This window comes from Curtobacterium sp. JUb34 (assembly GCF_003755065.1).
GTDB lineage: Bacteria > Actinomycetota > Actinomycetes > Actinomycetales > Microbacteriaceae > Curtobacterium.
The window spans coordinates 403,826-514,328 of the sequence record NZ_RJVH01000001.1 but is presented as its reverse complement, the minus strand read 5'-3'; the positions used below and the strand labels follow the sequence as shown (position 1 = coordinate 514,328).

At 71.6% G+C, this 110,503-nt stretch carries 116 protein-coding genes (1 of these 116 only partly in view); 67 read left to right on the top strand and 49 right to left on the bottom strand.

Annotated features, from left to right (window positions below):
* The first annotated feature begins 105 nt into the window (after window positions 1-105).
* Together EDF63_RS02410 and EDF63_RS02405 are read left to right on the top strand one after the other, a co-directional pair.
* Window positions 106-321 carry a helix-turn-helix domain-containing protein gene (locus EDF63_RS02410; protein WP_148061698.1) on the top strand — a complete coding sequence of 72 codons (216 nt, stop codon included), beginning with the start codon at window positions 106-108 and terminating at the stop codon, window positions 319-321.
* A gap of 250 nt (window positions 322-571) precedes the next feature.
* Complete coding sequence (locus EDF63_RS02405; protein ID WP_123310882.1) at window positions 572-1,303, top strand: trypsin-like serine protease; 732 nt, start codon at window positions 572-574, stop codon at window positions 1,301-1,303.
* A 97-nt stretch (window positions 1,304-1,400) separates the two neighbouring features.
* Here EDF63_RS02405 and EDF63_RS02400 read toward each other — a convergent pair whose 3' ends face one another.
* The 3 genes from EDF63_RS02400 to EDF63_RS18840 are packed head-to-tail and all read right to left on the bottom strand — an operon-like array spanning window position 1,401 to window position 4,066.
* A complete protein-coding gene (locus EDF63_RS02400) occupies window positions 1,401-2,234 on the bottom strand; it encodes a family 16 glycosylhydrolase (protein ID WP_123312173.1) in 834 nt (277 codons plus the stop codon).
* A gap of 17 nt (window positions 2,235-2,251) precedes the next feature.
* On the bottom strand, window positions 2,252-3,553 hold the full coding sequence (locus tag EDF63_RS02395; protein ID WP_221180514.1) for a hypothetical protein: 1,302 nt from the start codon (window positions 3,551-3,553) through the stop codon (window positions 2,252-2,254).
* 9 nt (window positions 3,554-3,562) lie between these two features.
* Entirely contained in the window at window positions 3,563-4,066 is a 504-nt protein-coding gene (locus tag EDF63_RS18840; RefSeq protein WP_221180513.1) for a hypothetical protein, read from the bottom strand.
* A 138-nt stretch (window positions 4,067-4,204) separates the two neighbouring features.
* On the opposite strand from EDF63_RS18840, the gene EDF63_RS02390 reads away from it, so the two are divergent.
* Both EDF63_RS02390 and EDF63_RS02385 read left to right on the top strand, forming a co-directional pair.
* Window positions 4,205-5,092, top strand: a complete 888-nt coding sequence (locus EDF63_RS02390; protein WP_123310880.1) for an SDR family oxidoreductase — start codon at window positions 4,205-4,207, stop codon at window positions 5,090-5,092.
* Window positions 5,093-5,120: 28 nt separating this feature from the next.
* The gene (locus EDF63_RS02385; RefSeq protein ID WP_123310873.1) at window positions 5,121-5,420 is read left to right on the top strand and encodes a Dabb family protein; all 300 of its coding nucleotides are present in this window, start codon (window positions 5,121-5,123) and stop codon (window positions 5,418-5,420) included.
* A 74-nt stretch (window positions 5,421-5,494) separates the two neighbouring features.
* On the opposite strand, the gene EDF63_RS02380 is transcribed toward EDF63_RS02385, so the two are convergent.
* The 3 genes from EDF63_RS02380 to EDF63_RS02370 all read right to left on the bottom strand — a co-directional run bounded on the left by EDF63_RS02380 (window position 5,495) and on the right by EDF63_RS02370 (window position 8,168).
* Complete coding sequence (locus EDF63_RS02380) at window positions 5,495-5,689, bottom strand: hypothetical protein (RefSeq protein ID WP_123310871.1); 195 nt, start codon at window positions 5,687-5,689, stop codon at window positions 5,495-5,497.
* A gap of 1 nt (window position 5,690) precedes the next feature.
* On the bottom strand, window positions 5,691-7,184 hold the full coding sequence (locus EDF63_RS02375) for a putative Ig domain-containing protein (RefSeq protein ID WP_123310869.1): 1,494 nt from the start codon (window positions 7,182-7,184) through the stop codon (window positions 5,691-5,693).
* Window positions 7,185-7,325: 141 nt separating this feature from the next.
* Window positions 7,326-8,168 carry a helix-turn-helix transcriptional regulator gene (locus tag EDF63_RS02370; RefSeq protein WP_123310867.1) on the bottom strand — a complete coding sequence of 281 codons (843 nt, stop codon included), beginning with the start codon at window positions 8,166-8,168 and terminating at the stop codon, window positions 7,326-7,328.
* A gap of 101 nt (window positions 8,169-8,269) precedes the next feature.
* Between EDF63_RS02370 and EDF63_RS02365 the strand changes: the two genes are divergently transcribed.
* Window positions 8,270-8,953, top strand: a complete 684-nt coding sequence (locus EDF63_RS02365) for an SDR family NAD(P)-dependent oxidoreductase (protein ID WP_123310865.1) — start codon at window positions 8,270-8,272, stop codon at window positions 8,951-8,953.
* 66 nt (window positions 8,954-9,019) lie between these two features.
* Here EDF63_RS02365 and poxB read toward each other — a convergent pair whose 3' ends face one another.
* Window positions 9,020-10,744 (bottom strand): ubiquinone-dependent pyruvate dehydrogenase, encoded by a 1,725-nt coding sequence (poxB, locus tag EDF63_RS02360; RefSeq protein WP_123310863.1) that lies wholly within the window; start codon window positions 10,742-10,744, stop codon window positions 9,020-9,022.
* An 88-nt stretch (window positions 10,745-10,832) separates the two neighbouring features.
* Between poxB and EDF63_RS02355 the strand changes: the two genes are divergently transcribed.
* Window positions 10,833-11,534 carry a phosphatase PAP2 family protein gene (locus tag EDF63_RS02355; protein WP_185021253.1) on the top strand — a complete coding sequence of 234 codons (702 nt, stop codon included), beginning with the start codon at window positions 10,833-10,835 and terminating at the stop codon, window positions 11,532-11,534.
* Between the two features lie 93 nt (window positions 11,535-11,627).
* Here the strand turns inward: EDF63_RS02355 and EDF63_RS02350 are convergent, their stop codons facing one another.
* Window positions 11,628-12,869: a multidrug effflux MFS transporter gene (locus EDF63_RS02350; RefSeq protein WP_123310861.1), complete on the bottom strand. Its 1,242-nt coding sequence runs from the start codon at window positions 12,867-12,869 to the stop codon at window positions 11,628-11,630.
* 46 nt (window positions 12,870-12,915) lie between these two features.
* Here EDF63_RS02350 and EDF63_RS02345 point away from each other — a divergent pair, with 46 nt between their 5' ends.
* On the top strand, window positions 12,916-13,353 hold the full coding sequence (locus tag EDF63_RS02345; RefSeq protein ID WP_260232947.1) for a MarR family winged helix-turn-helix transcriptional regulator: 438 nt from the start codon (window positions 12,916-12,918) through the stop codon (window positions 13,351-13,353).
* Here EDF63_RS02345 and soxR read toward each other — a convergent pair.
* From soxR to EDF63_RS02330, 3 genes are all read right to left on the bottom strand, one after another.
* Complete coding sequence (gene soxR / locus EDF63_RS02340) at window positions 13,350-13,832, bottom strand: redox-sensitive transcriptional activator SoxR (RefSeq protein WP_111085894.1); 483 nt, start codon at window positions 13,830-13,832, stop codon at window positions 13,350-13,352. The genes EDF63_RS02345 and soxR overlap by 4 nt on opposite strands.
* Before the next feature lie 94 nt (window positions 13,833-13,926).
* Window positions 13,927-14,973, bottom strand: a complete 1,047-nt coding sequence (locus EDF63_RS02335) for a YdcF family protein (RefSeq protein WP_123310857.1) — start codon at window positions 14,971-14,973, stop codon at window positions 13,927-13,929.
* A gap of 50 nt (window positions 14,974-15,023) precedes the next feature.
* Window positions 15,024-15,479, bottom strand: coding sequence for an iron chaperone (locus EDF63_RS02330; protein WP_185021252.1), 456 nt, complete (start codon window positions 15,477-15,479; stop codon window positions 15,024-15,026).
* An 88-nt stretch (window positions 15,480-15,567) separates the two neighbouring features.
* Here EDF63_RS02330 and mgrA point away from each other — a divergent pair, with 88 nt between their 5' ends.
* On the top strand, window positions 15,568-16,611 hold the full coding sequence (gene mgrA / locus EDF63_RS02325; protein ID WP_123312171.1) for an L-glyceraldehyde 3-phosphate reductase: 1,044 nt from the start codon (window positions 15,568-15,570) through the stop codon (window positions 16,609-16,611).
* Window positions 16,612-16,620: 9 nt separating this feature from the next.
* On the opposite strand, the gene EDF63_RS02320 is transcribed toward mgrA, so the two are convergent.
* Window positions 16,621-17,667 (bottom strand): aldo/keto reductase, encoded by a 1,047-nt coding sequence (locus EDF63_RS02320; RefSeq protein WP_123310853.1) that lies wholly within the window; start codon window positions 17,665-17,667, stop codon window positions 16,621-16,623.
* A gap of 206 nt (window positions 17,668-17,873) precedes the next feature.
* On the opposite strand from EDF63_RS02320, the gene EDF63_RS02315 reads away from it, so the two are divergent.
* A complete protein-coding gene (locus EDF63_RS02315; RefSeq protein ID WP_123310852.1) occupies window positions 17,874-19,139 on the top strand; it encodes an MFS transporter in 1,266 nt (421 codons plus the stop codon).
* 3 nt (window positions 19,140-19,142) lie between these two features.
* Here EDF63_RS02315 and EDF63_RS02310 read toward each other — a convergent pair whose 3' ends face one another.
* From EDF63_RS02310 to EDF63_RS02280, 7 genes are all read right to left on the bottom strand, one after another.
* Complete coding sequence (locus tag EDF63_RS02310; RefSeq protein ID WP_123310850.1) at window positions 19,143-19,499, bottom strand: monovalent cation/H(+) antiporter subunit G; 357 nt, start codon at window positions 19,497-19,499, stop codon at window positions 19,143-19,145.
* Window positions 19,496-19,840 carry a sodium:proton antiporter gene (locus tag EDF63_RS02305; protein ID WP_185021251.1) on the bottom strand — a complete coding sequence of 115 codons (345 nt, stop codon included), beginning with the start codon at window positions 19,838-19,840 and terminating at the stop codon, window positions 19,496-19,498. The genes EDF63_RS02310 and EDF63_RS02305 overlap by 4 nt, the downstream gene beginning before the upstream one ends.
* On the bottom strand, window positions 19,837-20,421 hold the full coding sequence (locus EDF63_RS02300; RefSeq protein ID WP_123310848.1) for a Na+/H+ antiporter subunit E: 585 nt from the start codon (window positions 20,419-20,421) through the stop codon (window positions 19,837-19,839). The genes EDF63_RS02305 and EDF63_RS02300 overlap by 4 nt, the downstream gene beginning before the upstream one ends.
* Window positions 20,418-22,109, bottom strand: coding sequence for a Na+/H+ antiporter subunit D (locus EDF63_RS02295; RefSeq protein WP_123310846.1), 1,692 nt, complete (start codon window positions 22,107-22,109; stop codon window positions 20,418-20,420). Before EDF63_RS02295 ends, EDF63_RS02300 begins: the two co-directional genes overlap by 4 nt.
* Window positions 22,106-22,516, bottom strand: coding sequence for a Na(+)/H(+) antiporter subunit C (locus tag EDF63_RS02290; protein ID WP_123310844.1), 411 nt, complete (start codon window positions 22,514-22,516; stop codon window positions 22,106-22,108). The genes EDF63_RS02295 and EDF63_RS02290 overlap by 4 nt, the downstream gene beginning before the upstream one ends.
* Entirely contained in the window at window positions 22,513-25,425 is a 2,913-nt protein-coding gene (locus EDF63_RS02285) for a Na+/H+ antiporter subunit A (protein ID WP_123310842.1), read from the bottom strand. The genes EDF63_RS02290 and EDF63_RS02285 overlap by 4 nt, the downstream gene beginning before the upstream one ends.
* A gap of 109 nt (window positions 25,426-25,534) precedes the next feature.
* The gene (locus tag EDF63_RS02280; protein ID WP_123310840.1) at window positions 25,535-26,479 is read right to left on the bottom strand and encodes a zinc-binding alcohol dehydrogenase family protein; all 945 of its coding nucleotides are present in this window, start codon (window positions 26,477-26,479) and stop codon (window positions 25,535-25,537) included.
* 81 nt (window positions 26,480-26,560) lie between these two features.
* Here EDF63_RS02280 and EDF63_RS02275 point away from each other — a divergent pair, with 81 nt between their 5' ends.
* Window positions 26,561-26,968 carry a MarR family winged helix-turn-helix transcriptional regulator gene (locus tag EDF63_RS02275; protein WP_123312170.1) on the top strand — a complete coding sequence of 136 codons (408 nt, stop codon included), beginning with the start codon at window positions 26,561-26,563 and terminating at the stop codon, window positions 26,966-26,968.
* 4 nt (window positions 26,969-26,972) lie between these two features.
* Here EDF63_RS02275 and EDF63_RS02270 read toward each other — a convergent pair whose 3' ends face one another.
* Window positions 26,973-27,722 carry an SDR family NAD(P)-dependent oxidoreductase gene (locus EDF63_RS02270; protein WP_123310837.1) on the bottom strand — a complete coding sequence of 250 codons (750 nt, stop codon included), beginning with the start codon at window positions 27,720-27,722 and terminating at the stop codon, window positions 26,973-26,975.
* 45 nt (window positions 27,723-27,767) lie between these two features.
* Between EDF63_RS02270 and EDF63_RS02265 the strand changes: the two genes are divergently transcribed.
* The 6 genes from EDF63_RS02265 (at window position 27,768) to EDF63_RS19030 (ending at window position 32,903) form a co-directional block, all read left to right on the top strand.
* Window positions 27,768-28,490 (top strand): SDR family oxidoreductase, encoded by a 723-nt coding sequence (locus EDF63_RS02265; RefSeq protein ID WP_260232946.1) that lies wholly within the window; start codon window positions 27,768-27,770, stop codon window positions 28,488-28,490.
* The gene (locus EDF63_RS02260; protein ID WP_123310833.1) at window positions 28,487-29,146 is read left to right on the top strand and encodes a FadR/GntR family transcriptional regulator; all 660 of its coding nucleotides are present in this window, start codon (window positions 28,487-28,489) and stop codon (window positions 29,144-29,146) included. The genes EDF63_RS02265 and EDF63_RS02260 overlap by 4 nt, the downstream gene beginning before the upstream one ends.
* Window positions 29,147-29,212: 66 nt before the next feature.
* On the top strand, window positions 29,213-29,833 hold the full coding sequence (locus EDF63_RS02255; protein ID WP_123310831.1) for a DedA family protein: 621 nt from the start codon (window positions 29,213-29,215) through the stop codon (window positions 29,831-29,833).
* Between the two features lie 37 nt (window positions 29,834-29,870).
* Complete coding sequence (locus EDF63_RS02250) at window positions 29,871-30,749, top strand: SMP-30/gluconolactonase/LRE family protein (protein WP_260232945.1); 879 nt, start codon at window positions 29,871-29,873, stop codon at window positions 30,747-30,749.
* Between the two features lie 7 nt (window positions 30,750-30,756).
* A complete protein-coding gene (gene rlmC / locus EDF63_RS02245; RefSeq protein WP_123310827.1) occupies window positions 30,757-31,908 on the top strand; it encodes a 23S rRNA (uracil(747)-C(5))-methyltransferase RlmC in 1,152 nt (383 codons plus the stop codon).
* A gap of 302 nt (window positions 31,909-32,210) precedes the next feature.
* Window positions 32,211-32,903: a transglycosylase family protein gene (locus tag EDF63_RS19030; RefSeq protein ID WP_111085877.1), complete on the top strand. Its 693-nt coding sequence runs from the start codon at window positions 32,211-32,213 to the stop codon at window positions 32,901-32,903.
* A gap of 84 nt (window positions 32,904-32,987) precedes the next feature.
* On the opposite strand, the gene EDF63_RS02235 is transcribed toward EDF63_RS19030, so the two are convergent.
* Together EDF63_RS02235 and EDF63_RS02230 are read right to left on the bottom strand one after the other, a co-directional pair.
* Window positions 32,988-34,022 carry an LCP family protein gene (locus EDF63_RS02235; RefSeq protein WP_123310825.1) on the bottom strand — a complete coding sequence of 345 codons (1,035 nt, stop codon included), beginning with the start codon at window positions 34,020-34,022 and terminating at the stop codon, window positions 32,988-32,990.
* Between the two features lie 78 nt (window positions 34,023-34,100).
* Window positions 34,101-34,514 carry a MarR family winged helix-turn-helix transcriptional regulator gene (locus EDF63_RS02230; RefSeq protein ID WP_123310823.1) on the bottom strand — a complete coding sequence of 138 codons (414 nt, stop codon included), beginning with the start codon at window positions 34,512-34,514 and terminating at the stop codon, window positions 34,101-34,103.
* A gap of 99 nt (window positions 34,515-34,613) precedes the next feature.
* Between EDF63_RS02230 and EDF63_RS02225 the strand changes: the two genes are divergently transcribed.
* Together EDF63_RS02225 and EDF63_RS02220 are read left to right on the top strand one after the other, a co-directional pair.
* The gene (locus EDF63_RS02225) at window positions 34,614-36,740 is read left to right on the top strand and encodes an efflux RND transporter permease subunit (RefSeq protein ID WP_123310821.1); all 2,127 of its coding nucleotides are present in this window, start codon (window positions 34,614-34,616) and stop codon (window positions 36,738-36,740) included.
* 12 nt (window positions 36,741-36,752) lie between these two features.
* Complete coding sequence (locus EDF63_RS02220; RefSeq protein WP_123310819.1) at window positions 36,753-37,403, top strand: GntR family transcriptional regulator; 651 nt, start codon at window positions 36,753-36,755, stop codon at window positions 37,401-37,403.
* A 16-nt stretch (window positions 37,404-37,419) separates the two neighbouring features.
* Here the strand turns inward: EDF63_RS02220 and EDF63_RS02215 are convergent, their stop codons facing one another.
* A complete protein-coding gene (locus tag EDF63_RS02215) occupies window positions 37,420-38,196 on the bottom strand; it encodes an IclR family transcriptional regulator (protein ID WP_123310817.1) in 777 nt (258 codons plus the stop codon).
* Window positions 38,197-38,225: 29 nt separating this feature from the next.
* Entirely contained in the window at window positions 38,226-40,472 is a 2,247-nt protein-coding gene (locus EDF63_RS02210) for an FAD-dependent oxidoreductase (protein WP_123310815.1), read from the bottom strand.
* Between the two features lie 109 nt (window positions 40,473-40,581).
* On the opposite strand from EDF63_RS02210, the gene EDF63_RS02205 reads away from it, so the two are divergent.
* The 3 genes from EDF63_RS02205 (at window position 40,582) to EDF63_RS02195 (ending at window position 44,334) form a co-directional block, all read left to right on the top strand.
* Window positions 40,582-41,934: an MFS transporter gene (locus EDF63_RS02205; RefSeq protein WP_123310813.1), complete on the top strand. Its 1,353-nt coding sequence runs from the start codon at window positions 40,582-40,584 to the stop codon at window positions 41,932-41,934.
* An 88-nt stretch (window positions 41,935-42,022) separates the two neighbouring features.
* The gene (locus tag EDF63_RS02200; RefSeq protein ID WP_123310811.1) at window positions 42,023-43,516 is read left to right on the top strand and encodes an LCP family protein; all 1,494 of its coding nucleotides are present in this window, start codon (window positions 42,023-42,025) and stop codon (window positions 43,514-43,516) included.
* 35 nt (window positions 43,517-43,551) lie between these two features.
* Window positions 43,552-44,334: an endonuclease/exonuclease/phosphatase family protein gene (locus EDF63_RS02195; RefSeq protein ID WP_123310809.1), complete on the top strand. Its 783-nt coding sequence runs from the start codon at window positions 43,552-43,554 to the stop codon at window positions 44,332-44,334.
* 1 nt (window position 44,335) lies between these two features.
* Here the strand turns inward: EDF63_RS02195 and EDF63_RS02190 are convergent, their stop codons facing one another.
* On the bottom strand, window positions 44,336-45,067 hold the full coding sequence (locus EDF63_RS02190; RefSeq protein ID WP_123310807.1) for a hypothetical protein: 732 nt from the start codon (window positions 45,065-45,067) through the stop codon (window positions 44,336-44,338).
* Window positions 45,068-45,266: 199 nt separating this feature from the next.
* Here EDF63_RS02190 and EDF63_RS02185 point away from each other — a divergent pair, with 199 nt between their 5' ends.
* Entirely contained in the window at window positions 45,267-46,208 is a 942-nt protein-coding gene (locus tag EDF63_RS02185) for an SDR family oxidoreductase (RefSeq protein ID WP_123310805.1), read from the top strand.
* A gap of 91 nt (window positions 46,209-46,299) precedes the next feature.
* Here EDF63_RS02185 and EDF63_RS02180 read toward each other — a convergent pair whose 3' ends face one another.
* Window positions 46,300-46,617, bottom strand: a complete 318-nt coding sequence (locus EDF63_RS02180; RefSeq protein ID WP_148061697.1) for a hypothetical protein — start codon at window positions 46,615-46,617, stop codon at window positions 46,300-46,302.
* A gap of 173 nt (window positions 46,618-46,790) precedes the next feature.
* Here EDF63_RS02180 and EDF63_RS02175 point away from each other — a divergent pair, with 173 nt between their 5' ends.
* Window positions 46,791-47,474, top strand: coding sequence for a TetR/AcrR family transcriptional regulator (locus EDF63_RS02175; protein WP_148061696.1), 684 nt, complete (start codon window positions 46,791-46,793; stop codon window positions 47,472-47,474).
* A 10-nt stretch (window positions 47,475-47,484) separates the two neighbouring features.
* Here the strand turns inward: EDF63_RS02175 and EDF63_RS02170 are convergent, their stop codons facing one another.
* Window positions 47,485-49,005 (bottom strand): threonine/serine exporter ThrE family protein, encoded by a 1,521-nt coding sequence (locus EDF63_RS02170; protein ID WP_123310799.1) that lies wholly within the window; start codon window positions 49,003-49,005, stop codon window positions 47,485-47,487.
* A gap of 113 nt (window positions 49,006-49,118) precedes the next feature.
* A complete protein-coding gene (locus tag EDF63_RS02165) occupies window positions 49,119-49,559 on the bottom strand; it encodes an OsmC family protein (RefSeq protein ID WP_111085865.1) in 441 nt (146 codons plus the stop codon).
* 267 nt (window positions 49,560-49,826) lie between these two features.
* On the opposite strand from EDF63_RS02165, the gene EDF63_RS02160 reads away from it, so the two are divergent.
* Window positions 49,827-50,870, top strand: a complete 1,044-nt coding sequence (locus EDF63_RS02160; RefSeq protein ID WP_123310797.1) for an NAD(P)-dependent alcohol dehydrogenase — start codon at window positions 49,827-49,829, stop codon at window positions 50,868-50,870.
* Between the two features lie 117 nt (window positions 50,871-50,987).
* On the opposite strand, the gene EDF63_RS02155 is transcribed toward EDF63_RS02160, so the two are convergent.
* On the bottom strand, window positions 50,988-52,865 hold the full coding sequence (locus tag EDF63_RS02155) for a gamma-glutamyltransferase family protein (RefSeq protein ID WP_123310795.1): 1,878 nt from the start codon (window positions 52,863-52,865) through the stop codon (window positions 50,988-50,990).
* Between the two features lie 29 nt (window positions 52,866-52,894).
* On the bottom strand, window positions 52,895-53,713 hold the full coding sequence (locus EDF63_RS02150) for a sulfite exporter TauE/SafE family protein (RefSeq protein ID WP_123310793.1): 819 nt from the start codon (window positions 53,711-53,713) through the stop codon (window positions 52,895-52,897).
* 76 nt (window positions 53,714-53,789) lie between these two features.
* Between EDF63_RS02150 and EDF63_RS02145 the strand changes: the two genes are divergently transcribed.
* The 7 genes from EDF63_RS02145 (at window position 53,790) to EDF63_RS02115 (ending at window position 59,738) form a co-directional block, all read left to right on the top strand.
* Window positions 53,790-54,545, top strand: coding sequence for a helix-turn-helix domain-containing protein (locus EDF63_RS02145; protein ID WP_123310791.1), 756 nt, complete (start codon window positions 53,790-53,792; stop codon window positions 54,543-54,545).
* Between the two features lie 78 nt (window positions 54,546-54,623).
* Window positions 54,624-55,022 carry a helix-turn-helix transcriptional regulator gene (locus EDF63_RS02140; RefSeq protein WP_123310789.1) on the top strand — a complete coding sequence of 133 codons (399 nt, stop codon included), beginning with the start codon at window positions 54,624-54,626 and terminating at the stop codon, window positions 55,020-55,022.
* Complete coding sequence (locus tag EDF63_RS02135; RefSeq protein WP_111085859.1) at window positions 55,019-55,495, top strand: SRPBCC domain-containing protein; 477 nt, start codon at window positions 55,019-55,021, stop codon at window positions 55,493-55,495. The genes EDF63_RS02140 and EDF63_RS02135 overlap by 4 nt, the downstream gene beginning before the upstream one ends.
* 123 nt (window positions 55,496-55,618) lie before the next feature.
* Entirely contained in the window at window positions 55,619-56,815 is a 1,197-nt protein-coding gene (locus EDF63_RS19025; RefSeq protein ID WP_123310787.1) for a peptidoglycan DD-metalloendopeptidase family protein, read from the top strand.
* A 116-nt stretch (window positions 56,816-56,931) separates the two neighbouring features.
* Window positions 56,932-57,582: a DNA alkylation repair protein gene (locus EDF63_RS02125; RefSeq protein WP_185021250.1), complete on the top strand. Its 651-nt coding sequence runs from the start codon at window positions 56,932-56,934 to the stop codon at window positions 57,580-57,582.
* Between the two features lie 69 nt (window positions 57,583-57,651).
* The gene (locus EDF63_RS02120) at window positions 57,652-59,172 is read left to right on the top strand and encodes an MFS transporter (RefSeq protein ID WP_123310783.1); all 1,521 of its coding nucleotides are present in this window, start codon (window positions 57,652-57,654) and stop codon (window positions 59,170-59,172) included.
* An 8-nt stretch (window positions 59,173-59,180) separates the two neighbouring features.
* Window positions 59,181-59,738, top strand: coding sequence for a TetR/AcrR family transcriptional regulator (locus EDF63_RS02115; protein WP_123310781.1), 558 nt, complete (start codon window positions 59,181-59,183; stop codon window positions 59,736-59,738).
* Window positions 59,739-59,813: 75 nt separating this feature from the next.
* Here the strand turns inward: EDF63_RS02115 and EDF63_RS02110 are convergent, their stop codons facing one another.
* Window positions 59,814-60,182 carry a nuclear transport factor 2 family protein gene (locus EDF63_RS02110; RefSeq protein ID WP_123310779.1) on the bottom strand — a complete coding sequence of 123 codons (369 nt, stop codon included), beginning with the start codon at window positions 60,180-60,182 and terminating at the stop codon, window positions 59,814-59,816.
* 22 nt (window positions 60,183-60,204) lie between these two features.
* Between EDF63_RS02110 and EDF63_RS02105 the strand changes: the two genes are divergently transcribed.
* From EDF63_RS02105 to EDF63_RS02080, 6 genes are all read left to right on the top strand, one after another.
* Window positions 60,205-61,230 carry an aminoglycoside phosphotransferase family protein gene (locus EDF63_RS02105; RefSeq protein ID WP_185021249.1) on the top strand — a complete coding sequence of 342 codons (1,026 nt, stop codon included), beginning with the start codon at window positions 60,205-60,207 and terminating at the stop codon, window positions 61,228-61,230.
* The gene (locus EDF63_RS02100; protein WP_123310777.1) at window positions 61,218-62,411 is read left to right on the top strand and encodes a zinc-dependent alcohol dehydrogenase; all 1,194 of its coding nucleotides are present in this window, start codon (window positions 61,218-61,220) and stop codon (window positions 62,409-62,411) included. The genes EDF63_RS02105 and EDF63_RS02100 overlap by 13 nt, the downstream gene beginning before the upstream one ends.
* The gene (locus EDF63_RS02095; protein WP_123310775.1) at window positions 62,411-63,499 is read left to right on the top strand and encodes an NAD-dependent epimerase/dehydratase family protein; all 1,089 of its coding nucleotides are present in this window, start codon (window positions 62,411-62,413) and stop codon (window positions 63,497-63,499) included. The genes EDF63_RS02100 and EDF63_RS02095 overlap by 1 nt, the downstream gene beginning before the upstream one ends.
* 149 nt (window positions 63,500-63,648) lie before the next feature.
* Window positions 63,649-63,903: a c-type cytochrome biogenesis protein CcmI gene (gene ccmI / locus EDF63_RS18895; protein ID WP_123310773.1), complete on the top strand. Its 255-nt coding sequence runs from the start codon at window positions 63,649-63,651 to the stop codon at window positions 63,901-63,903.
* 9 nt (window positions 63,904-63,912) lie between these two features.
* Window positions 63,913-64,323, top strand: a complete 411-nt coding sequence (locus EDF63_RS02085) for a DUF6314 family protein (protein WP_123310771.1) — start codon at window positions 63,913-63,915, stop codon at window positions 64,321-64,323.
* 34 nt (window positions 64,324-64,357) lie between these two features.
* Entirely contained in the window at window positions 64,358-65,023 is a 666-nt protein-coding gene (locus EDF63_RS02080) for a pentapeptide repeat-containing protein (protein WP_123310769.1), read from the top strand.
* Here EDF63_RS02080 and EDF63_RS02075 read toward each other — a convergent pair.
* Window positions 65,008-65,985: an NAD(P)/FAD-dependent oxidoreductase gene (locus tag EDF63_RS02075; RefSeq protein WP_123310767.1), complete on the bottom strand. Its 978-nt coding sequence runs from the start codon at window positions 65,983-65,985 to the stop codon at window positions 65,008-65,010. The genes EDF63_RS02080 and EDF63_RS02075 overlap by 16 nt on opposite strands.
* Before the next feature lie 58 nt (window positions 65,986-66,043).
* Between EDF63_RS02075 and EDF63_RS02070 the strand changes: the two genes are divergently transcribed.
* Complete coding sequence (locus EDF63_RS02070) at window positions 66,044-66,661, top strand: helix-turn-helix domain-containing protein (protein WP_123310765.1); 618 nt, start codon at window positions 66,044-66,046, stop codon at window positions 66,659-66,661.
* A 26-nt stretch (window positions 66,662-66,687) separates the two neighbouring features.
* On the opposite strand, the gene EDF63_RS02065 is transcribed toward EDF63_RS02070, so the two are convergent.
* Both EDF63_RS02065 and EDF63_RS02060 read right to left on the bottom strand, forming a co-directional pair.
* Window positions 66,688-67,365: a hypothetical protein gene (locus tag EDF63_RS02065; RefSeq protein WP_123310763.1), complete on the bottom strand. Its 678-nt coding sequence runs from the start codon at window positions 67,363-67,365 to the stop codon at window positions 66,688-66,690.
* Between the two features lie 94 nt (window positions 67,366-67,459).
* On the bottom strand, window positions 67,460-68,215 hold the full coding sequence (locus EDF63_RS02060; protein ID WP_123310761.1) for a glycosyltransferase family 2 protein: 756 nt from the start codon (window positions 68,213-68,215) through the stop codon (window positions 67,460-67,462).
* A 52-nt stretch (window positions 68,216-68,267) separates the two neighbouring features.
* On the opposite strand from EDF63_RS02060, the gene EDF63_RS02055 reads away from it, so the two are divergent.
* From EDF63_RS02055 to EDF63_RS02030, 6 genes are read left to right on the top strand one after another with little or no spacing between them, the layout of a single operon-like run.
* A complete protein-coding gene (locus EDF63_RS02055; RefSeq protein WP_123310759.1) occupies window positions 68,268-68,693 on the top strand; it encodes a MarR family winged helix-turn-helix transcriptional regulator in 426 nt (141 codons plus the stop codon).
* A 57-nt stretch (window positions 68,694-68,750) separates the two neighbouring features.
* On the top strand, window positions 68,751-69,392 hold the full coding sequence (locus tag EDF63_RS02050; protein WP_123310757.1) for an MBL fold metallo-hydrolase: 642 nt from the start codon (window positions 68,751-68,753) through the stop codon (window positions 69,390-69,392).
* Between the two features lie 55 nt (window positions 69,393-69,447).
* Entirely contained in the window at window positions 69,448-70,137 is a 690-nt protein-coding gene (locus EDF63_RS02045) for an HAD family hydrolase (RefSeq protein WP_123310755.1), read from the top strand.
* A 40-nt stretch (window positions 70,138-70,177) separates the two neighbouring features.
* Window positions 70,178-70,660 (top strand): GNAT family N-acetyltransferase, encoded by a 483-nt coding sequence (locus EDF63_RS02040; RefSeq protein ID WP_260232943.1) that lies wholly within the window; start codon window positions 70,178-70,180, stop codon window positions 70,658-70,660.
* Between the two features lie 50 nt (window positions 70,661-70,710).
* Window positions 70,711-71,331, top strand: a complete 621-nt coding sequence (locus EDF63_RS18835) for a TetR/AcrR family transcriptional regulator (protein WP_260232942.1) — start codon at window positions 70,711-70,713, stop codon at window positions 71,329-71,331.
* Window positions 71,328-73,031, top strand: a complete 1,704-nt coding sequence (locus EDF63_RS02030; protein WP_123310753.1) for an MDR family MFS transporter — start codon at window positions 71,328-71,330, stop codon at window positions 73,029-73,031. The genes EDF63_RS18835 and EDF63_RS02030 overlap by 4 nt, the downstream gene beginning before the upstream one ends.
* A gap of 290 nt (window positions 73,032-73,321) precedes the next feature.
* On the opposite strand, the gene EDF63_RS02025 is transcribed toward EDF63_RS02030, so the two are convergent.
* On the bottom strand, window positions 73,322-74,320 hold the full coding sequence (locus EDF63_RS02025) for a LacI family DNA-binding transcriptional regulator (protein WP_260232941.1): 999 nt from the start codon (window positions 74,318-74,320) through the stop codon (window positions 73,322-73,324).
* 162 nt (window positions 74,321-74,482) lie between these two features.
* On the opposite strand from EDF63_RS02025, the gene EDF63_RS02020 reads away from it, so the two are divergent.
* From EDF63_RS02020 to EDF63_RS01995, 6 genes are read left to right on the top strand one after another with little or no spacing between them, the layout of a single operon-like run.
* A complete protein-coding gene (locus tag EDF63_RS02020; RefSeq protein ID WP_123310751.1) occupies window positions 74,483-75,541 on the top strand; it encodes a nucleoside hydrolase in 1,059 nt (352 codons plus the stop codon).
* 5 nt (window positions 75,542-75,546) lie between these two features.
* Complete coding sequence (locus EDF63_RS02015) at window positions 75,547-76,977, top strand: MFS transporter (protein ID WP_123310749.1); 1,431 nt, start codon at window positions 75,547-75,549, stop codon at window positions 76,975-76,977.
* The gene (locus EDF63_RS02010; RefSeq protein ID WP_123310747.1) at window positions 76,974-77,855 is read left to right on the top strand and encodes a ribokinase; all 882 of its coding nucleotides are present in this window, start codon (window positions 76,974-76,976) and stop codon (window positions 77,853-77,855) included. Before EDF63_RS02015 ends, EDF63_RS02010 begins: the two co-directional genes overlap by 4 nt.
* Window positions 77,856-77,883: 28 nt before the next feature.
* Window positions 77,884-78,828: a Ppx/GppA phosphatase family protein gene (locus EDF63_RS02005; protein ID WP_123310745.1), complete on the top strand. Its 945-nt coding sequence runs from the start codon at window positions 77,884-77,886 to the stop codon at window positions 78,826-78,828.
* Window positions 78,829-78,847: 19 nt separating this feature from the next.
* Window positions 78,848-79,558, top strand: a complete 711-nt coding sequence (locus tag EDF63_RS02000; RefSeq protein ID WP_123310743.1) for a DUF998 domain-containing protein — start codon at window positions 78,848-78,850, stop codon at window positions 79,556-79,558.
* Entirely contained in the window at window positions 79,555-80,163 is a 609-nt protein-coding gene (locus tag EDF63_RS01995) for a TetR/AcrR family transcriptional regulator (RefSeq protein ID WP_185021248.1), read from the top strand. The genes EDF63_RS02000 and EDF63_RS01995 overlap by 4 nt, the downstream gene beginning before the upstream one ends.
* Here EDF63_RS01995 and EDF63_RS01990 read toward each other — a convergent pair.
* On the bottom strand, window positions 80,160-80,777 hold the full coding sequence (locus EDF63_RS01990; protein WP_123310739.1) for an antibiotic biosynthesis monooxygenase: 618 nt from the start codon (window positions 80,775-80,777) through the stop codon (window positions 80,160-80,162). The genes EDF63_RS01995 and EDF63_RS01990 overlap by 4 nt on opposite strands.
* Window positions 80,778-80,823: 46 nt before the next feature.
* A complete protein-coding gene (locus EDF63_RS01985) occupies window positions 80,824-81,831 on the bottom strand; it encodes a Ku protein (RefSeq protein ID WP_123310737.1) in 1,008 nt (335 codons plus the stop codon).
* Between the two features lie 106 nt (window positions 81,832-81,937).
* Between EDF63_RS01985 and EDF63_RS01980 the strand changes: the two genes are divergently transcribed.
* The 6 genes from EDF63_RS01980 to EDF63_RS01960 all read left to right on the top strand — a co-directional run bounded on the left by EDF63_RS01980 (window position 81,938) and on the right by EDF63_RS01960 (window position 87,365).
* The gene (locus EDF63_RS01980) at window positions 81,938-82,828 is read left to right on the top strand and encodes an SDR family oxidoreductase (protein WP_123310735.1); all 891 of its coding nucleotides are present in this window, start codon (window positions 81,938-81,940) and stop codon (window positions 82,826-82,828) included.
* Window positions 82,825-85,341, top strand: a complete 2,517-nt coding sequence (locus EDF63_RS01975; protein ID WP_123310732.1) for an ATP-dependent DNA ligase — start codon at window positions 82,825-82,827, stop codon at window positions 85,339-85,341. Before EDF63_RS01980 ends, EDF63_RS01975 begins: the two co-directional genes overlap by 4 nt.
* 186 nt (window positions 85,342-85,527) lie before the next feature.
* The gene (locus EDF63_RS18565) at window positions 85,528-85,683 is read left to right on the top strand and encodes a hypothetical protein (protein ID WP_185021247.1); all 156 of its coding nucleotides are present in this window, start codon (window positions 85,528-85,530) and stop codon (window positions 85,681-85,683) included.
* 259 nt (window positions 85,684-85,942) lie between these two features.
* On the top strand, window positions 85,943-86,473 hold the full coding sequence (locus EDF63_RS01970) for an RNA polymerase sigma factor (protein WP_123310730.1): 531 nt from the start codon (window positions 85,943-85,945) through the stop codon (window positions 86,471-86,473).
* Window positions 86,470-87,039 (top strand): hypothetical protein, encoded by a 570-nt coding sequence (locus EDF63_RS01965; protein ID WP_148061695.1) that lies wholly within the window; start codon window positions 86,470-86,472, stop codon window positions 87,037-87,039. The genes EDF63_RS01970 and EDF63_RS01965 overlap by 4 nt, the downstream gene beginning before the upstream one ends.
* Entirely contained in the window at window positions 87,036-87,365 is a 330-nt protein-coding gene (locus EDF63_RS01960) for a hypothetical protein (protein ID WP_123310728.1), read from the top strand. Before EDF63_RS01965 ends, EDF63_RS01960 begins: the two co-directional genes overlap by 4 nt.
* Window positions 87,366-87,368: 3 nt before the next feature.
* Here the strand turns inward: EDF63_RS01960 and EDF63_RS18560 are convergent, their stop codons facing one another.
* The 5 genes from EDF63_RS18560 to EDF63_RS01940 form a co-directional block, all read right to left on the bottom strand.
* The gene (locus EDF63_RS18560; RefSeq protein WP_185021246.1) at window positions 87,369-87,545 is read right to left on the bottom strand and encodes a hypothetical protein; all 177 of its coding nucleotides are present in this window, start codon (window positions 87,543-87,545) and stop codon (window positions 87,369-87,371) included.
* Window positions 87,546-87,556: 11 nt separating this feature from the next.
* The gene (locus tag EDF63_RS01955; protein WP_123310727.1) at window positions 87,557-88,543 is read right to left on the bottom strand and encodes a sugar phosphate isomerase/epimerase; all 987 of its coding nucleotides are present in this window, start codon (window positions 88,541-88,543) and stop codon (window positions 87,557-87,559) included.
* Window positions 88,544-88,702: 159 nt separating this feature from the next.
* Window positions 88,703-89,386 carry a fumarylacetoacetate hydrolase family protein gene (locus tag EDF63_RS01950; RefSeq protein ID WP_123310726.1) on the bottom strand — a complete coding sequence of 228 codons (684 nt, stop codon included), beginning with the start codon at window positions 89,384-89,386 and terminating at the stop codon, window positions 88,703-88,705.
* Window positions 89,387-89,419: 33 nt separating this feature from the next.
* The gene (locus EDF63_RS18350) at window positions 89,420-89,635 is read right to left on the bottom strand and encodes a hypothetical protein (protein ID WP_111085822.1); all 216 of its coding nucleotides are present in this window, start codon (window positions 89,633-89,635) and stop codon (window positions 89,420-89,422) included.
* 303 nt (window positions 89,636-89,938) lie between these two features.
* Window positions 89,939-92,335, bottom strand: a complete 2,397-nt coding sequence (locus tag EDF63_RS01940; protein WP_123310724.1) for a phosphoketolase — start codon at window positions 92,333-92,335, stop codon at window positions 89,939-89,941.
* A gap of 161 nt (window positions 92,336-92,496) precedes the next feature.
* Between EDF63_RS01940 and EDF63_RS01935 the strand changes: the two genes are divergently transcribed.
* Window positions 92,497-93,177 (top strand): hypothetical protein, encoded by a 681-nt coding sequence (locus EDF63_RS01935; RefSeq protein WP_123310723.1) that lies wholly within the window; start codon window positions 92,497-92,499, stop codon window positions 93,175-93,177.
* Between the two features lie 59 nt (window positions 93,178-93,236).
* Here EDF63_RS01935 and EDF63_RS01930 read toward each other — a convergent pair whose 3' ends face one another.
* Both EDF63_RS01930 and EDF63_RS01925 read right to left on the bottom strand, forming a co-directional pair.
* Window positions 93,237-93,839 carry a DUF1992 domain-containing protein gene (locus tag EDF63_RS01930; protein WP_123310722.1) on the bottom strand — a complete coding sequence of 201 codons (603 nt, stop codon included), beginning with the start codon at window positions 93,837-93,839 and terminating at the stop codon, window positions 93,237-93,239.
* Between the two features lie 13 nt (window positions 93,840-93,852).
* Complete coding sequence (locus EDF63_RS01925) at window positions 93,853-95,682, bottom strand: glycoside hydrolase family 15 protein (protein ID WP_123310720.1); 1,830 nt, start codon at window positions 95,680-95,682, stop codon at window positions 93,853-93,855.
* 461 nt (window positions 95,683-96,143) lie between these two features.
* Here EDF63_RS01925 and EDF63_RS01920 point away from each other — a divergent pair, with 461 nt between their 5' ends.
* The 4 genes from EDF63_RS01920 to EDF63_RS01905 all read left to right on the top strand — a co-directional run bounded on the left by EDF63_RS01920 (window position 96,144) and on the right by EDF63_RS01905 (window position 100,359).
* A complete protein-coding gene (locus tag EDF63_RS01920) occupies window positions 96,144-97,310 on the top strand; it encodes an RtcB family protein (RefSeq protein WP_123310718.1) in 1,167 nt (388 codons plus the stop codon).
* Between the two features lie 127 nt (window positions 97,311-97,437).
* On the top strand, window positions 97,438-98,271 hold the full coding sequence (locus EDF63_RS01915) for a DUF1206 domain-containing protein (RefSeq protein WP_123310716.1): 834 nt from the start codon (window positions 97,438-97,440) through the stop codon (window positions 98,269-98,271).
* Between the two features lie 61 nt (window positions 98,272-98,332).
* A complete protein-coding gene (locus EDF63_RS01910) occupies window positions 98,333-99,208 on the top strand; it encodes an SMP-30/gluconolactonase/LRE family protein (protein ID WP_123310714.1) in 876 nt (291 codons plus the stop codon).
* A 71-nt stretch (window positions 99,209-99,279) separates the two neighbouring features.
* Window positions 99,280-100,359, top strand: a complete 1,080-nt coding sequence (locus tag EDF63_RS01905; protein WP_185021245.1) for an alpha/beta fold hydrolase — start codon at window positions 99,280-99,282, stop codon at window positions 100,357-100,359.
* A gap of 99 nt (window positions 100,360-100,458) precedes the next feature.
* On the opposite strand, the gene EDF63_RS01900 is transcribed toward EDF63_RS01905, so the two are convergent.
* The 5 genes from EDF63_RS01900 to EDF63_RS01880 all read right to left on the bottom strand — a co-directional run bounded on the left by EDF63_RS01900 (window position 100,459) and on the right by EDF63_RS01880 (window position 104,241).
* Window positions 100,459-101,652, bottom strand: coding sequence for an NAD(P)/FAD-dependent oxidoreductase (locus EDF63_RS01900; protein ID WP_123310710.1), 1,194 nt, complete (start codon window positions 101,650-101,652; stop codon window positions 100,459-100,461).
* 13 nt (window positions 101,653-101,665) lie between these two features.
* On the bottom strand, window positions 101,666-102,466 hold the full coding sequence (locus tag EDF63_RS01895; RefSeq protein WP_123310708.1) for an SDR family NAD(P)-dependent oxidoreductase: 801 nt from the start codon (window positions 102,464-102,466) through the stop codon (window positions 101,666-101,668).
* Window positions 102,467-102,474: 8 nt separating this feature from the next.
* Window positions 102,475-102,981, bottom strand: coding sequence for a Dps family protein (locus EDF63_RS01890; RefSeq protein WP_111086918.1), 507 nt, complete (start codon window positions 102,979-102,981; stop codon window positions 102,475-102,477).
* 101 nt (window positions 102,982-103,082) lie between these two features.
* The gene (locus EDF63_RS01885) at window positions 103,083-103,595 is read right to left on the bottom strand and encodes a MarR family winged helix-turn-helix transcriptional regulator (protein ID WP_123310706.1); all 513 of its coding nucleotides are present in this window, start codon (window positions 103,593-103,595) and stop codon (window positions 103,083-103,085) included.
* Window positions 103,596-103,683: 88 nt separating this feature from the next.
* Window positions 103,684-104,241 (bottom strand): NADPH-dependent FMN reductase, encoded by a 558-nt coding sequence (locus EDF63_RS01880; RefSeq protein ID WP_123310704.1) that lies wholly within the window; start codon window positions 104,239-104,241, stop codon window positions 103,684-103,686.
* Between the two features lie 124 nt (window positions 104,242-104,365).
* On the opposite strand from EDF63_RS01880, the gene EDF63_RS01875 reads away from it, so the two are divergent.
* The 6 genes from EDF63_RS01875 to EDF63_RS18555 all read left to right on the top strand — a co-directional run.
* Complete coding sequence (locus EDF63_RS01875) at window positions 104,366-106,021, top strand: glycoside hydrolase family 13 protein (protein WP_260232940.1); 1,656 nt, start codon at window positions 104,366-104,368, stop codon at window positions 106,019-106,021.
* 110 nt (window positions 106,022-106,131) lie between these two features.
* Entirely contained in the window at window positions 106,132-108,087 is a 1,956-nt protein-coding gene (locus EDF63_RS01870) for a lectin-like domain-containing protein (protein ID WP_123310700.1), read from the top strand.
* A 146-nt stretch (window positions 108,088-108,233) separates the two neighbouring features.
* Complete coding sequence (locus EDF63_RS01865; RefSeq protein WP_123310698.1) at window positions 108,234-108,893, top strand: DUF308 domain-containing protein; 660 nt, start codon at window positions 108,234-108,236, stop codon at window positions 108,891-108,893.
* Window positions 108,890-109,153: a hypothetical protein gene (locus EDF63_RS01860; RefSeq protein WP_123310696.1), complete on the top strand. Its 264-nt coding sequence runs from the start codon at window positions 108,890-108,892 to the stop codon at window positions 109,151-109,153. Before EDF63_RS01865 ends, EDF63_RS01860 begins: the two co-directional genes overlap by 4 nt.
* Before the next feature lie 123 nt (window positions 109,154-109,276).
* Complete coding sequence (locus EDF63_RS01855) at window positions 109,277-109,816, top strand: RNA polymerase sigma factor (protein ID WP_123312166.1); 540 nt, start codon at window positions 109,277-109,279, stop codon at window positions 109,814-109,816.
* Window positions 109,806-110,503, top strand: partial view of a hypothetical protein gene (locus EDF63_RS18555; RefSeq protein WP_185021244.1) — the 5' portion only. The gene runs 70 nt beyond the window's last position; 698 of the gene's 768 nt are visible here — the first part of the coding sequence; the start codon lies at window positions 109,806-109,808; its stop codon lies beyond the right edge, outside the window. The genes EDF63_RS01855 and EDF63_RS18555 overlap by 11 nt, the downstream gene beginning before the upstream one ends.

Here is a 110,503-nt window from a genome sequence, read left to right as displayed (position 1 = left end):
CGATCGGTTCCGAACACGTTGTGTAAGCGATGGGTTACTGGTGGTACTTGTAAGCGATCGGTGACAGGGTTCCGCTGTAACCGGACGATTACAGCGGAGGTGCACATGCGAGTCGACACTGCCCTTGCACTGGGCGATCTCGTGCACGAGCGCCGCACGCATCTCGGTTGGTCCCAGGCTGAGCTCGCCGAGCGGATGGGTGTCAGCCGCCGATGGGTCAACGAGTTCGAAGGCGGGAAGGGCACCGCACAGCTCCGTCTTGCCTTCGACGCGCTGACCGTCCTCGGCCTGGTCCTCGAGGCGAACGAGCGCGACCGATGAGCGAGCTGCGCACGTTCCTCGACGGCGTGCCGGTCGGCACCAGATGCCGGACGCGATGGTGACGACGGTCGGGCGCGTCCTCCGAGCGGTCTTCGTGCTCATGTCGCTCCTCCGGTTTCCCGGTCGACACGATCCTCGGGCGGCCCCGTCCGCCGAAGTGCGGACTGGCGCGGCCCCCGAACGAGGGTCAGGATGCTGACCAGTTGCACAACGCAACGGGTCAGGTGCTTCCCCCGACAGAGGAGTCGTCATGAAGAAGTCCATCGCAGCCGCGTTCGCCGCCGCGGCCGTCATCACCGCGGGCGTGTTCGCCGCGTCACCCGCCTCGGCACTGCCGGCCAGCACCAAGGTCGTCGGTGGCGAGAAGGCCCCCACCACCTCGTGGGCGGTCCAGCTCGAGGCGTCGGGCGGCTCGATCCCGTCCGGCTACGTCAGCAACTGCACCGGTGAGCAGATCAACGCCTCGTGGATCCTCACCGCCCGCCACTGCATCGACGGCATCGGTGCGATGAACGTCTACCACTCGAACTCCACGACCAACCGGGGCACGGCCGTCGCCGTCGACCGCGTCAGTGCCTCGCCGGCCGGCGACATCGCCCTCGTCCACCTGCGGACCGCGTACGCGCTGTCCACGTACGCACCCCTCGACCTCACCGCGACCGCCAAGTCGAGCGGGACCGGCACCATCCAGGGCTACGGCCTGCGCGCGAACGCGACCCAGTCCGACGGGCTCTACCAGGCCACCGTCTCGCTCACCGGCGCGAGCACCGACGCCTACAGCGGTCGTGCGCAGCACCTCACGGGCGTGACCGGCGCCTCGAACCACGGCGACTCCGGCGGCCCGCTGCTCGTGAACGGCAAGGTCGTCGCCGTCTGCTCCACCGGTGACAGCGCCGACCCCGGCGCGAACACCAAGGCCGGCTCGAACTACGCCCTGCTGTCGCAGGCCTCGTCCTGGATCAAGACCACGGCCGGCGTCTGAACCAGGTGGCGGACGGGAGGCCCGTGGCGACGCCGCCACGGGCCTCCCGTCCGTCATCAGCCGTCTCCAGAGCGGCTGGTCGCCCACCCGCGCTGGGTCAGGAGTTGTCGATCACACGGACGTAGTCGATCTTCATCTGCTGCGGGAACTGCGTCGTACCGTCCGGGTAGCCCGGCCAGCTGCCGCCGACGGCGAGGTTCAGCACGATGAAGAACGGCTTGTCGAAGACCCACGGATTGCCACCCGTGTCGGCCGGCGTGACCGTCTTGTACGCGACACCGTCGACCGACCAGGTGATCGATCCCGGCTTCCAGTCGACCGCGAACGTGTGGAACGTGTCCGCGAACGACCACCCCTGGGGGTGCTGGTAGCTCGACGTGATGCCCTGACCGCCGGAGTACCCGGGCCCGTGGACCGTGCCGTGCACCGTCGCCGGCTCGTACCCGACGTTCTCCATCACGTCGACCTCGCCGGAGTTCGGCCAGCCGACCTGGGGCAGGTCGGAGCCGAGCATCCAGAACGCCGGCCAGATGCCCTGGCCGCGGGGGATCTGGATCCGGGCCTCGACGCGGCCGTACCGGGGCGTGTACTTGCCCTGCGTCGTGAGTCGGGCGCTGGTGTACGAACCGTCCGCCTCGCGCTTCGCCGTGATGATCAAGTTGCCCTGCCCGTCGAGCGCCGAGTTGTCGCGCGAGTCGGTGTAGTCCTCGAGCTCGTTGTTGCCCCAGCCGCCGCCGCCGGTCTCGTTCGTCCACGCCGATCGATCCGGCGCGCTGCCCGCGGCTCCGTCGAAGTCCTGCGACCAGACCACGTCGCCGCTCGCGGCGTTCGCGGGGTCCGCTCCCTGCAGGACCGGGCCCGCACCGAGTGCGATGGCCGCCGCTCCGGCGACCGTGAGAGCGACCAGTCGTCGCTTCCGAGTGGTGTGCATCATCGATCCTCCCGGGATCAGTTGTACGAGGCGACGCGGTTCGGGGCGGTGTTGCCCGCTGGTGTCGGCACCGCACCACCGACGCCGTTGATGACGCTCGAGATGGTGCCGGTGTCGCCGAGCGAGACCGTGACCAGGCCGTGCGCGCGGACGCCAGCGGTCTGCGGGACCTCGAACGCCCGGTCTGCGTGCACCGCGGGGTTCGTGTTGAAGAAGCAGTAGACGCCGCCGCCCCAGATCTCGTGGCTCGTCACGTTCGCCGCCACCTTGTAGGCCGCGTAGCCGGCGCCGGTCGGGCTCTGCCACGAGGCGTTGTCGGGCACGTCGTAGGGCATCTCGTTCTGGAAGAAGATCGTCTTGCCGTTGTTGCCGTTCCACTGCACTTCGTACTTCTGGTAGTGCTCGACGAACAGCCCGGTGGCGAGGACGTCGTTGCCGTTCACCTCGACGCCGGTCGCCCCGGTGTTCACGGTCCACCCGGTCGCCGCACCGCCGTGGTCCGCGCGCCAGGCCCAGATGTGGTCGACGAGCGTGTCGTCGGCGTTCACCTGCAGCGTGGTCGAGGCCTTGCCCTGCACGCTCGATCCGACGCGGAAGAAGACGTCCTGGATGCTCTGCGGGTCGCCGGCGTGGTCGACGTGCGACCCGGACGCGCCGAGGCGGACCAACTGCGCGCTGTTCTGCGTGCCCGCATCGACCACGAGGTTCGAGACGTTCACCCCCGCGACGTCGGTCGAGGTCAGGACGGCGTTGCCCTTGGTCGGCACGAGCGTCGGGAAGCCGATGCCCGTCACGACGGTGTCCGCGCGGGTGACGTTGATCGCCGCGTCGAGCTGGTAGGTGCCCGGTGTGAAGAACAGGTTCAGTCCCTGGGCCAGCGCGCCGTTGATGGTCGCCGCCGAGTCGCCCGGGTGGGCGACGTAGAAGTTCCGCATCGGGAAGTCGGTGCCGCCGGTGTTCGGCCACGTGACACCGCTCGAGTTCTGCCGCAGCGACGGGACGAACACGTGGTACTTGTTCGACGAGTCGACGTACAGGTACGGCTTCTCCCGCGTCGTCGGGGTCGTGGCGAGCGTGGTGTAGCTCTTCGAGAAGTCGTTCGCCGGGGCGCCGTTCACCCCTGAGAACGTCATGTTCCAGTTGCCGCCCTGCCACGAGCCGATCGTGGAGTTCCGGGTGTACCACTGCTGCTGCGACCCGGAGGTCACCGTGCCGTCGACCTTGGTGTCGGCGATGTAGCCGCCCGACGAGTACCCCTGGCCGCCGTCCTGGTTGGACGGCCCCATCGTCAGGTTCCCCTTGATGTGCACCCGACGCATCGGCGCGGCCTACGACACCGCCCACCGGTCGGTGCCGCCTTCGGGGGCGATCGCCACGTTCTCGACCGACCGCCAGAAGTTCTGCGTCGCGTTCTTCTCGTCCCCGGCGTTCCATCCGGAATCGACGTTCACGGCACCGTTGATCGTCACGTCGTCGGGGTTCTTCCCGAGCCCGGCGACCGATGTGTAGAAGCCCAGGTTCGCCCAGACGCGGCCGTAGCTGCCGGGCTTGAACAGGAAGGCGTACCGCTGCGTGCCGAACTGCGCGCTCGCGCTGCGGAGCTGACTGGTGAAGGCGGCGTCGACGTCGGCCTGGATGGTCGACGCGGGCACCGAGGGATCGTAGATCTTGACGTTGCTCCCGAAGTCCGGGGTGTCGCTCGTCGCGACCGCCTGGGCGGAGATCGCGGGGACGAGGGCCCCCACGACACCGGCGCTCAAGGCGATCGCGACGAGCTGCTTCATCCGTCGTTGCATGATGCTCGATTCGTCGTCGTGCGGCGTCGTTGCCACACGGAACAGACCGTAGACCTGTCGGAGCGCCCGGACAGTCGGACGAAATGGGGACCAGTGGCGACCCAGGGTCGCAGCAGACCGACCCGGCGCGCGACGCTGAACGCGCGTCCACGCGCGACGACGACAGTGGGGTGCATGAGCCAGTACGACAAGCGCGACCCGAACACCCTCTACCCGGCCCCGCCGTACCCGAAGCAGGAGCAGTCGCTGCCGGGTGCCGCCTGGAAGATGGACCCGAAGCCTGACCACGGCGAGGAGAGCTACGTCGGCCGTGAGCGGCTGACCGGCTACCGCGGCATCATCACCGGCGCCGATTCCGGCATCGGTCGAGCGGCCGCGATCGCGCTGTCGCGCGAAGGCGCCGACCTGGTGCTGTCCTACCTGCCGGACGAGCAGGAGGACGCCGAAGAGGTCCGCGACCTGCTCGAGTCCGAGGGCCGTCGCGCGGTCCTGTTCCCCGGTGACATCTCCGACGAGCAGTACTGCAAGGACCTGGTGCAGAAGGGCGTCGACGAGCTCGGCGGTCTCGACACCCTGGTCATGGTCGCCGGCCGCATGGACAGCAACGAGGACATCCTGACCCTCGACACGTCGATGTTCGACTCGACGTTCAAGACCAACATCTACTCGCTGTTCTGGCTGACCAAGGCTGCGGTGCCGCACCTCGAGCCGGGCTCCACCATCGTGACGACGGGTTCGATCCAGGCGTCGACGCCGTCGGCCGACAAGATCGACTACGCGGTGTCGAAGGGTGCGATCAAGCTCTTCACCGAGGCCGTTGCACAGCAGCTCGCCCCGAAGGGCATCCGCGTGAACTCCGTCGCGCCCGGACCCGTGTGGACGCCGCTGCAGCCGGGCTCCGACGACGCCGAGACCGTGTCGCACTTCGGCGAGACCTCGCCGTTCGGTCGACCCGGACAGCCCGCCGAGCTCGGTGCCGCGTACGTGCACCTCGTGAGCCCGGAGTCCAGCTACCAGTCCGGATCCACGATCACGATCGCCGGCGGAACGCCCGCGTTCTGATCGGCGTCGTGACAGACGAGGAGACCACGTGTCCGCAGTGACGCACACCGTGTTGGTCGAGTGGGACGGAGCGGACCGGTCGTCCGAGGCCGACGCCCTGTCCCGCGAGCACCTGCCGCGGATCGACGGTGTCGAGTCGGTGCAGTCGGGGACGAGCGTGAGCACCGAGGGGCTGGAGGGCGGGTTCCACTGGATGCTCGTCGTCCGGTTCCGCGATCGGGCAGCGCTCGCCGGGTACCTGCCGCACCCGGAGCACCGGCCGGTGGCGGAGTTCATCGGCGGAGCGAGTGCACGGGTCGTGGTGTTCGACGTCGAGGACGCGGCGTAGCCGGCAGCACCTCCGTCCGGACTGGATCGGGGGTGCTGACGCCGCGCGCGCACCCCGCAGCGCCTGACGAGGGATCAACGCCGGTCGATCGCGCTGACCACCATGCCGGTGCACACGAACAGGACGCCGCCGATGAACGCCGATGCCCCGGCGACGGCACCTTCGACACCGCCGAGGCTCAGCGCCGCGATCGCACCCACTACCGCCAGGGGCACGCCGACCAGGTAGGCGACGAGCGCGGTTTCGGGGATGAGCTTCTTCGTCGCCACGTCAGTGCTGCTTCCGGCGGCGGGAGGCCTGCAGCGCGATGACCGCTGCTCCGGTGACGGCGAGGCCGCCGGCCCAGGGGAGCAGGTGCATCGCGTCCGACCCCGTGTAGGCGAGCTCGCCCGTACTCGCGGTCGGGGTGACGACCGTGCCCGTGGGGGAGACTGCCGGCGCCGCGGTGGGCTGGACGTCGACCGTGAAGGCGGTTGCGAACCCGCTCGAGGCGACCTCGAGGGAGTGCGTCGACGCCTCGGGGAACGTGACATCGGTCGCGACCCACGGGTCGCGGCTCGGCGTGATGACGTCGGAAGCGTGATCCGAGGTCACCGTGAACGGCACCGGGTAGCCGTCGGCGTCGTCGACCTCGTTGCCGAAGCGGTCGACCAGGTGGCCGCTGACGAGCAGGGTCCCGCCCTGGTCGATGGTGGGTTGGCCGCCCTCGAACCCGACCCCGAACCCGATGTACCCACCGTCGGGCTGACGGGTGGTCTCGTTCTCGAACGTCCAGACGGTGCCGTCGCGTTCGATGACCCAGCTGGTGGAGTGCGCGGTGAGGAAGGTGTCCTTGTCCTCGGCGGTGACCTCCACGCCGAGCGGTGCGGCGGCGTCGATCGTGATGTTGACGTACTGCGACGCGGTCGTGGTGCCGCTCGTCGCCACGATGCGGAACGCGTAGGTGCCGGAGTAGCGGGGCTTCCCGGAGAGCGCGCCGGTGGCGTGGTCCAGGGACAGGCCGTACGGCAGGTACCCGGACTCATCGCCGTCGTCCTCGCTCGCGTACGGATCGTCGAGCGAGTAGTACGCAGCCGAGTACGTCGGTGCGGGGAAGCCCTCGGCGGCGAACGTGTGGGTGAAACGCTCACCGGCGACCGCGGAGAACGTGATCGGGTCGTCTTCGGTCGAGGCCTCCGGGAAGGCCGCCTCCTGCGTGATGACGGCGGTCGTGGTCGTCGCGGACTCCTCGGCGTCGCTGGTGATCGTGACGCTGATGGTCTTGCCGGCCTCCGATGCAGCGACGACGTACGAGTCAGCGGTGACCGGCAAGGACGTGTCACCGCTGGTCCACGCGTAGGCCAGGTCGCCGGTGAAGTCGTGCCCGGTCGCCGTCAGGGTGCTGCCGACGGTCGCGTCCCCGGTGATCGTCGCGGTCGGCGACGCGGCCGGTTCGGCTGCGACGGGCGCGGTCGGATCGGGAGTCGCAGTCGCGGCCGGCGTGCTGACCGGCAGGGACGGTTCCGCGGTGGGATCAGCTGTCGCCTCGGCCGTCGGCCTGGACGTCGCCCCGGGAACCGGCGGAGCCGACTCGTCAGCGCCGTCGGCCGTGCTGTCAGCGCCCTGCGCCGGGGACGCGGTCGCGGTGCTCGTCGGCGCGACGGGCTGCTCGTCGGCGAAGGCGGTCGTGGCCGTCAACGCGCCGAAGCCGGCGCTCAGGCCGATGACGGCGATGGTCGCGCCGATCGCGCAGGCGCGTCGAAGTGTTGCAGTGCTGTGCTGCACGGGTGGTCCCCTCGGGTGTGCAGTCCGGCAGGAGCCCGGACGTCTGAGATCGCCGGAAGCCGGCGCTCTCGGATCGTAGCCAACCTTGGAACGGGCTGAGGGCCACGTCGCGAGCATCCCCCACGAATTGGGGGCGAGTGCTCACTCCACCAACGACTGGGTCCCGAGCACGATCGCCAGCGCCAACCGCTCCGCGTCCACTGACCCCGGCACCGCCGTGTACGCCAGGATCCGCAGGTCCTCCGGCCCGACGACCAGGGTGTCGCAGTCGAGCGTGATGAGCCCGACGTCGGGGTGGTCGATCACCTTGCGGCGGGCCGTCTCGCCCATCGTCGTCGCACCCGAGTCCCACAGCTCGACGAACCGCGGGCTCGCGGCCCGGAGGTCCCGCACGAGCTGCTGCAACTGCCGGTCGAGCGGGTAGCGGGCCGCGGTCATCCGGAGTCCGGCGACCAGGTTCTCCTCGAACGCCGCCTGTTCCGCGGGCGTGTGCACGGCCCGGCTGCCGGATCCGACCAGGTGCCGCCAGGCGGTGTTGCGATCGTTCCCGCGCATCCCGCCGATCGGCCCCATCAGGGCCTCGTGCGGAGCGTTGGTCACGAGCAGGTTCCCGGCGGCGTCGAGCACCGCGACCGGGGTGTCCGCCAGCCGGTCGAGCAGCCGCTGCACGCTCGGCGGGATCCGCGACGGTACGACGTCCGCGCCCGGGGCCGCGTGCCCGGCGAGCCGGTACAGCAGCTCCCGTTCGGCGTCCGAGACCCGGAGGGCACGCGTCAGCGCCTCGACCACCTGGGCGGACGGCGACGTCGCGCGTCCCTGCTCCAGGCGGGTCAGGTAGTCGGCGGAGATCCCCGCGAGGCCCGCGAGTTCCTCGCGCCGCAGCCCGGCCGCTCGACGCCGCGGCCCGACGGTCATGCCGGCGGCCGCTGGTGTGACGTGGTCGCGGAGCCGTCGCAGGGTGTGCCCGAAGTCCGTGTCCGCCATGCCACCAGTCTGCGCGCACGTCGCGGCCGCGTCCTGGCCCCACCAGTCCTACGACAACCGGGCGACTCCCTGCCGACCGCGTCGAGCGTGACGCTGGACCCATGACAACGACACTCATCACCGGCGCCACCCGTGGCCTCGGCAAGGAAACCGCCCGCCAGCTCGTCGCAGCCGGCCACACCGTCTGGATCGGCGCCCGTGACGCCGACCAGGGCGCCGCGGTCGCCGCCGAGATCGGCGCCCGCTCCGTCCAGCTCGACGTCCGCGACGACGACTCGGTCACCGCAGCCTTCGCGCACATCGACGCGAACGGCGGCCTGGACGTCCTGGTCAACAACGCCGGCATCGCGATGTGGGGCCTGAACGGTCCGGACGCGCTTGCCGTCTTCGACACGAACGCCGTCGGCATCGTTCGCACCACCGAGGCCGCGCTGCCGATCCTGCGCCGATCGGCCAGCCCCCTCGTCGTCAACGTCGGGAGCGCGCTCGGCTCGTTCACGGCGGTCCACGACCCGGACAGCGCGGCGTCGACCGTGCAGGCCGCGGTCTACGGCGCGAGCAAGTCGGCCGTCTCGATGCTCACGGTGCAGTACGCCCGCATCGCACCCGAGGTGCGCTTCGTGGTCCTCGAGCCCGGCTACACGGCGACCGAGCTCGGTGGGGTGCCGAACCCGCACGGTCGGCCCGTCGCGGTGAGCGCGGCGACCGTCGCGGCCGCCGCGAGCGTGGGCCCGGAGGGCCCGACCGGCGTGTTCCTGGAGGACGGCCAGCCGCTCGGGTGGTGACGCCGCGACGGACGGGAGGCGCGGTGCCAGCTGGCACCGCGCCTCCCGTCCGCCGTGCGGTCGCGTCTACAGCAGCTGCCGCGCGTTGGTCGACGCGAGGTCCAGCAGCTCGTCGCCGCGACCGGACAGCACCGTGCGGATGGCGTAGAGCGTGAACCCCTTCGCCTGCTCGAGCGTGACCGCCGGGGGCATCGACAGCTCCTGCCGGTTCGCGCGCACCGAGACGAGCGCGGGCCCGTCGTGCGCGAGTGCGGCGGCCATGGCGTCCTCGAAGTCGTCGGAGACGTCGACCTTGAAGCCCTTGATGCCGATCGCCTCGGCGACGGCGGCGAAGTCCGGGTTCTGCAGCTCGGTACCGTAGTTCACGAACCCGGCCGCCTTCATCTCGAGCTCGACGAAGTTGAGCGACGAGTTGTCGAACACGACGATCTTCACCGGCAGCTTGTTCTGCACGATCGTGATGAGCTCCCCGAGGAGCATCGTCAGCCCGCCGTCGCCCGCGAGTGCGATCACCTGGCGGTCCGGGAAGGCCGTCTGCGCACCGATCGCCTGCGGCACCGCGTTCGCCATCGTGCCGTGCACGAACGACCCGATCAGGCGACGCTTGCCGTTCATCGTCAGGTAGCGCGACGCCCACACGACGGGGGAGCCGACGTCCGGGATGAACACGGCGTCGTCGGCGGCGATCCGGTCGAGCACACGAGCGACGTACTGCGGGTGCAGCGGCTTCTTCCGGCCGGCGGGGACGGCGAGGTCGTCGAGCTTCTCGCGGGTCTTCCGGTAGTGCTTCAGGGCGTTGTCGAGGTGCGTCGTCGGGTGCGAGCCGGTCAGCAGCGGGATGAGGGCGAGCGCGGTGTCCTTCACGGTGCCGACCAGGCCGATGTCGACCGGGTGCCGCCGGCCGAGCTGCGACCCACGGATGTCGACCTGCACGTGCTTCGCCTTGGCCGGGAAGAACTGCTGGTACGGGAAGTCGGTGCCGAGCATGAGCACGACGTCGGCGTCCTCCATCGCGCGGTACCCGGACGCGAAGCCGAGCAGCCCGGTCATCCCGACGTCGTAGGGGTTGTCCCACTCGATGTGCTCCTTGCCGCGCAGGGCGTGCACGATCGGGGCCTGCAGTCGCTCGGCGAGCGCGACGACCTCGTCGTGCGCTCCGGCGACGCCCGCACCCGCCAGGATGGTGACCTTGTCGGCACCGTTCAGCAGCTCGGCGGTGCGCTGCAGCTCGGCTTCGCTCGGCACGATCCGCGGCGTCGTGCGCTCGATGCGCGTGGTGCGGTCGTCCTTGGCCTCGGCGAGCAGGACGTCGCCCGGGATCACGAGCACGGCGACCCCGCGCTTCTCGACGGCCTCGCGCATCGCGATCTCGAGCAGGCGGGGCATCTGCGTCGGGTCGGCGACGTACTCGACGTAGACCGAGCACTCGCGGAACAGCTCCTGCGGGTGGGTCTCCTGGAAGTAGCCGGAGCCGATCTCGGCGGTGGGGATGTGCGCGGCGATCGCGAGCACCGGGACCCGCGACCGGTTCGCGTCGAACAGGCCGTTGATGAGGTGCAGGTTGCCCGGGCCGCAGCTGCCGGCGCAGACCGCGAGCTCACCGGTCAGTTCGGCCTCGGCGCTCGCCGCGAAGGCGGCGGCTTCTTCGTGGCGGACGTGCTCCCACCGGATCGTGCCGTCCTTGCGCAGGGCGTCGGTGAAGCCGTTGAGGGAGTCCCCCGGCAGGCCGTAGACGCGCGCGACGTCGTTCTTGCGGAGGGTGGCGACGATGTTCTCGGCAACGGTTGGCATGCGTCCTGTCTACTCGGGGACGGCTGCGCTGAGTGCTTTCAGAGGCTCGCCGGGCCCGTGGTCGGGCCGGGGCTGGGACGATGGTCGGATGACCGACGCGCCGCAGCTCCGCCCCCGCCGACCGGGGCCCGACGCGGACGGCATCCTCGAGCCGTCGCCCTACCCGCTCGTGTCGGTCGCGATCGCGGTCATCGCGGTGGTCGTCATCACGCTCGTCGGGTTCGCCCTGGGCACGGTCGACCTCGGGCTCTCGAAGTCCCTGAACGCCCTGCACACGGGCGCGGTCGGGGCGTTCACCACCGCGGTCTACCACGTCATCAGTCCCGCTCCGGCGATCGGGATCACCGTCGTCGTCGTGGCCGTGATCTGGTGGCGCACCCGGAGCCTCCGCCCGGCCCTGGCCTTCGGCGGCACGATCGCCGTCACCTGGGTCCCCTCCGCGGTCGTCAAGGAGATCGTGCACCGCGCTCGGCCCGACGTCGCCGTGCTGCCGCACCCGTTCCCGGTGCAGCCCGACCCCGGCTACCCGAGCGGGCACACCGTCTACATCACGGCGTTCGTGATCGCGCTGATCTGGCTGCTGCGCGAGACGCGGTGGCACCGGCTCGCGCTGACGCTCGGGGTCGTCGCGATCGTGGTGGTGTTCTTCTCGGTGTCGATCGACGCGGTGCACTACCCGACCGACGCGGCGGCCTCGATCCTGTGGGCGCTCGCCGTCGCCCCGGGCGTGCGGGTGGTGTGGGTCGACTGGCTGATGCCGCGGATCCCGTTCCTGCGCCCGGGGCGGTAGCCGACGGGGCGTTCGGGTCGGCTGCCGACCCGGAACGACGTCCTCGTCGTCGTGCGACGTCGATGACGTCGTTCCGGGTCGGGCCCGACCGGGTCAGGCGAGGCGGGTGCGCCCCCGGGCGACGAGCAGCGCCACGACGGCGACCACGGCGGACGCGAGCATCACGACCGCCAGTGGCACAGCCGTCGCCGAGCCACCGATGCTGACGAGCGGCGACACCAGCGCGGCGAGCCCGAACTGCAGCGCACCGAGCACGGCCGACGCGCTGCCGGCAGCAGCGGGGACCGCACCGAGCGCGAGCGCCGTCGCGTTGCCGAGCACAAGGCCGAGCGAGCCGACCGCGGTGAACAGCGGGACGGCGAGCCAGAACACCGGCGCCGAGAAGACGACGAGCAGTGCGAACACGACCGTCGACGCGAACACCAGGGCGATGCCGAGCGACAGCACGCCGGTGACCGAACGGGTCTCGGTGAGCTTGGCGGACACGATGCTCACACCCATCAGGGCCAGCGCGTTCAGCCCGAACGCCAGGCCGTAGCCGACGGTGCCGAGCCCGATCATGTCCTGGTACAGGAACGGCGAGGCCGAGATGTAGGCCATCATCACGGCGAACGCGAAGCCGAACACGGCGATGTAGCCGAGGAACGTGCGGGAGCGCAGCGCGCGGAGCGGCGAACCGGAGCCCTTGCGTTCCTCGCGCAGCACGTCGCGGTGGGCCTTGAGGTGGGTCTCACGGATGACGGCGAGCACTGCGACGAGCATGACCACCGACAGGCCGAGCACGATCGACAGCAGTCCGCGCCAGCCGATCGGGCCGGTGAGCAGGCCGCCGAGCAGTGGTGCGACGACGGGGGCGACCCCGCCGACGATCATCATGAGCGAGAACGCGCGGGCGGCGGGCTTGCCGGTCGCCAGGTCGGAGATGACCGCACGGCTGATCACCATGCCGGCGGCGCCACCGAGTCCCTGCAGGAGTCGCGCGGCGATGAGCACGCCGATGTTCGGGGCGAGGACGGCGGCGACGCTCGCCAGGACGCACAGTGCCGCGCCGGCGATCAGCGGCGGCACGCGGCCGAACCGGTCGGACAGTGGCCCGAAGACGAGCTGGCCGGCCGTCACGCCGACCAGGAACGCGGTCAGTGTGAGCTGCACGGTGGTGGCGCTCGCACCGAGTTCGGTGGTCATCTGCGGGAACGCCGGCAGGTACAGGTCGGTGGCGAAGGGGGCGACGGCGCTGAGCAGGCCGAGCACCAGCAGCAGCGGGGTCGTGATGCCCTGCTGCCTGGTCGTGGGTGTCGCGACGTGCGCGCGGATGGTTCCGGTGTCCGTGGTCATTGTTATGAAAGCATAACTCATTGCCGATACTCGGTACAGTACGGACATGCACTCCGCTGTGTCCGACCACGTCCTCGCCGACCTCGCCGACGTCGTGCTCCGGATCTCGCGGGAGATCGACCCGCACGGTGCCGGTGCGCTCGACATCGTGCCGCTCACCGGGACCGAGGCGCTCGTGATGCGCTGGGTCGACCGCAACCCCGGCACCTCGCCGAGCGCGACGGCGGAGGCGACCGCACTCCAGCGCAGCAACCTCAGCGTCGCGCTGCGGTCCCTCGTGTCGAAGGGGATGGTCGAACGCCGGCACGACCCGGACGATGCGCGGACCGTGCAGCTGCACTCGACCGACCTGGCGCGGGAGAGCATCGGACGCCTCCGCGCGCACTGGGCCGGCAAGCTCCGGGACGCGCTCGGCGACGACGACGGGGTGTCCGATGCGGTCGCGCTGCTCGACCGCATCGACCACGGACTCCGCGGGGTCTAGTCCTGCGGCGCGTCGTCCTCGATCGGGAGCAGCCGACGAGCGCCGTGCCCCTCGTCGCCGAGCGTGTCGCCCGGGTTCACGACCGAGCACGCACCGAGTGAGACGCAGCCGCACCCGATGCACTGCGTCATCTCCTGCTGCAGCCGCTCGAGTTCGAGTTGGCGGGCCCGCAGTCGCGCACGCCACCGTTCGTTCAGTCGGTTCCAGTCGCGCAGGGACGGCATCCGGTCGGCCGGCAGCGTGCCGAACTGCTCGGCGACCTCGCTGAGCGGGATGCCGAGCCGCTTGGCCACCTGGATGATCGCGATCCGGCGTTCGACGTGGCGCGGGTACATCCGGGTGCCACCGTCGGTGCGCTCGGGTCGGATCAGGCCCTTGCGCTCGTAGAAGTGCAGGGCCGACGCGGCGACCCCGGTGCGGCGGACGATCTCGCCGATGGGCAGCAGGTCGGTCGGACGCGGCGGCTGGATCTCGACCATGGTCGAGATCCTACGGCGGGCGGGCGGGCGGGCGGGCGGACGGGAGGCGCGGGGCGGGCCCGCCACGGGCCTCCCGTCCGTCCGTCGGCCGGGTCTACCGCTGCTGGAACGACTCCCAGAGCAGGAACGCGGTGAACAGGACGAACGGCGTGCACGCGACCACGTTGAGCCACCGGTGCTCGACGACCACCGCGACGAACTCGCGCAGGAAGGCGCTCGGCACGTAGTACGGCGCCGTGCGCGCACCGACGACCTGCGCCGGCAGGTCGAGCCGCCGCGCCAGGGTGGCGGCGCGGAGCACGTGGTAGTCGTTCGTGACCACGACGACCTGCCCGTCCCGCCCGGCCTCGGCCTGCACGGCGCGCGAGAACCGCAGGTTCTCGCGGGTGTTGCGGGACTCGGTCTCGGGCCGGACGTCGTCGGGCTCCGCGCCGTTCGCCAGCAGGTACTCCGCCATCGCCGTGCCCTCGGCGCGGGGTTCGTCGTCGCCCTGCCCTCCGGAGGGGATGAGCAGTGGTCGACGCCCGGCGGCTCGCTCGGCGCGGTACACGACGAGTGCGCGGTCGAGGCGGCTGCGGAGCAGTGGCGGGACCTCGCCGCGGATCAGGCCGGAGCCGAGGACGACGATGGCGTCCGGCACGGTCCCGTGACGCATCCGGCCGTACACGACGGAGTACACGGCGAACGCGACGAGCGACACGGCGAAGTACCCGCACACGAACACCATCAGCACGGCGACCGCGATCCGGGTGCCGTCCCAGAGCGTGAACCCTGCGCCGCTCGCCGACACGAACAGCGCGATCGCCACCGCGGGCAGCACGAAGACGAGCACCCCGGCGAGCAGGGAGAGCGTGTTGCCGAGACTGCGCCCCTCGGAGCGGAGCATCCGGAACCCGTTCGCGATGAGGGCCACGCCGAGCACGACCACCGCGAGCGGCACGAGCAGCAGCACGGTACCGACGACCAGGCTGAACCCGGGCACCACGAGCGTCAGGGCAGCCACGGCCGTGGCGAGCGCGAAGAACGCGGCGGCCGTCAGGAACACCCCGTTGCGGAGCATCCGCGGGTCCCGCCGCCTGCTCACGACGTACAGCAGCAGGAAGACCAGGGCGAAGACGGCGGGCGCGCCCACAGCGGTCATCGGGCGGCCGAACGGAGCGCGGTCATGCGCTCCACGCTACCGGTCGATGGTCAGGAGACCGCCCGGTGGATCAGGTCGGCGACGGTCGCTTCGTCCGCCGCCGAGAACTCCGGCGTGATCGCCCACGACGTCGGCCAGAACGACCCGTCGTCGAGCGCGGCCGAGTCCTGGAACCCGAGCGTCGAGTAGCGGGCCTTGAACTTCGCGGCGTCCTGGAAGAAGAACACCGCCTTGCCGTCCTTCGCGTAGGCGGGCATGCCGTACCAGAGCTTCGGCGCGAGCTCGGGCGCGACCTCGAGCGCGATGCGGTGGATGCGTTCCGCGAGCCCGCGGTCCGGCTCGGGCATCTCGGCGATCTTCGCCTCGACCGCAGCGGCGTCCGCTGCCGCCTTCTCCGCCTTGGTGCCCTTCGTGCCGCGCGTGCGTCTGACCTCGGCGGCGTGCTCCTGCATCGCCGCGCGTTCCTCGTCGGTGAAGGTGCCCTCGGTCTTCGTCGTCCGTGCCATCGTCGTGCCCTTCCGTGTCGGTGGGACGATCATGCACCCGATCACGCTCGCTGCGCGCGTCCGACGGCGCTGGTGGCAGGCTCGGACCATGACCTACATCGCCAGCGACGACCGCTACGACTCCATGACGTACCGCCGCACCGGCCGCTCCGGCCTCGACCTGCCGCTGCTCTCCCTGGGGTACTGGCACAACTTCGGCGACGACGTGCCGTTCGAGACGCAGCGCGCGATCAGCCGTCGGGCCTTCGACCTCGGCATCACGCACCACGACCTCGCGAACAACTACGGTCCGCCGTACGGTGCCGCCGAGGTGAACTTCGGGCGCCTGATGCGCGAGGACTTCCGGCCCTACCGCGATGAGATGGTCGTGTCGACCAAGGCCGGCTGGGACATGTGGCCGGGGCCGTACGGGCAGGGCGGTGGCTCGCGCAAGTACGTGCTCGCCTCGCTCGACCAGTCCCTGCAGCGCACGGGCCTGGACTACGTCGACGTCTTCTACTCGCACCGACTCGACGCCTCGACCCCGCTCGAGGAGACGATGGGGGCGCTGCACACCGCCGTCCAGCAGGGGAAGGCGCTCTACGTCGGCATCTCGTCCTACGACGCCGACCGGACCCGGCAGGCCGCTGCGATCCTGCGCGACCTCGGCACCCCGCTCCTCATCCACCAGCCGTCGTACTCGATGCTCAACCGCTGGATCGAGACCGAGGGGCTGCTCGACGCCGCGGGCGAGCTCGGCTTCGGCGTGATCGGGTTCACCGCCCTGGCGCAGGGCCTGCTCACCGGCAAGTACCTGGAGGGGGTCCCGTCGGACTCGCGCGCCGCCGCCGGCAAGTCGCTCGACGCGTCGAGCATCACGCCCGAGGTCGTCCGGCACCTCCGGGCGCTGGACGACGTGGCCTCGGCCCGCGGGCAGTCCCTGGCGCAGCTCGCCCTGGCGTGGGCGCTGCGTGACGACCGGGTGACCTCGCTCGTGATCGGGGCGTCGAAGGTGTCGCAGCTCGAGGACAACGTCGCGGCGCTGGCGAACACCTCGTTCACCGACGAGGAGCTCCGCACCATCGACGAGCACTCGGTCGGCATCACCGACGTCGACCTGTGGGCGGGAGCACGCGCCGGCGAGGTCTCCTGACCGCTGGGGCTACCGGCGGTCCGGCCCGGCGCCCACCGGCGTGCGGCCGCGCAGTCGCTCGCGGCTGAGCGCCGGCAGCGCGAACCCGGTGTCGCGCTCGAGCACGTGGGTGCCCGGCGCGACGATGGCGTCGATCGCGTCGAGCAGCCCGTCGTCGAGGACGATCTCGGACGCCTGCACGTAGGCGTCCACGTGCGAGACGGTGCGCGGTCCGATCACCACGGAGGACACGTCCGGGTGGGTCAGGGCGAAGGCGACCGCGAGTTCCGACACGGTGAAGCCGGAGTCGTCGGCCAGGCGTCCGAGCCGGTCGGCGACCTCGAGCTTCCGACGGTTCCCCGGTGCGCCGATGTCGTACGCGTCCGGGTGCTCGTCGACGTGCGGTGAGCGAGGCTGGACGGTGCCGGCGCGGTAGGTCCCCGCGAGCCAGCCGCCGGCGAGGGGTGCTCCTGCCAGCACCCCGAGGCCGAAGCGACGGGCGATCGGGAACACCGTGCGCTCCGCCGTGCGGGTGAGGGCCGAGTAGGGCACGTGCGTCGCGGTGGCGCTCTTCGAGCCGGACCGGAGCCACTGCGCCTCGACGAGTTCCTCGGCGGGGAACCCGGGGATGCCGAAGGCGCGGATCTTGCCCTGCGCCACGAGGTCGGCGAGGGCGTCGAGCGTCTCGTCGAGCGACGTCGCCGGGTCCGGCAGCGCCGGCTGGTACAGGTCGATGACGTCGGTGCCGAGCCGCTGCAGGCTCCGCTCCACGGCACGGAACATCCACCGCCGCCCGTTGCCCCGGTGCGCCGGGTCCTGGTCGACGGGGGCGCCGAACCGCACCGACAGGAACACGTCCTCGCGCCGACCCGCGATCGCCGCACCCACCGCGGTCTCGGCCAGGCCCGCGCCGTCGGCGTCCGAGACGTCGACCGACGTCACGCCGCGGGTGAGGGCCTCGAGCACGAGGGTGACGCCGGCCGACGGGTCGTGGGCCGCGACGCCGGCGACGGCACGCGTCCCGAGCGTCAGCGAGCTGACGGGCGCCCCCGTGCGCCCCATGCGTCGCTGTTCCATGCGCGCCACGATATGGGCCGGGCGTGACGCGGGACCCTCCGGTGACGAAGCATTACCCCTGGCCCGGACCGGAACGATTGGTACGATGGGCGCAGTTCTGAAACACGCAGTGTGTATCTACCGGCCGCCGGCTCCCCGGCGGACAACGGCGGCACCCGATGGGTCCGCCCTCACCGAACCGGGCCGGGCCGAGAAGGCACACCCCCATGCTCCACACCAGTCCCACCCCGTCCGCGCCCGCCGCGGACCGCACGGACACCGCGACCGCCGGAGATGCCTCGCTCGTCTCCCTCGCCGGACGCTGGTACTTCCCCGTGGCGTTCATCGCCCGTCTGCCCTTCGCGATGATGGTCGTCGGGGTCCTCACCCTCGTCGTCGCCGCGCGTGACTCCGTCGCCCTCGGCGGCGTCAACTCCGCCTCGGTCGGCATCGGTGCCGCGGTCTTCGGGCCGCTCGTCGGCGCCGCCGCCGACCGGTTCGGCCAGCGTGCCGTGCTCGTCCCCGTCGGCCTCGTCAACGCTGCGCTGCTCGGTGCGTTCCCCCTCGTCGTCAGCGGCAGCGCTCCCGACCTGGCCGTGCTCGCGATGGCGTTCTGCATCGGGGCGTCCGCGCCCCAGGTCGCGCCGATGTCCCGCACCCGGCTCGTCGCGATCATCGCGCAGCGCATGCAGCCGGCCCGCCGCGAGAAGACCCTCAGCGGCACGATGGCGTACGAGTCGGCCGCCGACGAGACCGTCTTCATCATCGGACCGTTCCTGGTGGGCATCCTCGCCAGCGCGATCGCCCCCTGGGTGGCCGTCGCCGGTGCATCGGCGCTGACCTTCGTGTTCGTGACCGCGTTCGCGTTGCACCCCACCGGCAAGCTCGTGCTCGGGCAGCACGAGGAACTCACCCAGGCGCCGGCCCGTCAGCTCCTGCGCCCGCGGCTCGTCGTCGTGGTCGTCGGGATCCTCGGGATCGGTCTGTTCTTCGGCTCGACGCTGACGTCGCTGACGGCGTTCATGGAGACCCACGGCGAGGCGTCCCAGGCGGGCCTGCTCTACGGCCTGATGGGCATCGGTTCGGCCGGGCTCGCCCTCGGGTCCGCCGCGTTCCCACGGTCGTTCGGCCTCGGCTGGCGCTGGCTCGTGTTCGGGGTCGTCCTGCTCGGCGGTGCGATCGCGTTCTCGCAGGCGGACTCCGTCGTGGCGGTCGGCATCGTCCTGGCGATCATGGGCGTCGGGATCGGCCCGACCCTGGTCGCCCAGTACAGCCTCGGTTCGGACCGTTCACCGGTCGGCCGCTCCGCGACCACGATGACGATCCTGGGGTCCGCCGTGATCGTCGGGCAGTCGATCGCCTCCGCCGTCACGGGCGACCTGGCGGAGCAGCACGGCACGTCCGTCGCGATGGTCCTCCCCGCGGCCTCGGCAGCGGTCGTCGTGCTGGCGGCCGTCGTCAACCTGCTGCTGCGTCGCCGTTCGGCCGCCTGACCGTCAGGACTCGGTGTCGTCGACCAGCAGGTCCTCGTGCCGGTAGTCGTCCGCCCGCAGCCCGGCACGGGCGATCATGTGCGTCGAGACGGGCACCAGGAACAGCTGGAACACCATGATGGGCAGGACGACCCAGAACGCCGTCCAGGTCCCCACCGCGACCACGATCGCGGCCAGCCCGAACGCGAGTCCGAGCACCTGCGGCTTCGCCATGGCGTGCAGGCGGACGAGCGGGTCCGGGAACCGGACGATGCCGACCCCCGCACCGAGGGACAGCACCGAGCCGACCAGCAGCAGGGCGAGGGCGATCCACGCCCGCACGCCGGCACCGTCGAGGAACGCCTGGATGATCTCGGTCACGACTGCTCCTCTTCTTCGACGGCGTGCTCGGGGGTGGTGGCGGTGAGCCCCTCGTCCGACGGGTCCGACGACGGGGTGACCGCTCGGGCCACCGCGATGGTGGCGAACACGCTCGTCGCGGCGATGACCACGAGCACGGGGATCCCGGTCAGGTCGCGCCGGACCACCATCGACGCGGCGATCACGACGAGCACGGTCGTCAGGACCATGTCCGATCCGATCATCCGGTCGAGGATCGTCGGGCCGCGCACGATCCGGAACACCGCGAGTGCCAGGGTGGCGCCGAGCAACACCAGGACGAGGGCGATGCCGATCCCCATGACGACGACGGCGGCGCTCATCGGGTGACCTCCGGCAGCGGTTCGGACAGTTCGGCGACGTCCTGCTTCGACCCCAGGGCGCGGATGACCATCGCCTCGATGCCGACGGCCTCGCGTCGGGCCGCCTCGACCTGTTCGACCCGCTCGGTGTCGAGCACGTGCAGCAGCAGGCGCCGGCGCCGGAGGTCGACGTCGGCGACGTACGATCCGGGCACCAGCGAGATCGCGAGCGTCGCCAGCGTGAAGGTCATCTCGGCGGTGGAGTGCAGCTGCACGAGCGTGATCGAGCTCCGGCGGACGCCCCGCGGCCGGAACGCGACCCAGGCGACCCGGAAGGACGCCACGACGACGAGGCCGGACCACACCACCAGGAACCGGACCGCGTGCACGATCGAGAACCGCGCCGACAAGGGGACGGGCGGGAGCGGCAGCGCCTGGGTGACCAGGAGTGCGACCACGATGCCGCACAGCAGCGTCAGCGGAGTCCACGAGCCCCAGAGCAGTGCCCACAGGACGGTCAGGCCGGCGACGAGCGGGACGTCGTACCGCCACGCCACCGCGATGCGGCGGGCGTTCGCGACGTGTCGGGTGTCGGTGTTCACCGGTCACCCCCGAGGACTGCCTGCACGTACCGGTCCGGCGACTCGAGCGACTCCGCTGCGCGGGTCGCGTAGCCGTAGAGCGGGCCGGCGACGACGGTCAGGGCGACGGATCCGAGCACCGCGACCGTCGTCACGCCGACGAGCATGCGCGGCAGCCGGACCTTCGTCGGCGCCTCGCCGACCGTGGCGGTCGACCCGGTGGTCGGACGGGAGGCACTGCTCGCGTGGGGTGCGTCGGTGACCGTCACCGAGCCTCCCGGGTGGAAGGCCTCACCCGTCTCCTCGGAGACCGTCAGGGGGGCGGGTTCCGGCGACCGCAGGTGGGCGTGCGGCTCGGCGGTCGTCGCGTGCGGCGCCGCGGCCTCGGCCGCGGGCTTCGGCCGCCAGAAGGCGGCGTCCCACACGCGCATCAGCGCGTAGAGCGTCAGGAGCGACGTGACCACACCGGCGGCGATCGTGACGTACGCCATCGGGGAGCCGTCCTCGGCGGCGGCGCGGAACAGCCCGAGCTTGCCGATGAAGCCCGAGAACGGTGGGATGCCGCCCAGGTTGAACGCGGGGACCAGGTACAGCGCCGCCAGCAGCGGAGCAGCCTTCAGCAGGCCGCCGAGCGAGCGGGTCGACGTGGTCCCGCCGACGCGTTCCATCAGGCCCGACACCAGGAACAACGTGGTCTGCACGACGATGTGGTGGACCGTGTAGAACACCGCGGCCGCCGTCCCCGTGACCGTGCCGAGTCCGACGCCCATCACCATGAAGCCGATGTGGCTGATGAGCGTGAAGGACAGCAGCCGTTTCACGTCGGTCTGGGACACCGCGCCGAGCACCCCGACCACCATCGTCAGCACCGCCACCACGAGCAGCACGGTGTTCAACTGCGGCCCGGGGAAGATCACCGTCTCGAGGCGGATGATCGCGTAGATGCCGACCTTCGTCAGCAGGCCGGCGAAGACGGCCGTGACCGGGGCGGGAGCGGTCGGGTACGAGTCCGGCAGCCAGAACGCCAGCGGGAAGACCGCCGCCTTGATGCCGAACCCGATGAGCAGCATCGTGTGCAGGAGCAGCTGCACGTGCTCGGGCAGCTCGGCGACGCGCTCGCTGATCTGGGCGATGTTGACGGTGCCGGTCGCGCCGTAGACCAGGCCGATCGCGGCGAGGAAGATCGCCGACGCGATCAGGCTGGTCACGATGTACGTGGTGCCGGCCCGGACGCGCTGTTCACTGCCGCCGAGGGTGATGAGCACGTAGCTCGCCACGAGGAGCATCTCGAACGCGACGTACAGGTTGAACAGGTCACCGGCGATGAACGAGTCCAGCACACCGGCGGCGAGGACCAGGTAGGTCGGGTAGAAGATCGTGACCGGTGCCTCGCCGTCGTCGGCCGCGAGCCCCTGACCGATCGAGAACAGCAGGACGATGAGCAGCACGCTCGCGCTCACCGTGAGGAGCAGGGCGCTCAGGCGGTCGACCACGAGCGAGATGCCGTACGGGGCGTCCCACCCGCCGACCTGCACGACGATGGTGCCGTGGTGGTCGACGAGCACCATGAGGGTCGCGGCGACGGCCAGGGCGACGACGAGCACCACGACGGTGATCGCCCGCTGGAGCTTCTGGTGACGCAGCAGGCCGAGTGCGACCGCTGCGCCGAGCAGCGGGACGAGGACGAGGAGCGGGACGAGCCAGGTCATCGGGTCGCCTCCTGTTCTGCGTCGGTGGTGGTCTCCGGGTCTTCGTCGGCGGGTTCGTCGCGATCGCGTCCGATGGCGGCGTCCGCTTCGTCGACCTCGACCTCGTCGGCGCGGGACAGCTGCCACGAGCGGTGGATGAGGGCGAGCAGGAACGCGCTGACGGCGAAGGTGATCACGATCGCGGTCAGGGCGAAGGCCTGGGGGAGCGGGTCGGTGATGCCCTCGGCGGACTTGCCGATCGGCGGGTTGCCGGCCGCGCCGGACATCACCAGCAGGAGCAGGTTCAGGGCGTTGCCGAGCAGCAGGAAGCCGAGCAGCATCCGGGTCAGGGAGCGTTCGAGCAGCAGGTAGACGCCGCAGGAGAACAGCACGGCCATCGCGATCACGAGGACGAGGGTGACGGTCATGTGGCGCTCCCTTCCGGGGTGGGTGCCTCGAGGGTGTCGCCGACGGACCCCTCGGTGGTGTCGCGGGTGGGCGCCCCGGCGTCCTCGAGGCGTTGCCGGTCGACCTCGGCGCCGAGGCTGCGGAGGACGTCGAGCACCAGGCCGACGACGACCAGGTACACGCCGATGTCGAAGAACGTCGCGGTGACGAACTCGACGTGGCCGAGGATCGGGACGGTCGCCTCGAAGAACTCGGAGTACAGCGCCTCGCGACCGAAGAACAGCGGCACGATCGCGGTGATCGCCGCCGTCGCGACGCCGAGCCCGAGCAGTCGACCGGCGCGGACCGGTGCTGCGGCTCCGAGCTCGGCGGGGCCGCCGGCCAGGTAGCGGGCCGCCAGGGCGATGCCGGCGACGAGGCCACCGGCGAAGCCGCCGCCGGCCGCGTTGTGCCCGGCGAACAGCAGGTACACCGACAGGACGATGAGCCCGTGGAACAGCAGCCGGACGACCACGTCGAGGAGCGCCGAGCGGCCGGTCGGGATCGCGGCGCTCGTCGGCAGCCAGGCGCGCGGTTCGCCGTCGGTGCGCTGGCCGTCGGCCGTCAGGGTCTCCGGCAGGTCACGGAGGCGCGGCAGCGTGTCCTCGCGGGAGTTCACGAAGATGAGGCTCGCGACGCCCGTCGCCGCGGCGACGACGACGGTGAGCTCCCCGAGGGTGTCCCACCCGCGCAGGTCGACGAGGGCGACGTTGACGACGTTGAGGCCGTGCCCGAACGAGCTCGTGAGCGCCGGCAGGTCCGGCCAGATCGGGTCGGCGGTGCGTGCGGACGCGGCGACGATGACGACGATCGCCAGGGTGAGGCCGGCGAGGCCCGCGAAGAGCGCACGGACGATGCGGAACCGGCTCGGGTTCGTCGTCGCGATGCGCGGGGGGAGCCGCCGCAGCACCAGGACGAACGCGATGAGGGTGACGGTCTCGACCACGAGCTGGGTGAGCGCGAGGTCGACGGCACCGTGCAGGACGAACAGGACGGACATGCCGTAGCCGGTCACGCCCACCAGGACGGCGGCGGCGAAGCGGGTCTTCGCGGTGAGGACGGCGATGGCGCCGACGGACATCACGATGACGACCGGGATCTGGCCCCACGAGTCGGAGAACCGGACGTGGAACTCCCACGGCCCGCCGAGCACGAGGTTCGCCAGCGCTCCCGCGACGAACACCGACAGGATCACCGTCAGGTAGTAGGGGAGCGAACCGCGCTGGACTCCCGCGGTCAAGCCCGTCGCGAAGCGGTCGAGACCCCGCATGAGGTGCCGGTACGTGCCGGAGGCGCTCGGGAACCCGGCGAGCCGGTGCTGCAGTGCTTCGACCGGTCGTCGTAGGGCGAACAGCGCGAGACCGCCGACCAGGGTGACGGCCGAGATGCCGAGTGCGGGTTCGAGGCCGTGCCAGAGCGCGAGGTGGGGGACTTCCTCGCCGGAGAGCGATGCCACCGTCGCCGCGGGCTCGAGGCCGTGCGCGACGACCGGCGTCAGCAGGCCGAGGGCGAGTCCGGTCAGGGCCAGGATCGACGGCACCACGCCCAGGCCGTGCAGGGCGTGCGGTTCGGTCTGGGCGACGTCGGGCTTGCGGGCGAACGCGCCCCAGAAGAAGCGGAGCGAGTACGCCACCGTCAGCACCGAGCCGAGCGTCACACCGACCAGGGCGAACCACGCCCAGCCGGCGTCGGGGCCGTGCAGGGACTCGGTGAAGCCGGTCAGCACGGCTTCCTTCGCGACGAAGCCGATCGTCGGTGGGATGCCGGCCATCGACACGAGTGCGAGCGCGGCCACGACGGCGAGCCACGGTGCCTTCCGGCCGAGGCCGCTCAGGCGTCCGAGGTCGCGCGTGCCGGTGGTGTGGTCGATCGCGCCGACGACCAGGAAGAGGGTGGACTTGAACGCGGCGTGCGCCACGAGCAGGGCGACCCCGCCGAGCGCCACCGCGGGCGCGCCCCACCCGGCTGCGAGCACGAGGAACCCCAGCTGCGCGACGGTGCCGTAGGCGAGCAGGAGCTTGAGGTCGGTCTGGCGGAGCGCGCGGTAGCCGCCGATGAGCATGCCGAGGACACCGAGCACGGTGATGGTCTCGCGCCAGCCGTCGAGCAGTGCGAAGGCCGGGGCGAGCCGGGCCACCAGGTAGATGCCCGCCTTCACCATCGCCGCGGCGTGCAGGTACGCGCTGACCGGGGTCGGCGCGGCCATCGCGGCCGGGAGCCAGAAGTGGAACGGCACGATGGCCGACTTCGTGAGCGCACCGAGCAGGACCAGGACCACGGAGACGGTGACGATCGGACCGGTCGGCGGGGCGGCGATGATGCCGGAGAGCGAGGTCGTGCCCGCTGCGACCGACAGCACCACCAGGCCGGCGAGCATCGCCAGACCGCCGGCGGTGGTGACGACGAGTGCCTGCATCGCGGCGGCACGGCTCGCGCGTTTGTCGGCGTCGTGTCCGATGAGCAGGTACGAGAAGACCGTGGTGGCTTCCCACAGGACGAAGAGCACGATGACGTCGTCGGCGAGGACGAGGCCGAACATCGATCCGGCGAACGCGGTCAGCACGCCCGCGAACCGGCCGATCCCCGGTTCGTCCCGCCCGAAGTACGCGGCGCAGTACACGAGCACGAGCGCCCCGACGATCGACACCACGAGTGCGAGCACCCACGACAGGGCGTCCATCCGCAGTGTGATCTCGAGGTCGAGCTGCGGGACCCACCGGTGCCGTTCGACGACGCTGCCGTGCAGGGCCGCGTCCGTCTGCAGCACCGTCAGCACGGCGGCGGCTGCGGGTGCGAGGGCCGCGACGTAGAACACGCGGCGGCCGAGGATGGGCGTCAGGGCGGGGACGATCAGGGCGACGATCGCGAACGCGACGAGGACGAGGACCATCGGGCACCTCCTCGGGGTCGGGCTGCAGTCCGGCTCACTGGGCCCTCACAGCCTACGAAGAGCGGCATGTGGAGAACCTGTGCGACCGGACAGGCTGCTCGCGCTCGGTTCAGACTGTGAACACCACTCTGCCCGTGCTCCCGGCGGGCTGTCCGGCCCACGTCGCCTCGACGTCCACCAACCGCACGGCCGTCGCGTCCACCCGAACGGTGCCGTCCGCGATCGCACCGACGATGCCCGGCAGCTCGGCGACGAACCCGGCGCGACCGACCGATCCCTGCCCGCTGCCGACGATCGTCAGGCCCGAGGCGCGCAGTGCCGCGGACGGGATCGTCGCCTCGTGGCCCGCGGTGGAACCGATCGCGATCCAGTCGAGTCGGCGGCCCGGGTCGGTGCGGGCGGTGACGACGGCGCGCATCACGTCCGCCGCGGGCTGGCCCCAGACGTAGTCGATGACGACGTCGACGTCCGCCGCCGCTGCGCCGAGGGCATCCACGTCGCCCAGTGGCAGCACGACGTCGGCACCGAGCGCGGTGAGGCCGGCCAACCGCTCCGTGTTGCGCCCGCTCGCGATGACGTGTGCGGCTCCGAGGTGCTTCGCCACCTGGACCGCCGCGGTGCCCGATGCCCCGGTCGCGCCGAGCACGAGGATGCGGCTGCCCCGGGTGAAGTCGATCCGCCGGCGCAGGGCCACCCACGACGACAGCACCGGGTTGACGCCCGCTGCGACGGTGACGGGGTCGGCACCATCGGGCAGGACGACGCTCGCCCGGGGGTCGACCGCGACGCGCTCGGCCATGGTGCCGCGGGTGTCGCTCGCGACGGCGACGTAGCGGAGCGTGCCGTCGGGGAACCGGGCGACGCCGTCGACGCCGGGGACCAGGGGGAGCGCGCCCTCGCTGGTGTAGTGCGAACCGTCGGCCTGCGACCGGACCCGCGGGTGGAGCCCGGCCGCGACGACGTCGACGACGACCTCGCCGGGTCCGGGAGTCGGTTCGCCGAACTCCTGCCAGGTCGGGGCGTGGCCGAACTCGGTGACGACTACTGCGTGCATGGTGTCCTCCCGTTGCTTCGTGTTACGAACAAAGTAGTTCGCATCACGAAGTTCGTCAACTAGGCTGGAGCCGTGCAGGAGATGACCGAGGACGAGCAGCTCGTCGATGCCCTGGGCGAAGCCGCCTTCCGGACGATGGGTCCACTGACCGGGCTCGCGGCCGATGCGGGGCTGTCACTGACGCAGCTGCGGGTCCTCGCGATCCTGCGTGACCGTCGTCTGCGGATCGGTGACCTGGCGCAGTACCTGGGGCTCGAGAAGTCGACGATGACCGGGTTGGTGGCGCGCGCGGAGAAGAAGGGATTGCTCGCTCGGGAGCCGAACGTGGACGACGCCCGCGCGGTGGACGTCGTGATCACCGACGCCGGTCTCGAGGTGGCGCGCTCGCTCGAGGGTGCGATCCGCGATGCACTGCTGCCGCTCACCGCTCGGTTGCCGGAGCGGGACCGGCGGCAGCTGCGCGGGCTCCTGGAGCGGATGCTGCGCTGAACCCTCAGCGGCCGTGCGCGCGCGACGGGATCTGCGTCGCGAGCTTGCCGCCGGAGACGTCGAGCAGGGTGCCGGTGATGTACGCCGAGGCGTCACTCGCCACGAACACGAGCAGGTCGGCGACGTCGTCGGCGGTCTCCCACCGGCGCAGCGACAGTGTGTCGAGCAGGCGGTCCTGCGCCTCGGCCGGCATGGTGGCGAACCCGTTCATCGCGGTCGGGACCATGCCCGGCGCGTACGCGTTGACCGTGATGCCCCACGGGCCGAGTTCCGACGCGAGCACCCGGGTGAACGAGACGACAGCGGCCTTCGACGCGGCGTAGGCCGCGCTGCCGACGCTCGGCACGATCGCGGCGAACGAGGCGGCGTTGACGATCCGACCCCGTCCCGCGGCCTGCATCACCGGCGCGACGGCCTGGCTCATCAGGAAGGTGCCGCCGAGGTTGACGTCCATGCAGCGGCGCCAGGCATCCCACTGCAGCTCGGCGACGGTGCCCTCCACGTTGATGCCGGCGTTGTTCACGAGCACGTCGATCGTGCCGTGGCGCGCGACGACCTCGTCGACGGCGGCGCGGACGGACGCCGGGTCGGCGACGTTGCACACGACCTGGTCGAGCGGGAAGTCGGGCTCGAAGGCCAGGTCGAGGGCGACGACGCGGCAGCCCTCCGCGACGAACCGGTCGGCGAGCGTCCGCCCGATCCCGCGTGCTGCTCCGGTCACGACCACCACGCGGTCGGTCAGGTCGAGGTGCATCGTTGCTCCTGTCGTCGGTGCCTTCAATAGGCATACTATTCGAGCATGACGGATCAGCGTGTGCTCTGGGTCACGGGTGGGGGCAGCGGCATGGGGGCCGCGAGTGCCGAGGCAGCGGCACGTGACGGCTGGTCCGTGGTGCTCAGCGGGCGTCGCGTCGACCGGCTCGAGCAGATCGCAGGTGCCATCCGGGACACCGGTGGAACAGCAGACGTCCTGCCCCTCGACGCGAACGACCCCGACGCGGTGGCAGCCGCGCGGGACACCGTGCTCGAACGGCACGGCCGACTCGACGGGCTCGTGCTGGCGGCGGGGCTCAACGCCCCGCGACGCCGGTGGGCCGACCAGTCGCTGAACGACTTCCGCGCGATCGTGGACACGAACCTCACCGCCGTCGTCACGCTGGTGGACGCCACGCTGCCGGCACTCCGCGCTGCCGGCGGCGTGGTCGTGGTGGTGTCGTCGTACGCCGGGTGGTCCTTCCAGCCCGGGGCAGGTGTCGCGTACTCCGCGAGCAAGTCCGCGCTCGCGTCGGTCGTCCGGACGCTCAACCAGCAGGAGGCCGAGCACGGCGTGCGCGCCACGCACCTGTGCCCGGGCGACGTCGCGACCGACTTCCTCGACCAGCGGCCGGAGGTCCCCGACGCGGCCGCCCGACAGCGCATGCTCCAACCGGAGGACGTCGGGCGGACGGTCGCCTTCGTGCTCGGGGCGCCGGCGCACGTGCGCATCGACGAGCTCGTGCTGTCGCCGGTCTCGCAGCGGTGACGAGCACCTTCGAGCGGGTCCTCGACCAGGTCGGGGCCGCCGTCGTCTCTGGTGAGGTCGCCGTGGGCAGCCGCCGGAGCGTCGACGACCTGGTGACCTGGACGGGCGCCAGTCGCAGCATCGTCCGCGAGGCGGTCCGCGTCCTCGTCGCCCTCGGCCTGCTCACCGCGCGGCGCCGGGTCGGCGTGACCGTCCTCGGCGTGCGAGAGTGGGACGTCCTGGACCCGCGCGTGGTGCGGTGGCGGCTGCAGGGTCCCGACGGTGACCGCGTGGCGGTCGAGCTCCGCGAGCTGCGTGCGGCGGTCGAACCCGTCGCCGGTGCCGCAGCGGCCCGACGGGCAGCGCTCGACGAGTGCGCGGACCGACGGGAGGCCCTCCGCACCACCGCGGACGAACTCGCCGCCGCCGCGACCCGCGACGACCGCCTCGGCTTCGTGATCGCGGACGTGCGGTTCCACGCGCTCGTGCTCGACCTGTCCGGCAACGCGCTGTACCGACGACTGCACCAGGTCGTCGGCCAGGTGCTGCGCGAACGCGGGAGCATCCGCCCGGACCGCCACGACGTCGGCCTCCACCTCGCACTCGCCGATGCCGTCCTCGACGGTCGCCCGGACGAGGCGGCCTCGACGATGCGGGCGATCGTCGACCGCACGTGAACGGGGAGCCCCGGACCTGCGAGGATGGACCCGGCGCGCCCCTCCGGTGCCCGTGGAGGGTGAGTCGTGGACGCAGCACAGGACCTGGTCGTCCAGCTCGTCGGTACCCCGTGGGCGTTCTTCGTGGTCGGCCTCGTGCTCGCCGTGGGCAGTGTCGCGGTCTTCCTGCCGAGCCAGGCACTCGTCGTCGCGATCGGCACGCTCCTGGTGGGCGGTGACGGCGGCCTCCTGTCGGTCCTCTTCCTCGTCGTTGCGGCCTCGATCGGCATGGTCCTCGGCGACCTCGGGCTGTACCACCTGGCGCGCTCGGTCGACCTCGGCTCGCGGTCGTGGTTCGCGCGTCCGAAGGTCCGTGCGGCCCGGGACGCCATCGACGGCCGCTACCGTGCCGCTCCCGGGCGCATCGCGGTGCTCGGACGCTTCATCCCGATGGGCCGGCTGACGACGAACCTGGTCGGCGCGGACAGCGGGCTCGACCTCCGGCGGTTCCTGGTCAGCTGCGTGCTCGCCGACGTCGTGTGGGCCGCGTACTGCGTCGGCATCGCCTCGGCCACCGGGCGCTGGAGCCGCGAGCAGCCCTTCCTCGTCACGACCCTCGCGGTCGTGGCGTCGATCCTGCTCGGCCTCGCGATCTCCGCGATCGAGAAGGCCGTGCGACGTCGCAACGAGGCGGCGGCCGCGGCCTGACGAAAGTAGGGTGGGCACACCGTTCGAAGGAGAACCCGTGCTGCTCGACGACCTCGTACCGGACCCTGACGCGCTCGAGCGCATCGCCACCGGCAGCACCTGGGCGGAGGGGCCCTGCTGGATCCCGGCGACCCGCACCCTGCGGTGGTCGGACATCCCCGGGGACCGGATCCTGCAGTGGCACGCCGAATCCGGCGAGACGACCTCGTACGCCGACGGAGTCGAGTTCACCAACGGCCGGACCCTCGACCGCGACGGCAGCGTCGTCCAGTGCTCGCACGGGCTCCGGCGGGTGGAGCGGGACCGCGACGGCACGGTCACGCCGATCGTCGACGCCTGGGACGGCGGCCGACTGAACTCGCCGAACGACGTCGTCGTCGCCCGCGACGGCAGTGTGTGGTTCACCGACCCGGCCTACGGCATCACGCAGCCTCGCGAGGGGCATCCCGGTGTGCGCGAGTACGGCGACCACTGGACGTTCCGCTGCGGGCCGTCCGGCGAGGACCTGCGCCCCGTGGCGACCGACGTCGACGAGCCGAACGGCCTGGCGTTCGACCCGTCCGAGCAGGTCCTCTTCATCGCGAGCTCGTCGGGGGACGAACCGGTCATCCGGGCCTACGACCGCCGCGGTGACAACGGCGAGCTGCTCAAGAACGGTCGGGTGTTCGCGCGACTCGCGCCGGGCGAGGGCGCACCGGACGGGATCCGGGTGGACGTGCACGGCAACGTGTGGTCGTCGTCGCACCGCGGTGTCGTGGTGTTCGACCCGTCCGGCTATCGGATCGGCGAGGTGGCCGTCCCGGAAGTCACGTCGAACCTGTGCTTCGGCGGTGACGACGGCACCACGCTGTTCCTGACCGCGACGACCTCGGTGTACCGGATCGCCACGACGACGCGGGACGCTGCCGTATCCTGACTCGGCCATGCAGTGCGACTACTTCGACCGCGGGGTGTGCCGGTCGTGCACGCTCATGGGGCAGCCCTACGCCGACCAGGTCCTCGACAAGGAACTCCGCACCCGCGAACTCCTGCACGACGCCGTCGAGGCGGCCGGCGGCCCCGGAGCGGTCGCGTGGTCGCCGGCGATCACGAGTCCCGAGGCCGGGTACCGGAACAAGGCGAAGATGGTCGTCGGCGGCTCGACCGAGCACCCGACCGTCGGCATCCTCGACCACCGGCAGCGCGGCGTCGACCTGCGGCACTGCGGGATCTGCACGCCCGGCATCCGGCACGCGCTGCCCCTGCTCGCCGAGTTCGTCACGACCGCGGGGCTGATCCCGTACGACGTCGCTGCCCGACGCGGCGAGTTGAAGTACGTCCTGGTCACCGAGTCGCCCGACGGTGAACTGATGGTGCGGTTCGTCCTGCGGTCCGAGGGGCAGGTGGCGCGGCTCCGCCATCACCTGGGTGTGCTGCGTGACGCCCTGCCGAACGTCGTGGTGGTCACGGCGAACCTGCTGCCCGAGCACAAGGCCGTGACCGAGGGTGACCGCGAGATCGTGCTCACCGAGCAGGAGACGCTGCCGATGCGCCTCGGCGGGATCACGATGCACCTGCGGCCGCAGAGCTTCTTCCAGACCAACACGGCCGTCGCCACCGAGCTGTACGCGCAGGCCTCGGCGTGGATCGACGAGCTCGACCCGGCGTCGATGTGGGACCTGTACTGCGGCGTCGGTGGGTTCGCCCTGCACGCCGCACGGCTGGGTCGAGTGGTGACCGGCATCGAGACGAGTGCCGAGGCGATCCGATCGGCGAAGCAGTCCGCGCGCGAGGCCGGGCTGGAGGGTCTCCGGTTCGCCGCCGACGACGCCACCGAGCACGCACTCCGTGCCCGGCCCGACGCCGTGCCGGAGCTCGTCCTGGTGAACCCGCCGCGACGCGGGATCGGCGAGACGCTGTCGACCTGGCTCGAGGGGTCGGACGTGCAGCACGTCGTCTACTCGAGCTGCAACCCGGTGACCCTGGCCAAGGACCTGGCGCGCATGCCGTCGTTCCGACTGCGTCGCGTCCGGGTGCTCGACATGTTCCCCCAGACCGGCCATCTCGAGGCCGTCACCCTGTTGTCGCGGACGTGATCCGGGCCTCCCGGTCGTCATTGCCAGGGAATTGCCAAGGTGACGTACCCGGGTACGAGTCGATCACCATGGCCATGGGCATCGCGGCGTACAGGTTCACCACCGGGGGACGTAGCACCAACGGGTAGAACCGTTTGTCTCGGTTTGATAACGACGAAGAGTTTCCTATGGTTGCCGACCGAGGTGCCGCCGGCCCGATGACCACTGCCCCCGGTGGCGCACCCCACAACTGACCGCGATCGGTCGGGGTGGGCAGTGGATTCCGCGTTCGAAGCGGCTCGTGACCCCGGTGGAGCAATCACATGAAGAAGCTTTCCCGTACCCGCACCATCGTCGGCGGCCTCGCGTTCGCCGGCATCGCCGCGACCGGTGTCGGCCTCGCGGCAACCCCCGCGAACGCTGCGTCCGGCTCGACCTGGGACGCCCTCGCGCAGTGCGAGTCCGGCGGCAACTGGGCCATCAACACCGGCAACGGCTACTACGGCGGCCTGCAGTTCAACCTCGGCACCTGGCAGGCGAACGGTGGTGTCGGCAGCCCCGCCGGCGCGAGCCGCGAGGCCCAGATCGCCGTCGCCGAGCGCGTCCTGGCCACGCAGGGCTGGGGCGCCTGGCCCGCCTGCTCCGCGCAGCTTGGGCTGAGCGGCACGAGCGGCGCCGCACCGGCTGCCGCCGCGCCGGCTCCGGCAGCCCCCGCCGCTCCGGCCCCGACGCAGCAGGCCGCACCGGCCCCGGCTGCCCCGGAGCAGGCCGCCCCGAGCACTCCGGCTCCGGCACCCGCGCAGGAGGCCGCACCGGCCGCCACGACGCCGAGCAAGCCCGCCGCCGTGAAGACGAGCGGTAAGACGTACACGGTCGCCTCGGGCGACACGCTCGACACCATCGCCACCAAGCTCAAGATCGACGGTGGCTGGAACAAGCTGTGGGCCGCGAACACGTCGACCATCGACGACGCGAACCTGATCTACTCGGGCCAGGAGCTGCAGCTCCCCGCCTGATCGTCCCAGGACGCACGACGACGCCCCGCGACCTCGGTCGCGGGGCGTCGTCGTGCGTGGCGCGTGTCGGGACGGGCGGGAGCGCTACTGCGGGTTGTCGGCCAGCCAGGACGCGACGTCGTCGGAGCGCAATGCCCGCGACAGCGAGCCGACCGCCAGGTCGTTGAGCGTGACAACGGACTGCCCGTCCGGGGAGGTCCCGGAACCCGCCGTGGGCACCGTGAAGGTCGTGAGGTCGTCCGTCCGGACGTCGCGCAGCGACCACCCGAGGCCGACCAGGGTGGGGAACGAGAGCCCGGCGTCCACGGCGAGGTGCTCGCTCGTCGCGGTGACGAAGTCCTGGATGCGCCCGGCGTCGGTGATCGTGCCGCGGGAGAGCAGACCGTTCACGACGCCGCGCATGAACGCTTGCTGGTTCCGCACGCGCGTGTGGTCGGCGTCGGCGAACGAGCTCCGCTCGCGGACGAAGGCCAGGGCGGCGTCGCCGTCGAGCCGGTTCGGCCCGGCGACGAAGTCGTGACCGCCCGCGGAGAACGCACGGCCGGAGTCGACCGTGACGCCGCCGAGGGCGTCGGTCATGCCCTTGAAACCCGTGAAGTCGATCTCGGCGACGTGGTCGACGCGGACGTCCAGCAGCTGCTCGACGGTCTGCACCGTGAGCGGGACACCGCCCCACGCGTACGCGGCGTTGATCTTGGCGTGCCCGTGACCCGGCACGTCGACCCACGAGTCGCGCATGATCGACATGAGGTAGACCGCTCGTCGATCGGCCGGGACGTGCGCGACCATCAGGGTGTCCGACCGACCGCCCGCGGTCCGGTCCGCATCGCCGCTCGATCGCCGGTCCGAGCCGATCAGCAGGATGTTCTCCGCGCCGTCGGTCGTCGTCGGGCGTTCGCCGGCCGGGAAGGCATCGGTGATCGTGTCGGTGTGGGTGTCGAAGCTGCGCGCCAGGCCGCCGACGAAGACGCTCGCCACGACGGCGACCACGGTGGCGATGCCGACGAGCGAGCCGATCGTCGCGATGAGGGCGACGAGGAGGGGGCGTCGGCGCTTCGGGCGGCGGGCGGTCCGTGCTGCGGTCTCGGCGGCCTGACGGGCCGCCCGTCGTTCGGACATGCGGGACTCCTGCGGATTCGGTCGGCCGTGCCACCGACCGGTCAATCCTATCGCATGTGGTATTTCACGTACAGGGTGTCAGTCTGCTGCTCGCCGTGACTTCCCGAGCAGATCCGTGAGTGCCGTCCGCAGTGCCGGGTCGTCCGGCAGGACCTCGCGCTCGATGTGCCGAGCGGTCTCCCATGCCCGGCGCCCGTGGTCCGTCACCGTCACGAGTCGTCGACGTCGGTCGTCGGGGTGCGGGGTGCGCTCGACGAGGCCGTCCCGCTCCATCCGCTCGAGCGTCCGTGACATGGTCTGCGGCTGCACCCGTGCCGTCCGGGCGATCGTGTCGGCACCGGTGGGCCCTGTGCGGATCAGGATGTCGACCGCGATGAGGGCTGCGTGCGGCAGCCCGATGGCGCGGAGTCGTTCGTCCCAGTCCCGTTCGACGGAGCGTGCGGCGGCCGAGAGCAGCCGACCGAGGGGCCACTGCTCGGTCGTGTCGTCCATGGCCGCAGTCTACGGTCGACACCGACAGTGGCTGTCGGGGGCTCTCCATCACATCCGTCTAGTAATCAGCATGCTGACGATCGGTGTACGCTCACCGACGTGTCCCGCTTCCTCCGCATCGTCCTCCCCGCGCTCGTCATCGTGGTCTGGCTCGCGATCGCCTCCGTCGGCGGTCCGTACTTCGGCAAGATCTCCGAGGTGTCGACGAACGACCAGACCTCGTTCCTGCCGGCGTCGGCCGACGCCACGAAGGTGCAGGAGCGGTCGTCCGAGTTCCGGCAGGAGTCGGGCGCACCCGCGATCATCGTGCTCGAGCGTGACGGCGGGATGTCGTCGTCCGACCTGTCCGCGGCGAAGGACCTCACGACGCAGCTCGGCGACCGCGACGACGTCGAGTCCGTCAGCCCGGTGATCCCGAGTGCGGACGGCGACGCGGTGGAGATCGTCGCGACCCTCACCACGGCAGCCGACACCGGCGATGCCGTCGAGGCGATCCGCACCGACGTCCAGGACGCCCTGCCCACCGGTGTGAGCGGCTACGTCACCGGACCAGCCGGGTTCACCGCCGACCTGACCGAGGCGTTCGCCGGCATCGACGGCCTGCTGCTCGGGGTCGCGCTCGCCGCGGTGTTCGTGATCCTGATCATCGTCTACCGCTCACCACTGCTGCCGATCCTCGTGCTCGGCACCGCGACGTTCGCCCTGTGCGCCTCGATCCTGGTGGTGTGGTGGCTCGCGAAGGCCGGCATCGTCACCGTGAACGGCCAGGTGCAGGGGATCCTGTCGATCCTGGTGATCGGTGCGGCGACGGACTACGCCCTGCTCTACACGGCGCGCTTCCGCGAGGCGCTGCGCGACCACCGCACCGGCTGGGGTGCGACGAAGGCGGCCGTGCGGGGGAGCCTCGAACCGATCCTGGCTTCCGGCGGCACCGTCATCGTGGGCGTGCTCTGCCTGCTGCTCTCCGACCTCAACTCGAACAAGGCGCTCGGTCCGGTCGCGGCGATCGGCATCGCGTTCAGCCTGCTCGCCGCCCTGTCGCTCCTGCCCGCACTGCTGCTCGCGTTCCGTCGAGCGGCGTTCTGGCCGCTGCGTCCCGCCTACGGCAGCGCCCACCCGGTGCTCACCGGTCCGGCGGCCCGCGGCGTCTGGGCCCGGGTCGGTCGGCTCGTCGCCAAGCGCTCCCGGGTCGTGTGGATCGTCTGCACGGTGGGCCTGGTCGCGATGGGCACGGGCCTGGTCGGGCTCAAGGCCGACGGGGTCCCGCAGAGTGACCTCGTCATCGGGGCCTCGCAGGCACGTGACGGGCAGGACGTCCTCGCCGACCACTTCCCGGGCGGCTCCGGCAGCCCGGCGCAGGTCATCGGGTCGGAGCGTGACCTCGACGCCCTCGTCGACGCCGTCACGGCGGTCGACGGCGTCGACGGGGTCGTCGCCGCCGCGAAGGACGCCCCGTCCGGCACCGTGCCCGTGACGAGCGACACGAGTTCCGCCGGCGGCGTCGCCGCCGAGCCCACCGTCTCGCGCGGGGACGTGCTGCTCGAGGCCACGTTGTCCGACCCAGCCGACTCCGACGCGGCCGAGCAGACGGTCCGTGACCTCCGCACCGCCGTCGAACGGGTCGATCCCGACGCGGTCGTCGGTGGCGTCACCGCGACCGCCGTCGACACGAACGACACCGGGATCCGTGACCGCACGCTGATCATCCCCGTGGTGCTGGTCGTGATCCTGCTCATCCTGATGCTCCTGCTCCGCAGCATCGTCGCCCCGCTCGTGCTCATCGGCAGCGTGATCGTGTCGTTCGCCGCGGCCCTCGGCGTCGGGGCGCTCGTGTTCGACCACGTGTTCCACTTCCCCGGTGCGGACCCGAGCGTGCCGCTCTACTCGTTCGTGTTCCTCGTCGCGCTCGGGGTGGACTACAACATCTTCCTCATGACGCGGGTGCGGGAAGAGGCACTGCGGCACGGCCCGCACGAGGGGGTCCTGCGAGGGCTCGGTGTCACCGGCGGGGTCATCACCTCGGCCGGCGTGGTGCTCGCGGCGACGTTCGCGGCCCTCGGCGTCATCCCGATCCTCTTCCTCGTGCAGATCGCGTTCGTGGTGGCCTTCGGCGTCCTGCTCGACACGATCGTCGTCCGTTCGCTGCTCGTGCCGGCGCTCGCGTACGACCTCGGACGGCGGGCCTGGTGGCCGTCGCGCCTCTCGCGCGCGAACCATCACATGTGACACGCTGGGTGCATGCCAGTTCCTTCGACGCAGCCCGCCGCCGAGCGCAAGCTCCTCCGTGACACCGTGCAGGACAAGATCCGCGACGCGATCATGGACGGCACGCTGGAACCCGGCGAACGGCTCAACGACGACGACCTGATCGCGTGGCTCGGGGTCTCACGCACCCCGATCCGCGAAGCGCTCGCGGAACTCGCCCGCGCCGGCCTGATCGAGATGGCGCCGAACCGCTACACCCGCGTGGCGGCCCCGACGAAGGACGAGCTCCTCGACGCCTACCGCACGCTCGGCGTCATCTACGGCGGCGTCGTGCGCCTGGCCGTGCCCAACTTCACCGAGTCGCAGCGCAAGAAGATCGTGAAGATGCTCGACGACGTCATCGCGCGGGTCGGTGCCGACGAGCAGGACCAGATCGCCCGCGACGGCGCCGACATCTACTCGCAGTGGGCGGACGCCTGTGGCAACCCGTCGCTCGTGCAGCTCTGCCGATCGACCACCGACGGACTGTCCTTCAAGCTCCGGGTCCCCGAGCTCGCCGAGCTGGTGCCGGCCGCGGTGATCCTGCCCGAGATCGAGAAGCTCAAGACAGCCGTCCTGGCGAAGGACCCGATCGCGGCAGAGCTCGCGATGGAGGCCATCCACCTGCTGCCGTCGCGCGCGTAGCGCCGTCACGCGCGCGTCAGTGCGCGACGGCGCTGATCATCCCGAGGCCGACGCTGATGCGGTCGGCGACCTCGATGAGGTCCTCGGCGAGGGAGTCCAGGTCGCGGTCGCGCAGCTGCGTGAGGCGCCCCGAGATCGACAGTGCCGCCGCGATGCGCCCCGAGGCGTTGCGGATCGGTGCCGCGATGCAGAACCGGCCGAGCGCGAGCTCCTGGTTCTCCTCGCACCAGCCGCGCCCGGCCGAGGCGACCAGGTCGGCCGTCAGTGCGTCGTGGGTCGTGATCGTGTGGTCGGTGTACCGGGCCAGGTCGTCCCCGAGCAGTGCGCGCCGCTCGTCCTCCGACAGGTCGAGCATCAGCGCCTTGCCGAGCGCCGACGCGTGCATCGGCTGTCGCATCCCGATCATCGTGTGCGACTTCGGCGCGAGCGAGCCCTCGAAGTGGCAGAGGTAGATGCACGACGCAGCGTCCTGCACGCCGACGTTGGCGGTCAGCCCGACGCGGTGCGCGAGTTCCTGCGCCGCCGAGCGGCTCTCGCGGTGCACCGGGTTGTGGTTGAGTCCCTGGCTGGCGAGCTCGAGCACGGCTCGACCGACCGAGTACGCCTGGGTCTCCGGGTCGCGTCGGACGTACTCGAGCGACTCGAGCGTCGCCAGGAGCCGTCCCGTGGTCGAGGTCCCCAGCCCGATCGCCCGCGCGATGTCGGAGGCGCGCACGGCCCCGTCGGACGCGCCGAGTGCGCCGAGGACCGCTGCGGCTCGCTCGATGCTCTGGTTCGGAGGGGTGGTCGCCATGCCCTCATTCTGGCCCGTCCCGGTGCGCGTCAGGAGACCTTCACGGCGCTCGCGGTGACGAACGGGGATCCGTTCGTCGCGGTCACGACGACCCGCAGTGCGGCAGTGCGCACCGGTTCCACGTCGTGGATGCGGTGGCGGTGCCGGTTCGCGTCGACCGCGGCGAGCGTGCGCCAGGCCCCTTCGACGCACGCCTCGATCCGGTAGTCGCGGGCGAGTGTGGGCACGGCGTCCCAGGGGGTGCGGTGGTGGTGCAGGTTGATGAGGTCGGCGTCGACGTCGTCGTTCCAGACGATGCGCACCTGTCGGACGTCGACGGGCTCCGCCCAGTCGAGCGAGAGCACGGCTGCGCCGGCACCCGCGTCGGACGACCACATGTGCGGTCCGCCGAACGGGCGCTGCTGGCCGTCGGCGACCCGGGAGGCCCGCCACGCGTCCGTCTCGCCGGCTGCGGTGAACGCGAACGCGTGTCCGCGCAGGGCGCGCGCCTCCCAGTCGGTCACCGGCTGTCCGGACTCCTCGGGGATGTGGTCGTCGAACTGCTCGTCGTCGGCGCTGCGTGCGCGCAACGCCATGACGCCGTACGGGTGGCCGTCGGTCAGGACGAGTCGGACGCCGGGCTGCCGTCGGACCACGACGACCGCGTTGCACGACTCGTCCGGGTGGAAGGCCAGGTCGACCACCGCTTCGTCCGGTCCGGCGGCGACGTGTGCGGTGTGGGTGCTGACGTGGTCGATCGGGGCGTAGTTCTGGGGTCTGCCGGTGGTCCAGAGCTCGAGGGTCAGGTCGGTGCCCTCGTCCGCCTCGGTGCGGAGCCGGAACTCGCCGAGCGCGGGGTCGGCGGGCAGGAGGACGGCGACGTCGCGGTCCAGGTCGAAGCGGTCCTCGGTCGCGAACGGCGTCGTGTCGATCGTGGTCAACTCGCTGCTCGCGGTGATGCGGGCGGTGCGGGCCAGGTCGGCGGGGTCGTCGGCGCGGACCCCGATGAGCGGTGCGTCCTCGCGCAGCAGGGTCTGCTGCAGCAGTTCGATCCGATCGGTGCCGAGGGACCGCGGTGTCGTGCCGTGCCGTGCCACGAGGTGCGCGGCGGTGCCGGCGGCCTGCCCCTGGGCGGCGCAGGTGGCCATCACCCGGGTGGACCCGAACGCGACGTGCGACGCGGAGATGTCCCGGCCGGCGAACAGCAGGTTGGACACGTTCGCCGAGTACAGCGAACGGAACGGGATGTCGTAGGTGCCGTCGGTGTACCGCTGCTGGGCGCCGGCGGTCTCGGCGTAGACACCCTCGACGGGGTGCAGGTCGATGGACCAGCCTCCGAACGCCACCGTGTCGGGGAACGCGCGCTGCTCGAGCAGGTCCTGCTGCGTCAGGGTGTGGTCGCCGACGAACCGGCGGTACTCGCGCTTGCCGGGGATCGCGCCCACCCAGTCGAGCGTCAGGGTGTCCGCGTCGAAGGCCCCCGAGTTCTTGATGTGGTCCCAGATGCCGTAGACGACGCCCCACAGCTCGTCGCGGATGCGCTCGTTCTCGGTGACGGTGTCGAGCGCTCCGCCCCACTCGATCCACCAGTAGTTGCAGCCGTTGTCGCCGGTCCGGATCGCCCGGTTCGCCAGGATCGGCGTCGTGGACAGGTCGACGGCGATCGACGGCGGGACGAACCGGTCGTGCCTGCCGGTGTCGTGCGTCGAGAAGAAGATCGAGCTGCCGAGCAGTTCGTCGTCCGCCTGTTCGGGTGCCCAGGCCTCGCCGTGCTCGTCGCGGCCCTCGCGCCCGATGCGGTACTCGGCGCCGGCGAGGGCCCCGACGAGGCCGTCTCCCGTGCAGTCGAGGAACACCGGGGCCGTGAACGTCGTCTCGATCTCGGACCCCATGGTCCAGCCCGTGACGGCGGTGATGCGCGGGGCGCCACGGTGGTCGTCCGCCGTCTGCACGGTCCGGACGTCGGTGTTGAGGTGGAGGTGCACGTTCGGCTCGGCCCGGACGAGGTCGAGCACGACCTGGTCCCAGTAGACGGCGTTGCCCTGCGGGTTCCGGTACTGGTTCTCGAGGAAGAGCTCGCCCATGATCCCGGTCTCGCGGGCGAACCGGTGCGTGCCGTGCGCCGTCGCGCCGACCACCCACACCCGGATCTCGCTCGAGGCGTTGCCGCCGAGGACCGGGCGGTTGGTGACGAGGGCGACGCTCGAGCCGAGGCGGGCGGCGGCGACGGCGGCGCTGACACCGGCGAGACCGCCGCCGACGACCACGACGTCGTGGTGCTGTTCACGGGATTGCATGCTCGGGACGGTATCACTCGGCGGCTCTTCTTTCCCACTGTGTGGCAATGTGTGCCCGGCGAGTGCTATCGTCAACGAATTCTCGACAACGAAGTGTGAGGCCCACCCCATGAGCGACGGAACCCGGACGCAAGCCAGCGTCGATGCCGCCACCGCCCCCGACGTCCAGGTGGCCCTGGGCGACGACGCACGCCGCCAGGGCATGCGGAAGGTGATCGTCGCCGCGGGCGTCGGTCACTTCGTCGAGTGGTTCGACTTCGGCCTCTACGGCACGTTGGCGACCGTCATCTCGCTGTACTTCTTCAAGCAGGGCGATCCGCAGGTCGCACTCCTGTCGGCCTTCGCCGTGTTCGGCGCCGGCTTCGTGATGCGTCCGCTCGGCGGGCTGTTCTGGGGCTCGCTCGGCGACCGGGTCGGCCGGAAGACCACGCTGGCGACGGTCATCCTCATCACGAGCGGCGCGACCGCCGTGATGGGCATCCTGCCGACCTACCAGAGCGTCGGGATGCTCGCACCGATCCTGCTCGTCGTGGTGCGTCTGGTGCAGGGGTTCGCCGCCGGTGGCGAGGGCGCCGGGGCGACGACCCTGCTGGCGGAGTACGCCCCGTCGAACCGGCGCGGCTTCGTGACGAGCTTCATCGACGTCTTCGGGTTCGCCGCGTTCATCGTCGGTGGCGGCCTGGTCTTCCTGTTCACGGCGCTCGCCGGGGACGGAGCTCTCGAGTCGTGGGGGTGGCGCGTCCTGTTCCTCGTCGCGGTGCCGCTCGGCCTGGTCGGGTTGTACCTGCGCACCAAGCTCGAGGACACCCCGGAGTTCCGCGCGCTCAAGGCGAAGGGCGAGGTCGCCGCGAACCCCCTGCGCCGCTCGCTCCGGACCGGCTGGAAGGCCCTGCTTTTCTGCGTCGGGTTCGTCGTCCTCAAGGCCGTCGGCCACTGGATCCTGCAGACCTTCATGCCCTCCTACCTGCAGGCGGACCTCGGGTACTCGCCGCTGGTGTCGTACGGCGTCGTCGTCATCGGCTTCCTGGTGATCGCCGGCCTCGTCCCGTTCTTCGGGCTGCTGTCCGACAAGATCGGCCGGAAGCCCGTCATGCTCGCCGGCTGCGCGGGGTTCCTCGTGCTGACGTACCCGACGCTCATGCTCATGGACGCCGGCAACTTCTGGGCGGCCGCAGCCGCGATGGTGCTGCTCGGCCTGTTCATGGCGGCGTTCGACGGAGCGGTGAGCGCCGCGATGGCCGAACTGTTCCCGACCGCGATCCGCTACGGGTCGATGGGCATCGCCTACAACATCAGCGTGGCGCTCTTCGGCGGCATCACGCCGTACTTCGCCACGTGGCTGATCAGCGCGACGGGGAACACCTTCGCGCCGGCCTTCTACGTGATGGCGGCAGCCGCGATCACCGGTGTGACGGTGCTCCGCGCACGCGAGACGCACAAGCAGGGACTCGTCGCCGAGTGAGCCGAGCGCGGGCCCGTCGCAGGGGCTGTGGAGTGACCTTCCAGGCGGATTCCATGTCCCCTGCGCGCGCTGCGGTTATGGTTTCCCGGTGAGCAACGAACCCGAGCAGACGACGGAGCCCGCGCGCCGCGGTGCCGTGACGCCGCGCCACGGGCGCCAGAAGCGACGAGCGGGTGTGGTGTTCCCGGCGATCGCGGGCGTGCTCACCATGGCCGTCCTGCTGAGCGGTGGCTACGCGGCGTACGCGTACAACCAGCTGTCCGGCGGGGTCACGATCGTCAACGCGATCACCGGCAAGAAGGACACGAAGGACGACGTCGACGGCAAGGCGCAGAACATCCTGCTCGTCGGTGACGACCACCGGCCGGACAACGCCACCCCCGAGCAGATGGCGGAACTCAGCACGACGTCGGACGGCGGTGCGACCAACACCGACACGATGATCGTCCTGCACATCAACGCCGACGGCTCGCAGGCGACGATGATCTCGTTCCCGCGTGACTCGTACGTCGACATCCCGGACGTGGGCAAGGGCAAGCTCAACAGCGCCTTCTACTACGGCACGCTCAACGGTGGCGGCGACACCGGTGGTGCGAAGATGCTCATCAAGACCATCGAGAACCTGAGTGGTCTGCAGATCGACCACTACGTCCGTGTCTCGCTGCTCGGCTTCTACCAGGTCGTCAAGGAGCTCGGGCCGGTCGAGGTCTGCCTGAACCAGGCGACCAACGACCCGTACTCCGGCGTCGACCTGCCGGCCGGCAAGTCCTCGCTGAACGCGAAGGAAGCCCTGTCCTTCGTCCGTCAGCGCCACGGCCTGCCGAACGGCGACCTCGACCGCAACGTCCGTCAGCAGTACTTCCTGTCGCAGGAGGCCCGGAAGGTCACCTCCGCCGGCACGCTGCTGAACCCGGTCAAGATGGGGAACATCCTCAAGGCCGTCGGGGGGTCGATCCAGACCGACACGAACCTGATCGACCTCGCCTCGCAGATGCGCAACCTGCGACCCGCGAACATCCAGTCGGCCACGATCCCGACCCTCGGCACACCGACCGTCTACGTCAACGGTTCGGCGCTGTCCATCGTCGAGGTCGACACCGTCGGCCTGCCCGCCTTCGTGCAGGGCCTCGTCGGTGAACCGGAGGCCTACGCGAAGGCCGGTCGCGCCCAGCCGGCGAACACCTCGGTCACCGTGCTGAACGGCAGCGGCGTCGAGGGTGCCGCGACCACGGCCGGTCAGGTCCTGACCAGCCGCGGGTTCCAGGTCGCACCGGCCGGTTCCTCGGCCACCACGAAGGTCACGCAGGTGCAGTACCCGGCCGGCCAGGAGTCGCAGGCGAAGGCGATCGCGGCGGCCGTGCCCGGCTCCGTCGCCGTCCGCACCAGCGCGGTCACCGGCGTCACGCTCGTGCTCGGCACCGACGGCAAGACGGCGAAGGCCGCGAGCGAGCCGAGCGCGACGGCGTCGAAGCCCGCCAGCACCGGCTCCGGGTCGAAGCCGAGCAAGCAGGCGACGAAGGAGCCCGCGCCGAAGTCGACCGACGTGCACAACTACGGCACCGAGGGCACCTGCATCAACTGAGGCCACGGCCGGGACTTCCTCGCTAGGTTCGAGGGGTGAGCAGCGCAGCGCGTCCGATCGTCCTGATGACCTACAACATCAAGAACCCGGACCCGGAGCACGACTGGCCGGCCCGGCTCCCCGTCCTCCTCGACATCATCCGACGGCACGACCCCGACCTGGTCTGCGTGCAGGAGGCCTTCGCGCACCAGCTCGACGACCTGCGCGCCGGCCTGCCGGACCACGCGGACGTCGGACAGGGCCGCGAGGGCGGCACCGCTGGCGAGCACCCGGCGGTGTTCTACCGACGCGACCGGTTCCGGCCGACCGACGAGGGCTCGTTCTGGCTGTCGGACACCCCGGACGAACCGGTCTCGAACACGTGGGACAGCCTGTACCCACGGATCGCGAACCACGCCGTGTTCCTGGACACCGACGGCCCGGCCGTCACGGTGCTCACCACGCACCTGGACCACGAGCCGGGTGAGCACGGTGACGAGGTGCGCGGCAAGAGCGCGGCGCTGATCGTCGAACGGCTCGCGCGGGAGACCGGTCCCGTCGTCTTCGCCGGTGACTGCAACGAGCCGGCCGGCGCCGGCGCCGCGTCACGCGTCTTCGCCGAGGCCGGGTTCGACGACACCTGGCTGCTCGCCGGTGACCCGGAGGACCGGACCGCGACGTTCAACGACTGGCAGCCACCGGTCGACACCGCGGAGCGCATCGACTGGGTGCTGACCCGCGGCGTCTCCGGCGTCGATCGTGTCGTCATCGACCACGACGGTCCGGAGACGTGGTTCGCCAGCGATCACTTCCCGGTGATCGCGACGATCCGCGTGTGAGTCAGCAGCTCCGCTGCGCGTGCACGGGCATCGGGGATCCGAGCACCGTGACCGTGGTCTCGTCCGTCAGCGCCGAGACACCGTTGGTGCCGGCGGAGTCGTTCGGGTGGTCGTCGCCGGAGGTGTCGTCGGCCCAGCCCTCGCGCAGCAGCAGCTGCCACGCGCGGGAGTCGTCCGAACCGTAGGACACCCGCTCGGAGCGGGGAGCGTCGGCGATCTCGTCGGCGATGTCGTCGCCGACCTGCACGCCGTCGGGGCCGGTCAGCTCGATCCGTGCACCGAGTCGGCTGCGGACCTCGTCGCGCAGGACGCGGATCTCGACGGCGTTGCCCGCTCGCGCCTCGGTGGTGAGGGCCGCGACCCGGATCGCACCGCCCCACGTGGACGTGGTGCCGGCCGGGAAGCACGCGCCGCCGACGCCTTCAGCGGTCTGCGTGCGAGTCGGGGTGCCGAGCAGACGGTCGAGCAGGCTCACGGTCAACCGGGAGTCGCGCATCGACGACTCGACGACGGTCTTCCCGCCGTTGCGGAGCACCAGGGACTCGGCGTCGAGCTCGATCGAGTCGACCCGACGGAGCTTCGCGTTCGACACGTGCACCGGGGCGGCGTCGTGTGAGGTCTCGGCAGCCACGGCCGCGTCGGCACCGATCCCGGGGGTGCCGTCGAACGCGAGCGCGCCGGCCGAGAAGGCGAGCACGGCAGCGCCGAGCGCCAGCAGGGTCCGAGGAGTCACCGTTCGACGGTACGACCCCGACCCGTCCAGAACGACAGGTGTTACCGAATCGGGTCCTGGCCGTCACCGGACCGTGACAATCGAGGAAGACGCAGGTGCGGCCCTGGACCGGTGGGGCCGGCGGACGTCAGCCGGTCCGCGCGCCCGGGGGACAGCCTCCTGGACGGCCCGTGGTGCGCCCCTGCGTACCGTCGGCGGCATGACGGACCAGCAGAACGACCAGGCAGGGCTCGACCAGGCAGCGCTCGACCAGTACTCCATGCAGGACCCGACGAAGATGTACGCCGACAAGAAGCCGGACGAGCAGTACCTCGAGGGTGCGGGCACCGACGCCGAGATGGCGGAGAACGTCCCCGCCGACCACGGCGAGGACACCTACCGCGGCTCTGGCCGACTCGCGGGCCGCAAGGCACTCGTCACCGGTGGCGACTCCGGCATCGGCGCAGCAGTCGCCATCGCCTACGCACGCGAGGGCGCCGACGTCGCGATCTCGTACCTGCCCGAGGAGCAGGAGGACGCCGACCGCATCGTCGCGCTCATCGAGGCCGCCGGTCGCAAGGCGGTCGCGCTGCCCGGCGACATCACGTCCCTCGCGGTGTGCGAGCAGATCGTCGCCGACACCGTGGCGCAGCTCGGCGGGATCGACATCCTCGTGAACAACGCGGGCAAGCAGCAGAACGTCGACGACATCACGAAGATCTCCGACGAAGAATTCGACGAGACCTTCAAGACGAACGCCTACGCGACCTTCCGGATCACGAAGGCCGCCGTGCCGCACCTGCAGCCGGGCTCCGCGATCATCAACACGACGTCGATCCAGGCCTACGCGCCGTCGCCGCACCTGGTGCACTACGCGGCCACGAAGGCGACCGTGAACAACCTGGCGAAGGGCCTGGCGGCGCAGCTCGCGCCGAAGGGCATCCGCGTCAACGCCGTCGCGCCGGGGCCGATCTGGACCCCGCTGCAGCCGGCCGGTGGCCAGCCGCCCGAGGCGCTGCCGTCCGCGGGCGAGCAGACCTACCTCGGCCGCTGGGGCCAGCCCGCCGAGCTCGCGCCGGCCTACGTGTTCCTGGCGAGCGGTGAGTCGTCCTACGTCGTGGGCGAGACGCTGCACGTCGACGGCGGGATGCCGACGCCGTAACGCGTCGCCGACGGGCTGACGGGAGGCGCGGTGCCGGTGGGCACCGCGCCTCCCGTCGTCCGTGTGGTCGGGTCCACGGCGCCTGGTCGGGTCAGCAGGTGACGGCGCGCGCCATCCGCTCGAGGAGCTCCCGCGCGGAGAGCGCGGCGGCGAGTTCGACCTCGACCGGGTTGATGCCGATCGCGTGCTCGAACGCGCGTCGGCGTGCCTGGTCGACGATCGGGACCTCGGGGCGTTGCGGCAGCACCGCGATGGCCCGTGCCGCGGCGTCGAACGCGCCAGCGGGGCGGCCGAGCTGCTCCCACATCGCGCGGACGTCGTGCGCGACCTGCTCCGGGTCGCCGCCGAACTCGAAGCCGGCCGAGGCCATCGTCGCGAGTCCCTGTGCGGTGGGGTCGTTCGGGGTCATGCCCGGCATGGTCACACGGATCCGTGCGAACCCGCTGGGCGTCGCTCCCGTGTCCCCCCATGTGCCGACACCCGTACCGGGGATTCTGTTGTCCCCCGTTCTGCGTTTGGATGGACGTGCCCCGGCGTCGGGGCGACCCCGGACAGGACGTCCGTGGAACGACGGAGGGCACGATGCTCGAACACACCAGCGCCGACACGCAGGCCGCAGCGGCCGCGGCGGCGACCCTGCACCTCCGGATCACGATCGTGGGGGCCACCGTCGACCTGCTCCGCGACGTCCCCTTCCACGAAGCACGCGCCGTGCAGGTCGCTGAACGGATGGGCATCACCGTCGAGGAGCTCGAGCAGCACTTCCCGTCCTGGGACGGCCTGGTGCTCGCCGCCGTCGACCGGTGGAACGGCGGCCGGATGGACGAGGTCACCCGCGAGGTCGGCGACGGCTCGACCGTCGAGCTCCTGCGCGCGATCGTCGCGTCGAACGCCGAGGACCCCGCGCTCATGCGCCTGCTGGTCGCGCTGCTGTCCGTCGCGGGCAACCCCGAGCACCCGATGGCGACGTACCTGCGGTCGCGGTACCAGCTCTTCTACGCCCAGGTGAAGCGCGGCCTCGAGCGCGACATCGCGGTCGGTCGCGCACCGCACACGATGGAACCCCGTCGCGGCGCCGAACAGCTCATCGCGCTGTACGAGGGGCTGCAGCTGCAGGCCCTGCTCCGTTCCGACCTCGACCTCGTCGCGGCGTTCGACCGTGCGGTGGCCCGCCTCGAGCGCGGCTGGATGGAACGCTACGAACCGCACGCCGCACGCCGGCACGCGACGTGGAGCGACGGCGACGACGGCAGCTGGGACATCTGAGCCCGGCCCGTCAGCGCCCGTCGGACGCCGACCGCGACCCGCGCGGCACCGAGCCGTCGCCGGGGTCGTACCCGGTGTCGCGGATGACCCGGAGCGCCGTCGTGTCGTTGTGGACCGAGTGCACGACGACCCGGCGGGTCCGACGGAGCGCCCGGCGCGCGCCCGGTGTCGCGAACAGGCCGCCGAGCACGAGCCCGGCGCCGATCCCGAGCGCCACGGAGACCGCCGCCACGAAGTCGAGGGCCGCGCTCGACGAGCCCGACATGAAGTTCAGCAGCGCGTTCGACACCGCGACACCGGGCAGCAGCGCCCCGCAGAACGCCGGCACCGCGATCGCCGCGACAGCGGTCCGCATCCGTGCCGCCGCGTAGGTCGAGAGCACGCCCAGCAGGACGGCGGCCAGGAACGTCGCGCCGAGCAGCGGCAGCCCCAACTGCCGCAGGCCCCACAGCGAGGCACCGGCGGCCACCGAGAACACCACGGCGACGGGGATCACCCGCGCACTGGCCTGCTGCACGAAGCAGTTCGCCCCGGCCGACACCACGGTGAGCGAGAGCGAGGCCCACAGCGGCAGCGCCTGGGTGACGATGCCGGACGGGTCGACCTCGAGGTGCAGCCACTTCGTCATCGCGATCCCCGCCGGCACCCCCACCACGATCGCGGCGATGACCAGCCCGATGTAGAACGCACGGGCGACCGCCATCGCCCGGAAGCCGGAGATCGCGTCCTGGGCCCAGGTCACGAGCGAGACGTGCGGCAGGAGCAGCACCACCAGCGCGGCGACCATGGTGGCGGCCCCCGCCGGGTGCAGGACGCCCGCGCCGATCGCCAGGGTGCCGATCACGGACGCGACCGCCCCCTGGGCCCCGGACACGAAGAACTGCGGGTAGCCACGACCGGTCAGCCAGCGCCCGGACAGGATGATCCCGAACATCAGCACGAACGCCCCGATGCCCGCTCGCCATCCGCCGCCGGCCTGCATCGCGATCGAGGTCCCGAGGATCGAGAGCCCCACGTCGGCGAGCCACGTGGGCCAGCGCGGCGGCATCCGCAGCACCGCGACGAGGGCGCTCACGGCCGAGGTCATGTCCCGCTCGTCGTGGACCAGGTCGTCGACGATCTGGTTCGCGCGCGCCAAGCGGTCCAGGTCGGAGCCGTCGGAACTCACTGTCCGGACCTTCACGAGCGGCGGGATGTCGGCCGGCGCGTACTGGATCGTCACCGAACTGCCGGAGAAGTCGAGGTCGAGCGGCGCCAGGTTCCACTTCGTCGACACCGCGACGACGGCGGTCTCGACGCTGCGGGTGTCGGCACCGGAGGCGAGCATCACCTCGGCCAGGTCGAGGCAGAAGTCGACGATCTGCGTCGCCGTGTACTGGTCGCGCCCCTTCGCGTCGGGCTCCACGTGCTCGTAGATCGTCCCGCGCAGGCGGGCCCGCGCATCGCGCAGGTCGTGCTGCGCGAGATTGCGGCGACGTGGCCGGGGTGGGCGGCCCGGCTTGTGCGGGCCCGGGTGGTGCTGCTCGGCCATCCCGCCATGGTGCCAGTCGAGATCTGGACGCGACCAGAGCGGACGGGAGGCCCGGTACCAGCTGGCACCGGGCCTCCCGTCCGTCACGTGGTGACGTCGCCTGCGTCGCTCGCCTACTGCTCGAACGTCGCGTCGAGCGTGATGTCGACGCCGGTGAGTGCCTTGCTGACGGGGCACGTGGCCTTGGCGTCCTCGGCGGCCTTCAGGAAGGTCGCCTCGTCGATGCCGGTGACCTCGCCGTGCACGGTCAGGGCGATGCCGGTGAGCTTGAAGCCGCCGGCGGAGTCCGGGCCGAGCGAGACGTCGGCCTTGACGTCGAGGGCCTCGACCGTGCCGCCGGCTTCGCCGAGGACGGCGGAGAACTGCATGGCGTAGCAGGCCGAGTGTGCGGCTGCGATGAGCTCCTCGGGGCTGGTGCTGCCACCGGCCTCGTCAGCGGCGCGCTTCGGGAACGAGACGTCGTAGGTGCCGACCTTCGAGCTGGAGAGCTCGACCTGACCGGAACCGTCGTTGAGACCGCCGTTCCAGGCGGTGCGTGCGGTGCGCGTGGGCATGGCCGCTCCTTTCGTGTGGGGGGATCGGACCCGAGCGGGACCGTCGCAGCCGAGTCAAGCGGAGAACGCGCGTTCTCGCAACCGGCTCACGGTGAAGACGCAGGGTTCGCCGGTGTTCCGCGCGCACGTGGTGTCCCCGGCAACACCCGTTGCACAGGGCAACAGGTGTAGGATTGCTGACCGGATCGTTCGATCCGCCGCGACGCCGCACCCCTCCTGACGCCCGACGGATCCCCGTCGACCCGCCGTCCACATCAAGGAGAACCCATGCGCGCCGTCGTGTTCGAGCAGTACCAGACCTTCCCGTCCCTCACGGACGTCCCCAAGCCCACGCCGGGCCCGGGGGAGGTGCTCCTCAAGGTCGCCGGTGCCGGTGCGTGCCACTCGGACGTCGCCGTGTACCGCGAGTTCCAGGAGGGGCAGCCGGGCGCGCAGTCCCCGTCGTTCGTCCTCGGGCACGAGAACTCCGGCTGGGTCGAGGCCGTCGGCGACGGGGTGACCGGGTTCACCGAGGGTGACGCCTACCTGGTCTACGGGCCGGTCGGCTGCGGGCACTGCTCGTACTGCTCGAAGGGGCAGGACACCTACTGCGAGAACGCCGCGACGAACCCGTACATGGGCATCGGTCTCGGGCGGGACGGCGGCATGGCGGAGTACGTCAGCGTCCCCGCCCGCAACCTCGTGCCGCTCGGCGACGCCGACCCGGTCGCCGCCGCACCGCTCAGCGACGCCGCGCTCACGCCGTACCACGCGATCAAGAACTCCCTGCCGAACCTGGCGGGTGGCGGCCGCTTCGCGCTCGTCGTCGGCCTCGGCGGTCTCGGGCAGATCGCCGTGCAGATCCTCACCACGCTCACCGGCGCCACGGTCATCGCCACGGACATGAAGCAGGACGCCATGGACCGCGCCGCCGCCCGGGGCGCGATCACCGTGCCCGGCGGGCCGGACCAGGCCGCCGCGATCCGCGAGATCACCGGCGGTCGTGGCGTCGACGCTGCGTTCGACTTCGTCGGTGCCACCCCCACGATCAAGGTCGCGCAGGCCTCGATGGCGGTCGGTGGCCGGTTCACCGTCGTCGGGATCGCCGGCGGTACCACCGAGTGGAACTTCTTCGCGACGCCGTACGAGTCGACGATCACGAACACCTACTGGGGCACGATCGAGGACCTGCACGAGGTCGTCGCGATGTACCGCGCCGGGCAGATCGTCCCCGACGTCGAGCGCTACGCGCTGGCCGACGCGCTCGAGGCGTACCGGAAGCTCGAAGCCGGCGAGCTCTCGGGCCGTGCGGTCGTCGTCCCGACGCTCTGACCACGGGTCGTCTCGCGGCGTACCTGGTCGAATCGGGCGTACCTGGTCGGAAGTTCTGACCAGGTACGCCCGATTCCGCTTTCCATCGCGAGTGTTCTGGGAAGGAACGAGCGCGGGTCAGCGGCCGGCGGCGTAGCCCTGCGAATCGCGGGGGTTCGCCGCGGCGCCGAGCACACCCGTCGCCGGGTCCCGCGTCACGCACGTCAGACGGCCGAGGCTCCAGTCGCCCGCGCGGGTGACGACGTGACCGCGAGCCTCGAGTTCCGCGATGACGTCGTCGCCGAGTCGGTCCTCGACCACGAGCCCGGCCGGCTCCCACGTGCGCGGCCAGAACGACCCCGGGAACGACGTCGTGTGCAGCGCCGGGGCGTCGATCGCCTGCTGCGGGGTGTACCCACCGACGATCCAGCGCAGCAGGAACAGCAGCTGCCACTGGTCCTGCTGGTCGCCGCCGGGTGAACCGAGCGCGGCCACGGGCACGCCGTCACGGAGCACCAGGGTCGGCGTCAGCGTCGTGCGGGGCCGCTCGCCGGGGCGCAGGGTCGACGCCGTGCCCGGCTCCAGCCAGGTCATCTGCAGTCGGGTGCCGAGGCAGAACCCGAGCTCGGGGATCGTCGGCGACGACTGCAACCAGCCGCCGGACGGCGTCGCGCTGACGATGTTGCCCCAGCGGTCCTCGACGTCGATGTGGCAGGTGTCGCCCCGGGTCGCACCGTCCGGGGCCACGAACGGCTCGCCGCGGTCCTCGACGGGGACGACGGGGGTGGCCGTCGCGCGGTCGGCGTCCCGCGCGACCTGCACCGTGGGTTCGCCGAGACCAGCTCCGTCGCCGGAGGAGTACGACGTCCGGACCGGCGGCAGCGCGTGCTCGACGCCAGCGACCGAGCCCGGTCGCAGCACGGCCGAGGCCCGGTCGCCGATCAGCGCCCGTCGCTCGTCGGTGTACGCGTCGGACAGCAGCACGTCGAGCGGGACGTCGCCGTCGCCGTAGAACGCCTCACGGTCGGCCAGCGCGAGCTTCTGCGCCTCGACGATGGTGTGTGCGCCGACCGACGTCGACGGGTCGAGCAGTGCGTCGTCGAGCGGTTCGAGCAGCCGCAGGGTCTGCAGCAGCGCCGGACCCTGGCCCCACGGCCCGGTCTTCGCGATCGTGCAGCCGCGGAACTCCGCCGTCGCCGCGGGCTCGTACGACGCCCGGAACGCCGCCAGGTCCGACGCGCGGATGACCCCGGCGTGGTCGGTGCCCGACGCGTGTCGGTGCGGCTCCCGCACGAAGCGGTCGATCGCCTCGGCGACGAAGCCCTCGGCCCACTCGCTCCGTGCGGCGTCGATGCGCGCGGTCCGACTGCCGGAGCCGTCACCGGCGTCGACGAGCCGGTCGAGCACTGCGGCCAGCGTCTCGTTGCGCACCAGGTCCCCGGGGACCGGCACCGTGCCTCCCGGCAGCCACTGCGTGGCGGACGTGGGCCAGTGGTCACGGAACAGGTCCTGCACGGCGGTGATCGTCCGGACCACCCCGGCTGCGACCGGGTGGCCCTCACGGGCGTAGCCGATCGCCGGCGCGAGGACGTCCGCGAGCTCCCACGTGCCGTGGTCACGGAGCAGCAGGAGCCACGCGTCGACGGCACCCGGGACGGTGGCGGCGAGCGCGCCGGAGCCGGGGACGAGGTCGAGACCCTCGGAGCGGTAGTGCTCGGGCGCCGCGCCCGCCGGTGCCGGGCCCTGGCCGACGAGCACGACCGGGGTCGGGTCCGACGCCGTCGCGAACACCGCCGTCAGGTCGCCGCCCGGCCCGTTCAGGTGCGGCTCGACCACGTGCAGGACGAAGGCCCCGGCGACGGCCGCGTCGAAGGCGTTGCCCCCGCGCTCGAGCACCGACTGCGCGGTGGCGGTCGCGATCCAGTGCGTCGCGGCCGCCATGCCGAACGTGCCCTGGAGGTCCGGGCGCGAGGTCTGCGTGGTGGGCGGGACGAAGGCGGGGTTCGGCGTCGGCATGCACCCATCCTCTCCCCGGGGTCCGCTGCTCAGCCCAGGGCCACGACGATCCCCGCTGCGACGAGCAGCGCGACGTACCCCCAGGCGTGCACGACCTCGGGCAGGTGCGGCGGGCGACGTCGGAGCAGCACGATGACCGGCATCGCGCCGACCAGCAGGGCCACGGCTGCCCGGACGTCGACGGCCCCCGCGAGTCCCGCGGCGTGCGGGACGACCGCCGGCAGCAGCATGGTCACCGCGGCTGCGGGCAGCGTGATCGCCAGCGTGAGGGGGTTCGCCAGCGTGGTCGCCGCCGTCATGGTGGCACCGGACCGGCGCAGCATCGGGACCGTCATCACGCTGCCGCCGACGCCGAGGAACGCCGCGACCGCACCGATCGGGAGGCCCGTGGCGGTCGGTACGCCGGTACGGGTCGGTCCGTGGTCGCGTCCACCGCCGCGGGTCGCGACTGCTCGATCCGTCGCCGAGCTGCGCAGGAAGCCCGGGCGCAGGAGCAGGTCGGCGACCGTGACCCCGAGGTAGACGACGAAGCCCCAGCGCAGGAGCGCGTCCGGAGCCTCTCGTGCGGCGAGCACCCCGACCGTGCCGCCGACCCCGAGCAGGACGAACAGCGACGAACGGCCCCGGAGTGGTGCGAGTGCGCCGCGCCGGGCCGAGACGGTGGCCACCGCGGCGTTCACCAGCATCACGAGGGCCGAGGTCGCCGTGGCCACGCGGACGGCGTCGCCACCGAGGGCTGCGTCGGCCACGGTGATGATCGGCACGGTGACGAATCCACCGCCGAACCCGAACAGGACGGTGGTGACCCCGACCAGGACCCCGATGACCACGAGCACGATGAACGACATGCCTCCATCCCAGCGGTGATCACCACGGCGGACGATCGGGTGTGCGGCAGGTTCCATCGAGACCTAGCCTCGACGTGTGCGCAACGTCCCGGTCTCCGAGTTCGACCACCAGCCGTTCGACGTCCTGCCGATCGGCACCGACTACCCGCCGGACCACCTGCTCGCCCGGCACGAGCACCGACGGGCGCAGCTGCTCTACGGTGCGAGCGGCGTGATGCTCGTCGAGACCGACGACGGCTCGTGGACGGTGCCGACCGACCGGGCCGTGCTCATCCCGGCCGGGGTGCCCCACGAGGTCCGGATGCTCGACGTCAGCACCTGGAGCCTGTACGTCGAGCCGGACGCCGTGCCCTGGTGGCCGACTCGGTGCACCGTCGTCGAGGTCGGGCCCCTGCTGCGCGAGGTGCTGCGCGCCGCCAACGCGCTCGACGTGCCGTACGACGACGGCGGCCGGGACGGCGCCCTCGTCCGGCTCGCCCTGCACGAGCTGCAGCGCGTCGCACCGATCCCGCTGAACGTCTCGCTGCCGCCACGGGGTGTCCTGCGCGACCTGTGTCGGGCGTACCTGGCCGAGCCCGACGTCCACGTGACGAACGCCGACTGGGCGCGTGCGGCGGCCGTCTCGGAACGCACCCTCGACCGCCACTTCCGTGCGGCCACGGGGGTGGGTCCCGCGAGCTGGCGGGTGCGTGCGCGACTGTTGTCGAGCCTCCCGGCCCTGCGGCGCGGCACCGTGACGGAGGTGGCGGGCCGACTCGGCTACGCGACCCCCGCGGCGTTCACCGCCGCCTTCTCGAAGGCGTTCGGGGCCCCGCCGTCCCGGTTCCGGTGAGGCCTTGCGCTCCCAGCGGTGCTAACGCATACTGAACTCAACGGTTAATTAACCGTCTGGTTCATCGAGGAGGCGACGATGGAACTCGACCACACCGACGTCATCCTGTCGGCGCTCGCCGACCCGATCCGACGGCGCATCGTCGAACGGCTCGGCAAGGGTGAGGCGACCGTCTCCGACCTGTCCGAGCCCTTCGACGTCAGCGCCCCGGCGATCTCGCGGCACCTCGGCGTGCTCGAACGCGCCGGCCTCATCACGCGCGAGCGGCACGGCACGTGGCGCACGTGTCGTCTCCGGCCCGAGGCCGTCGACGAGCTCGGCGTCTGGCTGGGCCGGTTGCGTCCCGACTGGGACCGCCGGTTCGACCGACTGGAGGCCCTGCTCGCCGCCCAGCGCACGCCCGCCCCGGTGGGCGGCCCGTCCACCGCCCCACCCGCCAGTTCCGCCTTCACCGTCGATCCGCAGGAGCAGTCATGACCGAACAGTTCACCGCCCACGCCACCCACCGCTTCGCCCACCCCGTCGCCGACGTCTACCGAGCGTTCGTCGACCCGGCGCTGCTCGCGCTCTGGTTCGGCCCTCTCGGCTTCCACGTCCCCGTCGCCACCGTCGAGGTCGACGCGCGGGTCGGTGGCGCCTGGAACCTCACGATGGTCAGCAACGACAACGCCGAGTGGTCGTCGCCCGTCACCTCGACCCTCGAGCAGATCGAGGAGAACCGGATCATCGTTGGCACCTCGACCGCGCACGGCATCCCCGGAGTTGAGGACGGCACCGCGCTGTCCCTGACGCTCGAGTTCGCCGAGGACGGCGACGGCACGATCGTCACCCTGACGCAGGGACCCTTCCCCGAGTTCATGCGCGACATGAACATCGCCGGCTGGACGCAGTCGTTCCACAAGCTCGAAGCACTGCTGGCGACACCGAAGGAGTTCTTCCAGCAGCCGTAGCCGCACCCCCCTGTCAAGGGGTTGTGCGCCCCGCGCAGAAAAGCGAACATCGTTCGGTGACTCGTACAGGGCGAGCGCCGAACGACCGCGCAGTGGCGTGGTCGGTTCCGAGTCAGGGGATCCATGACCACCACTCCGTCGACCGTCGCACGTGCGCGCCGACTCCCACGCTTCGCCGGCGCCCTCACGGTGCTGGCCCTCGCAGCCGGTGCCCTCGTCGCGACGGCTGAACCCGCCGCAGCGTCGGCGGTGTGGGTCGGATCGGCACCCGCCGGTACGAAGATCAACCCGGGCGACCAGGTGACGTCGCCGAACGGTCAGTTCAAGCTCATCATGCAGGGCGACGGCAACCTGGTCGAGTACGGCATCGGCAACCGCGTGCTCTGGGCCTCGAACACCGCCGGTTCGCCCGGCGCGATCGCCGTCGTCGGCAAGAACCGTGCCCTCGACATCACCAAGAACGGCAAACGCCTGGCGCGCTGGGCCTCGGCCGGCACCGCGAACTCGACGGCACTGAAGATCCGCGCGGACGGCACGATGGCGCTGCTCGCCGGCAGGTCCGTCGTCGTGAACTGGACCACGTACCAGGACCGGGTCCCCTCGGGGAACACACTGCTCGGCGGCACCGTGCTGCGCTCCGACACCACGAACACGCGCATCCTCAACATGCGCACCGACGGCAACCTGGTGCAGAAGGTCAGCGGCCGTGTCGTCTGGCAGTCGCGGACCGGCGGGCACCCCGGCGCCTGGGCCGAGCTGCAGCCCAAGGGCAACTTCGTCATCTGGACCCGTGACGCATCGCGCAAGAAGGTCGCGCTCTGGACCTCGCGCACCGGCACGGCCGGCTCCGGCAACCTGCTCGTGCAGGTCGACGGCAACGTCGTGCTCTACGGGTCGAAGGACACCCGCGTCTGGTCGAGCCGGCCCGTCACCGGACTGGCATGGCCCGTCAACGGGACGAGGATCACCGGCAAGTACGGCGACGACCGCGGTGCCGGGCACGTCCCGCGCTACCACCAGGGCACCGACGCCCCCGTGCCGGTCGGCACCCCGGTGTACGGCTCCGGCACCGGCGAGGTGACCAAGACGGTGGCGAACGACGCCTCGTACGGCAACTACATCGTCGTGACCTACGGCATGACCGCGGTGCTCACCGCCCACCTCAGCAAGATCGAGGTGAAGAAGGGCCAGATCGTGAAGCTCGGCACCGAGATCGCGAAGTCCGGCAACACCGGGCAGTCGACCGGCCCGCACGTGCACGTCGAGACGCGGCGCAACGGCACGCTCGTCGACCCGTTGAAGAACATGCACTTCCGCTGATCCGCGGCCGGTGGCGTCGTTCAGCTTCGTGAGCAGAAATGGTCGGGTCGCCTTCGGACACCCGACCATTGCTGCTCACGAAGTGCGGGCGGGGCGGCGCGGATACCCTTGACCGGATGACATCGCGCGGCGGGACCGGGGCTGGCAGCGCGGCCGATGCGGAAGCCGTGCTCGCGGCGTTCGCACGCACCGACGGCGGCGTCGCGGCGGCGCGTCGGGTCGCACGGCAGTTCCAGGGGCTCGACGACGGTGAGCGGTCGGCACTGCTGTGGAGCGAGGACGACGGGGCGAAGCTCGTCGCGGTGCTGCTCCTGGTGCAGGCCATGCGCGAGCACCCCGATCCGGAGCTGACCGACGAGTACCTGTCGGCGGCGAAGGCCGAGCGGTTCGACGACCCGGCGCTGGTCGACCTGGCAGCCGAGGAGCTCGTCGGCGCACCGCTCGTGGGCGGCTCGACTGGCCCGCTGTTCGCGCTCGTGAAGTCCGACGTGGCGATGGTGCGGCGGATCGCGATCGTGTCGACCCTGGCGTTCGTGAAGCAGGGCGACGCCGAGGTGCCGCTCGGGATCGCCGGACGCCTGGTGCGGGAGCGGAGCGACACCGTGCAGTCGGCGCTGGGGTGGGTGTTGCGGGAGACCGGCAAGCGGGCGTCGGAGCCGGCGCTCGTGGCGTTCCTCGAGAAGAGCGCGAGGTTCCTGACGCCTGCGGCTCGCCAGACGGCGACCGAGCACCTGCCGCCGGCAGCACGCGACCGCCTGCGGGGCTGAGCACCAACGACGCTGGCAACCAACTGTGCAGTCGGCTCTACCGACCATGTGGTCGGTTAAAGTCTCCGGGTGACCGAAACCAGCACCGCCCCGATCCACCGCGCCTCCGTCCGGGAGTGGGCGTCGCTCGGCGTCCTCACCCTGGCGGTGGTGCTGCTCGCGATCGACGGCACCGTGCTGGCCCTCGCCGTGCCGTCGCTCACCGCCGACCTGGACCCGACCGCGACGCAGGTGCTCTGGATCGGCGACGTCTACTCGTTCGCGCTCGCCGGACTGCTCGTCACGATGGGCAACGTCGCCGACCGGATCGGCCGGAAGCGCCTGCTGCTCATCGGTTCGGTCGCGTTCGGCCTGGCATCCGCAGCGGCGGCGTTCGCACAGACGCCCGAACTGCTCATCGCTGCACGGGCGCTGCTCGGCATCGCCGGCGCGACCCTGATGCCGTCGACCCTGTCGCTGGTGCGCACGATCTTCCGTGACGCCCGGCAGCGCACCACCGCGATCGCGGTGTGGTCGGCGGGTGCGACGGGTGGCGCCGCCGCCGGGCCGCTCGTCGGCGGTGCGCTGCTCGAGCACTTCTGGTGGGGCTCGGTCTTCCTCATCAACATCCCGGTCATCATCGTGATCGTGATCGCCGGCGCGATCCTGCTGCCCGAGTCCAAGGGCGGTTCGCGCACCCCGATCGACCTGCTGTCCGCCGTGCTCTCGGTGCTGGCGATCGTGCCGCTCGTGTACGCGGTGAAGCACGTCGCGGGGCACGGGTTCGACTGGACGGTGCCCCTGACGGCGCTCCTCGGCATCGGTGCGGGCTGGTGGTTCGTCCGCCGGCAGAAGCGCCTGACGACGCCGCTCATCGACCTGCAGCTGTTCCGGATCCCGGCGTTCTCGGGCGCAGTGGTCGCGAACTCGCTGTCGGTCTTCGCGCTGAGCGGCCTGCTGTTCTTCTTCTCGCAGTACCTGCAGCTGGTGCGGGGGTTCTCGCCACTGCTCGCGGGCGCGGCCGAGCTGCCGGCGACCCTGGCGTCGATCGCGGTCATCGCGATCATCGGGCTGCTGTCCCGACGGGTCGGACCCGGGCGGTCGATCGGCCTCGGCCTGGCGGTCGCCGCCGTCGGCATGGCCGGCCTCGCGTTCGCCGAGGGGCTGCCGACGTACTGGGGCATCGCGATCGCGCTCGCGGTGGTCGGCCTGGGCGTCGGGGTCTCGATGACCCTGTCCACCGACGCGGTCGTCGCCGCGGCTCCTCGGGAGCGAGCCGGTGCCGCCTCGGCCATCTCGGAGACCGGGTACGAACTCGGCGTCGCGCTCGGCATCGCGGTGCTCGGGTCGTTGCAGACCGCGTTCTACCGGTCGAACCTCGACCTGACGGGCGACGGCCTGGCAACGGGGGTCGCGGACCGGGTCCGGGAGTCGCTGGCATCGGCGAGCCAGGTGCTGCAGCCGGGATCGCCGGTGCTCGACCACGCACGTGCAGCGTTCACCGGCGGCATGCAGCTCGCGTCGATCTGCGCCGCCGTCGCGCTCGCCGTCGCCGCTGCGGTCGCGCTCCGGGTCATCCCCAACCGGCAGGATGGACCGCATGAGCACTGAGGGTCGTCATGAGCGCTGACGGGACACGCGACCGTGAGCGGACCCGCCAGGCGGTCCTCGAGGCCGCCGAGCACCTGCTCGCCGAACGCGGTACCCGGGTGAGCGTCGCCGAGATCGCCGCGGACGCCGGCGTCTCGAAGAGCGGCCTGCTCCACCACTTCCCGTCGAAGGACGAGCTGCTCCTCGCCGTCGCGGCGCACGGTCTCGCGACGTTCAAGGACGAGGTGCTGCGACACGTCGACCTGGCCGAGAACCGCCCCGGCAAGGTCCTCCGTGCCTACGTCCGGACCCTGTCCGGCGGCAGCGAACGGGCGATGGAGGTCTTCTCGCCGACGTCGCACTGGACCGGCCTGATGGCGGTGCCGGGGGTCGAGGCGGTCGTCGCGGCCGACGCCGAGGACTGGCGCACGATGTTCGCGCGCGACGGCCTGCCCGAGGACCGCACGTTGGTCGTCCGGCACGCGGCCGAGGGGCTCGCGGCCGCAGCCGCCATGCCGCCCTACCTCGACGCACGCGAGCTCGCGGTCACCCGCGACGCGTTGCTCGCCCTGGCAGAACCCGCCTGACGACCCGGCCAGGAGGCCCGGTGCGCGTCCGCCCCGCTCGCTCGGCGAGCAGGCGGCCGACCCGACCCCCGCGGTTCAGTCGGTGTCGCGCGGCTCGGCGAAGAAGGTGGTCAGGGAGACCACGACGCCGTCGCGGACCTCGATCACGTCGATGCCGCGCACCGCGGGGGCGCCGATCGGACCGAAGCCCCACGCCAGGGCGCCGTGCGTCCCGGAGGCGTAGCGGCGGCCCTCCTCGACGAACTGGAACGCGCCGGGCACCTGATCGAGCAGTTCGCCGGCCTTCTGGTCGAGGGCGTCCCAGCCGACGGCGGTGCCCTCCGGATCGGTGAAGGCGACATCGGGGGAGTACGTCCGCTCGATCGCGGCACGGCGGGAGGTGGCGTCTCGGTTCCCGAAGACGTCGTGGAGGTTCGCGGTCAGCAACTCGGACACGGTGGCCATGCCCGGAGCCTAACCTGGGGCGATGCACACCGAGGTGCCCCGGATCGACGTCGCACTCGTGGAACGACTCGTCGCGACGCAGTTCCCCGAGTGGAGCGGCCTGCCCGTGCACGAGGTGGAGCACCAGGGCTGGGACAACCGCACGTACCGACTCGGTGACGCGCTGTCGGTCCGGCTGCCGAGCGCCGACGGCTACGTGCCAGCGGTCGAGAAGGAGCAGGACGTCCTGCCGTACCTGGCCCGACGGTTGGACATCGCGGTCCCCGAGCCGGTCGGCCTGGGCGAGCCCGGCCAGGGGTACCCGTTCCCGTGGTCGGTCATGCGGTGGCTCGACGGCACGGTGGCCGCGCGTGCGGTCGACCTCGACCACGAGCGCTTCGCCGCCGAGGTGGGTGCGGTGCTCCGGCAGCTCCGGAGCCTCCCCGCCACCGGTGGGCCGACCGCTGGCGCGCACTCGTTCCACCGTGGGGAGCACCCGTCGGTGTACGGCGCCGAGGTCGTCGCGGCGCTCGACTCCCTCGGGTCGGACGTCGACCGTGCCGCCTGCGAGCGCGTCTGGGCCGACGCGGTCGCCACCGCGTGGGCCCGTCCGGGGGTCTGGTTCCACGGGGACGTGGCGCCGGGCAACCTCCTCGTGGACGACGCGGGGCGGCTCACCGCCCTGATCGACTTCGGCACGTGCGGGGTCGGCGACCCGGCCTGCGACCTGGTGCTCGCGTGGACGTTCCTCGACCCGGCGGCGCGCCCGGTGTTCCGCGAGGCGGTGGGACTGGACGCCGATGCGTGGGCGCGGGCTCGTGGCTGGGCGTTGTGGAAGGCACTCATCATGCTCGCCGGCAGTGCCGGGCCCCGGCGACCGCACGGAGCACGAACGCGTCCTCGCTGCGGTGCTCGCGGATCCCGTCCTCTGACGCGGCGGCGCGCCCGGGGCCGTGCGTGGGGCTGTGAACGCACCACGGGACGGGCGCGTACCGAGGAGGGAGAAGCGAGCCACGCCTACCGGCCGGCTCGAAGCGACCACGAGAGGAACGCGACGTGCGCGCACTGACCTGGCAGGGCACCGAGAAGGTGTCCGTCGAGACCGTCCCCGACCCGACCATCCAGGAACCGACCGACGCGATCGTGCGGATCACGTCCACGGCGATCTGCGGCTCCGACCTGCACCTGTACCGGGTCCTCGGCCCGTACATCGACAAGGGCGACGTCCTCGGCCACGAGCCCATGGGCATCGTGGAGGAGGTCGGCAGCGCCGTCACGAACCTGAAGGTCGGCGACCGCGTCGTCGTCCCCTTCAACATCTCGTGCGGCCACTGCTGGATGTGCAAGAACGGCCTGCAGTCGCAGTGCGAGACCACCCAGGTCACCGAGTACGGATCGGGTGCGGCGCTGTTCGGCTACACGAAGATGTACGGCCAGGTCCCCGGCGGCCAGGCCGAGTACCTCCGCGTCCCGCACGCGGACTACGGCCCCATCGTCATCCCGGACGACGGCACGCCCGACGACCGGTGGCTGTTCCTCAGCGACATCCTGCCGACGGCGTGGCAGGCCGTGCAGTACGCCAACGTGCCCGAGGGCGGCACGCTCGCCGTGCTCGGCCTCGGCCCCGTCGGCCAGTTCGCCGCCCGCATCGGCAAGCACCTGGGCTACCGGGTGCTCGCCGTCGACCCCGAACAGGTCCGACGCGACCTCGGGGCGAAGCACGGCGCCGAGGTCTTCGACCTGTCGAAGGACACCGTGCCGGAGCTCGTCGACCTGACCGACGGTCGCGGCCCCGACGGGGTCGTCGACGCCGTCGGCATGGAGGCACACGGCAACCCCGTCGCAGGTTTCGCCCAGCGGGCCGCCGGTCTGCTGCCCGACGCGTTGGCGAAGAAGGCGATCGAGACCGCCGGCATCGACCGGCTCGCGGCCGTGCACGCCGCGATCGACCTGGTCCGCCGCGGCGGCACCGTGTCCCTGAGCGGCGTCTACGGCGGCATGGCCGACCCGATGCCGATGATGACGATGTTCGACAAGCAGATCACCATCCGCGAGGGACAGTGCAACGTGAAGCACTGGATCGACGACATCATGCCGCTCGTGCAGGACCCGTCGGACCCGCTCGGCACGCTCGACCTGACCACGCACCGGGTGTCGCTCGAGGACGCCCCGCACATGTACGAGGTGTTCCAGAAGAAGCAGGACGGCTGCGTCAAGGTCGTGCTCGACCCCGCCCTGGCCGCCGCCTGATGCGGATCGTCGTCGTCGGCGGGACCGGCAACGTCGGGACGGCGGTGCTCCGCCGCCTCGCCGAGGCCCGGGCCGCCGCGCGCGCGGCGGGCGGCGCAGTCGCGACCCCGTCCGACGACGGCCGGCACGACGGCAGCGTCGAGATCGTCGGCGTCGCCCGACGGCTGCCGGACGTGCACGCGGAGCCGTACGGTTCCGCGGTCTGGCACGCCGTCGACGTCGGGGCCTCCGACGCGGTCGGCCAGCTCACCGCGATCTTCACCGGCGCCGACGCGGTGATCCACCTGGCGTGGGCGCTCCAACCGACGCACGACATCCCCGCGCAGTACCGGACGAACGTCACCGGTACCGCGAACGTGCTGTCGGCCGTGGCGCGAGCAGGGGTGCCGCAGGTCGTCGTCGCGTCGTCGGTCGGGACCTACCGCGGCGTCGACGCCGCGGGCAAGCGGACCCCGGTCGACGAGAGCTGGCCGACCGACGGCATCCCCACGGCGACGTACTCGATCCACAAGGCCGCGAACGAGTCGGCGATGGACGCCTTCGAGGCGGACCACCCGTCCGTCGTCGTCACCCGACTGCGTCCCGGGCTGATCTTCCAGCGGGACGCCGCCGCCGAGATCCGCGGGCTGTTCCTCGGACACCTCGTGCCGATGTCGATCGTCCGGTGGATCCGGTGGCTGGTGCTGCCCCTGCCGTACCCGTTCGTGTTCCAGGCGGTGCACGCCGACGACGTCGCGGACGCCTACTGGCGGACCGTCGACCAGCGGGCCGGCGGTGCGTTCAACATCGCCGCGTCGCCCGTGCTCAACCCGCCGCGGTTGGCCCGGGCCTTCGGCATGCTCGGAGCCGTCCGGATCCCGCTCCAACTGCTGCGCGGGATCGTGACGCTCACGTGGCGGCTGCGGTTGCAGCCGACGGACGCCGGCTGGATCGACATCGCCGCCGGCGTGCCGATCATGCGGACCGACCGTGCCCGGTCGGTGCTCGGATGGGAGGCCCGGCACACCTCCGAAGACGCGTTGCGTGCGCTCGTGGCAGGGTTCGCGGACGGTGCGCACGTGGCCGCGTCGGACCCGCTCCGGGGGTAGCGGGGGCTGGCGCTGCCGGGTCGGTTCGGGCGTACCGGGTGCTTTCGGGCGTACCTGGTCGGAAGTTTCGACCAGGTACGCCCGTTTCCACGTTCCATCGCGAGTGTGATGGGAAGGAACGGGCGCTCGGATCGCGCTACGCTGCGCGGATGATCGCCTCCGAGGAGCTGCACAACCCCCTCATCCCGCAGCTGTACGACATCGTGTGGAGCGTGGCGATGGCGCTCATCGTGGTCGCCGTCGTCGTCATCGTGTGGATCGCGGTCGTCCGGAGCCGTCGCTCGAACGGCGCGCCGCGCACGCTCCGGGAGCAGCGGCTCGCCGAGCTCGACGACCTGCACGCCCGCGGCGTCATCACCGACGACGAGCACCGCTCCGCGCGAGCCGAGGCCCTGCGCGGTTAACCTGGGGCGGTGCTGTTGCCGACGGACCTGCTGGGGGACTGGGTCCTCCGCCGGACGGTGGACGACCGGCGTGCCGGCCTGCAGGGCGTCGTCACCGGCACCACGACCCTCACCGCGGTCGGCGCGGACGAGGTGCTCTGGGACGAAGCGGGCGTGATGACGTTCGACGGCCGCACGACCCCCGTGTCGCGCACGCTGACCGTCCGGCGCGGCGATGACCACGCGTGGACCGTGCACTTCGCCGACGGCCGGGTGTTCCACGACTGGGTCGGGGGCGCGAGTGTGGCTCACGCCTGCGCACCGGACGAGTACACCGGCTCCCTGGACGGCGACGAGCAGCGGTGGACCGTGCGCTGGGAGGCCCGGGGCCCGGCGAAGGACTACCGGCTCGACAGCGTGCTCACGCGATCACCGGCGTGACCACGACGTCAGCGGCACGCGCCAGACTGAGTCCATGGCACGCTCTTCCGGCACCGACGCCCCGCGCATCACCCTGACCGAACCGACGAACCTCGAGGACTGGGCCCCGGCTCCCGGCGACGTCCTGACCGGTGACCGCATCGAGGGCAAGCGCATCGGCGTGCTCGACCTGGCCGGCGAGCGGCTGCCCGACCTCGAGATCGAGGAGTGCGTCATCGACACGCTGCGGGGCGACGGCGCCGACTTCCGCGGGCTGCGGGTCCACGACTCGGTCATCGACACGCTCGACGCCCCGGTGCTGCGGGCGTCGAGCAGCTCGTGGCGCGAGGTCCGGGTGTCCGGCGGTCGCATCGGTTCGGGTGAGCTGTACGATTCCGGGCTGAGCGGCGTCGAGTTCGTCGGGATGAAGTTCGGGTTCGTGAACCTGCGCGGATCGACGCTCACCGACGTGGTGTTCCGCGACTGCGTCATCGACGAGCTCGACATCGCGGACGCGAAGCTGCTCCGGGTGTCGTTCGAGGGCAGCAGCATCCGCGACGCCGAGGGGTCGAACACCCGGATCGACCACGTTGACCTGCGGGGCGCCGACCTCGACCGGGTGGAGCGCCTCGAGGGGTTCCGCGGCGCCACGATCGGTGCCGACCAGCTGTACACGCTCGCCCCGCTGCTGGCGGCGCAGGCGGGCTACCGCGTCGACTGACGGACCGCGGCCAGGGCGGCCGCGAGGTCGGCCTGCACCAGGTCGCCGTGCGCAGCCGCCCCGGCCTGGACTCCGGCGGCGGCGGACGCGACGACCGTCGCCATCGGGGCCGCGACGTTGCCGGCCGCGTACACACCGCGCACCGAGGTCTGCCCGGCCGGGTCGACCGTCAGCGCGCTCGCGTACCGGAAGTCGCCCATGAACTGGTCGGTCGCGACCAGACCCAGGTCGGACAGGAAGTCCACGCGCGCCTCAGCGGTGCTCGCCGCGGCGAGGGCATCGAGTTCGACGACGTCGCCGGAGCCGAGCGTGACCCCGGTCAGTGTGCCGTCCGACGAGCGGACCTGCGTGACGGTGTCGTCCACGACGTCGATCCCGCGGGACCGCAAACCAGCCAGGGCGGTGTCGTCGACGAGAGCCGGATCGGTGATGAACGCGGTCACGTGCTCGCTCAGTGCCCGGAACATGAGCGCGTGGTGCACGCCGTTCGGGGTGGTCACGAGCACGCCGATGCGCTGGTCGCGGATCTCCCACCCGTGGCAGAACGGGCAGTGCACGACCCCGCGCCCCCACTGCTCGGCGAGCCCCGGGACCTGCGGCAGGACGTCCACGGCGCCGGAGGCGACGACCAGCCTGCGGGCGGTGACGGCCGCGCCGGAGTCCAGCGTGACCGAGAAGCCGACCGGGTCGGTGCCGTCACCCGTCGTGGCGGACGCGGCCACGATCCTCCCGGCCGTCACCTCGACTCCGTAGGCGGCGACCTCGTCGCGACCGATCGCGGACAACTCGGCGGGCGCGATGCCCTCGCGCCCGAGGTAGTTGTGGGCGCCCGCCGACGGCGCGTTGCGGGGCTCGCCCGCGTCGACGACGAGGACGGCACGGCGGGAACGCCCGAGGACGAGGGCGGCGGAGAGGCCGGCGGCTGCTCCGCCGATGACGATGACGTCGTAGTGATCACGCATGCAAGGAGCATGCGGCCCCTGCGGTACGGACGGCAAAGAACCTTGCTGATGTGGCAACATGGGCAGCATGCCCCACGGCCCGCAGGAACCAGTCGTCCCCCGAACGACCGCGCAGGTGGTCGACGGGGTGGGGCCCCGGTTGCGCGCGCTCCGTGCCCACCGCGACGTCACGCTCGCCGCGCTGTCCGAGCAGACCGGGGTGTCGGTGAGCACCCTGTCGCGACTCGAGTCCGGGCAGCGCAAGCCGACCCTCGAACTGCTGCTCCCGCTGGCGAGGGCGTACCAGGTGCCGCTCGACGACCTGGTCGGAGCACCGCAGACGGGCGACCCCCGGGTGCACATGAAGCCCGAGGTGCACGGCGGTCGGGTCGTCGTGCCGCTGACGAAGCGCACCGGCGGCGTGCGGTCCTTCAAGCAGCTCTTCCCGCCGAACGAGCCCGGCGGCGAGCCCTCGCTGAAGACGCACGAGGGGTACGAGTGGCTCTACGTGCTGTCCGGTCGGCTGCGCCTGGTGCTCGGCGAGCACGACCTCGACCTCGGGCCGGGTGAGGTCGCCGAGTTCGACACGCACACCCCGCACTGGATCGGCAACGTCACCGACTCGGTCACCGAGGTGCTGTGCTTGTACGGGCCGCAGGGCGAACGAGCGCACGTGCGGTCGAGACCGGCGCGCTGACCGTCGGGCCAGCGGGCCCGCTCGGTCTACGCCGTGAAGACGTGCTCCATGACGTCGTCGAGGAGCCCCGACGTCTCGGTGTTCGACTGCTGGATGTGGATGCCGATGTCGCCCCGCGTGAAGTAGGTGTCGCCGTCGGTCACCGGGTACTGCGGGTTGTCGGAGATCTTCTGGCACTGGAGGCCCTCGGCCTCGGTACCGCAGTCGTAGCCCTTCGCCGAGAGCTTCTGCAGTTCCGTGCTCGCCGTCGCCGAGTCGACGACGTCGACCGCGATGGACAAGAAGGTGATGTCGGCCTGCGGGTCCCGCCACACGCAGTACAGACGCTTGCCGTCGGCCTGCAAGACCGGAGTGAAGGCGCTCTTCGGCGTCGCGATCGGGTCGCCGACGACCGAGGGGTCGTTCAGCGGAGCCGAGGCGAAGGCCTTGTCCCACTTGCCGGGGGTGATGAGATCGGTGCAGCTCGCCGGCACCGTGCCGCCGTCGTAGTCGACCCCGGGGACCTGCGTGATCGTGGAGGTGGGTTCCGGCGTGCTGCTCGGGCTGGCGCTCGGCGTGCCCGTGCTCTCCGCCGTCGTCGCGGACGGCGTGCCCGGTCCCGCTGGAGCGCTCTGGGCGCAGCCCGACAGGGCGAGTCCGATCGCCAGCGCCGCCGTCAGCGTCGCCGTGATCCCGGATGTCGTCGTGCGCGCTGGTCGCCGCATCGTTCCCCCTCGTTCGTCGTGCGGACGTCGCCGCGCCTCCGAACATAGGCGGCGGAGCCGGCGGCGTCCGCGAGCGTCACCGTTCCGTGACCCGTCAGCGCGTGCGCCACCCGCGCCGCACGCGCAGCGCAGCGCGCACCCGCCGCGCCCACCGGCGCACCGGGTTCGCGCGTCGCCCGTTCACGCGGAACGTGTGGAAGGCGCGTCGCGTCCGCAGCAGGGCGGACGGGAGGCCCGACAACGGTCGCGCGGACACCTGCACCGTGAGCACGGGGTCGGCCACCACCCGCCAGGCCGGGTCGAGCTGCATGCTCAGGTCGACGTCGTCGTGGACCTCGGGGTCCTCGCGGTGCGCTCGGCCACGGATGGCGTCCCAGGTCGACCGCCGCATGGCCATCGCGGACCCGAACAACGGTGGCCGGCCGAGCGCGGCCCACATGAGCGCGAAGTACGGCCGCATGTAGACGGCGTCCCACAGCCGACCGATCAGCGGACCGCCGTCGTGCGGGCGTCCGGGACCGGTCACCGCGACGACCTCCGGATCGGCCAGCAGTCGCAGCGCGTCGGCGATCCACCCCGGCGGCGGCACGGAGTCGGCGTCGAGCCGGACGAGGACGTCCCCGGAGGCCCGGTCGTAGCCGCGTGCCGATGCCCGGGCGATGCCCCGGATGCGTTCGGTCAGCACGACCGCCCCGGCTGCCTGGGCGACCTCGGCGCTGTCGTCCCGGCTGCCGTTGTCGACCACGACCACCTCGTCGGCGAGCAGTGTCTGCCCCGCGAGGGCGTCGAGACAGCGTCGCAGGTGCGCGGCGTCGTCGCGCACGGGGATGACGACGGAGACGCGGACCATCCTCCGATCCAACCGGAGGTTCGCTGTGCGCCCACGCGGTAGCGTTCCGAGCATGGACCGGACCGACGAACTCGCCGTGGAGCTCCGGCACGCGATCGGTCGCGTCGTGCGCGCTGCGAAGCGCGAGGCGGACTCGCTGCCGACCGCCCACGCGACGACCCTCGGGTTCCTCGAGCGCGAGGGGCCGATGCCGATCGCAGAGCTGGCTCGTCGCCGAGCCGTCAAGCACCAGGGGCAGTCGCGCACGGTCGGGGAGCTCGCGGACCTCGGGTACGTCGAGCGGACGGCGTCGGACACCGACCGGCGCGTGTCGGTCATCCGCATCTCCGAAACGGGCAGTGAGGTCCTCCGCCGGGACATGACGGCGCGGGCCGACTGGTTGGCGACGGCGATCCGCGAGGAACTCGACGACGAGGAACGTGCGGCCCTCGAACGCCTGCCCGGCATCTTCGAACGGTTGGCCCGGCGCGCCGACTGAGCGCTTCCTCACCCGGATCGGCCGCCAGAAGTACAACACAGTTGTAGTGTTGTCGCCATGGAGTTGACGAAGTACAACCACGCCACCGTCGTCCTCGAGCAGGACGGCACCACCCTCGTCATCGACCCGGGTACCTTCACCCCCGAGGCCGCCGACCTCGCCGGCGCTGCCGCCGCGGTCCTCATCACCCACGAGCACGCCGACCACTTCGACGTCGACGCGGTCCGTGCCGGGCTCGACGCGAACCCGTCGCTCGTGGTCCGCGGGCCGGCGGCGATCGTCGAGCAGCTGGGTGACCACGGCGGCCGCGTCGCTGCGGTCCGTGCCGGTGACGCGTTCGAGGTCGGGCCGTTCTCCGTGCAGGTCTTCGGCGAGGAGCACGCCGTCATCCACCGCGACATCCCGACGATCGCGAACGTCGGCTACTTGGTCAACGATGCCGTCTTCCACCCGGGCGACGCCTACCTCGTGCCGGCGGTTCCGGTCGGCACGCTGCTCATCCCCACGAGCGGCCCGTGGGCGCACACCGCCGCCGCCGTCGACTACGTCCGCGAGGTCGCGCCGCAGCGCGCGATCCAGATCCACGAGCTCCTGCTGAGCGATGCGGGACAGCAGATGAACGTCCGCATGCTCGGGACCGACGGTCTCGGCGGTGTGCCGACCACGATCCTCCACGCGGGTGAGCACGTCACCGTCTGACGGGCCCGACCGTGCTCCTGGGAGCCGATCCGTGCCTCCCGGGCAGCATGGAGGGATGTCCGATGCTCCCTCGACCGCAGTCCTCTTCGACATCGACGGCACGCTCGTCGACTCGAACTACGCCCACATCGATGCCTGGTGGCGCGCTGCCCGCGCAGCGGGCGAGTCCGTCGACGCGTGGCGCATCCACCGAGCGATCGGCATGGACTCGGCGAAGCTGCTCGAGACGCTGCTGCCGGATGCCTCCGACGAGACGCGCGAGACCGTCAAGCAGTTCAACACCGCCTACTTCGCCGAGCACATGCCCCAGCTGCGGCTGCTGCCGGGGGCCCGCGACCTGCTCCGTGCGGTCGCCGAGGCGGGGCACGCCGTCGTCCTGGCGACGAGTGCGCCGGAGAACGAGCTGACGCGGCTGCGTGGACTGCTCGACGCCGAGGAGTGGCTCACCGCGGTGACGAGCTCCGAGGACGTCGAGCAGGCGAAGCCGGACCCGGGGATCATCGAGGTGGCGCTGGACCGGGCTGGCGTGCGTGCCGACGCCGCCGTGATGGTCGGCGACGCGATGTGGGACGTCGAGTCGGCCGGACGCGTCGGCGTGACCTCCGTCGCGGTGATGACCGGCGGCATCGGCGGCGACGAACTCCGCGGAGCCGGTGCTGCGGAGGTCCACGACGACGCCGCTGCCGTGCTCGCCGCGCTGCGGGCCGGGGACGGTGCGATCGCCGCGCTGGGCAGGCGTGCGTGAGCGTGCACCGCGGCTGGCATCCGTGACAGGATCGTCGACCGTGATCACGATCGAACGCGTGTCCTGGGACGACCCCCGAGGCGTGGTGCTCCGCGCCCGTATGGACGACGAGATGCACGAACGCTACGGCTCGTCGAACGGCGACGAGGACCCGGCGATCACGGCCGAGCGGGGCCGTGCGCTGTCCGTCGACCCGTCGACCGTCGTCACCTCGGTCCTCGCGCTCGACGAGTCCGGCGACGCCGTCGGGCACATCGCGATCCGGCGCCTGGGCGACGAGGTCGAGCTGAAGCGCCTGATCGTGCTGACCTCGGCCCGTGGCCAGGGTGCGGCCACCGCGCTGCTCGACGAGTGCGAGCGCATCGGTCGTGAGCTCGGTGCGCCCCGGCTGATCCTGCAGACCGGTGACAAGCAGCCCGACGCGGTCGCCCTGTACGAGAAGACCGGGTGGAACCCGATCCCCGTCTACGCGCCGTACGCGGCGACCATGCCGTGGTCGTTCTGCTTCGAGAAGGCGCTCTGAGCGTACCGATCCGTATTGCACTCTCGTCGAGATAGTGCAATTGTGTGTCGGTGAGCACCACCGAACGCACCCGCGCACTGCGCCGACGCATGATCGGCGAGGCGCGTCGGGCGACGGTCGAGCACGGGTTGAGCGGTTTCACGATCGAGCAGCTCTGCGAGAGCGTCGGGGTGTCGCGGCGCACGTTCTTCAACCACTTCGCATCGAAGGACGACGCCGTGCTCGGCATCGAGCTGCACGCTGACGTCGAGGCGATCGACCGGTACGCCGCGGGCGGCATCGTCCCTGGCGGACTCGACCCGCTCGACTCGATCGTCGCGCTGGCCATCGACCAGTTCCACCGCGTCGGCATCGACCGGGCGGACGAGGTCCTGGTGCGCCGGGTCTTCGAGCGGGAGCCGGCGCTCGTCGCGCGGTTCCTGTCGGCGACCGACGTGCAGCTCGCCCGGGTCACCGTCGCACTGCGCCGGCGGTTCGGGTGGGACGACCCCGCCGACCGCCGTGCGCGCCTCGTCACCGAGGCCGCCGCCGGGCTGCTCAAGGTCACCGCCACCGAGTACTTCGACGACGGGTTCGACGAGGCCACCGGGCCGACGTTCGACGCGCTGCTCACCGAGAACCTCCGCCTGCTCAGGGCGGTCACCACGACCGAACGGGAACACACCACATGAGCGCAACCGCGCCGGGCACCACCAAGCGTGTCCGCCCCGGCACCGACGGGCCGCTGCTGCTGACGCAGCGTCGGATCTGGATCATCTTCTCCGCGCTCATCGCGGGGATGCTGCTCTCCAGCCTCGACCAGACCATCGTCTCGACGGCGATGCCCACCATCGTCGGCGAACTCGGCGGCGTCGCGCACCAGGCGTGGCTGACGACCGGGTACCTGCTCGCGTCGACCATCGTGATGCCCGTCTACGGCAAGTTCGGCGACGTCCTGGGGCGCCGCAACCTGTTCCTCATCGCGATCGCCCTGTTCACCATCGCGTCGGCCGGGTGTGCCTTCGCCGGTGACTTCACGCAGCTCGTCGTGTTCCGTGCGATGCAGGGGCTCGGCGGCGGCGGTCTGATGATCCTGTCGCAGGCGATCATCGCCGACATCGTGCCCGCCTCGCAGCGCGGCAAGTACCTCGGCCCCCTCGGTGCGATCTTCGGCCTGTCCGCGATCGGCGGCCCGCTGCTCGGTGGCTTCTTCGTCGACCACCTGACCTGGAACTGGGCGTTCTACATCAACATCCCGGTCGGCATCGCGGCGTTCTTCGTGGCGTGGTTCGCGCTCACCCTCCCGAACAAGAAGGCGACGAAGCGCATCGACGTGCTCGGCGTGCTCTTCATGTCCGCCGCGACCACGTGCCTGGTGTTCTTCTCGGAGTTCGGCGGCAGCAAGGACCACGGCTGGGACGCCCCCGAGACGTGGGCCTGGTTCGCGGGGCTCGTCGTCTCGGCCGCGCTCCTCGTGCTCGTCGAGTCGCGCGCGCAGGACCCGGTCCTCCCGCTGTCGTTCTTCAAGAACCGGACGTTCCTGCTGGCGACCGGCATCGGCCTGGTGCTCGGCATCGGCATGTTCGCCGCGATCGGGTTCGTCCCGACGTTCCTGCAGATGGCTTCGGGCACCTCGGCCGCGGTGTCGGGGCTGCTCATGCTGCCGATGATGGTCGGTCTGATCGGGACCTCGATCGCGTCCGGCAACCTGATCACCAAGACCGGGCGCTACCGGATGTTCCCGATCATCGGCACGGTCCTGGTCGCCATCGCGATGCTCGCGATGACCCAGCTCGCAGCGGACACCCCGATCTGGCTGATCTGCGCGTACCTGTTCGTCTTCGGCGCCGGGCTCGGGCTGATCATGCAGGTGGTCGTCCTCGTCGCGCAGAACGCCGTGCCGGCGTCGCAGGTGGGCACCGCGACCTCGACGAACAACTACTTCCGCGAGGTCGGCGCCTCCCTCGGCACCGCCGTCTTCGGTGCGCTGTTCACGGCCCGGCTCACGACGTCGCTCACCGACGTGTTCCGCGGCGCCGGCGGCTCGGCCACCGATGCGGCGTCGTCGGCGGGCAGCATCGACCCGTCGACCGTGGCCGGGCTGCCGCCGGCGGTGCAGGACGGCATCGTGAATGCGTACGCCGACTCGCTCGCGCCGGTGTTCTGGTACCTGCTGCCCTTCATCGCGGTGGCGTTCCTGCTCGCACTGTTCCTGCCGCAGATCACGCTCTCCGACACGGCCGGCATGGTCGCCCGTGGTGAGGCCGTCGGCGGTGACGAGGCCGACGAGCTCGAGCGCGCGCAGCGCGCGGGCCGCGCGGAATCCGTGTCGTCCGAGTCCGTGTCGTCGGGTGGTGAGACGCCGGCGTCCCGCCGGGACGCCTCCGACTGAGTGGGACGCCGCCGGATCCGGCGGCGTCCTGCGGATCGCGGGGCGCGTTGTGGAGACGACGGCGTGCTGACGGGAGGCGCGGTGCCAGCTGGCACCGCGCCTCCCGTCCGTCGTGCGGTCGCGCGCACCGCCGCTGCCGGCCCCGAGTCTCGACCCGGCTCGCGAAAGCGACAGTGTGCCGCCGACCATCCGCGGCACACTGTCGCTCTTGCGGGGGTGAACGAGCGGGCTCCGCGAGGAGTGTCGCTTCCGCGGACAAGGCCGAGCGGCGGGCGGCGGGCGGCCGGGTGCTACGCGCCGGTGCTCGCGCGGCGGACCAGGCGGGTGGGGAGCGCTGCCGGCTCCGCCGCGGTGCCGTCGAGGGTCGCGAGCAGGCGTTCCGCGGCCGAGCGCCCGAGGTCGGCGCCGGGCAGGGCGACGCTCGTGAGCGCGGGGGCCGTGACCGACGACGACGGCAGGTCGTCGAAGCCGGCGACCGCGAGCTCTCCGGGGACCGCGATGCCGAGCGCTCCGGCGACGCGCAGCACCCCGTACGCCAGGGTGTCGGCAGCGGCGACGACCGCGGTGACGTCGTCGTCCTGCCAGGCCTCGATGACGTGCTCGGTGGCCGAGGCTGCGGCGTCCACCGTCAGGTCGGCGCGTGCGGTGACCTCGGACACGGCGATGCCGGCGGCGGCGCACTCCTGTTCGAAGAGCTCGCGGCGGACGCCGAACGTCGTCGCACGGGAGGTCCCGTCCAGGTACCCGATGCGCCGGTGCCCCTGTGCGTGCAGGTGCGCGACGAGGTCGTGGACGCCGGGGGAGAGGTCGTAGTTGACGGCCTCGGTGCCACCCGGGGCATCGAGGAGGACCACGGGCACGCTCGCCGACATCGACTCGCCCGCTGCCGGGGCGTCGACGAGGATGCCCGCGGGCCGGAGGCGTTCGAAGCGCCGGACGTCGGCCGCCAGGGGCTGGGCGCCGCGTTCGGTGACCGACAGCACGAGCTGGAACCGGTCGCCGATGGTGTCGCGCACGCCGCGGATGACCTCGGCGAAGAACGGGTTCGACAGGTCCGGGGCGATGAGGACGACCAGGTCACCGCTGCCGCGCGCCAGGGAGCTGGCAGCGTGGTCGACCACGTAGCCGAGTTCGTCGACGGCGTCGCGCACCCGCGTCGCGATGGGCGTGGACACCCGGCCGCGGTCCTTCCCGTTCACGACGAGGGAGACCGTGGCGATGCTCGTCCCGGCGCGCTCGGCCACCATGGCGGCGGTCACACGACGGCTCGGAACGGCGGGGGAGGGCACCCGTCGATGCTAGCGAGCGCGGTGCCCGAACTTGACGTCAAGCGTTTGACGTGTTTCGATGTCAAACGCTTGACGCGCCGCGTCGCCAGCGCTCTGCCGGCCCGTGGATCCCCACCACGTCGAGCACTCACCTCGATTCCCCGAAGAAGTGGAGCGCCCAGCGTGCCCAGTGCGACCCAGCCAGCGAAGATCATCCTCGACTGCGACCCCGGCCACGACGACGCCGTCGCCATCCTGCTGGCCCACGGCAACCCGGACATCGAGCTCCTGGCCGTCACCACCGTCGTCGGCAACCAGACCCTGCCGAAGGTCACCCGCAACGCTCTCGCCGTCGCGCGCATCGCCGGCATCGCCGGGGTGCCGTTCGCCGCGGGCGCCGACCGTCCGCTCCTCCGCCAGATCGAGGTCGCGCCGGACATCCACGGCGAGAGCGGGCTCGACGGCCCGATGCTCCCCGAGCCGTCGTTCGACCTCGACGAGCGCCACGCCGTCGACCTGATCATCGACACCGTGATGGCGCACGAGCCCGGCACGGTCACGCTGGTGCCGACCGGCGGCCTGACGAACATCGCCCTCGCCGCCCGCAAGGAACCCCGCATCGTCGAGCGCGTCAAGCAGGTCGTGCTCATGGGCGGCGGCGTGCACGTCGGGAACTGGAGCCCGGTGGCCGAGTTCAACATCGTCATCGACCCCGAGGCCGCCTCGATCGTCTTCGACGCCGGCTGGGACGTCGTCATGGTCGGCCTCGACCTGACCCACCAGGCCCTCGCCACCCCGGAGGTCGCCGCGCGTATCGCCGCCGTCGGCACCGCCCCCGCCGCGTTCGTCGGCGAGCTGCTCGACTTCTTCGGTCAGACCTACAAGGACGCGCAGGGCTTCGACGCCCCGCCGGTCCACGACCCCTGCGCCGTCGCGTACGTCATCGACCCGACCGTCGTCCGCGCCGTGAAGGTCCCGATCCACATCGAGACCCAGGGCACCCTGACGCTCGGCATGACCGTCGCCGACTTCCGTGCGCCCGCGCCGGAGGACTGCCGCACGAGCGCCGCGATGGAGCTCGACCACGGCCGCTTCTGGGACCTGGTCGTCGACGCCCTCGAACGCATCGGCGAGACCCCCGACACCGGTTGGACCCCTCGCGACGCAGCCGACGCCGTCGAAGCCGGCGCGACCGCCGTGCCGAACCCCGCCTCCACCACCGCCACGACCACGGAGATCTGAGAACCATGACCACCACATCGACGAAGAAGTCGATCGGCGCCCTGACCGCAGCGCTCCTCGCCGCGTGCATCGCGTTCCAGCTCAACGCGAGCATGCTCAGCCCCGCGCTGGTCACCATGGCGCGCGAGCTCAAGACCGACGACGCCACCATCGGGTTGTCGCAGACCCTGTACTTCACGCTCGCGGCGCTGTTCTCGCTGTTCCTGCCGCGCCTGTCCGACATCGTCGGGCGCAAGCGCGTCCTGATCGGCATGCTCGCCGTGATGCTCGTCGGCAGCATCGTCGCCGCGCTCGCGGTGAACGTGCCGATGCTGTTCGCCGGCCGGATCATCCAGGGTGTCACCGGCCCGGTCGTCCCGATCTGCCTGCTCGTCCTTCGCAACGAGATCGCCGACCCGAAGCGCTACGGCGCCGCGCTCGGCCTGCTCACCGCCGTGAACGGCGGCATCGCCGGTGTCGACGCGCTCGCCGGCGGCTGGATCGCCACGAACTTCGGGTTCCGAGGGATCTTCTGGGTCATCGCCGTCGTCACCGTCATCGCGCTGGCACTCGTCGCCGTGTGGGGTGTCGAGTCGAAGCCGTCCGCCGGCACCCGGATGGACTGGATCGGTGTCGTCCCCCTGGTGGTGAGCGTCGGCGCGCTGCTCACCGCGTTCAACGAGGCCGGCAAGCTCGGTGCCGCGAACCCGGCACTCGTGATCGGTGGCGTCGTCGTCGCACTCGCCGCCTTCGCGGTCTTCTGGGCGGTCGAGTCCCGGGTGCGGGAGCCGCTCGTCGAGACCCGCTTCCTGAAGCGTCGTGCCACGTGGGCGCTGCTGGCGACGACGTTCCTGACCATGACCGGCGTCTTCGCGGTCGTCAACGGGCTCGTCACGTCGCTCGCGCAGAACGGCGACGCCGGCTTCGGCATGGAGGCCGACCTCGCCTCGCTCGTGTTCCTCACCCCGTACGCGCTGGTCGGCTGGATCGTCGGTCCGTTCGCGGGACGCCTCGCACCGACCATCGGCTACCGGGCCGTGCTCCGCGTCGGTCTGGTCGGCAGCATCGTCTCGACGGTCCTGATGGCGCTCGTGGGCGTGCACTCGCTGCCGGTCCTGGTGACCGCGACCGTCCTGATCGGCATCACGTACGCCGGCATCGCGAACATCATCCTCAACGGCCTCGGCATCGTGCTCTCGCCGGAGTCGAACCCCGGCTTCCTGCCCGGCCTGAACGCCGGTGCGTTCAACCTCGGCGCCGGGGTCAGCTTCGCCGTCCTGCCGGCGCTGCAGATCGCGCTCGGGGTCGGCGGGTCCGCGGGCACCGCCGGGTACTCCGGTGGCATGCTGCTCGGTGCCGTGATCACGACCGCCGCGCTCGCGATCTCGTTCCTCATCCCCCGCCCGGAGAGCGCCGAGACCACGTCCGTCGCACCGCAGAAGGAGACCGTCCGGTGACTGAGACCATCGTGATCGTCGGATCGCTCAACGCGGACCTGGTGGTCCGGACCGAGCGGTTCCCGAAGCCCGGTGAGACCCTGCACGGGTCCGACCTGGCGATCCTGCCCGGTGGCAAGTCCGCCAACCAGGCGGTGGCTGCCGGGAGGCTCGGGGGCACGGTCCGCATGATCGGTGCGGTCGGTGACGACGGGAACGGTGCGCTGCTCCGCGACTCCGTCGCGGCTGCGGGTGCGGACACGACGCACGTCGCCGTCCGGGAGGGCGTGGCCACCGGCACCGCCGTCATCACGGTCGACGGCGCCGGCGAGAACACCATCGTGATCTCCGCCGGCGCGAACGGCACGCTGTCGCCGGACGACGTGCCCATCGACGCCTTCGACGACGCCGGCGTGCTCGGCCTCTGCCTCGAGGTGTCGATCGACGTCGTCCTCGCGGCAGCCCGGGCAGCGCACGCCGCCGGCGTTACGGTGCTCACGAACCTGTCGCCCTTCGGCGCCGTCCCCGTCGAACTGCTCGAGCTGACCGACGTCCTGCTCGTCAACGAGCACGAGGCCGCCGAACTCGGCGAGCACGGCGTCGCGCGCTCCATCGTCACCCGCGGCGGCTCGGGGTGCGTCGTGCACGACGGCGACGATGAACCGGTGTCGATCGACGCCGTCCGGGTCGAGCCGGTGGACACCACGGGCTGCGGTGACGCCTTCATGGGGTCGGTGGCCCTGCGGCTCGCGGCGGGGGACTCCCTCGTCGACGCCGCACGGTTCGCGGTGGGGGTCGGGGCGTACGCCGCGACCAAGGCGGGCGCGCAGGCCTCGTACCCGACCACGGCGGAACTCGAGGCGTTCCTGCGGGCGGAGGACGGGCCTCCCGGCCGTTGATCGCCCGCCCGGCCGCTAGCGTTGTGCCATGCGCGTGGGAGTCCTCGACATCGGGTCCAACACCGGCCACCTGCTCGTCGTGGACGCCCACGGCGGCGCCGCGCCGCTGCCGGCGTCCTCGTTCAAGCAACCGCTGCGGCTGGCCGAGCACCTGGACGAGGCCGGCGCGGTGACGCCGCAGGGCGTCGACGCCCTGACGCGGTTCGTGGCGGACGCCGTCCGGGTCGCCGAGGAACGCGGCTGCGAGGACATGCTCGCCTTCGCGACCTCGGCCGTCCGCGACGCGGTGAACTCCGACGCGGTCCTCGCCCACGTCGAGTCCTCGACCGGTGTGGAGCTCGCCGTCCTGTCCGGTGGGGACGAAGCGCGGCTGACGTTCCTCGCCGTCCGGCGGTGGTTCGGGTGGTCCGCCGGACGGCTCGCGGTGTTCGACATCGGCGGCGGCTCGCTCGAGATCGCCGGGGGAGCCGACGAAGCGCCGGACGTCGCGTGGTCGATGCCGATCGGTGCGGCCCGGCTCGCCCGCTCGTACTTCGCGGCGGGCACCCCGACCGAGGACGACGTCCGTCGCATCCGCCACGAGATCCGCGTGGAGATCGCCCGCGACGCCGGCAAGCTGCTCCGCGCCGGGCGTCCGGACCGCGCCGTCGCGACCTCGAAGACCTTCCGGTCGATCGCCCGGATCTGCGGAGCGGCGCCGTCGGCCGCCGGTCCGCTCGTGCCGCGGGTACTTGACGGAGACGTGCTCCGGTCCAAGCTGCCGGCGTTGCTGACCATGTCGGTCGCCGAGCTGGCGGAGCTCCCAGGGGTGTCGGCGAGCCGGGCGCACCAGGTGGTGCCGGGAGCGCTCGTCGCCGAGGCCTGCCTCGACATCTTCGACCTGGCGGCACTGGAGATCTGCCCGTGGGCGCTCCGCGAGGGCGTGATCCTCGAGCGGCTCGACCAGCTGTCGGTGTTGGGCAACTCCCAGTAGTGACCGTTACGGTCAGTACATGACCAATTCGGACACTCCCCGCGCGCTCGTCCCCGGTGCCCTCTGGACGGTCGCGGGCGTCGGCTGGCTCGTCGGCGAAGCCGTCTCCGCATCGGCGTTCCCCGGCTACAGCTACGCGACGAACTACATTTCCGACCTCGGCGTCCCCGACGTCGGCGCGTTCCAGGGCCGGACGATCGACTCGCCGCTGCACGTGCTCATGAACACGACGTTCATCGGGCAGGGCATCCTGTTCGGCGTCGCCGCGGTGCTCGCCGTCGTGGTGTTCCGTGCCGCGTCACGCCGAGCGCGCGTGACGGCAGCGGTCCTCGCCGTCGTCCACCTGATCGGGATGGTCCTGGTCGGGTCGTTCCACGGCAGCCAGACGAGCACCGACGGCGGCACGATCGTGTTCCACGTCCTCGGTGCCGCGGCAGCGATCACGACCGGCAACCTCGTCGCGATCACCGTCGGCATCGGGTCGCGTGCGCTGCGGGCTCCTGCGGCCTACCGGATCGCGAGCGTCGCGCTCGGGATCGTCGGTCTCGTCTCCCTCGTGATGCTCGTGGTGGACTCGTCCTCGACGGTGGTCGACGTGTTCCCCGACGGCGTGTGGGAGCGTGCTGCCGTGTACACGATCGTCGCGTGGGAGCTCGTCACCGGGATCACCCTGCTGGTCGCGGGTATCCGACGCCGGCGGGCGGCACGGGCCTCGGCGGTGCGAGCGTGACCCGCCCCGCGCGCCGCGCTCGGCCCTCCGCCGAGGAGATCACCGCCGACGTCCTGGACATCACCGCCGGACTCATCGCCCGCCGCGGCGTCAAGGACACCGCCGTGCAGGCCGTCGCCGACCAGGCCGGCTACTCGAAGGCGGGCATCCTCGCCCGGTTCACGAGCAAGGAGCAGCTCGTCGAGGCCGCGCTCGCGCAGTGCACCGCGCAGACCGAAACGGTGCGCGAGGCGGTCCGGCAGATACCGCTCGGTCCGGACCGCGACGCCGCGGCGCTGGCCGGGATCACCGACCTCGCACTGGCCCGGCCGGGGTGGGCGGAGCTCGCCCTCGCCGCGTTCACGCTGCGACGCGGTGACGACGTCGGTGAGCGGCTGGTCCCGGTGGCCGCGATCCTGCTCGAACTCTTCGGCCTGGACCTCGGCGACCGCGCGGCCGCGTCGCTCGACCGACGAGCCCGGGTGTCCGGTGCCTTCGGCGCGATCATGATGCTCGCGCTGACCTACGAGGACGACGCTTCGGCGACCGAGGCCCGGCCGTACGTGCTGCGGGTGGCGTGGGATGCGCTCGGGTACGGCGGCGACGTGCCCGGGGTGGTCAGCTAGGTCCGTGGCTGCTCGGACCGCGGCGGCGCGAGCAGCCACGGACGGATCAGCTTCGTCACGAACGGCAGCACCCAGAAGGTCATGATCGGCGTGAGCACGAGCGTCGTGATGAGCACCCGCGGCAGCGCTGCGAGTCCCGCGAACGACGGCACGAGCAGCCCGACCAGGATCGTGAAGACGAGGTTCACCGGGAAGAAGCCGAGCCAGATGCTGACCGCCTGCTTCCACCGCGGCGGAGCGCTCGAGGCCGGGGCATCCTGCGGGACGTCGAACCAGCCCTCGATGCCGGTGCGTTTCTCGACGCGGGACTCCACGACCAGGTCGCGCCCGAGGTCGAGCCAGCGGAGCCGGTCGTCGGAGTTCTCCCACGTGGCCAGGGAGTCGTGGTCGGCGAAGCGGTAGAGCATGTGCCACTCGCGGGACTGCGCCCTCGACCGGACCCACCCGGAGCCGAGGAAACCCGGGTAGCGGTTGGCGAGGTTCACCCCGGACTGCACCCAGTGGGTGACCTCGGGGATGCGGTCGGGTTCGACCAGGCGGGTGATGGACACGGTGACGGGCGGGCCGGCGGTCTCGGGTGACGACTGCAGGCTCCCTGGCTCTTGTGGAGTCATGCGTCCAGTCTCGCGGACGCGTGTTACCGGCTCGTGTCGCGTGCTGCTAGCTCGCCTGCTTCTTCTCGGCGGGCGCCTTCTTGGCCGCGGGCTTCTTCGCGGGTGCTTTCTTTGCCGGCGCCTTCTTCTCGGCGGCCTTCGCGGGCGCGGTCTTCTTCGCCGGCGCCTTCGCAGCCGGTGCCTTCTTCGTCGAGCCGGACGTGCTGGAGTCGGAACCCGACGACGAACGCGAGCTCGACGCCGAACGCGACCCCGAGCCTCCTGTCCGCTTCTTGTCCACGGACGCACGCAGGGCGGCCATCAGGTCGAGGACGTCACCGCCCTCGCCCTCGTCGTCCTCGTCCTCCTTCGCGCCGAACGTCTTCTCGGTGTCGATGTCGTCACCGGCGTCGAGCTTGGCGTCGATGAGCTGCTGCAGTTCCTCTTGGTACGAATCGGTGTACCGGTCCGGGTCGAAGTCCGTCGACATGCTCTCGACCAGCGACGACGACATCTTCAGCTCGTTCGCGCTGACCTTCACCGACGAGTCCAGCGCCGTGAAGTCGGCGGCACGGACCTCGTCACCCCACAGCAGTCCCTGCAGCAGGATGACGTCGTCGTGCACACGGAGTACACCGAGCCGGGTCTTCTGACGGAGCGTGAACTGCACGATCGCGAGCCGGTCGGTCTTCGCCAGGGTCTCGCGCAGCAGCACGTAGGCCTTCGGCGAGCGCGAGTCGGGCTCCAGGTAGTACGTCTTCTCGAACATCATCGGGTCGACCTGGTCGACGGGCACGAACTCGAGCACCTCGACCTCGTGCGACTGCTCCTCGGGGAGCTGCTTGAAGTCGTCCGCGGTGAGCACCACGGTCTTGTCGCCGTCGTCGTAGGCGCGCTGGATGTCGGCGTACTCGACCTCGTGCCCGAACTCGCAGACGCGCTTGTAGCGGATGCGGCCCTTGTCCTCGTCGTGGACCTGGTGCAGGGACACGTCGTGCGTCTCGGTGGCCGCGTAGACCTTGATGGGCACGTTGACGAGCCCGAACGCGATGGAGCCCTTCCAGATCGACCTCATGCGCACATGATGCCCGTGTCCGCACGGGAGCGCCCGCAGCCGACGGGTTCTCCACAGATCCGGGTTCGCTGGACCGTCGACCGGCCGACGCGAGCACGATGGGCGCATGAGCCAGCTCGACAAGCAGGACCCGCGTGAGCAGTTCCCGCGCCCGCCCTTCCCCGCGCAGACGCAGCAGGGGTCCGGGCTGGCGAGTGCCATGGACCCGCCGCCCGACCACGGCGAGGTCTCGTACCTCGGCACGGGGCGGATGCGCGGGTACCGCGTGCTCGTCACGGGTGCCGACTCCGGCATCGGCCGAGCCGCGGCGATCGCGATGGCGAAGGAAGGGGCCGACGTCGCACTGAACGCCCTGCCCGAGGAGATCGACGACCTGACCGAGGTGCGTGACGTCATCGCCGACCTCGGTCGCACCGCCGTGATGCTGCCCGGCGACCTGACGGACGAGGGCTTCTGCGACGAACTCGTCCGGACCGCGGTGCGCGACCTCGGCGGGCTGGACGCCCTGGTGCTCGTCGCCGGCCACCAGCTGGTGCACGAGGACGTCACCGAGCAGTCGACGGAGGACTTCGACCGCACCATGAAGGTCAACCTGTACTCGCTGTTCTGGTTGGTGCGCGCCGCGGTCCCGCACATGGCACCGGGTAGTTCGATCGTGACGACGAGCTCGGTGTCCGCCTACCAGCCGCAGGACCGCATGATCGACTACGCGGCGACGAAGGCCGCGATCATCACGTACACGAACGGCCTCGCGCGGCAGCTCGCGGCCAAGGGCATCCGGGCGAACACGGTGGTGCCCGGGCCGGTGTGGACGCCACTGCAGCCGATCAGCTACCCCGGCGACGAGATCGCACGCTACGGCCAGGACACCCCGTTCGGGCGGCCGGCGCAGCCCGTCGAGCTCGGCAGCGCCTACGTGTACCTGGCGGGTCCGGAGTCGTCGTACACCTCGGGCACGACCCTGACGGTGGCGGGAGCGACCGGGGTGGCGCTGTGAGTCCGGCGTCCCGCAAGACCGTCGTCCTGGTCGGCGACCGGCGACTGGCGCTCACCAACACCGACAAGGTCCTCTACCCGGAGACCGGCACGACCAAGGGGCGGGTGATCGAGTACTACGAGCGCGTGGCGCCGTGGATGATCCCGCACGTCAAGGACCGCCCGGTCACCCGGAAGCGGTGGGCGAACGGCGTCGACGGCAAGGTCTTCTTCGAGAAGAACCTGCCGGACTCCGCCCCGGACTGGGTCCGTCACCACACCATCCACCACTCCGAGCACGACAACGAGTACCCGATCGTCGACGACCTGCCGACCCTCGTGTGGATGGCGCAGCAGGCCGCACTCGAGCTGCACGTGCCGCAGTGGCGGTTCGGTCCCCGTGGCGGGCAGCAGAACCCGGACCGTCTCGTGCTCGACCTGGACCCCGGCGAGGGAGTCGGCCTGCCCGAGTGCGTCGAGGTGGCCGTCGCGGCGCGCGAGATCCTGCACGGCATGGGCCTCGACCCGTACCCGGTGACCTCCGGTTCGAAGGGCATCCACCTGTACGCCGCCCTCGACGGTCGGTCGACCACGGCGAACGTCTCCGACGTCGCGCACGAGCTGGCGAAGGCCCTCGAGCACGACCTGCCCGACCTGGTGCTGTCGTCGATGAGCCGGGCCGAGCGGACGGGCAAGGTCTTCGTCGACTGGTCGCAGAACAACGGCAACAAGACGACGATCGCGCCCTACTCGTTGCGCGGGCGCGAGCACCCGACGGTCGCCGCTCCCCGCACCTGGAAGGAGCTCGAGGAGCGCGGCCTCGCCCAGCTGACGCTGGACGAGGTGTTGGAGCGCCTGGAGGCCCGTGGGGACCACCTGCACCCGGTCGCGTCCGCCTCGTTGGCCGTCGGACGCGACGACCACGGGCACTGGGACGGCGACCGGACCGAACGTGCGAACGAGGCCGAGCAGCCGGCCCGCGACCGGCTCGCCGCCTACCGCGCGAAGCGTGATGCCTCGAAGACGCCGGAGCCGGTGCCCGAGGGGGCGCCCACGGTCCGGAAGGACGGCACCCCGACCTTCGTGATCCAGGAACACCACGCCACCCGCGACCACTACGACTTCCGGCTCGAGCACGACGGCGTGCTCGTGAGCTGGGCCCTGCCGAAGGGCGAACCGACCGACCCGGGCAAGAACCACCTGGCGGTGCAGACCGAGGACCACCCGCTCGAGTACGGCGCGTTCGAGGGCACGATCCCGAAGGACGAGTACGGCGGCGGCACAGTGACGCTCTGGGACGACGGCACGTACGAGCTGGAGAAGTGGCGCGAGGGCGAAGAGGTCATCGTCACCCTGCACGGCCGGACCGGCGGCGCTCGCCGACTGGCGCTCCTGCACACCCGCGGGCGGGGTGGCGCCGGGGACGAGAAGAACTGGCTCATCCACCGCACGAAGGAGCAACCCGACCGTCTGGCGGACGGCGGTGGCGCGGCAGACGCGGGGCGAGCCTCCCGGTCGACCGCCGCACACCGCGACGGGCAGCGGCGCATCACCGGAGCCAGCCGTGCGGACACCGCGCCGGCGGACCGACGGACCATGCAGGCCACACTGGCGAAGGACGCGCCCCGGCTGGACCCAGCCGACTGGGCGTTCGAGATGAAGTGGGACGGCGTCCGTGCACTCGCCACCGTCCGGGACGGCTCGGTCACGCTTCGCAGCCGGAACGACAACGACCTGACGGAGCAGTACCCGGAACTCCAGGAACTCGGCGACCGTGCCGGGGTCGACGGGGTCTTCGACGGCGAGATCGTCGCGTTCGACGACCGGGGCCGCCCGAGCTTCCAGCTCCTGCAGAACCGGATGGGCCTGACGAAGGCGCGCGAGGTGCGGGCAGCGCAGCAGGCGACCCCCGTGCGCTTCCTGCTCTTCGACGTGCTCGAGGCCGACGGACACGAACTCACCCGCCTGGCGTACGACGCTCGTCGGCAGGCACTCGAGACCGTCGTGGAGCCCGGCGGGGCGATCGACGTGCCGCCGGCCTCACAGGGCGACCTGGACGGCGTGATGGCGTCGTCGCGGGAGCAGGGCCTCGAGGGCGTCGTCGCGAAGAAGCGCAGCTCGAAGTACGCCGAGGGCAGGCGGTCCGAGGCGTGGCTGAAGCTGAAGCACCACGCCACGCAGGAAGTGGTGGTCGGTGGGTGGAAGCCGGGCAGCGGTCGTCGTGCGGGCGGGGTCGGGTCGCTGCTGCTGGGCGTACCCGGGCCGGACGGACTCGAGTACATCGGCAAGGTCGGCACGGGGTTCCGCGATCGCGACCTCGACGAGATCGCCGCAGCGTTGCGCCCGCTCGATCGGAAGACATCGCCGTTCGTCGACGTCCCACGGGTCGACGCCCGGGACGCGCAGTGGGTCACCCCGAAGCGGGTGGGCGAGGTCGAGTTCGCCGAGTGGACCGGTGACGGGCGCCTGCGGCAGCCGTCCTGGCGGGGCTGGCGGCCGGACAAGGACCCCGAGGACGTGGTGCGCGAGCGCTGAGCCGTCCGCCCGCGCGCCGCCCCGCCGCGCACGCGCTGGCTGGCTCCCGCGCTGATGCGTGCGCATGGGGTCCGCCCGTGGCGAAATTCCGTCCCCCGTCCGTTGCCCCGGCGGGGGACGTTTCGACCCGGTCGACCGCTGATCCGCCGCCGACTGTTACGTTCGCCGGGACGAAAGGGCCTGGGGATGAGCTCGAGCAAGTACCTGCCGCCGTTCACGGCCGAGGAGCGCGTCGCGATCAACGGGGATCGTGCCGCACGGAGCCCGGTCGATCCGGGGACCGTGGTGACCGACACCGAAGTGACCTACGCGGACTTCCTCGCCGACGAGACCGACGAGTAGGCGCGTCGGCGCGACGGCGAGTGGACACCGGGGGCGGGGGAAGGCGACCCGTGCACCGGATCAGGGAGCGCACGGGCCGCCGTCGAGGCACCGTGACCGACCCTTCAGGGATGGCCGGCCACGGCGCGCTGGCACCAGACGCGCGGAGGCGCACCTGGTAGGCACGCACTAAGGACGTGACGAACGTCCGATTCGTCACACGAGAACCCGAGATCGCGCAGAGGAGCTGCTCCTGTCCAGCGACGAAGCCCTCGCGGCGTTGTCCGACGCGTCGCTCGTCGAGCGCAGCGCCGACGGCGACACGGCCGCGTTCGGGGTGTTGATCCGCCGGTACGGACCCCACATGCGGGCCTACGCGGCGCGGATCCTCGGGTACGGCGACGGGGAGGCCGACGACGCCGTCCAGGAAGCCGCCCTGCAGGCCTGGCAGCGCATCGATCGGGTCGAGGACCCGGAGCGGGTGCGCAACTGGCTGTTCCGCATCGCAGCGAACAAGGCGCTCGACCGGCTCCGCCGTCGGCACCCGCACGCGGACCTCGAAGCGATGGTCGACGCGCCGGACGAACGGCCCGTCGACGAGGTGGTCGCCGCCCGGATGCAGGTGCGGGAACTCGCGCGTATCGTGCAGACACTCCCGGATGCCCAGCGCGCCGTCTGGGTGATGCGCGAGGTGGGTGGGGCGCCCTACGCCGAGATCGCCGAGGCGACCGGGCTGTCCGCACCGACCGTCCGCGGGTTGCTCGCCCGTGCGCGGCGACGCGTGATCGAACAGATGGAGGGGTGGCGATGAGCGACGACGTCGACGACCGTCACGGTGCCTTCACGCTGGACGAACTCTCCGACTACCTCGACGCCGACCGGACCCCGGTCCGGGCCGACATCGAGGGTGATCCCGACGCCGTCGCCGCCCTCGAGCGGCTGCAGGTGCTGCGACGGGCATCACGGGACCTGCTCGACACCGAGGCGTCGGCTGACGGCGACGAGCGCTGGATCAGCTCGGTGCTCGCGTCCATCCGGACGACCGCCCACGCCGGACGGGACATCCCGGTCCCCGACGACGATCCCGCCGCGCACCTGGTCGTGACCGAGGGCGCACTGCGCGGGCTCGTCCGCACCCTCGGCGACGACGTCCCCGGCGTCGTCGTCCGTCGGACCCGCTTCAGCGGCGACGTCGGGGTCCCCGGCGGTGCCGTGGACGTCGACATCACCGTCGTGGCCACGCTCGAGGCATCCGTGTCGGACCGTGCCGAGGCGCTCCGTGCGCACGTCACCGCGGTGCTCGGTGCGCACGCGCCGTTCAGGATCCGCAGCGTGGTCGTCCGCGTCGCCGACGTCGTGGTCGGAGGGACACCGTGACCGCCGACGTCCGCGCCGTCTCCCGTGAACTCACCGCGGTCGTCCTCGCGGTGCCCGGAGTCCGATCGGTGCTGCCGCCCGGACCCGGACTCGCCACGCTCGTCCGCGACGTCCGCTCCGTGCTCGAGATCCCGCGGGACGGAGGGGCCGTGCTCGTCCAGGACCGGCCGGACGGAGCACGTGTCCGTGTGGTCGTCACGACCGACCGGGCCGTGCCGACGATCGCGGTCCTCCGGTCGGTGCGGGACGCCGTCGTGGCGGCCGCGCACCACTCCCTCGGTGCAGCGCCCTCCGACGTCACGGTCCGCGTCGTCGAGATCGACTGAACGTCAGGGAGCCGGTGCCGGTCCGTCCGTCGGCTCGGCATCGTCCGCGACGGGCAGGTCCTCGTCGACGAGCTCGTCCTCGCCGGGTTCGGACACCTCGGCCGCAGCGGCCTTGGCCTCGTCGATGGACTCCTGCGAGCGGCGGAGGAGATCGTCGTCGTGTGCTGTCTGGTCGCTCATGCTCCAGCAGGCTACGCGGGCGTGCCTGTGTCGGCGTCACGGCGTCCGGCCGGGCGGCGCGATCCCGGCTGGGTCACGCCGCGCGTGCCGGGGTGCGGCGGCTCGAAGTCGACCGCCGAGGTCGGCGCCGGCGACGAGGGCATCGCGGGCGCGGCCGGTGCGCCGTACGCGTCGGCCGCGTCGAGCACGGCGCGGGTCGCCGCCGCGGCCGTCCGGAGTGCGTCCCCGATGGGCATCGCCCGGTGGCCGGGCGTCCGGACCTCGACGCCCCACGGCTCGTCGAAGCCGAGCTCCCGCACCGTCCGCACGAGCCCCGGCAGGTCCCACGCGCCCGCTCCGGGCAGGTACCGCGCCTCGCGGGCCTCCTCGGACAGGGTCATGCCGGACGGGGTGTGCAGGAGCCCGTCGCTCAGTTCGACCGCCGCGAGCGTCGTGGGCGCGACACCCTGCCGGATCGACGCCAACGTGGATCCACCGCGCAGGGCGTGCATCGCGTCGAGCAGCAGCCCACCGTTCGGGTGGCCGGCCGCTGCGACGAAGCGTGCAGCCCGTTCGATCGTCGGCAGGTTCGACCACGGCTCGGGTTCGAGGACGAGTTGCGCACCGACGGTGGCGGCCTGGTCGGCGAGCACCGTCCAGTCGTCGGCCATCGTGATGGGCGAGGCTCCGGGCAACGACGTGTCGGCCCGAGCGATCACCTGCCAGGCACGGAGCGCCGCCGCCGCCTCGAGGACCACCCCGCGGTCGGCGTCGTCGTCGTCCGTCCGGCTCGTGCACGTCCACCAGCGGTCGAGCGGCCCCAGCTGGACCCAGACGATGCCCGCGCCGTCGAGCACGCGGCGGAGTTCGGCGAAGCCCGTCGTCGCGCGCACCTCGTGCAGGTCGTCGAGGGACAACGAGAGTCCCGCGAACCCTGCGGCACCGACCGCGTGGACGCGCTCACGGATGGTCTCGTCGCCCGCCCACGTCCACGACGTCGCCAGCAGATCGTGTTCCATCACGGCCGTACCTCCGTCATCCCGGAGCAGCTGCAGACGCCCGTCGCGATGGTCCTGCCCCGTGTGTGCGACGCCGCGATCCCCACCTGGCGTCGCACCAGGGATACCCGTCGCGCCTGCGAGCCCTCCCAGCGGCCCGTCACACCACGGAAACGCCGGTCAGACGATGCGGGTGCGGACCGTGCCGACGCCGGCGATGGTGCCGACGACCTGCTGCCCGGGCTCCAGGACCCCGACCCCCTCGGGCGTCCCCGTCATGAGCAGGTCTCCGGGAGCGAGCGCCACGGTCCGGGACAGCGCCGCGATGGTTTCCGCGACGGACCAGATCTGGTCGGCCAGGTCACCGACCTGTCGTCGTTCGCCGTCGACGACGAGCTCGATGCTGCCCGCGCTGGGGTCGATGCCCTGCGCCGGGGCGATCGCGCCGATCGGTGCCGAGGCGTCGAACCCCTTCGCCGTGTCCCACGGACGACCGAGGCGCTTCGCCTCGGCCTGGAGGTCGCGTCGGGTGAGGTCGATGCCGACCGCGTACCCCCAGACGTGGGCGAGGGCATCGGCCGCGGCGATGTCCGCGCCGCCGGTGCCGATCGCGACGACCAGTTCGACCTCGTGCTCGAGCTGCGCCGTCTGCGGCGGGTACGGGGTGTCCGCGTCGTCGACGACGACGGCGTCCGCCGGTTTGGTGAAGAAGAACGGCGGCTCGCGGTCCGGGTCGTGTCCCATCTCGCGTGCGTGCGCCGCGTAGTTCCGGCCGACGCAGAAGACGCGTCGGACGGGGAAGCGTGCGCCCGTGGTCGTGGGGACGGTCGGGAGGCTCGGGGCCGGGATGACGAGGTCGGTCACGGTCCCAGCGTGGCAGGCTCGCAGGGCATCGGTTCAGCTCTCACCGAAGGACGCCTCGTACTTGAGCTTCCGCGCGCGGGCGCGCTCCTGCCGTTCGCGCCACTCGATCCGCAGTTGCGCGAGTTCCTCTTCAGCGCCTTCCGCGCGCATGAGCGGCGCGTAGTGGGGGCTCGCAAGCAGCCGTGGCGTCGTCAGCTCTCGGTTGTCGAGCAAGCGCTTGAAGGCCTCATCGGTGAGCGTCGAGATCATCGTCCGTCCCTTCGTTCCTCGCTGCCTCGCATCGTCCGAGGTTGCTCGGTCAGCGACCCACGACCAACGCTGCCACCAGAGATCCCGGTGCCCCAAGAACTCAGTATTTCGCCGCCCAGCGCGCCCGTCGACGACCGACACGACCAACGCGCCGACGGCCACGAGAGCCCCGACCACCGACACGACCGCACTCGTCAACGCGACATCCATGTGGACCACCCTGACGCTACAGGACCGGCCACGCGGCGGGCGTGACCGGTCCTGTGGACGGTGATCCGGGCCTCCCGGCCTGTGCAGGAACGATCAGGCGGACGGGCCCTGCGGCCACCCCGAGAACTCCCACCCGTCGACGGACTCGTGGTCCTCGCCCTCGTCGTACGCGTAGGTGCGCGCTGCGTCCCGCGCTGCGGACAGCGTCGCGAGCAGATCGGCGTGCGCGTCGGCGTCCACCCGCGTCAGGGCGTCGTGCGCCAGCGCGAAGCGGTCCATCTCGTTCCGCATGAGCATGTCGAACGGCGACGTCGTCGTGCCCCGCTCCAGGAACCCGTGCACGTGCAGATCGTCGTGGCCGTTGCGGCGGTAGGTCAGCTGGTGCACGAGCGACGGGTACCCGTGGAACGCGAACACCGTCGGGGTCCCGGGCAGGAAGAGCTCGTCGTACCGCTCGTCGGGGATCGGGTGCTCGTGCTTCCGCGGGTCGCCGAGCGCGAGCAGGTCGACGACGTTGACGACCCGGACGCCGACCTCGGGCGCGTGCTTCCGGATGATGTCCGCGGCGGCGACGGCCTCGACGGTGGGGACGTCGCCGGCGCAGGCGAGGACCACGTCGACGCGGCCGACTTCCTGCTCGGTGCCGGCCCAGTCCCAGACCCCGAGGCCCGCGTCCACGTGGGCGACGGCGTCCTCGAGCGACAGGAAGACGGGCTCGGGGTGCTTCCCGGCGACGATCACCTCGATGCGGTCGGTCGTCTCGAAGGCGTGCGCCGCGACGGCGAGCAGGGTGTTGGCGTCGGCTGGCAGCTTGATCCGGACCAGGTCCTGCTGCTTCGACGCGACGACGTCGAGGAACCCGGGGTCCTGGTGGGAGAACCCGTTGTGGTCCTGCCGCCAGACGTGCGACGACAGCAGGATCGACAGGTTCGACACGGGTGCACGCCAGTCGATGTCGGTCGCGGACTCGAGCCACTTGGCGTACTGCCCGACCATCGAGTCGATGATGTGGGCGAACGCCTCGTAGGTGTTCAGGAGCCCGTGCCGGCCGGAGAGGACGTAGCCCTCGAGCATGCCTTCCAACAGGTGCTCGGACAGGACCTCGGTCACGCGTCCGCGAGCCCCGAGGTGTTCGTCGCCGACCGCGCGCTGCGCCCGCCACACCCGCGAGGTGACGTCGAAGACCGCGTCGAGCTTGTTCGAGATCGTCTCGTCGGGGCCGAAGAGCCGGAACGTCGACGCGTTCTGCGTGATCAGCGCTGCGAGCCACGGTCCGAGCGTGCCGGTGGCCGAGGCGGTCGAACCGGCCGGTACCCCGAACCCGTCGAGCGCCGGACGGTCGAGGGCCGTCCGGATGCGCCCGCCGTTGGCATGGGGCGTGGCGCTCATCCGCTCGTCGCCGGTGGGACGGATCGTCGTCATGATCCCGAGGGGCTTCCCGTCCTCGTCGAAGAGCTCCTCGGGCCGGTAGGACCGCATCCACTCCTCGAGCTGGGCCCGGTGGCCGTCGTCCTCGCGGACGTTCGACAGCGGCACCTGGTGTGCGCGGAACGTCCCCTCCACCTGCTGACCGTCGACCTCCTTCGGCCCGGTCCACCCCTTCGGGGTGCGGAGGATGATCATCGGCCAGCGCGGGCGCAGGTCGGCGGCACCCGCGGGCTGTCCCGCCGCCGCGCGTGCTGCCTGGGCTCGAGCTGCTGCCTGGATGTCGTCGATGGCGGCGAGTGCCCGGTGGAGCGCACCGTCGAACAGGGCGTGCACGGCGTAGGGGTCGTCGTCGACCCGCCGCGAGTCGACCACGATCGGGTCGTAGCCGAGGCCGCGGAAGTAGGCGGTCAGGTCCTCGCCGGGGATGCGGGCGAGGACGGTCGGGTTCGCGATCTTCCACCCGTTGAGGTTGAGGATCGGCAGCACGGCACCGTCCGACACCGGATCGAGGAAGGTGTGCGCCTGCCACGACCCCGCGAGCGGACCGGTCTCCGCCTCACCGTCACCGACGACGCACGCGACCACCAGGTCGGGGTTGTCGAGGGCGGCCCCGTACGCGTGCGCGAGGGAGTAGCCGAGCTCGCCGCCCTCGTTGATCGACCCGGGCGTCTCCGGTGCCGCGTGCGACGGGATCCCGCCGGGGAACGAGAACTGCCGGAAGAAGCGCTGCAGGTCGTCGTCGGCGTACAGCTCGCCCCAGGTGCCGTCGAGCCACGCGTTCGCGTTCATCGCCGGCCCGCCGTGTCCCGGGCCGCAGATGTACAGGAACTCGCGCCCGGTCTCCGCGATCAGGGCGTTGCAGTGTGCGTACACGAGGTTGAGGGCGGGGGAGGTGCCCCAGTGTCCGAGGAGCCGGGGCTTGATGTCGCCGGGCTCGATCGGCCGTTCGAGCAGCGGGTTGTCCAGCAGGTAGATCTGCCCGACCGTCAGGTAGTTGGCGGCTCGCCACCAGGCGTCGACAGCCCGGAGTCGGTCGGTCGTGGAGATGTGCGCAGGGGCCATGTCCCCACGCTACGAAACCCCGGCCCCGGAAACCTCAGGAAAGACATTCCAAACCGATCGCGAGGGTGCGCCGAATGAGTTGCACAGGGCAAAAGCCCAGGGCGCTCTCCGGTCAGACATGGCCGGCACGCAGCTTCCACACAGCAAAGGAATCGATCACCATGCGCAAGAGCCTGAAGACCTCCATCACCCTCGCCACGACCGGCGCCCTCGTCCTCGGTGGTGCCGCGTTCGGCATCTCCTCCGCCCAGGCCGCCACTCCCTCGATCCACACCGTGTCGTCGTCGGAGTCGAAGATCCCGGCACCGGTCGCGTCGGTCCCCGAGGTCCTGGGCGGGTCCACCGCCGTGAAGCTCGACTCCGGCTTCACCGACGCCCTCACCGCCCTGAAGCTCACCCCCGGCGTCTCGGGAGACGCGACCCTCGCCGACGGGTCCGTGTCGTTCCCGATCACCGCCGGATCGGTCACGTACTGGTCGCCGGACGGCAACTACCGCCCCTACGTGCAGGGCATGCTCAACCACGACGACTCCGGCCTCACGTTGAAGGCCGGCGACACCACCGTCACGCTCGAGAACTTCGTCGTGAACCCGGGCTCCTCCAAGCTCTACGGTGACGTCCTGGTCAACGGCAAGGTCGCCGCGTCCAACGCGTACCTGTTCGAGCTCTGGGGCGGTTCGCTCAAGCCCCTCCAGCTCGAGGGCGACAACGCCATCCTGACCGGCACCACCGTCCACGTCTCCGAAGACGCCGCCGGCCTGCTGAACAAGACCTTCGGCACCGACGCCGTCAAGCGCGGCCTCCTCGTCGGCACCGCCACCATCACCGCACAGATCAAGTAACACCCCGCACCACCACGCGAAGGGCCGCCCCGGACAACCGGGACGGCCCTTCGTCACGTTCAGCGACGGCGGCGCCACCACCGGCGAGGTCGGTCGTCAGACCCGGCCACCAGTGCAGCCGCAGCCGCTGCGGCCGCGGCGAGGCGGGCCTCCCGTCGCTCCCGCCACGCGGTCACCTCGTCGTCGACGTCCCGCAGCGGCGTCACGACCGGCGGCCCACCGAGCAGTTGGCGTCGGGCTTCCTTCACCCGGGCGTTGAAGTCCACGAGGACATCGCGCACGTCGGCCTCCGTGGACAGCGCGTCGAGGGCATCGTCGAGCTCCGCGTCCTCGGTGCGGAGCGCGAGTGCGGGCGGTGCGATGCCGCGGATGTCCTCGCGTTCGATCTTGGAGCGGATCCACCAGTCCGGGTCGTGCTGCCCGTCGTTCCCGGGCAGCGGCTTGCCGTGGTACGGGTTGCCCTCGAAGACGCCTCGGCGCTCGGCCTCCTCGATCTGTGCCCGCGCATGCGCTGCGACGTCGGCGGCCTTCAGCAGCCGGCGTTCCTCGCGCACCTCGTCCGGATCGAGCGACCCCCGCTCGATCTCGCTGTCGACCAGCTGCTGGTAGCGGTACCGGGCGGCCCTCCTGAGCCGGTCCATCCGCGCATCGACGTCGTTCATGACCCCTCCATGATCACGCCGAGTGGTCGTCCTCGCCAGTCAGCTCCTCGATCGTCAGCGCTGCCTGGATGAGCGCCAGGTGGGACAGTCCCTGCGGGATGTTCCCCATGAACGCTCCGTTCTCGCTGATCATCTCGCTGAACAGCCCGACGTCGTTCGCCTGGCCGACCATGTCGTCCATCAGCGTCCGCGCGTCGTCGATCCGGCCAGTGCAGGCCATCGCGGCCGCGAGCCAGAACGAACACGCGACGAACGGCGATTCCTCGTCCTCGATGCCGGAGTAGCGGTACACCAGCGGACCACGCTGCAGGTGCTCCTCGATCGCCCGGATGGTCGAGGCCATGCGCGGTCCGCGGTCGAAGGCACTCATCGCGTGCAGCAGGATCGACGTGTCGAGCGCGTCCGAGCCCGGGTACATCACGTAGTGGCCGCGTTCCTCGTCCCACCCGTGCTCGGCGACCCACTGCTCGATGAGTTCGCGGTTCTCGATCCACTTGTCGCGGGGGCCGTCGATCATGCCGGCGTCGTGGAGTTCCACGGCGGCGTCGAGTGCCTGCCAGCAGCCGATCTTGCTCGTGACGTAGTGCTGGGTGTCCTCGAGCTCCCACATGCCGGAGTCCGGTTCCTCCCAGCGGTGACAGGCGTCGTCGGCGAGCTGCTGCAGGACCGCGGCGGTCTTCCGGTCGAGGACGTTGCCGGCGGCCACGTACTGGCGCAGGATCTCGAAGACGTCGCCCCAGACCCCGAGCTGCAGCTGGTCGCCGGCCCGGTTGCCCACCGTGACCGGACCGATGCCGTTCCACCCGGGGACGTCGCGCTCCTCGACGTCGTCGCTCTTCGTGCCGTCGAGCTCGTAGAAGATCGGCATGTCCTCGTCGTGCTCGGCGATGGTGCGCATCACCCACGACACCGCCGCGTGGGTCTCCTCGCGCAGGCCGAACCGGGTCAGGGCGTGCACGGTGTACGACAGGTCGCGCACCCAGGCGAAGCGGTAGTCCCAGTTCTTGCCGCCCGTCTGGTCTTCGGGCAGGCTCGTGGTCGGTGCCGCCGCGATCGCGCCGGTCGGCGAGAAGATGAGCAGCTTCAGGGCGAGGGCGCTCCGCTGCACCGCTTCGGCCCAGGGGCCGTCGTAGGAGAACTCCTCGGACCAGGTCGCCCAGTTGGCGATCGTCCGGTCCATCGCGGCGAGCGCGCTCTCCGGCCGCGGCATGAAGATCGGCTCGTCGTGCGTGCCGACGATGGTCAGGATGTGCTTCGAGCCCTCGTCAGCGGTGAACCGGCCGGAGAAGCGCGGGCCGTCGTCGTGCGCCGGGTGGAACCCCTGCTCGACGATGGCGATCGTGATGCCGTCGATGCCGATGACGGCGCCGTTCGCGGTGTCGAGGCGCTTCGGCTCGGCGGTGCCCAGCAGGGTGCCGGGCACCACCGCCCACTCGAACTCCACGGAGCCGCTGACCCCCTGGACACAGCGCGCGACCTCGGCCCACGGCAGGCGTCCGGCGACGCCGGTGACCATAGCGTCCGTCACGGTGGCCTGCCCGGACGAGGTCGTCCACGTGGTGACGAGGACGTTGGTCCCCGGCAGGTACTCGCGGGAGACCTCGGCCGACCGGTCCACCGGGCGGAGCGCCACGTGGCCGCCGTGCTCGGCGTCGAGGATGCTCGCGAACACGGGCGGTGAGTCCATCGAGGGGATGGGCAGCCAGTCGATCTGCCCGTCGCGGGCGATGAGCGCGACGGTCCGGCCGTCCCCGATCGCTCCGTAGGTGCGGAGCGGGGCGTACCCGTCGGTGCGTGCGTGGGTGTCGACCGCGTCGAGGGTGTCTTCGGTGCGCTCCGTCATGCACCCAGCCTGCCCGCGCCCGAGGCGCGACCATCAGGCGGACGTACCCCGCTGTGGCTGTGCACGAGTCGCGACACGCCCGGGTGAGTTGCGCATCCCGGGCGTGTCGCACTACTGTCGCTCTCCTGCCCATCGGCAGGAACGCCCGCGGCACCAACGCCGTCGGCAGGACCGCCCGCCCCGGGCACACCGGAAGGACCGCGCATGCGCGCCGTGCAGCACAACGAGGAACGCGTCGAGCTCCAGCTCGCCGCGGCCGCCGTGCTGCCCGAGCAGCAGCGGTCCCTCCGCTATCCCGCGTAGGCACGCGACGTCCCACGACGCCCCGTGCCCACCCGGCCCGGGGCGTTCGTCATCACCGCTTCCTCCCGTCCGTCCGCCACGTCCGGCGACGACCAGGAGGCGCGGCGTGCGACCGTCTCGGACCGTCACCTCGACCGTCACGAAAGCGAGACGACACCGTGAAGAAGATCAACGACCGATTGCTCAGCTGGGCCTCGATGCTCGAGGACAACACCGAGCAACAGGCCCGCACGACCGCGCGCATGCCGTTCGTGTTCCCGCACCTGGCCCTCATGCCCGACGCCCACCTGGGCCTCGGGGCCACCGTCGGGTCGGTCATCCCGACCCTCGGCGCGGTCATGCCGGCAGCCGTCGGCGTGGACATCGGCTGCGGCATGATCGCGGTCCGCACGCAGTTCACCGCCACCGACCTGCCCGCCGACCTGCAGGGGCTGCGCGAGCAGATCGAGCGCGCGATCCCGCTGTCGGCGGGTGCATCGAACCGGAAGATCGTCGCGACCGCCGCACCCCGCGTCGCCGAGCTCGAGGTGATGGCGGAGACCGCCGGCTTCGACCCCACGCAGGTGCACGGTGGCTGGCGGAACCAGCTCGGCACGCTCGGCTCCGGGAACCACTTCATCGAGGTCTCCCTCGACGAGGAGGACCGGGTCTGGCTCTTCCTGCACTCCGGGTCGCGGGGCGTCGGGAACAAGATCGCGCAGCGCCACATCACGGTCGCCAAGCGGCTGATGGAGCGGTGGTGGATCCAGCTGGCGGACCCCGACCTGGCGTACCTGGTCGAGGGCACGCCGGAGTTCGACCGGTACATCGCCGAGCTGCGGTGGGCCCAGCACTTCGCGCTGCTCAACCGTGAGGAGATGATGGACCGCGTCGTGCGGCAGCTGTCCGAGGCCGTCGGCACCCCCGTCGACGAGCAGGAGCGGATCAACTGCCACCACAACTTCACGCAGCGTGAGACGCACTGGGGGAAGTCCGTGTGGGTGTCGCGGAAGGGTGCGATCCAGGCGAAGGCCGGTCAGCCCGGCCTGATCCCCGGGTCGATGGGCACCGCGTCGTACGTGGTCGAGGGGCTCGGCAACAAGCCCTCGCTCGAGTCGTCCCCGCACGGTGCGGGTCGGCTGTTCTCGCGGAGCGCGGCCCGGCGGACCTTCACCCACGAGCAGCTGCGCGAGGCGATGGTCGGCATCGAGTACCGCGACACCGACGCGTTCCTCGACGAGATCCCCGGCGCGTACAAGCCGATCGACCAGGTCATGGCGGACGCGTCGGAGCTCGTGTCGATCCGGCACACGCTGCGGCAGGTCGTCAACGTGAAGGGGGACTGAGACGCGGGCGCCCGTCGGACGGGAGGCGCGGGTGCGGCCCGCCCCGCGCCTCCCGTCCGGCACCGGGCCGGCCCCACTGCCCGGCGCGGCCCGGACAGACCGGCCCGCGTCGGGCACGCTTGACCGGATGAGCGACACAGCAGAGCACGCAGCACAGGAGACCGGACGACAGGTCCGACGAGCGGCGGACAGCCGCTGGTTCGAGCTGACCGCTCGCGCCGGATTCGTCGGCAGCGGCATCGTCCACCTGCTGATCGGTTACCTCGCGATCCTGCTGGGCATCGGCAACGCGTCCTCCGGCGGTGAGACCGACCAGTCCGGAGCACTGCAGCAGATCGCCGCGGTCCCCGGTGGGGTGTTCCTGCTCTGGCTGATCGCGATCGGCACGGCCGCACTCACCGTGCGTCTGGTCGTCGAGGCGATCGTCGGCGGTCGTTCGGACACCACCCGGGGCTGGCTCGCCCGGCTCAAGGACGTCGCGAAGGCCGTGGTCTACGGGATCATCGCGTACTCGTCGGCCTCGTACGCCCTCGGCGCCGGGTCGAGTTCCAGCAGCTCGTCGCAGAGCGCTGCGGCGAAGACCCTCGCGACGCCCGGCGGGGTGTTCGTGCTGCTCCTCGCCGGCGCGATCGCGGTCGCGGTCGGCATCGGGCTCGTCGTGATCGGCTGCCGCCGGTCGTTCCGCAAGCAGATCACGCGACCGTCTGGCCAGCTCGACCGCGTCGTCACCGTGCTCGGGGTCGTCGGGTACGTCGGCAAGGGCATCGCCGTGGTCATCGTCGGCGTGCTCATCGGCGTGGCCGGACTGCGGAGCGACCCCGACCAGGCGACGGGCCTCGACGCGGCGTTCGACGCGGTGCGCTCGATGCCCGGCGGCGTGTTCGTCCTGGTCGCGATCGGCATCGGGTTCCTCGCCTTCGGCGTCTACAGCTTCTTCCGCGCGCGGTACGCCCGCCTCTGACGTGCCGGGCGAGGTGGCCCCGGCTGAGGGAGCACGGAGCCGACGCCGGTAGACCGGTCCGATGAGCACCAGCGTGACGACCGGACCCGCGACCGTCTTCTCCGACGCCCGGGCGGTCCTCGCCGAGAGCATCGTGTGGGACCCGTCGGCGCAGCTGCTCCGGTGGACCGACATCACCCTCGGCACCCTCGTCACCGCGCGGGCCGACGGCACCGTCGTGTCGACCGTCCCGCTCCCGCCGCCGCTCGCGAGCTTCCAGCCGCGGGCGTCCGGTGGGTTCGTCGCGGCCCTCGGCGACACCGTCGTCGTGACCGACGAGCACGGGTCGATCGAGCGTGAACTCACCCGCGTCGAGCACGCCACCGCCGGTCTCCGCTTCAACGAGGGCAAGTGCGACCCGTTCGGCCGGTTCCTGGTCGGCAGCATGAACCTGACGACCGGGGAGCCCGACGGTGCGCTCTACTCGGTCGAGGCCGACGGCACGACGCGGCTGCTCCGTGGCGGCTTCGGCGTGACGAACGGCTTCGAGTGGTCGGACGACGGCACCGTGATGTACGTCACCGACACGAGTGCGTCGACGATCTACCGCGGTTCCTACGGTCCTGACGGCGAACTCGGCGAGCTCGAACCGTTCGTCGTCGGCAGCGCGCACGACGGTCTGGTCCGCGACGACGAGGGCTGCTCCTGGAGCGCGATCTACGGCGGCGGCCGGGTGGAGCGGTACGGCCCGGACGGGTCGCACCTCGAGACCGTGGAGCTGCCGACTCCGAACGTGACGTCGGTGGCCTTCGGCGGCCCGGACATGTCGACCCTGTTCGTCGCCTCGGCGCGGGAGAACCTCACCGAGGAGCAGCTCGAGCAGCACCCGTCCTCGGGGGCGATCCTCGCGGTGCCGACCCGGGTGCACGGGTTCCCCGCGAACACCTTCAGCGGCTGACCGGCCGGGAGCGCACGCAGCGTCGGGGTCCGCAGGTATCGTGGGCGCTCGCCCGACCGGAGGAGACCCACGTGGACGACGAGCGCACGGCAGCGACCCCGGACCCGGGAGGCGAACTCGCGAAGGCGGAGGACGCCGACGTCACCGTCGAGGTGGACCGGGTCGCGGTGGACGGTACCTACGTCCGCGTGAGTTCGATCGGGGAGCCGGGGGAGCGGGCGTTCCTGCTCGTCGCCGGCCTCGGCATCGCGGCCACCTACTACGAGCGACTCGCCCCGCACCTCAACGAGAACGGCCCGGTGCACGCACTCGACCTGCCCGGCTTCGCGGGCGTTCCGCGGTTCCGGGGGAAGGTGTCGATCGAGCGGTACGCCGACGCCGTCGAGAAGGTCATCGACGACCTCGGGCTGGTCGACCCGGTCCTGGTCGGCCACTCGATGGGCACCCAGGTCGTGACCGAGGTGGCGGCGCGTCACCCGGAGATCTCGGACCTCGTGCTCATCAGCCCCGTCGTCGACTCGCACGCGCGCACGGTCCGGCAGTCCGCGTTCCGGTTCCTGCGGTCGACGCTGCACGAGCCGTCGGCGGTCCGGTGGCACGGCATCACCGCGTACGCGCTGTGCGGGTGGCACTGGTTCTCGAAGGTGCTGCCCCGGATGATCGCGTTCCCGATCGAGGAACGCGCGGCCCACGTGCAGGCACGCACGCTCATCGTCCGTGGCGAGCACGACGCGATGGTCCCGCGGGACTGGATCCGGCGGCTCGCGCGGGTGTTCCCCTACGCCGTGCTGCGCGAGGTCGTCGACGGCGCCCACTCGGTGATGCACGCCCAGGCCGACGCGGTCGCCCGGCTGGCGGTCGCGCACGTCGACCACCGCCTGCCGGATCGCGGGGTCGGTTCGCTGCAGCGCGTGCGCGACGACTCGACGGCGTCCGACCTGTCACGGCTGAGCCCGAGCGAGGCGTGGATGCTCGTCAAGTCGCGCTTCGTCGAGCTGGTCGGCATGGCGAAGAACGACGACGAGACGCTCGAGGCGGCCAAGTCAGCCCACGCGGTCGCCATGGCCGACGGCGACGACCTGCCGGTCGACCCCGCCGACCGCAAGGCGGTCGTCGACGCGGTCGCGCCGGAAGCCGACACGACCAGCTGACGCCGGGCACTGCACGGGGCGCACGGGAGGCCCGGTGCCGGTTCCGCGAACCGGCACCGGGCCTCCCGTCGGTCGCGTCCACGGCGACCAGCGCGCCGGTCAGGCCGTGATGCGGCCCGGCAGCATGTCGGGCGTCAGCGCGTGGGCCTCGGCGAGGACCTTGCGGGCCTCGTCGGTCTTGTCCCACACGTTCCACAGCAGCACGCCGCGGACCAGGTCGTCGTCATCCAGGTAGTAGACGACGCCGGTGACCGTGGGGTCCTGCCAGTCCTCGACGGTGCGGAGCTTGGTGGAGACCTGCCCCACCGCCTCGTACCCCATGTCGAAGACGTCGGAGTAGAACATCGGCGTGTGGTCGTAGGTCTCGTCGGCGTCCGCGAGGTTCCGGCCGGCTTGCCGACCCTGCTGCTGCGCGTTGTCGACGTGCTCGACCCGTCGGGTCCCGAGGATCCGGTCCGGGTACTCGGCGACGTCACCGGCCGCGAAGACCGAGTCGTCGTCGGTCAGCAGCGTCGACGAGACGACGATGCCGTCGCGCACGGTCAGGCCGGCGTCGGCGGCGAGCTGCGTGGCGGGCTCGATGCCGAGGCCGGCGACGACCGCATCCGCCTCGAGGACGGAACCGTCGTCGAGGGTGAGACGCACACCGTCCGGCGTCTGGGTGCCGGACTCGACCCGGCGGCCGAGTCGCAGGTCGACGCCGGCGTCGACGAAGCGCTGCTGGAAGGCGCGCGCGAGGTCGTCCGGGAACATCCGTCCGCCCACGACCTCGTCCGGGTCGACCAGGGTGACGCGGGCGCCGTTCTGCACGACCCCGGCGGTGATCTCCTGGCCGATGTAGCCGCCGCCCACCACGACCACGTGCGCCCCGGCGTCGGCGAGCTCGCGGAGCTTCCGGTAGTCGTCGGCGCTGCGGTAGTCGAGCACACGGTCCGAGGGTGCAAGACCGGGCAGCCCACGGGGCTTGCCGCCCGTGGCGATGAGCAGACGCTCGTACCCGTGGGTCTGACCGTCGGCCGTGGTCACGGTCTTCGCGGCACGGTCGATCCCCGTCACCGCGGTGCCGAGGACGAAGGACGCCCCCGTCTCCTCGGTGTGCAGGTCGACCTTCTCGTCCCAGCTGAAGTCCGGATCGGTCCACAGCTTCTTCGACAGGGCCGGGCGGGCGTAGGGCCGGTCGACGTCCTCGCTGAGGATGCCGATCGTGCCGTCGGCGTCGAGCTCGCGGACACCGCGGGCGGCGGCGTCGGCGACCATCCCGCCGCCGATGATGAGGTATCGGTAGTCGGTCACGGTGCCTCCCGGGTCAGATCGTGGCGACCGAGCCGGAGTCGACCCGGTAGTTGGAGCCGTTCACGAAGCTCGCGAGGTCGGAACAGAGGAACGCGATGACGTTCGCGACCTCTTCCGGCTCGCCGCGGCGCTTCAGCTCCATGTAGGGGCGCTCCTCGTCGAGGAAGCTGGTGATCGCGTCGTCGAAGCTCTGGTTCGTCTCCTTGGCTCGCTTGTTCATCATCGCGTCCGTCATGGGCGTGTGGATGAACGCGGGGCTGACGGTGTTCACGAGCACGCCCTCCCGCGCGTAGGTGCGCGACAGGCCCTTCGCGAACGACAGGACCCCGGCCTTCGCGGCGCAGTAGGGAAGTTCGTCGTCGTAGGGCTGCGAGGCGTCCTCGGACACCAGGTACACGATCCGGCCCCAACCGCCCTGCCGCAGGTCGCCGATGAACTCGCGCGTGATGCGGACGGGGCCCATCAGGTCGACGTCGATGGTGTCGGCCCAGCCCTGCTCGTCGATCTCGTGGAACAGCCCCTGGGCGCCGGTGACGCCCGAGGACTGCACGAGGATGTCGATCGCGCCCACGGCATCCCGCACCTTGCCGTGGAGGTCCGCCAGGCTCGCAGCGCTCGTGACGTCGGCCGCGAACGCGTGCAGTTTGCCGAGCGGCGCTTCGAGCTGGTCGGCGCTGTTGTCGAGCTGCGCCTGGTCGATGTCGCTCACGACCACGGTCGCACCCTCCGCCAGGAGGATGCGAGCCGTGTTCCAGCCGATGCCGGAGTCGGCACCGAAGACGAGCGCGGTCTTGCCCTGGATGCCGAGGTCCACTCGGTCCCCTAGGCGTGCGCCGAGGCGTCGGCGACGGCAGGCGTCGTGGCGGAGGCCAGCGGCGTGCTCGGCGCGCGGTTCTCGGCGGAGACCATCCACGCGAGCTGCTCGAGGCGCTCGATGAAGCCGTGGAGCAGGTCCGCGGTCGTCGGATCCTCCTCGTCGACCTCGTCGTGGACGTCGCGCATGGTGCCGGTCGCCTGGTAGAGGCGGAGCGTCACCTGGTCGATGGCGTCGTGGGTCGTGATCTCGCCGTCGGGGAACTGGTCGAGGTGGCTCGACGCCGCGACCGTGCTCGAGCGTCCGTCCGGCACGGCATACAGGGCGCGCATGCGCTCGGCGGTGTCGTCGGCGAACTCGCGTGCGGCGTCGACGATCTCGTCGAGCTGCAGGTGCAGGTCGCGGAAGTTCGTGCCGAGGATGTTCCAGTGGGCCTGCTTGCCCTGGAGGTGCAGGTCGATGAGGTCCACGAGGACCGCCTGGAGGTTCTTGGCCATCTTGTCCGAAGCGTGCATGGTGGTGGCTCCTTTCGCGTCGGTGACCACTCCGGTCTACGCCCCGCGGCCGAGTCCACTCTCAGTGCGCACGGAACCGCGCTGTCCCCCGGGGGTGCGGCTCAGTGCGCTGCGGCCGGGTCGACCTGGTCGACGGCGCCGCGCATCTGCTCGAGGAACGACGCGACGATGCGGGCCTCGGACGCTGGGAGCCCCTCGGCGATGGACATCATCCGGCGGTGCATGATGCCGAGGGTCGCGCGGACCTCGTCGTCGGTCTCGGTCGTCGGGGTGATCACGAGTGCACGACGGTCGGTGGGGTGCGGATCGCGGCGCACGTGGTTCGACTTCACCAGCCGGTCGATCAGGATCGTGGTCGAGGCCGACGAGATCTTGAGGTAGGCGGCGAGGTCCTTCGGGCTCACGCTGCGGCCCGAGCGCTGCGACTGCAGCAGGAAGCGCACGGCGAGCAGGTCGGTCTCGCCCATGCCCATGGAGTCGCGGGTGCGTCGGCGCATCGCGGTCTCGGCGGCCCGGTAGCGGCGCAGCGCGTTGAGCACGGCGACCCCGCGCTGGGTCGCGTCGTCGTCGGGGAACCAGTACCCGGACGGCTCGGTGATCTCCTGCGTTGCCATTGGCACAGGCTAGTCCGTCTCGTATGGAGGCTGTCTAGCGACTTGCTGTGGGTGCGGTCGACCGCACGGCCGACCGCACCCTGGTCGACTACGCGGCGGCCTGCTCCGTCGACGCGTCGGCGAGCGCGGTCAGTGCGCCCTGGACGAGCGTGGTGACCTCGGCGTCCTCGCGCGGGTGGGTCTCCGCGAAGCGGACGACCGACTGCGGGATCGCGACCTTGACGTCCTCCAGGACCTTCGCACCGGCGATGCCGGCGACCTTGCGGGCGTCGTCGTGGGCCCACACGCCGCCGTACTGGCCGAACGCCGAACCGATGGCGGCGAGCGGCTTGCCGGACAGCGGCGAGGCGCCGAACGGACGCGATGCCCAGTCGAGGGCGTTCTTCAGCACGGCCGGGATCGTGCCGTTGTACTCGGGGGTGACGAGCAGGACGGCGTCCGCGGCGGCGATCGCGTCACGGAAGGCGACGGCCGCGGCGGGCGGGGTGTCGCCGTCGATGTCCTCGTTGTAGAACGGCAGGTCGACGATGCCGTCGAACGTGGTGACCTCGATGCCCTCCGGCGCGTGGTGGGCCGCGGCCTCGGCGAGCTTGCGGTTGATGGAGTCGGCGCGCAGGCTGCCGACGAGTGCGAGGACGTTCGTCATGGTGATCCTTCTCGTTCTGGACGTTGTACTGGGGCGGAAAGGTGTCAGCGACAACCAATGCTGTCACGTCGTCAGCCATTCCCGATCCGTGCCCGGTGTCCGCTCCGCTGGGTACGGTGGCGACGTGAGCACGCTTCGGACGCCGGCCAGCACGCCCCGCACGACGAACCCGGACTGGTGGCGCGACGCCGTCGTCTACCAGGTCTACCCACGCAGCTTCGCGGACTCGAACGCCGACGGCCTGGGTGACGTCGCGGGCATCACGAGCCGTGTGCCGTACCTGGCGTCCCTCGGCGTCGATGCCCTCTGGCTCTCCCCGTTCTTCCCGTCGCCCCTCGCCGACGGCGGGTACGACGTGGCCGACTACCGGGCGGTCGATCCACGACTCGGTTCGCTCGACGACCTGGACGCTCTGCTCCGGTCAGCGCACGAGCACGACCTCCGGGTGATCGTGGACATCGTGCCGAACCACACCTCGGACGAGCACGAGTGGTTCCGGGCGGCACTCGCCTCCGCGCCGGGGTCGGCGGAACGGGCGCGGTACGTGTTCCGCGACGGGAGCGGTCCCTCCGGAGCGCTGCCGCCGAGCGACTGGGTGTCGAACTTCGGCGGGAGCGCCTGGACGAGGGTCCCCGACGGCCAGTGGTACCTGCACCTCTTCGCGCCCGAGCAGCCCGACCTGGACTGGTCGAACCCCGAGGTCCGCGCCGACTTCGAGGACACGCTGCGCTTCTGGTCGGACCGCGGGGTCGACGGGTTCCGGGTCGACGTCGCACACGGCCTGGCGAAGGACCTGTCGACGCCGTACCGCGCATCGAACGAGCACGCGCTGCCGCTCGACGGTTCCGACCCGCTGTACGACCGCGACGAGGTGCATGAGATCTTCGCGTCCTGGCGCACCGTGCTCGACGAGTACGACCCGCCCCGGGCCGCGGTCGCCGAGGCCTGGGCGCCCGCACCGCGACGCGTCCTGTACGCCCGTCCCACCGAACTCGGACAGGCGTTCAACTTCGACCTGCTCGAGGCGCCGTTCGAGGCACCCGCCTTCCGGAGCATCATCGAGCGGAACCTGGCGGCGTCCGAGCAGTCCGGCGCCTCGAGCACCTGGGTGCTGTCGAACCACGACGTCGTGCGGCACGCCAGCCGCTACGGCCTGCCGGACGGCACCGACACCGATGCGTGGCTGCTGACGGACGGGACCACGCCGGAGCTCGACCGGGAGCGGGGACTGCGCCGAGCCCGCGCCGCGACCCTGCTGATGCTCGCCCTCCCCGGGTCGTCGTACGTCTTCCAGGGTGAGGAGCTCGGCCTGCACGAAGCCGCCGCCATCCCGCGTGACCGACTGCAGGACCCGAAGTGGCTGCGCTCCGGACACACCGTGAAGGGCCGGGACGGGTGCCGTGTGCCGATCCCGTGGACGACCTCCGGGCCGTCGTTCGGCTTCGGCGACGTCGCGCCGCTGCTGCCGCAGCCCGCCGACTTCGGAGCGTCGTCGGTCGAGGCGGAGGACGGCGACCCATCGTCGACCCTCACCCTGTACCGCGCAGCGCTCGCGGCCCGGCGACGGTTGCAGCGGGGCGAGGAGCTCACCTGGCTGGAGTCCGGCGACGGCGTCGTGGCCTTCGCCCGGCACGACGGGTGGCGGTCGGTCACGAACCTCGGGTCGACACCGGTGCCGATGCCGTCGGGGGAGGTCGTGGTCGCGTCCGGTCCGCTCGGTGACGCGGCCGGTGTCCTGCCGAGCGTCCTGCCGGGCGAGACGACGGTGTGGCTGGCCTGAGCAGTCCGGCTCCGGTGGTCCTTCCTCCACAGCCAGGAGGCCCGGTGCGGCGTTCCACAGATCGGCTCCGGCCCGCCGTCCGGTGACGTCCGGATCGCGACGATCGGGGCATGACAGAACCCACTGCTCCAGCACCCGTCCCACGTCCGACCCGGCCGCGGGTGGCCCGTCGCCTCGCAGCGGCGTGCACCGCACTGACCGCGCTCGCCGTCCTCGCGGCCCCGACGATCCTGCCAGCGGGGTCGAGCGCGGCGGCACTCGACTTCCCGTACGTCAACCAGTTCTCCAGCGCGTCCGGCGGAGCCCTGCACGGTGACGCCACCGTCGCCGGCGGACGGCTGCGCCTGACCGAGGACGTCCGCAACCAGGCCGGCGCCTGGTCGACGAACGACACCTTCCCCTCCGACACCGGACTCGAGATCGAGTTCACCTACGCGATGCACACCGCGAAGGACGACCCCGGGGCCGACGGCCTGCTCCTGTACCTCGCCGACGGCGCGGCTGCGCAGGGCGTGGGGTCGTTCGGCGCCGGGCTCGGGTACGCCTGCCGCAAGGAGTCCACCGAGGGCGGTGGGCGACTGTGCGACCTGCCCGGTGTCCCCGGTGGGTTCGCCGGGATCGCGATCGACCACTACGGCAACTTCTCGTCGCGCATCAACGCGTCCGGGCCGGGAGCCCAGCCGGACCACGTCGTCGTGCGCGGGTCCGGTAACGGGATCGAGGGCTACCGGTACGTCGCCGGGGCTCCCGCACCCGGCGGCACGGTGACGAACGGATCGACGCCGCGGAAGGTCCGCATCACGCTGTTGCCGGGCGATGCCGGCGAACTCTCGATGACCGTCCGGCTGCAGGTGGGCTCGACGATGCGCACCGTGCTCGACTCCGTCCCCCTGCACGGGGACGACCAGACGCCGCTGCCGAGCACCCTCCGCCTCGGGTTCGCCGGCGCGACGGGCAGTCACGTGGACAACCACGAGGTCGACGCCCTCAGGGTGTGGAAGCCCGCCGACCTGTCCGTCGAGCACGACCTGCCCGCCACGGCGGTCGCCGGGGCACCCGTCCGCTACACCGTCACGGCGCGGAACCCCGGTCCGAACGCCGCCGACCCCAGCCCACTGCAGGTGGACGTCCCCGACGGCATCCAGGACGCCACGTGGACCTGCGAACCGACGTCGGGCTCCGGTTGCGCTGCCGCATCCGGGCAGGGTGACGTGGCGACCGACCTGGACCTGCCCCGTGGCGGGTCCGCGGTGGTGACGATCGAGGGACGGATCGCCGACGGGGTCGAGGGGCCGCTCGAGAGCGTCGCGACCATCGCGCCACCGACGTCGCTGTCCGACACGGACGAGTCCGACAACACCTCGCGAGCGAGCACCACGGTCGCCGCGGCCGCCCACGTCGAGACGGACAAGACGGTGTCGCCGGCCACCGTCGTGCCCGGTGACGAGGTCGAGTACACCGTGACCGCACGGAACCGTGGCCCCTCGGTCGCCCAGCAGGTCGGAGCGGTGGACGACCTGCCCGCGGCGATGCGGTTCGTCGGGTCCGACGACGGCTGCACCGCCGAGGGGCAGCGGGTGACCTGCCGGTCCGAGGTCGCACTCGCGGTGGGGGAGACCCACGACTTCCGGCTCCGTGCCGTGCTCGATCCGGACTACCAGGGGGACGGGTCCGACGTGGTGAACGTGGCCACGGCGACCTCCCCGACGGACCCGGACGGCGGCGACCCGTCGACGGAGGTCGCGATCGTCGTGGAGCAGGAGGACGAGGGCCCGGTACCGAGCCCGTCCCCGTCTCCGGCTCCCGGTCCGGACGACGTCGAGGCGTCGGTGCCGGATGCGCCCGACGATGACGCCGGTGACGACGGCGACCGGGACGCCCGCGGACCCGCTCCTGACGCCGGGCCGCAGGCCGTGCAGGGTGCCCTCGCCTACACCGGCGTCGAGGACCTCGGGCTGCTCGCCGCGCTCGCCGGGGTGGTCGTCGCGGCCGGGTCGACCTGCTGGTGGCTCGCTCGTCGGCGCGCACGGCGGTCGGCGGTGTCGGACGACCAGCGGCGGGCCTGACCCGGCGGTGGGGTGGCGTCGCTCGGCCGGCGCCGCCCCGACCGGGCATTCGAGCATCCTCAGTGCTGCCGGACCCACGGCGGTCGGTCGGCTCTCACCGCGGAGGTAGGATCGACCTCACGATCCGCATGCCTGAAAGAGGTCCCGTGTCCGACACCGTGGACGACGCCACCACCGTGAACGAGGCGACCCAACGCGCGCGGTACTGGCCGATCCCGATCCTCCGGGCCGTCCCCGCCGCGGTCGTCGCGCTCGTCATCACCTTCTCGACGAACCACGCCGCCGGCTACGGCCTCCTGCTGTTCGCCGGCTTCGCGCTGGTCGAGGGTCTCGTGCTCCTGTGGGCCGGCGTCGCGCGTCTCCCGCTCGACGGACGGTCACGCCGCACGACGCTGCTGCAGGCGGTCATCACCCTGCTCGCCGCGGTGGCGGGCTTCGCCGGCAACGGCCTCGGACTGCCGGCGTTCATCTCGATCATCGTCGCCTTCGCGGTGCTGACCGGGGCGCTCGAGCTGGCACAGGGGCTGCGTGCCCGTCGACGTTCCCCCTTCGCGCGCGACTGGACCACGATCGGTGCGCTCACCCTGCTGCTCGCCGTCGCGTTCCTCGTCACCCCGCCGGACTACTCGCAGCAGCTCGGTGGCGTGGAACGGGTCACCGGCACCCTCGACGCCTCGATCGTCCTGGTCGGCCTGCTCGGCGCCTACCTCGCCATCACGGCGGTCTTCCACGTGATCGCCGGCCTCTCGCACAAGTGGGGCACGGCCACGCCGGCCGTCGCCCCGGACGGAGCACCACACGCATGACCACCCCCAGCCGTCGTGACCGTCTGCGCCCGGTCGAGCTCCTCGGGATCTCCGCGATCATCGCGGTGTTCACCGGGCTCGTCGTGCTGTTCTCGACGCGGGAACTGCAGCTGGCCGTGATCTTCCTCGGCGTCGCGTTCATCGTGGTGGTCGTCGTGCTCGCGATGCTCCAGCTCGCTTCGACGAGCGACCAGGACGACAACGACATGCTCGGCGGGCACAAGGCGCCCGGCGAGGGCGAGGGCGACGACTTCCACTGATCCACGGCGGGCGCCGTCACGCGGATCGCTGTCCGGACACGCCCGAGATCCCGTTTCCGCCACGGTCCTGTCAGGATCGCGCGTCCCGCCGACACCTCTGAGTGAAGGAGGTGGGATGTGGACGTGACGACCGGCACCGACACGGACGAAGGACTCGTCCGTGCGATCGCGCAGGGGGACACCGGTGCGCTCGCACGGGTGTTCGACCGCTACGCGGCCACGCTCACCCGGTACGCCTGGGCACTCGTCGACGACCGGTCGGACGTCGAGGAGATCGTGCAGGACTCGTTCCTGACCCTCTGGCAGCGCGCGGCGACGCTCGAACTCCCCGCGGACACCGTGCTGCCGTGGCTGCTCGTCGTCTGCCGCAACCACGCGTTCAACACCGGCCGCAAGCAGGCCCGGCGGCGGGCGGACGAGCTGCCCGAGCACCTCGCCGCACCGACCGACCAGGACGAAGCGCGGGAGCTCCTGCGGTGGGTGCGTGACGAGATCGCCGCGCTCCCCGAGACCGACCGTCGTATCTGCGAGCTCTGCCTGCTCGAGGGCTACTCCTACGCCGAGGCCGGCGAGATGCTCGGCCTCAGCGTCGGGGCGGTCACGCAGCGGGTCTCCCGCAGCCGGCGCCGACTCAAGAAGGTGGTGACGCACGATGAACACTGAACCTCCCGAGGGAGACGACCTGCAGCGCATGCTCGTCTCGATGAAGCAGAACGTTCTCGAGCGCGCCACCCCGCGGGCGAGGCGGGGTCGTGGCCGATCCGGCATCGTCATCGGTGTCGTCGCGCTCCTGGCCGTGGGCACCGCGACCGGAGCCGTCGCCCTGACGCTCTCGCAGCAGGACACTCCGGTCGCTGCGCCCACCCGGACGCAGGCGCCCGAGCCGTCACCCACCGCGACGACCCCGTCCTCCGCGCCGATCACCGGCGCACCGACCCCGACGTCCACCCCGAGCGCCCCGGTGGCCGTGGCGACGATCCCGACGGACTGTCGCGCGCTCGTCTCGGCAGAGGACTACAGCCGGTTCTTCGGCGACGCTCCGTTGACGCAGGCCGACCCGCCGTCGGGAACCGATCGGGTCCCCGACGGCCAGGACCCGGCAGGCGTCGAGTCGAAGGTCTCCTGCACGTGGCGTGATCCGCGCGCGGACGTCTCGGGGATCGAGGTCCGGGCCGGGACCGCCACCGAGGCCACCATCCAGCAGGAGATCGACGAGTTCCCGGCGCACGACGGCGGGGGGACGTGCACCGAACGCGACGGCGGGACGTTCTGCCAGTCCCGCGGGATCGTGGAGCCCTACGGCGCGGAGAAGGCGTACACGTACTTCGCCCGAGGTGACACCTGGATCAC

Excerpts from the sequence above, each read along its gene's own strand:
- EDF63_RS02275 (WP_123312170.1), top strand. The coding sequence starts at position 26,561 with ATGACCGAGGACGAGCAGCTCGTCGATGCCCTGGGCGAAGCCGCCTTC.
- EDF63_RS02265 (WP_260232946.1), top strand. The coding sequence starts at position 27,768 with ATGACGGATCAGCGTGTGCTCTGGGTCACGGGTGGGGGCAGCGGCATG.
- EDF63_RS02005 (WP_123310745.1), top strand. The coding sequence starts at position 77,884 with ATGCGCGTGGGAGTCCTCGACATCGGGTCCAACACCGGCCACCTGCTC.
- EDF63_RS02175 (WP_148061696.1), top strand. The coding sequence starts at position 46,791 with ATGCTCGAACACACCAGCGCCGACACGCAGGCCGCAGCGGCCGCGGCG.
- EDF63_RS02285 (WP_123310842.1), bottom strand. The coding sequence starts at position 25,425 with ATGGTCCTCGTCCTCGTCGCGTTCGCGATCGTCGCCCTGATCGTCCCC.
- EDF63_RS01925 (WP_123310720.1), bottom strand. The coding sequence starts at position 95,682 with ATGACGGAGCGCACCGAAGACACCCTCGACGCGGTCGACACCCACGCA.
- EDF63_RS02390 (WP_123310880.1), top strand. The coding sequence starts at position 4,205 with ATGAGCCAGTACGACAAGCGCGACCCGAACACCCTCTACCCGGCCCCG.
- EDF63_RS01935 (WP_123310723.1), top strand. The coding sequence starts at position 92,497 with ATGCGCAAGAGCCTGAAGACCTCCATCACCCTCGCCACGACCGGCGCC.
- EDF63_RS02065 (WP_123310763.1), bottom strand. The coding sequence starts at position 67,365 with ATGCGGCGACCAGCGCGCACGACGACATCCGGGATCACGGCGACGCTG.
- EDF63_RS02315 (WP_123310852.1), top strand. The coding sequence starts at position 17,874 with ATGCTCCACACCAGTCCCACCCCGTCCGCGCCCGCCGCGGACCGCACG.
- EDF63_RS02030 (WP_123310753.1), top strand. The coding sequence starts at position 71,328 with ATGAGCGCAACCGCGCCGGGCACCACCAAGCGTGTCCGCCCCGGCACC.
- EDF63_RS02110 (WP_123310779.1), bottom strand. The coding sequence starts at position 60,182 with ATGGCCACCGTGTCCGAGTTGCTGACCGCGAACCTCCACGACGTCTTC.
- EDF63_RS02295 (WP_123310846.1), bottom strand. The coding sequence starts at position 22,109 with ATGACCTGGCTCGTCCCGCTCCTCGTCCTCGTCCCGCTGCTCGGCGCA.
- EDF63_RS02395 (WP_221180514.1), bottom strand. The coding sequence starts at position 3,553 with ATGCGTCGGGTGCACATCAAGGGGAACCTGACGATGGGGCCGTCCAAC.
- EDF63_RS02095 (WP_123310775.1), top strand. The coding sequence starts at position 62,411 with ATGCGGATCGTCGTCGTCGGCGGGACCGGCAACGTCGGGACGGCGGTG.
- EDF63_RS02185 (WP_123310805.1), top strand. The coding sequence starts at position 45,267 with ATGACGGACCAGCAGAACGACCAGGCAGGGCTCGACCAGGCAGCGCTC.
- EDF63_RS02320 (WP_123310853.1), bottom strand. The coding sequence starts at position 17,667 with ATGGAACAGCGACGCATGGGGCGCACGGGGGCGCCCGTCAGCTCGCTG.
- EDF63_RS02125 (WP_185021250.1), top strand. The coding sequence starts at position 56,932 with ATGACATCGCGCGGCGGGACCGGGGCTGGCAGCGCGGCCGATGCGGAA.
- EDF63_RS02215 (WP_123310817.1), bottom strand. The coding sequence starts at position 38,196 with ATGGCGACCACCCCTCCGAACCAGAGCATCGAGCGAGCCGCAGCGGTC.
- EDF63_RS02230 (WP_123310823.1), bottom strand. The coding sequence starts at position 34,514 with ATGGACGACACGACCGAGCAGTGGCCCCTCGGTCGGCTGCTCTCGGCC.
- EDF63_RS02210 (WP_123310815.1), bottom strand. The coding sequence starts at position 40,472 with ATGCAATCCCGTGAACAGCACCACGACGTCGTGGTCGTCGGCGGCGGT.
- EDF63_RS02180 (WP_148061697.1), bottom strand. The coding sequence starts at position 46,617 with ATGACCCCGAACGACCCCACCGCACAGGGACTCGCGACGATGGCCTCG.
- EDF63_RS02370 (WP_123310867.1), bottom strand. The coding sequence starts at position 8,168 with ATGGCGGACACGGACTTCGGGCACACCCTGCGACGGCTCCGCGACCAC.
- EDF63_RS01880 (WP_123310704.1), bottom strand. The coding sequence starts at position 104,241 with ATGACGAACGTCCTCGCACTCGTCGGCAGCCTGCGCGCCGACTCCATC.
- EDF63_RS02410 (WP_148061698.1), top strand. The coding sequence starts at position 106 with ATGCGAGTCGACACTGCCCTTGCACTGGGCGATCTCGTGCACGAGCGC.
- EDF63_RS02155 (WP_123310795.1), bottom strand. The coding sequence starts at position 52,865 with ATGCCGACGCCGAACCCCGCCTTCGTCCCGCCCACCACGCAGACCTCG.
- EDF63_RS02345 (WP_260232947.1), top strand. The coding sequence starts at position 12,916 with ATGCACTCCGCTGTGTCCGACCACGTCCTCGCCGACCTCGCCGACGTC.
- EDF63_RS01915 (WP_123310716.1), top strand. The coding sequence starts at position 97,438 with ATGAGCGACACAGCAGAGCACGCAGCACAGGAGACCGGACGACAGGTC.
- EDF63_RS02355 (WP_185021253.1), top strand. The coding sequence starts at position 10,833 with ATGACCGACGCGCCGCAGCTCCGCCCCCGCCGACCGGGGCCCGACGCG.
- EDF63_RS01980 (WP_123310735.1), top strand. The coding sequence starts at position 81,938 with ATGAGCCAGCTCGACAAGCAGGACCCGCGTGAGCAGTTCCCGCGCCCG.
- EDF63_RS02140 (WP_123310789.1), top strand. The coding sequence starts at position 54,624 with ATGGAACTCGACCACACCGACGTCATCCTGTCGGCGCTCGCCGACCCG.
- ccmI (WP_123310773.1), top strand. The coding sequence starts at position 63,649 with ATGATCGCCTCCGAGGAGCTGCACAACCCCCTCATCCCGCAGCTGTAC.
- EDF63_RS01860 (WP_123310696.1), top strand. The coding sequence starts at position 108,890 with ATGACCACCCCCAGCCGTCGTGACCGTCTGCGCCCGGTCGAGCTCCTC.
- EDF63_RS02270 (WP_123310837.1), bottom strand. The coding sequence starts at position 27,722 with ATGCACCTCGACCTGACCGACCGCGTGGTGGTCGTGACCGGAGCAGCA.
- EDF63_RS02070 (WP_123310765.1), top strand. The coding sequence starts at position 66,044 with ATGGGCAGCATGCCCCACGGCCCGCAGGAACCAGTCGTCCCCCGAACG.
- EDF63_RS02015 (WP_123310749.1), top strand. The coding sequence starts at position 75,547 with ATGACCACCACATCGACGAAGAAGTCGATCGGCGCCCTGACCGCAGCG.
- EDF63_RS02335 (WP_123310857.1), bottom strand. The coding sequence starts at position 14,973 with ATGACCGCTGTGGGCGCGCCCGCCGTCTTCGCCCTGGTCTTCCTGCTG.
- EDF63_RS18565 (WP_185021247.1), top strand. The coding sequence starts at position 85,528 with ATGAGCTCGAGCAAGTACCTGCCGCCGTTCACGGCCGAGGAGCGCGTC.
- EDF63_RS01990 (WP_123310739.1), bottom strand. The coding sequence starts at position 80,777 with ATGACTCCACAAGAGCCAGGGAGCCTGCAGTCGTCACCCGAGACCGCC.
- EDF63_RS18560 (WP_185021246.1), bottom strand. The coding sequence starts at position 87,545 with ATGAGCGACCAGACAGCACACGACGACGATCTCCTCCGCCGCTCGCAG.
- EDF63_RS02290 (WP_123310844.1), bottom strand. The coding sequence starts at position 22,516 with ATGACCGTCACCCTCGTCCTCGTGATCGCGATGGCCGTGCTGTTCTCC.
- EDF63_RS01985 (WP_123310737.1), bottom strand. The coding sequence starts at position 81,831 with ATGAGGTCGATCTGGAAGGGCTCCATCGCGTTCGGGCTCGTCAACGTG.
- EDF63_RS02055 (WP_123310759.1), top strand. The coding sequence starts at position 68,268 with ATGGACCGGACCGACGAACTCGCCGTGGAGCTCCGGCACGCGATCGGT.
- EDF63_RS02150 (WP_123310793.1), bottom strand. The coding sequence starts at position 53,713 with ATGTCGTTCATCGTGCTCGTGGTCATCGGGGTCCTGGTCGGGGTCACC.
- EDF63_RS02305 (WP_185021251.1), bottom strand. The coding sequence starts at position 19,840 with ATGAGCGCCGCCGTCGTCGTCATGGGGATCGGCATCGCCCTCGTCCTG.
- EDF63_RS01955 (WP_123310727.1), bottom strand. The coding sequence starts at position 88,543 with ATGGAACACGATCTGCTGGCGACGTCGTGGACGTGGGCGGGCGACGAG.
- EDF63_RS02060 (WP_123310761.1), bottom strand. The coding sequence starts at position 68,215 with ATGGTCCGCGTCTCCGTCGTCATCCCCGTGCGCGACGACGCCGCGCAC.
- EDF63_RS01885 (WP_123310706.1), bottom strand. The coding sequence starts at position 103,595 with ATGGCAACGCAGGAGATCACCGAGCCGTCCGGGTACTGGTTCCCCGAC.
- mgrA (WP_123312171.1), top strand. The coding sequence starts at position 15,568 with ATGACCTACATCGCCAGCGACGACCGCTACGACTCCATGACGTACCGC.
- poxB (WP_123310863.1), bottom strand. The coding sequence starts at position 10,744 with ATGCCAACCGTTGCCGAGAACATCGTCGCCACCCTCCGCAAGAACGAC.
- EDF63_RS02105 (WP_185021249.1), top strand. The coding sequence starts at position 60,205 with ATGCACACCGAGGTGCCCCGGATCGACGTCGCACTCGTGGAACGACTC.
- EDF63_RS02115 (WP_123310781.1), top strand. The coding sequence starts at position 59,181 with ATGAGCGCTGACGGGACACGCGACCGTGAGCGGACCCGCCAGGCGGTC.
- soxR (WP_111085894.1), bottom strand. The coding sequence starts at position 13,832 with ATGGTCGAGATCCAGCCGCCGCGTCCGACCGACCTGCTGCCCATCGGC.
- EDF63_RS01910 (WP_123310714.1), top strand. The coding sequence starts at position 98,333 with ATGAGCACCAGCGTGACGACCGGACCCGCGACCGTCTTCTCCGACGCC.
- EDF63_RS02045 (WP_123310755.1), top strand. The coding sequence starts at position 69,448 with ATGTCCGATGCTCCCTCGACCGCAGTCCTCTTCGACATCGACGGCACG.
- EDF63_RS02080 (WP_123310769.1), top strand. The coding sequence starts at position 64,358 with ATGGCACGCTCTTCCGGCACCGACGCCCCGCGCATCACCCTGACCGAA.
- EDF63_RS02405 (WP_123310882.1), top strand. The coding sequence starts at position 572 with ATGAAGAAGTCCATCGCAGCCGCGTTCGCCGCCGCGGCCGTCATCACC.
- EDF63_RS02050 (WP_123310757.1), top strand. The coding sequence starts at position 68,751 with ATGGAGTTGACGAAGTACAACCACGCCACCGTCGTCCTCGAGCAGGAC.
- EDF63_RS01890 (WP_111086918.1), bottom strand. The coding sequence starts at position 102,981 with ATGCACGCTTCGGACAAGATGGCCAAGAACCTCCAGGCGGTCCTCGTG.
- EDF63_RS02280 (WP_123310840.1), bottom strand. The coding sequence starts at position 26,479 with ATGCACGCAGTAGTCGTCACCGAGTTCGGCCACGCCCCGACCTGGCAG.
- EDF63_RS01940 (WP_123310724.1), bottom strand. The coding sequence starts at position 92,335 with ATGGCCCCTGCGCACATCTCCACGACCGACCGACTCCGGGCTGTCGAC.
- EDF63_RS02160 (WP_123310797.1), top strand. The coding sequence starts at position 49,827 with ATGCGCGCCGTCGTGTTCGAGCAGTACCAGACCTTCCCGTCCCTCACG.
- EDF63_RS02330 (WP_185021252.1), bottom strand. The coding sequence starts at position 15,479 with ATGGCACGGACGACGAAGACCGAGGGCACCTTCACCGACGAGGAACGC.
- EDF63_RS01870 (WP_123310700.1), top strand. The coding sequence starts at position 106,132 with ATGACAGAACCCACTGCTCCAGCACCCGTCCCACGTCCGACCCGGCCG.
- EDF63_RS01965 (WP_148061695.1), top strand. The coding sequence starts at position 86,470 with ATGAGCGACGACGTCGACGACCGTCACGGTGCCTTCACGCTGGACGAA.
- EDF63_RS02350 (WP_123310861.1), bottom strand. The coding sequence starts at position 12,869 with ATGACCACGGACACCGGAACCATCCGCGCGCACGTCGCGACACCCACG.
- EDF63_RS02400 (WP_123312173.1), bottom strand. The coding sequence starts at position 2,234 with ATGCACACCACTCGGAAGCGACGACTGGTCGCTCTCACGGTCGCCGGA.
- EDF63_RS01930 (WP_123310722.1), bottom strand. The coding sequence starts at position 93,839 with ATGAACGACGTCGATGCGCGGATGGACCGGCTCAGGAGGGCCGCCCGG.
- rlmC (WP_123310827.1), top strand. The coding sequence starts at position 30,757 with ATGCAGTGCGACTACTTCGACCGCGGGGTGTGCCGGTCGTGCACGCTC.
- EDF63_RS19025 (WP_123310787.1), top strand. The coding sequence starts at position 55,619 with ATGACCACCACTCCGTCGACCGTCGCACGTGCGCGCCGACTCCCACGC.
- EDF63_RS02170 (WP_123310799.1), bottom strand. The coding sequence starts at position 49,005 with ATGGCCGAGCAGCACCACCCGGGCCCGCACAAGCCGGGCCGCCCACCC.
- EDF63_RS02235 (WP_123310825.1), bottom strand. The coding sequence starts at position 34,022 with ATGTCCGAACGACGGGCGGCCCGTCAGGCCGCCGAGACCGCAGCACGG.
- EDF63_RS02220 (WP_123310819.1), top strand. The coding sequence starts at position 36,753 with ATGCCAGTTCCTTCGACGCAGCCCGCCGCCGAGCGCAAGCTCCTCCGT.
- EDF63_RS18350 (WP_111085822.1), bottom strand. The coding sequence starts at position 89,635 with ATGATCTCGACGCTCACCGATGAGGCCTTCAAGCGCTTGCTCGACAAC.
- EDF63_RS02135 (WP_111085859.1), top strand. The coding sequence starts at position 55,019 with ATGACCGAACAGTTCACCGCCCACGCCACCCACCGCTTCGCCCACCCC.
- EDF63_RS02000 (WP_123310743.1), top strand. The coding sequence starts at position 78,848 with ATGACCAATTCGGACACTCCCCGCGCGCTCGTCCCCGGTGCCCTCTGG.
- EDF63_RS02165 (WP_111085865.1), bottom strand. The coding sequence starts at position 49,559 with ATGCCCACGCGCACCGCACGCACCGCCTGGAACGGCGGTCTCAACGAC.
- EDF63_RS02075 (WP_123310767.1), bottom strand. The coding sequence starts at position 65,985 with ATGCGTGATCACTACGACGTCATCGTCATCGGCGGAGCAGCCGCCGGC.
- EDF63_RS02365 (WP_123310865.1), top strand. The coding sequence starts at position 8,270 with ATGACAACGACACTCATCACCGGCGCCACCCGTGGCCTCGGCAAGGAA.
- EDF63_RS19030 (WP_111085877.1), top strand. The coding sequence starts at position 32,211 with ATGAAGAAGCTTTCCCGTACCCGCACCATCGTCGGCGGCCTCGCGTTC.
- EDF63_RS02205 (WP_123310813.1), top strand. The coding sequence starts at position 40,582 with ATGAGCGACGGAACCCGGACGCAAGCCAGCGTCGATGCCGCCACCGCC.